Source organism: Aquirufa avitistagni (assembly GCF_042715545.1).
GTDB classification, from domain to species: Bacteria; Bacteroidota; Bacteroidia; order Cytophagales; family Spirosomataceae; genus Aquirufa; species Aquirufa avitistagni.
Genome location: NZ_JBBKXZ010000002.1, coordinates 57,672 through 173,014, shown reverse-complemented (window position 1 = coordinate 173,014; position 115,343 = coordinate 57,672). Strand labels below are relative to the sequence as shown.

Below are 115,343 nucleotides of genomic sequence, written 5' to 3'. Positions count from 1 at the left end.
CTTATGATGTCGGCGGTTCCGGATGGGGAAATAATGAGCTGCAGTTTTACACACAAGCAGATTTAGATAATGCGCACATTGAGAATGGCATTTTAACGATCGAAGCACGCAAGGAACCGATGGGAGCTCGGAGTTATTCTTCAGCTCGAATTGTCACCAAAGGAAAGCAAGATTTTTTATATGGTAAGGTTGAGGTTCGTGCCAAAATTCCAGCAGGCCGCGGTAATTGGCCAGCCATTTGGATGTTGGCTAGCCAGTCCGACTATGGCTCTGCTTATTGGCCAGATAACGGGGAAATTGATATTCTAGAGCATGTGGGTTACAATCCGGGCGTCATGCATTTTTCCATTCATACCAAAGCTTTTAACCACGTAATTAATACGCAAAAAACGGCAACGACTCGCTTGGATGATTTCGATACAGAGTTCCATGTCTATACGATGGAATGGACGCCTCAATATGTGAAGTCTTACATTGATGGAAAATTATACTTTACCTTTGAAAATTCGGGTCGTGGTTGGGAAGAATGGCCATTTGACAAGAAGCAACATATCTTGTTGAATTTGGCGATAGGTGGAAATTGGGGAGGTCAAAAAGGTGTGGACGATACAATTTTCCCCAATAAATTTTTGATTGACTACGTCCGTTTATACGCATTAAATCCTTAGATATGAGATACCCAGCTGCTGCAGAGGCCTTTGATCGCTTGTTATGTGTGATGGATGATTTGCGCGAGAAATGTCCTTGGGATAAAAAGCAGACCATGGATACCTTACGTCATTTGACCATCGAGGAGACGTATGAATTGTCCGATGCGATCTTATCCAAGGATATGGCTGAAATTCGGAAGGAGATTGGGGACGTCATGTTGCATTTGGTTTTTTACAGTAAAATTGGATCGGAGACAGGAGATTTTGATGTGACATCTGTGTTGCATGGGATTTGCGAGAAATTGATTTCGCGGCATCCGCATATTTATGGTGACGTGGTGGCGGAGACGGAGGAGCAGGTGAAGGCCAACTGGGAAGCATTGAAATTAAAAGAAGGCAATAAGTCTGTTTTGGGAGGCGTGCCAAATTCATTGCCGGCCTTAGTGAAAGCTATGCGCATTCAAGAAAAAGCACGTGGCGCTGGGTTTGATTGGGAAGAAAAGGAGCAAGTTTGGGAGAAGGTGGAAGAGGAGCTTGGGGAGTTTAAAGAGACTTTTGTGGGCAAAGAATTAACGGTAGCTCAAAAGGAGGAGGCAGAAGGGGAATTGGGCGATTTGATTTTCAGCTTGGTAAACTTTGCGCGCTTTATTGATATCAATCCTGAGACAGCTGTAGAGCGAACAAATCGAAAATTCATGTATCGTTTTCAGCACCTCGAAAAGCGGGCGGCCGAAATGGGTAAAAACCTATCGGAGATGACCTTATCGGAAATGGATATATACTGGAATGAGGCTAAAAAAATGCCGCCAGGTGTTTAATCCCGGCGGCGTTCATGTTTATTTTGTTGAAAACTGATAGACGGTTTTCGACGTGTAAGTTTCTCCCGGTCGCAGTACAGTCGATGGGAAGTTGGGTTTGTTCGGAGAGTCCGGATAATGCTGTGTTTCTAAACAAAAACCCGTTCTTTTCGTGTATTTGGCACCATATTTACCCGTGAGGTGCCCATCCAAATTATTTCCTGTGTAGAATTGAACCCCTGGTTCGGTGGTGAAAACTTCCATCACCCGACCTGAAGTTGGATCTTCCACGCGTGCGATTTTGCCATAAGCTCCCGGCGCTTTATCAAATGCATAGCAGTGATCATATCCTCCGCCGAAGGCAATTTGCGTATCCTCCGCATTGATATCTAACCCGATTTTTTTAGGAGTCGTAAAATCAAATGGACCACCTTTTACGGATTTGATCTCGCCCGTTGGAATAAGCACCTTGTCAATTGGAATAAAGAATGGTGCGTTTAATTGGATGTTGTGATCCAGCACATCGCGTTTTACATTTCCTGAAAGATTAAAATACGAGTGGTTGCAAATATTCAACACCGTTGCCTGATCTGTTTTTGCCACATAATCCATCGAAATGGCGTTTTCTTCACTGAGTGAATACGTGACTTGAATTTCTAAATTGCCCGGAAATCCTTCTTCTCCATCTGCGGATAAATAGCTTAGGGTGACGCTACCGTCTTTTTTGGCAACTGTTTTCCATACTTTTTTATCGAAGCCTTTTAATCCGCCATGTAGGTGTTGGCCATTATTTTGTGCGGCCAGTGTATAGCTTTTTCCATCTAGGTTGAATTTTCCTGCGGCGATGCGGTTTCCGTACCGACCTACTACGGCTCCGAAATAGGGCGAATCTTTGATGTAATCCGCTACGCTATCGAATCCTAGTACCACATCTTCCATGACTTCGTTTTTATCGGGCACGATGATTTTGGTGATGATGGCTCCGTAATTCATGATATGCACTTCCATACCTTGGGTATTTTTCAGTGTATAGAGTGTAACGGGTTCGTTGGCAGCAGTTTTGCCAAATGGCTTTTCGGAAATAAACATGTTGGTTTTGAGTGAGTTAGATTGCGCATTACCCATAAAAAAGGTACAAGCAAAAATGGCTGCAGCGAGCCAAGAAACTGATTTTTTCATGGTAAATAGGTTATTGAACTTCCAATTTAAAGAATTTGCTTGAAAATAAAATTATTCTACCTATCTTTGCACCCCAATTTAAAAATTGTTTTCCACTTAATTTCAGCACGTTAGCCCAGCGTGTTGATGTATCTAGGGCAAGTATATATGACAAAAGTAAAAAAGGATTTCGACTGGGATTTAGTTGAAGGAAAAGGATTCGGTGGTAATTATACTTCGGATCAAAAAGCACAAATGGAGGCAGCTATTGAGGCTACTCTAAACTCGGTAACTGAGAAGGAAGTTGTGAAGGGGGTTGTTGTGAGCAAGACAGACCGTGAAGTAATTGTAAACATTGGATTTAAGTCTGATGGTTTAGTATCTGCATCTGAATTCCGCGATATGCCGGATTTGAAAGCTGGAGATGAAGTAGAAGTTTACATTGAGAATCAAGAAGATTCAAATGGCCAATTGATCTTATCTCGCAAATTAGCGAAGGTAATGGGCGCTTGGACGAACATTGAGAAAGCTTTGGAAGAAGATACAATCATCAATGGTTTCGTAAAACGTCGTACAAAAGGTGGTTTGATCGTAGATATTTTTGGAATCGAGGCATTCTTGCCAGGATCTCAAATTGATGTGAAGCCAATCCGTGATTTCGATATTTTTGTTGGCAAGAATATGGAAGTTAAGGTGGTTAAAATCAACCATACAAATGACAACGTAGTTGTATCTCACAAAGTATTGATTGAGAAGGATCTTGAGGCGCAACGTCAATTGATCTTGAACAACTTAGATAAGGGTCAAGTATTAGAAGGTGTGATCAAAAACATGACTAATTTCGGTGTGTTCATCGACTTAGGTGGTGTGGATGGTTTATTGCACATTACAGATATCTCGTGGGGACGTATCAACCACCCACAAGAGGTGTTGAAATTAGATCAAAAAATCCAAGTAGTTGTATTAGACTTTGATGAGAACAAGAAGCGTATCTCATTAGGTATGAAGCAATTACAAGCACACCCATGGGAAGCTTTAGCAGCTGACGTGGAAGTTGGATCAAAAGTAAAAGGTAAAATCGTTAACGTTGCGGATTACGGTGCTTTCTTAGAAGTATTGCCAGGCGTTGAAGGTTTGATCCACGTTTCTGAGATGTCATGGTCTCAGCACTTGCGTAACCCACAAGATTTCTTGAAGGTAGGCGATGAAATGGAAGCAGTTGTGTTGACATTAGATCGTTCTGAGCGCAAGATGTCTTTAGGTATCAAGCAATTGACTGAAGATCCTTGGAACAAAACAGATTTGTTGTCTAAATATGCGGTAGGTACAAAGCACAAAGGTACGGTTCGTAACTTGACTAACTTTGGTTTATTCCTTGAGTTAGAAGAGGGGATCGATGGCTTGGTTCACGTATCTGATTTGTCTTGGACAAAGAAAATTAAGCACCCATCTGAGTTTGTTAAGGTTGGAGATGCATTAGACGTAATCGTGATTGAGTTAGACGCGGATAACCGTCGTTTGGCATTAGGTCACAAGCAATTGGAAGAGAATCCATGGGATACATTTGAAAGTGTATTTACAGTAGGTTCTGTTCACAAGGCAACTGTTATTTCGAAGAGCGATAAAATGGCAACACTTGAATTACCTTACGGTATTGAAGGTTTGTCTCCATTGAAGCAATTGACGAAAGCAGATGAGTCGGCTGCTGAAGTAGGTGAGGCGTTGGATTTTGTTGTTACTGAATTCCACAAGGAAGAACGTAAGATTATCCTTTCGCATACACGTACATTCTCAGGTGCGCCAGTTGAAGAAGTAAAAGTAGAGAAGAAGAAAGCAACAAAAACTACAGAGAAGACAGCTACAGTAACTGCTGAGAAGTCGACGATGGGAGATATCGGTGCTTTATCTGCTTTGAAAGAGCAAATGGAAGGCGTTGAGCGTGAGCAAGCGATCAAAAAATTAGAGAAGAAATCTAAGAAAGCAGAGTAATATTTGTTTTAAGTTTTGATCAAAAGGGGATTCGGAAACGAATCCCCTTTTTTTGTGCTATCCTGCCATAGGCCTATAGATTTGGAAAATATCAAGAAAATGATTGCTTATTTCGAGGTATTTTGGCAACTTAGCACCCGGACAATTTTTGAGTCTTTGGCTTAGAAAAAGTCATACAATTTAAATTATTCAACTATGGGAAACAATTCACGAAGAAGCTTTCTTAAGAAAGCAGGATTAGCTGCAGGAAGTTTTTATATCGTACCGCGTCACGTACTCGGAAAAGGATATAAGGCTCCTTCTGACAAATTAAACATTATGGGTATCGGTGCCGGCGGAAAAGGCCAAAGCGATATCATGAGTTCATTCAATAAAGGGGCTGAAAATATTGTTGCCCTAGTCGATGTAGATGATCGCCGCGCAGCACAATCGCGGAAAGACTTCCCTAAAGCAAATTATTATAAAGATTTTCGCAAGGCATTAGAGGCCGAGGGAGATCATGTAGATGCAGTTATTGTGTCTACTCCCGATCATACACACACAACCATTGCGATGGAAGCGATGCGTCGTAAAAAGCACGTGTATGTTCAGAAGCCATTAACGCATGATATATATGAAGCGCGTATGATGACAGAAAAAGCGCGTGAGATGAAAGTAGTTACTCAAATGGGTAACCAAGGTTCATCAGGTGATGGTGTTCGTCAAATGATAGAGTGGTTTGATGGTGGTGTGATTGGCAAGGTTTCAGAAGTATTAGTTTGGACAAATCGTCCCGTATGGCCACAAGGAATTTCATACCCAGCATCGGGACATCCTGTACCAGCTGAATTGGATTGGGATCTTTGGTTAGGACCTGCTAAATACCGTGAGTTTAATCCTGCCTTTATTCCATTTAAGTGGAGAGGCTGGTGGGATTATGGTACAGGTGCGTTAGGTGATATGGGTTGCCACTTATTAGATCCTCCATTCAAAGTATTAGGAATTCGTGATGCATTGAACGTTGAGTGTTCCGTAGGCTCTGTATTTTTAAATGACTGGGTTCCTGAGTGGATTCCAGAAGGATGTCCTCCATCTTCGATGGTTACATTAAACTATGGCCCATCTGCAAAGAACAAGTCTAACGTTAAATTAACTTGGTTTGATGGTGGTCTTCGGGCACCACATCCAGCAGGTATTCCGGCAACTGAAATCATCGGCGATCCAGATGGAACGAATGGTGTTATCTTAATCGGAACCAAAGGAATTATGACATGTGGTACGTATGGTATGTATCCAAAAGTGTTCAAAAATGGTAAGCGTGTGGATGAAGCAGATCTTCCAAAAGCAAGCTTGCCACGCGTAATCGGTGGTGCAGGCGGTCACAATACCCAGTGGGTAGAGGCTTGTAAGGCTGGATTCGGAAACATGGAAGTTAGTTCTCCATTTGATTATGCTGGTCCGTTTACGGAGTCTGTCTTGATGGGTAACTTAGCGATTCGTTCCTATATGTTGCGTGAAGGCGAAGGCCGGAATGCGAAGTATATTGGGCGCCAACAGCTCGAGTGGGATGCGGCCAATATGCGTATCACTAACTTCGAGGCAGCGAACCAATTCGTGAAGCGTGAATACCGCGCTGGCTGGACCATGTAATAAGTTTTCACAGGTTAAATCGAAAAGACGGGGGCCCTCTCCCGTCTTTTTTTTATTTTTGCCAAAATATTAAAACATGCAATTGACCGGAAATACCCCCACTGAAATTTTTAACCAAGTTGAATCGTTTATCTTAGCACAAGGGTATACCATTGTAGCCCAAGATCACGATCGCCCATGGGGAGGCTTTTTCGTCCTCCAAGAAGATCAAGCTCCAAAATTTGCCGCTCAATTTTTTCCGCATCTTTCCTTAGATGCGATTCAAATCACCCAAAAGTTAAGTCCTAAGTTTTTAGTCGTTGGGCCTCAAAAACGACTTTCTTGGCAATACCATTTTCGTCGCGCTGAATTGTGGACTGTCATTCATGGCCCCGTAGGTGTGGCTATTTCAGAAACGGACGAGCAGCAAGAGCCTGGCACCTATCAAGAAGGTGAATGCATTACGTTGCCGATCGGTCAGCGTCATCGCTTGATTGGATTAGGGCAATGGGGTGTGGTTGCAGAGATATGGCAACATACCGATGCGCAGCATCCTTCGGACGAATCAGATATCGTCCGCTTACAAGATGACTACGGCCGTTAAAACTTATTTGTCGCCACCCATCTAAAAATAATACAAGAAAACTTTGTAATCTATTAAAGTTTCCATAGTTTTGCTACCCGATAAATCAACGGGATTAGCAAATGAAATCACGTATTCTAGAAAAAGGAACACAATTATTCTTTCGTTACGGCGTCAAGTCGGTGACGATGGATGCTATTGCGGCCGAATTAGGGATTTCTAAAAAAACGATTTATCAACATTTTCCTGATAAAGACACCATGGTGTTGGAGGTAGTCGAAAGCTTCGTACAGCAGGATGAAGTCAAATGGACTGCACTCGACAAACAATATCCCAATGTCGTAGAAAAGATGTTTAAGTCTTTTGAAATGGTCAAGGAGATGCTCGTCCAGATGAATCCAAGGCTACTATTCGAGATTGAGAAATACTTCCCCAAAGCATTTAACGTATTTCGCGATTATAATGAAAAGGGAATACATGCCCATTTAATTACAGACTTTAAAAAAGGGATTCAGTTTGGCTACTTCAGGAAGGATATCGATGTGGAACTATTAGCTCGATTAAGAATGGCTGAAGTGGGCCTCGCCTTTAACCCGGATTTTTATCCCAATAATAAATTAACACTTTTTGAAACGCAGATTGTGTTCATGGATATTTTCATGCGCGGTATTCTGACAGAGAAAGGTCTAACGCTTTATAATTCATACCAAAACAATTTACAATCATGATCCGCCTAAGAAAAATTTGTGCTGGTCTATTTTTACTTGGTTCGCTCAGTGCCCATGCGCAATCGTTTACGCTCAAAGAAGCAGTAGACTACGCCATTGTACACCATGTGCAAGTAAAGAATAGCCAAATTGACTTGCAGAATGCAAGTGCGAAAATTAATGAAATTCGGGCCATTGGATTGCCGCAAGTGAATGCTGGCCTTTCGTATGGAAACAGCTTAATTCTACAGCGTGTGTTTATTCCCGCCAACCTTTTCAATCCAGCGGCTAAACCTGATGAGTTGATTGCTGCCAAATTTGGTGTGACTAATTCCGGCCAATCTAGTGTCAGCTTAAGCCAATTGGTTTTTGATGGTACCTACCTGTTGGGCCTGAAAGCATCGGAAGTTTACAAAGATTTGTCGGTGAAATCATTAACCCAATCGAAGCAACAAGTAGCAGAGAATGTCACGAAGGCCTATTATGGGATTTTGGTGAATGAAAAAAGGCTATCAATTCTACAATTGAACGTAGGCCGCTTGGACACCTTATTAAAGGAAACGAAAGCGCTTAATGCACAAGGGTTTGTTGAAAAAATTGACGTGCAGCGTCTAGAAGTTCAAGCAAATAACTTGCGGACGGAATTGGAAAATATATACCGCCTGCAAGAATTGAGTTATTCGTTGTTAAAATTTCAGATGGCCTATCCGATTCAGGAGCCATTGCGACTTAGCGAGACTTTAGAGAAAATTGAGTTAAGCCAAAGTTTATTAATCGATCAAGATATTCCGTTCAATTATGGAAATCGTATCGAATATTCCATTCTTAAGACGCAAGAGAATTTAGCGGAGTTGGATTTGAAGAGCATCAAAGCAGGCTATATGCCGCGTTTAGTAGCCGGAGCTAATTATGGCTACAATGCTGGAGCAAATAGTTTTGGTGATTTAGTATCTAGAACTTGGTTTGATAATGCAACGATTAGTTTTTCATTGCAAATCCCAATTTTTGATGGTTTCTCTAAGAAATACAAGGCTATCCAGTCGGCAAACAACTTGCAAAAGGTGCGTCAGAGCTACGACTTGTTGAAGTCTTCCATCGATTTACAACGCTCACAGTCGGCGATATCGCTAAAAAATGCATTGGAATCGTTGAAAGAGCAGAAGGCCAATTTGGATTTGGCGAATGAGATTTCTCGCGTATCGCGTGTGAAGTATACGCAGGGCGTGGGATCTAATCTAGAAGTCCTAAACGCGGAGACATCCATTAAAGAGTCGCAAGCAAATTATTTTACAGCACTTTACAATGCTTTAATCGCCAAAGTAGAGTTAGCTAAATCAAACGGAACCTTATATTCAGAACAATAATCATGAAAAAAATAACTATACTCCTAAGCGCGATTATCTTATTTGCGGCATGCAATAAGTCGGTCGATAAGAAAACAGAATTGGCAAACTTGAAAGCAGAAGCCAAAGAAATCACCGCCAAAATTGCTTCTCTTGAGAAGGAATTAGGTGCTGCAGGTTCAGAGTCAACGAATAGCAAAGTTATTGCGGTAGCGGTTACCCCGATGGCAACGACTACGTTCAAGCACTTTGTAGAAGCACAAGGTAATGTGGTAGCAGAAAACACGGTATTAGTTAGTCCACAAACAGGTGGAGCGATTGTTTCTTTGCCGGTGGTGGCGGGCCAACAAGTCTCTAAGGGACAGTTGATTGCGACATTGGATAACAGCATTTTGACGGAATCGATGGAAGAGGTGAAACACCAATTGGATTTGGCTAAGACCTTGTTTGCCAAGCAAAAGACGCTTTGGGACCAACAAATTGGTACTGAAGTTCAATACTTGAGCGCGAAGTCAAATAAGGAATCATTGGAAAAACGTTTGGTTACTTTGCGTGCTCAGTTAGGAATGTCGCGCGTGGTGGCTCCGATCTCCGGAACGGTTGAGATGGTTCGCCAAAAAGCAGGAGAAATGGCAGCACCAGGTATGCCGATTGTACAAATCGTAAACTTAGGCAACTTAAAGATTGCTGCGAAAATTGCTGACTCGTATGTTGGTTCCGTTAAAGTAGGTGACCCAATCGTGATCAAGTTTCCAGACATCAACAAAGAAATTACAGCACGTATTTCCTTAGTATCTAAAATGGTCAATCCATTAACACGTACGTTTGACATTGAAGCACGTATTCCAAATGCGGGTGGAGATTTGAAGCCAAATCAATTGGCTGTAATCAATATCAATGACACGTCGAAGCCTAACGCCCTAGTAATTGACGAAAACATCATCCAAAAGACTGAAAAAGGCAATTTGGTTTATGTCGCAGTGGAAGAAAATGGAAAGAAAGTTGCTAAAGCTCGTATCGTAACGATGGGTCTTTCGTATAATGGTCAAGCAGAAATTGCCACAGGCTTACAAGCTGGAGATTTAGTTATTACATCAGGCTACCAAGATTTAGTAGACGGACAAGCAATTTCATTCTAAGCCAACCATGGAAAAAAATAAAAAGAACGAGCAACTGCCCGAGGGGAAAGGCTTGATTTATAATATGGTCGGCTGGTTAGGCCAAAACCGCACCACTGTTTACATATTTACATTTATCATTTTTGTGGCCGGATTAGGTATTTATTCAAGCCTACCGAAAGAGCAATTCCCGGATATCGTTGTTCCACAAATGGTGGTTCAAACGGTCTATGCAGGTACAACTCCTGCCGATATTGAAAATACGATCAATAAGCCAATTGAAAAACAGTTAAAATCGATTACCGGGATCAAGAGTGTGAAGTCTAATGCATTGCAGGATATTTCTGTGATTATCGTTGAATTTAATACAGATGTATCTGTTCCTGTGGCGAAGCAACGTGTTCAAGATGCTGTGGACAAAGCCAGCAATGACTTACCTAAAGATTTAACGCGTGATCCAGCAGTAGCTGAGGTGAACTTTTCGGAGTTCCCCATCATGAACATCAACATTGCGGGGGATTATCCATTGGATAAGTTGAAGAAATATGCGGAAGATTTGCAAGATGAAATCGAGGGAATGCCGGAGATTACGCGTGTAGATATCGTAGGAGCATTGAAGCGTGAGATTCAAGTAAACTTGGATTTGTATAAAATGCAGAGTTATGGCTTGACATTTTATGATATTCAATCTGCTGTTCAAGGGGAGAATGTGAATATTTCTGGCGGAGATTTAGATGTGAATGGCGTGCGTCGTTCGCTGCGTGTGGTGGGAGAGTTTAAGTCGGTAGATCAATTGGCCAACCTGATGGTGGGTTCATCTACGGGTGCGCGTGTTCGTTTGAAAGATGTAGCTGATGTGCGCGATGGTTTTGAAGAGAAACAAGATTTCGCCCGCTTGGATAATAAGTCCGTGATTACATTAAACGTAATTAAGCGTAGTGGAGCTAATTTAATTAATGCAGCTGATCGGATTGAAAAGACTATTGAAGAGTATCGTGAGAGTCGTTTTCCTGCAGGTTTAGTTGTTTCTGTGACAGCTGATCAGTCGGAGCGTACACGTGGTGATTTGGCAGATTTGATTAATACTGTGGTCCTTGGATTTATCTTTGTGGTTATCGTGTTAATGTTTTTCATGGGTGTGCGCGATGCGGCATTTGTTGGCCTTTCAGTGCCATTATCAGCCTTATTGACGTTCTTATTCATGCCAGGTTTAGACTTTACGTTGAATACCATCGTATTGTTTGCCTTCCTATTAGGCTTGGGAATTGTGGTGGATGACGCCATTGTGGTCATTGAAAATGCACACCGTTTGTTCAATAACTTTAAGAAATTGACGATCACAGAGGCTGTTAAGTTGGCCGCATCTGAGGTGTTCATTCCGGTGTTGACGGGTACATTGACAACGATATCTCCATTTTTACCATTGTTATTTTGGCCGGGAATCGTAGGGGAATTCATGAAATTCTTGCCTATTACCTTGATCATTACGCTGTTTGCGTCATTGTTTGTGGCCTATGTAATGAACCCTGTGTTTGCGGTTTCATTTATGAAGCGTCATGATGAAGAAGCGAATGATGTAAAGGATCCTAAGTTTGCGGATATCCGTCGGACAGTGGTGATCTTATTAAGTTTAACTGTTTTTGGATATGTATTAGGCTTTGGCTTGGGTCATTTTGGATTTGGCAATTTCGGTTTATTGGCCTTAGTTCTTTATGTGTTTAACCACTTTATCATTACACCAAAATGGGTTGTTCCATTCCAAGAAACGACTTTGCCGGCATTTAAAAATGGGTATCGTCGGGCTATTTCATGGGTATTGGAAGGTCGCCGACCAATCTATGCCACATTGAGTGCATTTGGATTGTTAGTCTTGACAATTGTATTGATGGGCATTGTTAAGCCGTTGGTTATTTTCTTCCCTGCTTCAGATCCAGATTATATTTATATCTATTCGAAAATGCCGATTGGCACAGATTCGAAAGTGACGGATTCGGTGACGAAAATTGTTGAGCAACGTGTTTTTGCCTTTATCAAAAAGGAGAATGCAGGCAAGGCGGTTAATTCGGTGATATCGAATGTGGGTAAGAATGCTGGGGATCCAATGCAGCCAGATCGTGGTGCGACTCCACATAAAAGTAAAGTAACCATTGCTTTTTCACCTAAACAGGAGCGAGGCGAAATTTCTTCTGGTGTATTGTTGGAGAAACTTCAGAAAGAGTTTTTCGAGAAGCCGATTCCAAGTGTGGAAATGGCGATTGAGCGTGAGGCGAAGGGGCCGCCAACAGGTAAGCCTATTTCGATTGAAATTGCCGGAGATGACTTTGCTGTTCTTCAGGATTTGGAGCAAAAAGTTCGGAAGATCATTCAGAAGTCGGGGATTGAAGGAATTCAGGAATTGAAGTCTGATTTGGTGACGAATAAACCTGAAATCATTATTGACGTGAATCGCGAAAAGGCGAGTCGCGAAGGAATTTCTTCGGCGCAAGTTGCCATGGCGGTACGTACCGGATTGTTTGGTGCAGAGATTTCGAAATTCCGGGATGTCAAGGATGAATACCCTATCCAATTGCGTTTAAATGGCGATTCTCGTAATCAAATAGAGAAATTATTATCGATGAATATCACGTATCGAGATATGAATATGGGTGGGGCATTGCGCCAGGTACCACTGAATTCAATCGCTGATATACGCTACGCAACTTCATTTAGCCAGATTAATCGGAAGAATCAGGAACGTGTGGTGACCTTAGGATCTGATGTGGTTCAAGGGTATAATGCCAATGAGATTGTGGGTGAGTTGGAGCAATTGTTTGAAACGATTGACATGCCACAAGGATATAAAATCCGGATGGGTGGCGAGCAGGAGCAGCAAAAAGAATCAGGGGAATTCTTGGGTATCGCATTTTTGGCGGCCTTGGTATTAATCTATTTGATTTTGGCTACTCAGTTCAATTCAGCGGTGAAACCTTTTATTATTTTTGCGACTATTTTACTTTCGTTGATCGGGGTGTTATTAGGCTTTATGGCATTTGGAATGACCTTCTCCGTGATTATGTCGGGTGTGGGTATTATTGCACTAGCTGGTATCGTGGTGAAGAACGGAATCTTATTGATTGAATTCATTGAGGAGTTGCGTTTCAAACGTGGTTATGATTTGAAGGAAGCGATCATTGAAGGAGGAGGAATTCGTTTGACGCCGGTATTATTGACAGCATCTGCTGCGGTATTGGGCTTGATTCCATTGGCGGTAGGATTGAGCATTGATTTTGTGGCCATGTTTACGGAGTTAAATCCACATATATTCTTTGGTTCTGAGTCGGCCGACTTCTGGGGGATTTTGGCGTGGACAATCATCTTTGGATTGACGTTCTCGACTGTGTTAACCTTGTTGATTGTGCCGTGTATGTATTATATCTCGGAGCGAATTAAGCAAAAATTCTTTCCAAAAAGAGCGTAATTTTTGGTGGTTCAAGTAGATTGCGAAAGCCCTCGAACAATGTTCGGGGGTTTTTTGTTAAAAGTATTGGCAATTTTTATTTACGATTGTTTTGAAATAAATAATAAAGAATAAGTCCTAAAACTGGAAAGAGAATGATGAAAATAATACTAATCAATTTTTCTAAGTGGGACTTCTGGCCATCTCTGATTATTTGTAAGATGGTGCGAATGATGAGAAGTACGTAGATTATTGAAATGAACCAAGAGATTCCTTGAAATAGGTCGGCAGATTTGGGAGTAAGAAATCTCATATCAGATTGGGTTGTTAGTTTGTAAGGTATTTATTCATGTTCATACTTGTTATTCCATTTTCGACTATTGTAAAAAAGATTGTATTTAAACGAATGAAACCTTAATTTAACTTTTCAAAATCAACACGATGAAAAAACTATTACTATTATTCTTATTGCCCTATTTGGCTCAAGCACAAGATCGAACTTATGGAAAGTTATGGGCTACTCGCTCGCAAGTAATGGCTCAAAATGGCATGGTTGCCACGTCACACCCCTTGTCGACGCAAGCGGCATTGGATGTCTTAAAGGCAGGAGGAAATGCAATTGATGCGGCAATTGCAGCGAATGCAATGGAGGGTGTGGTTGAACCCCATGTAAATGGAATTGGCGGCGATTTATTTGCGATTGTTTGGGATGCTAAAACAAAAAAATTATACGGGCTTAATGGCTCAGGTCGTTCGCCCAAATCACTGACTTTGGCAGAATTTAAAAAGCGCGGGTTGACGCACATCCCTTCGCTGGGTCCTCTTCCCGTTTCTGTACCTGGTGCGGTGGATGCTTGGTTCGAGTTGCATAAAAAATTCGGCTCGATGCCTATGCCAAAAGTATTGAATTCCGCCGTTTCGTATGCGCGCAATGGTTTCCCAGTACATGGTGAGTTTGCATCCGCATTAACGCGTGTGGAGGCCAATTATGGGAAATTCCCGAATGTGGCTCAGCATTATTATCCAACAGGGAAAGCGCCTGTGGAAGGTGATATTTTCAAAAATCCGAACTTGGCGAATACCCTAGAAAAAATAGGTCGTGATGGTCGGGATGCATTTTACAAAGGCGATATGGCTCGGACGATGGATGCCTTCATGAAGAAGAATGGAGGTTTCTTGAGTTACGATGATTTGGCGTCGCATACGTCGACATGGGTAGAGCCGGTCTCTGTCAACTACCGTGGATATGATGTGTGGGAGTTACCACCGAATAGCCAGGGGATAGCTGCCTTGCAGATGTTGACAATTTTAGAAGGCTATGATTTTTCCAAAATTAAGTTGGGTTCCGCAGAACATGTGCACTTGTTTACCGAGGCCAAAAAGCTTGCTTTTGAGGATCGGGCGAAATATTATGCAGATCCAGAGTTTGCAAAAATTCCAGTTGCGGAACTCATTTCGGAATCTTATGGCGCGAAACGACGGGCGCTCATTAACCCAAACCGTGCTGGTCGGCATTATGAAGCAGGAAATCCTGCGCTAAAGGAGGGTGACACTATTTATTTAACTGTTGCGGATAAAGATGGGAATATGGTTTCATTGATTCAGAGCAATTACCGTGGTTTTGGTTCGGGCATGATGCCAGATGGCTTGGGTTTTATGTTCCAGGATCGTGGCGAATTATACAATTTGAAGGAGGGTGAGAATAATACCTATGCACCAGGGAAAAGACCGTTTCAAACAATCATTCCAGCATTTATGACGAAAGATGGCCAACCGGTTATGAGTTTCGGCGTGATGGGTGGAGCCTTTCAGCCGATGGGTCATGTGCAGATCGTGATGAATGTGGTTGATTTTGGTATGAATGTGCAGGAGGCAGGGGACTTTCCTCGGATGAATCATGAAGGGTCATCGGAGCCAACTGGCGAGAAAATGGAAACTACAGGCGGTATGATTACCTTGGAACACGGCTATCCTTATGAGGTGATTCGGGAATTATTGCAAAAAGGACATCAAGTTGGGTATATGAGTGGAATTTATGGCGGATATCAGTGTATTCGCTGGGACCCTGTCCGGAAGGTGTATTTCGGAGCGACGGAGTCGCGGAAAGATGGGCAGGCTGCCGGGTACTAACCTCCCCCTTACCTTTGGCAATCCTCCAAGGTTTGCCAAAGGTAGGTGAAAAAAAGGAATTTGAAGATGCAAAAACTGATATTCGAACGCGTGTTTACAGGCCATGAATGGCTCTCAAATCAAGCGATATCTATTGAGGATGGTTACATTAATTCCCTGCATCATGAAGTAGGAGGAATCTCCGACGGCTTTCTAGTTCCAGGGTTTATCGACTTGCAAGTATACGGCGGCGGAGGCCTACTTTTTTCAAATCATCAAACCGTAGCGGCCATTCAAGCTACTTTTGACGAACATGTAAAAACAGGAACGGTTGCTTTTCAAATCACTTTAAATTGTTCACCCAAGCAATCGATATGGTCTGCCATAGAGGCATGTAAATCGTATATAGGTAAGGGTTTGGTGGGATTGCACTTGGAAGGCCCATTTTTTAATCCCGTAAAACGGGGGGCTCACAACGAAAAATTTGTCCAAGAACCCACTAAGGAATTTGTGCAAGAAATTATTGATCGTACGCAAGGACTGTCCACGTACATGACCATTGCACCTGAAATGTTTGAGCCGGATGTTTTACGTCTATTGAAAAATAGCCATATCATGTGTTCGATGGGTCATTCAGATGCGACCTATGAACAAGCCCAGCAGGCAGGTATATCTCGGATTACCCATTTGTTTAATGCGATGTCCCAATGGCAAAGCAGATCTTTGGGATTAGTTGGCGCCAGCTTTCGCTCAGATGCCTGGACGAGCATCATAGCAGATGGACTACATTGTGAATTTGAATCGTTGCGTTTGGCGAAACAAATAAAAGGAGAAAAGCTCTTTTTGATTACTGACGCTGTGACGCATGATGAATCTGGTCCTTATATTTTCACGAAAACTGGTATCCGATTTACCAATGAGGCTGGGGTTTTGTCTGGCTCAGCCTTGACGATGGATGAAGCGATTCGGAATTGTGTCCAAAAAGCAGGAATATCGCTGGAAGAGGCTATTCGTATGTCAACAGTTTACCCAGCTGAAGTAGCGAATTTGGCACATTTAGGCTCAATTGGAGTCGGAAAAAGAGCTTGTTTTGTTCATTTGTCGGATGATTTGCACGTGAAGCAAGTTTGGTATGATGGGGAAGCTTTAATAAATTAGAAATGATTCATTTTCCATCGAAACAGCCGCAGGTTCAAACGACCATATTTACAAAAATGTCCCAACTCGCTACCGAGGAGGGGGCTTTAAATTTATCACAAGGTTTTCCTGGTTTTGATTGTTCGGAGGAACTTCAAGAACTCGTTAGGTTTTACGCGAAAGGTCATAATCAATACGCACCTATGACGGGAGTTCCGGTATTCCGACAAAGCATTGCGAACAAAACTAACTCATTTTACGGAGTCTCACTTAATGCTGATACCGAAGTTACTGTTGTTTCTGGGGCTACTGAGGCCCTTTTTGCAGCTATTCACTGCTGTGTTTCTCCTGGAGATGAAGTTATCATGTTTGATCCATCATACGACGCATACGACCCTATCGTGCGCTTGGCAGGTGGTATTCCCGTGCATATTCCGCTAAATTCTTCCAATGGATTTTGCATAGATTGGGAAGAGTTAGGCCGTAAAATCACTCCCCAAACTAGAGCGATTATGGTCAATTCTCCCCATAATCCAACGGGCGCAATTTGGTCTATGGAAGACCTAGATGCTTTTGCTTCTTTGGTGAAGGGGACAAATATTCTGATCGTTTCAGATGAGGTGTATGAGCATATTGTCTTTGATGGTGCGCAGCACGCATCGGTACTTTTACATCCTGAATTACGCCAAAGAAGCTTTGTTTGTGGCTCTTTTGGCAAGACATATCACATTACTGGCTGGAAAATGGGTTATTGCTTAGCACCTCCATATCTCACCCAAGAATTTAGAAAATTGCACCAATGGGTCACATTTTCGAGTGCGACCCCCTTACAATATGCGCTCGCCGAATATTTAAAAACACCGGCTCATTACTTGGGGCTATCCTCATTTTACCAACAGAAACGTGATTTGTTTGCGTCTTATTTCGAGGGTTCTCGGTGGAAGATTTTGCCTTCACACGGAAGCTTTTTTCAGTGTTTGGATTATGCTGAAATTAGTAATGAATCTGATGTAGATTTATCAGTACGTCTGACTAAGGAGTTAAAAGTTGCCTCAATCCCTGTTTCTGTATTTTATGAAACACCTCCCGAAGACCGGATTTTACGTTTTTGCTTCGCCAAAAATGATGATGTCATAATGGAAGCCGCTCAAAAACTTGCGCAGTTATAGATACTTAAGCGCTATTTTTTCGCCAATCACTTCTAAGTAGGAAGCCGCATTAGTCATCGCGTCTGCTGTACTTTTAGATTCGCTCAGAACGCTATAAATATCATTCGCATCCATAAATAAAGGTATTTTTTCTTCATCCTCAAAGGTCCCACATACCAAAATAGTCTGCTTTAATTGCTTGTCGGCTCGCCCCACGACATTAGCTACTAACTTGCCCGACCATGTTTGTTGGTCTATTTTCCCTTCTCCCGTAATAATGTAGTCCGCTTTGCGTATGGCGCGATCTAGATGTACTTTGTTCAGAAGCCATTCCGCTCCAGAGACTATTTTTGCCCCTAAAAAGTAAACAGCACCTGCTCCCAAACCGCCCGCAGCGCCAGCTCCTGGGATCTGAGCGGGAAGCCATTTGGCTATATTGATTAGACCTTTATCTAATTGTTTAATTAATGTCATGTTGGCACCTTTTTGTTTGGCAAAAATATGTGCAGCACCTTGTAGGCCATGCAGCGGATTGTCAACATCAGTTAAGACAACAAATTGCGTTTTCGGAGATGGAGTTTGCCCTTTAATTTGCGTGATATGGACTAAATTTTCGCCAATCGGCTCCAAAACATTCCCATTTTTATCAAGGAATTGATAGCCTAGCGCCGCTGCCATGCCTATTCCCGCATCATTTGTCGCCGAACCTCCTATGGTTAATACGATAGTTTCGGCACCTTGACTGATGGCATGATTGATTAATTGCCCAGTGCCAAACGTATTCGTTTTCAGTGGATTTTGTTCCTTTTTACTTAATAGTTGCAATCCAGAACAACGTGCCATTTCAATGTAAGCAGTTTTTTGGTCGGCTAGCCACAAAAAGGCCGCCTGTATAGGCCTGCCTAGGGGATCATTCACCGTATGCGTTTGCCACGTTCCCCCATGAATGGTATGAATCATTTCCAGTGTGCCTTCTCCACCATCAGCAAGAGGAACAATTTGAATGACAGACTTTTTGCGCTTAGCTAAAATTCCTTTTGCTAGTGCTTCTGCCGCCTCTTGAGCCGTTAAGGATGATTTGAATTTATCTGGACAAATTAAAATATTCACACGCTGAATTTAATGGTTCAATTTACGGACATTTCTTTACTTTTGTGCTCTAACTCATCTATATGAAGTATTTCATTTTATTCATCTTTGCCCTATTATTTAGCGCTTGTACACATCAGCCTGATCTGACCGGTTTTGATGCAGCCTCATTCAAGCAAGATCGTGGGGCATGCGGTGGTAAGCGTGGCCAACAAGTCGCCTGGTTAAAAGCACATAAAATGAATTTTCAGGGAGTAAGTTCAAATAACATGGATGAGATTTTGGGCAAACCAGACTTACAGCAACTAGCCGACCGAAATCAAGAGTATTATATCTACTTTTTGGAGCCGGGACCGCAGTGCCAACAAAAACCTTCACAAGCTAAATCGATTGCCTTTCGATTTAGTGCCATGGGTATCGCCACAGAGATTACTTTTCAAGAAGGAATCCCGCTTTGATTTATTTGCTGAACATTCCTAAGACGGAATTAGTAAAGCCAACAATAAAACTAAAAATCAATGGGGCGATGAATCCGCTTACCTTAAAGCCGGGTACATATACTTCGACCAAATACACCATTCCTACGGTAATTACCAGCGAAAATAGCCCTAGTGTCATAAAGGTTATCGGCAAACTGATAATTTTCAAAATAGGTTTAACGAAGGAATTCAAAAATCCCATCGCAAGCGCTACTAATAAGGCTGTTGTAAATCCATCTACTGTGATCCCCTTTAAATAACGGGGTATAATCATGACCACTCCGGCAATAATAATGTAACGAATAATAAATCCAATCATGTTATTTCTGATGTCTAGCTTGTAATGTCTTAACGATTTCTTCTAACCCAATTCCTCGGTCTTCCAGTAAAACCAATAAGTGGAAAATTAAATCAGCTGCTTCCCCTTTGAACATATCGTCATTTTTCATCAGGGCTTCTATGACTAATTCAACGGCTTCTTCGCCCACTTTTTGAGCAATTTTGTGCGTGCCTTTTTGGAATAAGGAAGCCGTATATGAAGAATCAGAGGAGGCATTTTTGCGTGATCGAATGATGTGTTTTAAGTGATCCAACCAGGCTGCATTATCTGTGTTTGATTCGTTAAAACAAGTTTCTGATCCCGTATGGCATGTTGGCCCAGCTGGATTCGCCTGGATTAAAATAGTGTCTTGGTCACAATCAACAGCAACATTGACAACATCTAAATAGTTTTCAGATGTCTCACCTTTGGTCCATAAGCGATTTTTTGAGCGTGAAAAAAAGGTTACCCGTTTTTCTGCGATGGTTTGGGTATAGGCCTCTTCGTTCATGTACCCGAGCATAAGCACTTTTAGCGTGCTTGCATCTTGAATGATGGCAGGGACTAAACCTTTTGAAAAATCTGGTTGTAAACTCATAAGGGTTAAATTAGTATATCCGCATGGGAATTCCTTTGTTCGCTAAGTATTTTTTCAATTCGATAATCTCAATTTCCTTGAAGTGAAATATACTTGCTGCCAACCCGGCATCAGCTTTTCCTTCCGTGAAAACCTCATAAAAATGCTCCATGGATCCTGCTCCGCCTGATGCAATGATTGGGATCGAAGACTGTGATGAAATACGACTTGTTAAGCCATTTGCAAAACCAGCTTTTGTGCCGTCGGCATCCATTGAAGTCAATAAAATCTCACCAGCACCTCGTGATTCGACTTCTTTGGCCCATGCCATGGTTTGAATTTCCGTAATATTCCGGCCTCCATGGGTATGAACCCAATCATTTCCTTCCACAAATCGAGTATCAATCGCGACGATTATACATTGTGATCCGAATTGTAAGGCCAATTCGTCAATTAATTCAGGCCGACGAACCGCCGATGAGTTAATAGAAACCTTGTCGGCACCAGCATTCAATAAGGCTGAAACATCTTCGATGCTACTAATTCCGCCACCTACTGTAAACGGAATATTCACGTGACGCGCAACTTCACGGACTAGATTGACTAAGGTCTTCCGGTTATCTACTGTGGCCGTGATATCCAAAAAGACTAATTCGTCTGCCCCTTGTTCCGCATACAAAGCTCCTAGTTCCACAGGATCTCCCGCATCCCGCAAATCCACAAAGTTGGTCCCCTTCACAGTCCGACCTTCTTTAATATCCAAACAAGGAATAATTCGTTTCGTTAGCATAGAGATTCTTTGGCAAAAGTGGCTAGATCTTTAAGTGTAATGCGGCCCTCGTAAAAGGCTTTGCCAACAATCACACCGAATAAATTCATTTCGCGTAATTGTACCAAATCTGGTAAGTTGGCAACTCCACCACTCGCAATTATATTTAATCCAGGGTTATTTGCCTGGATTTTTTCATACAAATCAAAGCTCGGGCCTTGCAATAAACCGTCCTTCGCTACGTCAGTTGAAATGACATATTGAGCTCCAGCCACTTGATAATCGGTGAGAAAATCATAAATGGAAATGTTAGAATTTTCTTGCCAACCGGACAAAGCGATTTGCTCGTTGTGTGCATCGGCACCTAATATGATTTTATCTGTTCCGTATTTTTTGAACCAACCATGAACTAATTCAGGATTCCGTACAGCTATACTCCCCGCCGTAATTTGTGCTGCACCGGCTGAAAAAGCTCGGTCAATCATTTCGTCTGATTGTACCCCGCCGCCAAAATCAATATGTAGGGAAGTGTTCGACGCAATACGCTCTAAAACGGCAGCATTAACAATTTCTTTTGCTTTCGCTCCGTCTAAGTCAACTAAATGTAGTCGTTGGATTCCGGCACCTTCGAATGCTTTGGCAATTTCTAAAGGATCAGAACTATAAACTTTTTTTTGTTGGTAATCCCCTTGCGTTAACCGAACGCATTGTCCTCCAATAATATCGATGGCTGGAATGAGTTGGAACATAGATTAAAGCGCTAAGAAGTTTTGAATGATCTTTTGACCGACTATTCCTGATATTTCTGCGTGGAATTGTGCGGCATAGAAGTTGTCTTTTTGCAACATGGCAGAAAATGGTTGCGCATAATCACAAGTTGCAGAAGTATACGGATTAACTGGTGCGTAAAAAGAGTGGACAAAATATACAAATTCCTCTTTTTTAAGCCCTTCCATGAGGATATTCTCACCAGAAGCTTGAATTGAATTCCAGCCTACATGTGGGATTTTCATGTCGGCACTTACGAATCGTTTAACCGGCACATCAAAAACGCCCATACAATTCGTATTATTTTCCTCGGAATCCCGACACAACAATTGCATACCGATACAGGTGGCTAAAACAGGCTGTTTTAATTTGGGGATCAATTGATCCAATCCCTTTTCTCGTAAATAGGCCATCGCCGTACTTGCTTCGCCCACTCCTGGAAAAATGACTTTGTCGGCAGATGCTATCACCTTTTCGTCATCTGTCCATTGGTATTTCATCCCAATTCGGTCCAATGCATACATGACCGACTGCACATTACCGGCATTGTATTTGATGATTGCGATTTCCATGGATGTGTTTTTGGTGGGCAAAATGCCATGCAAAGGTAGACAAAAGGGCTTGGATTATGAAAAGAAGCGTATATTTGTTGCCCTATGTCCCAAAACCGCCGAATCCTTCTGGAAACTCTATACCTCATTTGGATGGGTGCCTTACCCGTTCTTTCAAGTATGTTGTTGGGCTATTTTGCCTTAGCTAATCCGAGTTTTTTTACCAATTTTTCGCTGGGGGAATTTGTGTTTTTCTGGATTAGTGCGGTTTTCATCATGGGACTTGCGTTATGTCCTACGACCTTTTTCGCGATGTTCACGGGTTATGTCTGGGGTTGGTCGGGATTATTTCCTTTGATTATCGCTTATGCCATAGCCTCCTTACTTGGGTATGCTTTGGCTAGAAAAATGAAAGGAGATGCACTCATTGAACTGATTCGTGTCAAGTTTAAAGCGGGGGATTTTCTAGATAACGTTCAGGCGCAATCCTTTGCTTGGGTATTTTTGGCTCGACTATCTCCGGTTTTTCCTTTTGCTATTACAAATGCATTAATGGCATTTTTGGGAGTTCCCTTACGTCAATTTTTCGTAGGTGGCACGCTGGGCATGTTGCCTCGGACGCTGATTGCCTTATGGACTGGGATGCAGGCGGCTTCTTGGGCCAATTTGCTTAATCACCCCGAAATGGTCCGTTGGCAAGACCTAGCAAGTTTAGGCATGTTAGCCGTATCGGTAATAGGTATGCTTTTTCTTGCCAAACGAAAAGCTTAATGTTTTAGGAATAGATAGAGAAGGCCCCACATTGCGGCAAGTTGGCCTATCCAAAATGAAAACATCCACATAATAAGTGCTTTTTCAGATTTAACCATCTTGATTTCTAACTCCATCAACTTTATGTTCAAATATTCCTTGGTCACCAACTCATCCGTTCGCTCCTCAATAGTTCCCTGAACTAGGTCTCAAATTCCATGGCATCTTTTTCCACTAAGTGGAGGTTTTTATGCGCTAATTGATACAATTGAATTGATTTCGCTTCCATGTTTCAAACCTACAAAAACACATTAGATGAGTCAATTCGATACATGAATAGTCCGATATGTATCAGTTTTTTACCAGTAGAGATATCATCATAAAAGTAATAGCTACTTGCCCAATCCAAAGAATAAACATCCATCTGATCAACTCGCGCTCCATTTTCTCAAATGCCCGAATAACAAAGTCAACGCTTATGTGGCTCTCCTCCTCATAACTGCCATCTCGCTCGCCCAAATGTAATTTGGCTCGAACTAATTGATATAATTTTCTGGAGTGTGGTTTCATGTCCTAAAAGTAGGACAGACACGCAAACATGTCAATTCGATTTATGACTAATTTAGATCGCCTCAGAATCAATCACTTGAACTTTTCCCCACAAGTGTTTGTTGGCATCAATGAACTTCTTGTGCAACGGGTGGTACAAATATTCGGATTCTTTCGCTGCATTTTCGAATACTAAAACGACAGAAAAAGTATAACTTCCATCCGTGGCTCCTTTGTCGAATTCCGTTACAATTGGTTTACCTACATGCGCCATTTGTATCATAGGTAAAGTGCCTAATTGTTTTAAAGCGGCCAACAATTGCGTTTTTTCGGCTTCATTGGCTGGGTTTTTAGCCCAAAATAGGACGTGGTGAACAAAGGTCATAGAAGTTTTTGCATTAGGTAAAAGGCTGCTTGCAGCGGTTGCCATTCCGGCTTGTTGGAGGAAATTTCTTCTCGAAGTCATAAATAGGTTTTAAATATTATTCAAGTCTACAATGGAAAATTTACAAAAGCAATTAATCATTACAGGTGCTACCGGTATGGTGGGGGAAGGAGTGTTGCATGAAGCAATCCTTTCTCCCTATGTCAACCAAATCTTGGTCATCAACCGCAAACCTTGCGGAGTGGATCATCCAAAGGTCACAGAATATCTACTGACTGATTTTTTGAAACCAGAAGAAATGCGCGAAGCTATTAAAGGCTACGATGCCTGTTTATTTTGCCTTGGCGTTTCCTCTGTTGGGATGAATGCCGAGGAGTATAAGCAAAAAACATATGACTTGACACTAGGATTTGCGCACGTATTACAAGAAGAAAACCCGAATATGTCGTTTAGCTATATTTCTGGGGCAGGAACTGATTCGACAGAGCAAGGGCGATTAGCATGGGCACGTGTGAAAGGAAAAACTGAAAATGACCTATCGAAATTGGGTTTTGGAGACTATTATTCATTTAGACCTGCCATGATTAAGCCAACTCCCGGTTTGAAAAATGCCTTACCATTCTATAAATACATTAATTGGACCTTCCCGATTTTGAATGCATTGGTTCCACACATGGCTTGTACGCTAAAAGAGTTAGGCGAGGCGATGTTGGAAGTTTCCATATTTGGTTCGGCTAAAAAAACCATTGAAGGGAATGATATTTTGGCATTAGCTAAGCAAATGCGTATGCGTTTATAGCTTTTTGGCTATTTTTGTAGGATACACTAAATGATAACCTGTGAATAAGAAAGTTGTACTCATGATTTTAGATGGTTGGGGAATCGCTACCAACCCAAAAGTTTCAGCTATCGATGCGGCAAAGACACCGTTTATTGATTCATTATATTCGAAATATGCGCATTCAAAGTTGGAAGCATCCGGTGAGGCCGTAGGTTTGCCAGAAGGCCAAATGGGTAATTCCGAGGTAGGACACATGAACTTGGGTGCAGGGCGTGTGGTATATCAGAATTTGGTACGCATCAACAAAGCTGTTCGCGAAAATACATTAGGTCAAGAACCTGAGTTAGCGAAGGCTTTTGATTATGCGAAGAAAGAAAATAAATCAGTTCATTTCATGGGCTTGGTTTCAGATGGAGGCGTTCACGCACACATTGAACATATCAAATCTTTGATGACTTCTGCATCTGATGCGGGTTTGACAAATGTTTTTGTCCACGCATTTACGGATGGTCGTGATACAGATCCGAAGTCGGGAATGAAATTCATGACTGATCTAGTCAACCATACAAAGAAAACAGGAACTGCTGTTGCATCTGTAACGGGTCGTTATTTTGCTATGGACCGCGATAATCGTTGGGAACGTGTGGCCTTGGCTTATCATGCCATGGTGGATGCGGAAGGTACGCCCACGCAGGATGTCTTAGCGGCTATTCAATCAAGTTATGATGCTGGGGTGACAGATGAATTTATTAAGCCAATTATTGCTACAGATGCAGCAGGAAAACCGTTGGCAAAAATAGCTTCAGGTGATGTGGTTATTTGTTTCAATTTCCGCACGGATCGTGGTCGTGAAATTACGCAAGCGTTAACGCAGCGAGATTTCCATGAGGAAAATATGCACAAATTGGATTTGTATTACCTGACGATGACAGAATACGATAAAGAATTCCAAAATGTCAAAGTTATTTTCAATGACTCAAATTTACCTATGACGATGGGAGAGGTGTTAGAAGGTGCAGGTAAAAAGCAAATTCGTATCGCCGAAACGGAGAAATATCCTCACGTAACGTTCTTCTTTTCTGGTGGTCGTGAGCAATTGTTCAAGGGTCAAGAAAATATATTACGAAATTCACCAAAGGTCGCTACATACGATTTGCAACCGGAGATGTCGGCAGCTGATTTATGTGACGCCTTAATTCCCGAGTTGGAAAAAGAAGAGGTTGACTTTGTTTGCTTGAATTTTGCTAATCCAGATATGGTTGGCCATACCGGAGTTTTTGAGGCAGTTGTAAAGGCAGTAGAAACGGTAGATTCCTGTGCGGAGGCTGTTGTGAAAGCAGGTTTGGCACATGGGTATTCTTTCATCATCATTGCGGATCATGGAAATGCGGATGTTATGATGAATGAAGACGGCTCACCGAATACAGCTCATTCAACGAATTTGGTCCCATGTATTTTAGTGGACAATGATTTCCATCCAACACTTCAAAATGGTAAGTTGGGCGATGTTTCGCCCACTATCTTGAAGTTGATGGGCGTGGAACAACCAAAAGAAATGACGGGTGTTCCCTTGTTTTAAGTACAAATAGTCGACAACTGACCATTTGATAAATAACAAAGTTGGGAATTGCCAGTTTTACTATTTCTCTAATTACCTTTATTTGTTTTAAAATCATTTATGGCTAAAGTTGTTATTTTTGGAAATACCAAAACCGCCGAACTGGCTCTATATTACTTGCAGCATGATTCGGATCATGAGGTAGTTGCCTTTACAGTTGAGCAAGATTATATTAAGGAGCCTACATTTCATGGATTACCTCTGGTTCCATTTGAGACAGTAGAAGAAATTTATTCGCCAAAGGAGTTTAAATTTTTTGCGCCGTTGACGGAAAAAAATATGAATCGGGTTCGGGCTCGTGTTTATGAACAAGGTCTAGAAAAGGGCTATTCATACATTTCCTATATCAGTTCACATGCAACAGTTTTAACGGATCAAATAGGGGAGAATTGTTTTATTTTAGAGGACAATACCATACAGCCTTATGTAAAGATTGGCAATAATGTAGTGTTGTGGTCTGGTAATCACATTGGGCATCACGGTACGATTGGAGATCATGTATTCTTTACGTCACATGTTGTCTTATCGGGTGGATGTAACGTTGGCGATTATAGTTTTATCGGGGTAAACGCGACAATCCGAGATCAAACTGTCATAGGAGAGGGGACATTGATTGCAATGGGAGCCAATCTTACACGTCAAAAAACAGATCCTTGGAGTATTTGGAAAGGAAATCCTGCAGAGAAAGCTGCGATATCAAGTAAGGATATTAAGATTTAAAAAAAAAGCCCTTCGTTTAGAAGGGCTTTTTTTATTCAATGGGTTGGTTTGCTTCGTCTACAATCACAAAGATATCTTGTTTAGGTTTCTTCATGAGGTATTTTTCACGAGCGTATTTTTCTAATAAGGCAGGATTGCCGATAACCATTCGTTTCTCCTTTTCTAATTCTTTGATTTTTTGTTGGTAAAAGGCTTTTTCGGCTTTCATTTCGCTTAGCTCACTCCACAAACGATATTGCACAGTTAGATCATTCGAATCCAAGATAAACATCCAAACAAAAAGGATACTTGTTGAAATCGAATAGAAGCGATATTGTCCCCAAAAAAGCCTTTTGACAAAATTCATGATTCCTTAGAAATTCAATCCTGGGAAATATGCATTTGCTCCCAATTCTTCTTCAATACGAAGTAATTGGTTGTATTTAGCCATACGGTCAGAACGAGATGCAGAACCAGTTTTGATTTGACCTGTGTTCAACGCAACAGCTAAGTCGGCAATTGTTGCATCTTCCGTCTCTCCTGAACGGTGCGACATAATGTTTTTGTATGAATTACGTTTCGCTAAGTTGACCGTATCAATTGTTTCAGTTAATGAACCAATTTGGTTTACTTTAACTAATACAGCATTTGCTACTCCTTTTTCGATACCCTCTTGTAAACGTTTTACGTTTGTAACGAATAAATCGTCACCAACTAATTGGCATTTAGAACCAATCAATTTCGTTTGCTCTGCCCAGCCAGCCCAATCGTCTTCAGCCATACCGTCTTCGATTGAAATAATTGGATATTTATCTGCCCAAGTTTTCCAATAAGCAGCCATTTCCATGTTGTTCAATTGCTTACCATCTGATTTTTTGAAGGTATAAAGACCTGTTTTCTCATCATAGAATTCTGAAGCTGCAGCATCCATCGCGATGAAAATTTCTTCGCCTGGCTTGTAACCTGCTTTCTCGATGGATTGCAATACGATTTCGATTGCCTCTTCGTTCGACTTAATGTTTGGTGCAAAACCACCTTCATCACCTACGTTAGTCGAATATCCTTTGGACTTCAACACACCTTTCAATGCATGGAAAACTTCTGTACCCATACGTAATGCATGTGAGAAAGATTCTGCTTTCGCTGGCATAACCATGAATTCCTGGAAGTCGATGGAGTTGTCCGCATGTGAACCACCATTTAAGATGTTCATCATGGGTACTGGCAATGTATTTGCATTTACACCACCGATGTAACGATATAATGGAAGACCTGCTTCTTGAGCTGCTGCTTTCGCAACCGCCATAGAAACACCTAAAATAGCATTTGCTCCTAATTTACCCTTATTTGAAGTGCCATCTAATTCAATCATTAAACGGTCGATCATGTTTTGCTCAGAAACTTCTAAGCCCCATAATTCTTCAGCAATAGCTCTGTTAACATTCTCAACAGCTTTTAAAACCCCTTTACCTACGTAAACTGATTTGTCTTCATCACGAAGTTCAACAGCCTCGTGGATACCTGTAGAAGCTCCTGAAGGAACTGCTGCTCGGCCGAAAGCGCCATCTTCCGTTTTGATATCTACTTCGATTGTTGGATTTCCACGTGAATCTAAAATTTGTCTTGCGTGTACGTACTGTATTGCACTCATCTTTTTATTGTTAGTGTGAATAAATGATTACGTTGTAATTGCTTAAATTGCCTTGCAAAATAACGTAAAATTTGGATAATTTCCGTCGGTTTTGTGTTTAATCATGATTTATATAACCTTGTATCTCATCAAAATGAAAAATTATACTTGTCTAATCCTGTTTTCATTATGCGCTTGGTTTTCAGTTAGCGCACAAGTCGTTGATGTTGAATCCTTTTCAGCTAAAATCACTGAATTACCCAAGGCCACCCTATTGGATGTACGTACCTCTGGTGAGTTTGGTGGAGGTCATTTACCCAAGGCACAAAACATCGATTTTAGGTCTGCTACTTTTGCTCAGGAAATTGATAAACTAGATAAGAGTCAGCCCGTACTTATTTATTGTCTTTCGGGTGGGCGTTCGGCACAAGCGGCTGAAGTGATGCGTGCCAAAGGTTTTCAAGTAACGGAGTTAAAGGGCGGATATTTAAAATGGACCACTAAAATGAAGCCCTTAGAAGGGGTTCCAGCCGTCAAGCATGATGCAGCTTGGAGTTTGGCGGATTTCGAGAAATTAACCAAAGAAAATGGAGCCATTGTTGTTGATTTCTATGCGAAGTGGTGCGCTCCATGTTTAAAAATGATGCCTATGGTGGATAAATTGGCGGGAGAGTTTGCTGGTAAAGTAACGGTGTTAAAGGTAGAGGCTGATGGGAATCAATCGATATTACAAGCCTATGGTATAGATGAAATCCCGAGTTTTATCGTGTTTCACCAAGGTAAAGTGATCGAAAAAACATCGGGATTCCGTGAAGAGCCGAAACTCAAAGAGTTATTTGTTCAGGCTATTGGGACCATTCAGTAGGTTGGCGATCCCATCTGTGAAGTTTTAATTTATCTAAGAGATCTTTTGATAAACCTTTCCCATCAGAACAAGCAATGTTATTGGCTGCGTGATTAATTTTGCGCATGCCTGGAATGATGGTTCCAATGTCTGGGTTTGATAAGATAAATCGGAGTGCCATTTCGGGCATGTCCATACCCTCAGGAATAAGCGGCTTCAGTGCATTCGCGTGATCAACACTGGAGATAAGATTTTCAGGAACAAAATAGGTCGACCTCCAATCGTCTGCCGGGAATGTGGTGTCATAGCTCATGGTTCCCGTTAACGTGCCTTCATCGAAGGGAACGCGAGCAATGATGGCCACATCCAATTCCTTACATAAAGGGAAAAGTAAATCTTCGGGGTTTTGATCGAAAATATTATAGATCACTTGCACGGATGATATTTGACCTGTCTTTAATGTTTGTAGGCAGTTATTGGGTTCCCAGCGATTAACTGAGATACCCCAGTGTGCCACTTTTCCTTCTTGTGTGAGTTTTTCAACAGCTCTTTGCCACTCATCTTGGTTAGCCCACGCATCTTCCCATACGTGAAATTGTTGCAGGTCAATTTGCTCTACTCCTAAGTTTTTTAAGCTTTTTTCTGTGTATTCAATAATATGATCCGCGGGGAAACAATCATTTAACAAGAAATGAGATTTAGATGGCCATGTAAAATTCTTAGGGGGAATTTTGGTAGCAGCATATATTTTAGTGTCATTGTGACGCTTGATTAGTCCACCCAATATTTGTTCACTTTTCCCCTCTGCATATCCCCATGCAGTATCGAAAAAATTGCAGCCCATTGAAACGGCATGGTCTAATGATTTATTTACTTCTTGTATATCTGAACCTGTCCAGCCCGCAAGTCCCCACATTCCGTACCCCATCTCACTTACTTTCCAATTCGTTCTTCCAAATCTTCTTGTTTTCATCTTTTTGAATTAATCTTTATTTGTCGCCCAAGTTAGCTTTTTTATCATTCAATTATAAATCCGCTTAATACGTTTTTGTCTAGATTTTATGAAATTTGAACCTCCTCTTATTCTAAATAAAGTCTTAAAAATATGTTTATACATTTTTTAAACACATTCAATAAAACCTTTTAATAAATGTTTTTTCTATATTAAAACAGCAATAACGCAAATAACGTAAATCTTCTAATTTAAACTGATTGATTAGTCGAAATTTGACTTAACAAATGTCAATCAAGGTATGCAGTTTAATGCCACTTCAGATCCAAGTTCAATCTCTTTAGGAGCCATCAATGTACTTTCGTCTGAAATACTTTTTATACGTGGTGAAGGAAATTATTCAAACTTTTTCTTAAAAGATGGACGTAAAATACTTTCCTGCCGTACATTAAAGTATTTTGCAACCCTGTTAAGTGAAGATGGGTTTATACGTCCATCTAAATCTGCTTTGATTAACCCCTCTGCCATCGTACACATCGATTTTAAGTCACAGAAAACGATACGTTTGGTTAATGATGAGGTAATTTCAATTTCACGTAGACAAGTCCGACCGTTAAAAGAGTATTTTCAAACGCTCGCTTAATTAATAAACTTGTTCCAATATTTTGGGCTGTATTTTTCCCATGCATGACACCCAAATGGCAATTTCCCTCCCAATAGTTCAATTCCAATTTCTGGATTTTTTTCAACTGAGAATGCAAGTGCCTCCCGCCAATTTGGCAATTTCAATAGCCATCGGAATGGATAGGAACGTTTTTGTGCAAAGGAAAACATGGCATCTTCATTGGCTTTCCACTCTTTAAAAAAGTATCCGTAGAATCGGATGTAACGAAGTATCGATTTTACATTACGTAATGAAAGGCCACCATTCATAAGTATTGGCACACTTAATAATGAATCTTTACCTGCTAAATGCTCCTTTTTTAACTTGGGGGCTCCTATATAATCATATCCCTTATTACACCAGTCTACTAATTGATCATCAAATACGTAAGCATCGAGTTGGTAAATTAGTATGTATTCAAACCCGATGAATGCATGGTAAAATGCCTCACTAACAAGTAAATGATTATATGTTTTAGGACTAATGAAATATTTGGCAGGGAATCTTACAACTTTATATGTCTGTATATATGCATCAAGGAATTCTGTATTCAACTCATCCGGTGCTACAATTATAATGGGGTGCTTCCCTAAAACTTTTTGGCACTGACGCAACGACATCTGCTCATTTGTAGAAAGCTTTGCCTGATAAACTGGAATAACAACTGCTACTTGCTGCATATCATTCGAATAAGTCTCCTAGTATGGGTCTCCACCACTTTCCCCCTTCAAGATTTTTATACGCACCTACGAGAGCAAATTTATAAATTGGCACAATTCTTAATAAGCGATTACTAGGTAATTGAGCGCGCATGGCATAAAATTCGAACCGATGTTGAAGTTTATGGATAACGTCAATCGGCACATTAGGCAACGCATTAATGTATTGATACAGTGCTTTAGCATCCGCATGTTTTTTTTGAATACGCAATAACTTATCGTTTCTAGATCTTGTGAAACGATCCATTAAGGAAACGGGTTGATTTTTTGCTTTTAGGCCCACTTGTTGGCTTTCGTGCTCTCGGTATTGGATTAGGGGTTCTGCAATAAAACCAATTTGATTGTTTATCGCTAGCATGAGTGCCATCCAACCGTCATGAATTAATTCAGGAATAATCTCAGGTACCGGCAATAAGTTAGGTAAACAATGCTTACGGATGGCCATAGTAGCACCTGTAACCACGTAGCCTTTTAAAAGTATTTCAAATGAGCCACCCGCTATCCATTTGGCTTGTGCTAGCTGGTTAAATTCTATTTGATTAAATGAGGTATTCCCCGTCTTTAAGCCTCGCTGGTCAATAATTTGCGCATTTGAAAATACGGCATCTTGATTGCTATGTGCTTGGAAATAGGCAGTCATTATTTCCACTTTGTTTGGCATCCAGACATCATCTTGATCACATAAAAAGATAATCTCGCCCGAGCATTTTTGAAGACATTGTTCAAAATTTTTGCTGCTTCCAAGGTTATTCGAATTCCGGTGAATAATAACGGGGAAATTAACTGACTGTCTAAATTTTTCTAGAATTTCGATTGTTGCATCGCGTGATCCATCATCACATACAACCAATTCATGTATAGGTTTTGTTTGTTGCTTGATAGAATCAAGTTGTTTGGGTAAAAATTCCTCCCCGTTATACGTACATAATGCGACTGAAATTGACTCCATATCAATAATTTACATGGGAACGTAAACGAGTTTTTTGGTTTCAAAAAATGGTTCTTCAAAGTAAGAAGGCAAGTCAATTACTTTTGTTTTCCGCTCTAATTCTTCAATTTCTTCTTTTAAATCGCCTCCTTTTAACAAGATTAAACCATTTCTATGTGTATGAAAATGATTTGGGCTAATTTTTTTGCGGACCCAATAATAGAATGGGCTTAAGCGTGTGACGGCCCTACTGATGATGAATTCAAAATCTTGATCTACATCTTCTGCTCGGATGTGTTCGGCACGAACATTCTTTAAACCAAGTCCTTCTGCCACGCCTTCGACTACTTTTATTTTTTTCCCAATACTATCCACCAATAAAAATGAACATTCCGGAAATAGAATGGCTAAGGGGATTCCAGGAAATCCACCACCGGTGCCAACATCTAAAATTTCAGTTCCGGGTCTAAATTGGATGAATTTGGCGATTGCCATAGAATGAAGGACATGGTGCAACATTAAGTTGTCGATATCCTTACGCGATATAACATTGATCTTTTCATTCCACTCGACATATAAAGGGAACAATTGTTCAAATTGCTGTAGCTGAGTGTCCGAGATCTCAGGAAAATACTTTTTAATTAACTCCGCTTTCATAATCGAATTTCAGCTTTAAAGATACATAAATATCATCCCTATTTTTGCCTTCTTCTGGCCTTTTTTGATTCTGATAAGAGCTTTTTTGCCTCGGTATGTTGGGCCGATTTTTTGTCGGCTTTATCTAATACCTCTTTGCAATAGCTTACGGCTAAATCAAAATTTGATTCCTGAAAAGCAATGCGTGCTAGGCCAAGTACAGAAGCCCAATAGTAGCCGGATTCCATTCCATCCGTTTGCTTGCTGAATTCCAGGCATTGTAAAAAGCGTTTTTTTGCTTCGGTAGAATTTTTGAAAACATATAGATTATAGTATCCTAAAATATAGCTTGCGTAACGACCTGATACACCTTCATAGCCTACTTGATGTTTTTCAATGCGATCTAGAATGGATTTGGCTTGCTCCTCAGCTTCGTCCATTCTCCCAACCATGAATGCTGCACGTGCATGATAGCGGTGAAAAAATGGATTTTCAGGAAAATTTTCATGGGTATATTTGGCCATATCGTATGACTTATCGGTCATATTTTCCATAGCATAAATTTGTAACAAGAAGTAGCGCGCCTCTGTTCGCGTGTAAAATGCTTGGTAGCTAACTTGCTCTAATTGCTTTATACCTTGTAATTTATTGGCCTTTGGGAACAACCAAAGTACGGGCCTCAATAGTGGAAAATTTTGCTTAATGAAATGGTAATAATAATTATACAATCCATCACCAAACATAAGCTCTGGACTGAAGTCGGCAAAATTACGTGAATACTCTAAGTACTTAAGTGCATTTTTGGCGGCTAAAGTTGCTCGAGTCCAATTCTTCCTTTCTGCATGTAATCGGCCTTTGAATCCATAAGCCGCCGCCATAAAGAAAGCTGCTTCTGGATTTTCGGTTTCATCCCAAATTACTTCTGCTTTTTCAATACTTCTATCCATATACTCAATCAATCGATCATCGTATACTTCACTTTTAGTGTTGGGAACAATTTTCCACCACTGCATTAGGCCGAGAAGGAAATCGGGCAGGGGATGTTTGGGGTATTTAACTTTAAGGTAATTGAATTCACGTTCCGCCTCCGGGAAGTGAAAGTTGTACATTTGATTGATGGCCGTGGTAGCTTCAATTTGTACTTCGGCTGTGAGTAGGAGCATTCCTTTGGAACGTTCTTTTTCAGCCTCTTCAGTTAATTTCCACCATTGGCCTTGCGTATTGAAGGCCAATGGTAGAAAAAAAGTTAGCAGGGAAAAATGCCTAAGATGATATTTCAATTTCATCTCCATTTTGGTTTAAGAACTTAAATTCTGTAATGCCAAATGAGGAGTCTTCCATGATGGAAATCCATGTTTTGTATTTCACAAACCAATTCATGCGAATCGATGGGAATCCTTTGGTAAAGTAAGCTGATAAGAATGGGTGAACTAACAAGGTTAATTTCTTCTCATTTTGCTTCGTCACAAGATGCTCGACATGTTGGGCAATAATCTCAGAAACAGCAATACTTGCTGTGATACTCCCTGTACCTGCACAACTAGGACAAGTCTCGTGCGTGGACACATTCATTTCAGGCCGCACGCGCTGACGCGTAATTTGCATTAACCCAAATTTAGTCAATGGCAAAATCGTGTATTTTGATCGGTCGCCACGCATTTCATCGCGCATGATATCTTGGATCATCTTGCGATTATCCGCCTTTTTCATGTCGATGAAGTCGATGACAATGATACCGCCCATATCACGTAAACGTAATTGTCGGGCAATTTCTTTGGCCGCTTCTCTATTTACACTTAATGCGGTAGCTTCTTGGTCCTCTTCCGAATTGGATTTGTTTCCCGAGTTTACATCAATAACGTGTAAGGCTTCTGTATGTTCTACGATCAAATAGCCACCACCTGGTAAAGATACCGAGCGGCCGAAGAGCATTTTTAATTGCTTTTCGATGCCTACTTGTTCAAACAATTTCGTTTTCCCCGTATGAAGTTTGACGATTTTCTCTTTTTCTGGAGCAACATTGTGTACGTATTCTTTGGCCTCATTATATAAATCAGGGCTGTCAACGATGACATTGTCGAAATCATTATTTAGTAGATCACGTAGCATGGAGGTTGCCCGACTCATTTCACCGATAATCCTATCAGCTGGTTTTGCATCGACCAATTTTTTAATTCCGTCTTCCCATTTCGCGATAGACTCTTTCAAGTCGCGCTCCATTTCATCTACGGCTTTACCTTCTGCTACGGTGCGCACAATTACGCCATAGTTTTTAGGCTTAATTGAGCTCATGAGCTTTTGCAAGCGATTGCGTTCCGCTTTTGACGTGATTTTTTTCGAAATGTTTACTCCATTTGAGAAGGGAACAAGCACGAGAAATCTTCCTGCGATAGAAATATCACAAGATAACCGAGGGCCTTTGGTGGAGATCGGTTCTTTAACCACTTGAACAAGGGCTAACTGGCCACGAGTTAATACTTTATCTACTTTGCCTAATTTGTCAATTTCCTCTTCTAACTTATAATTCTCTATACGAACGTTTTTACCTTTTTTGGTTAAAACATCACGGGTGAATTTTTGAAGGGTAGCTAAATTTGGCCCAAGGTCATGATAGTGCAAGAATGCATCTTTTTCATAACCAATATCAATAAATGCGGCATTTAATCCCGAAACCAATTTCTTAATCGTACCTAAATAAATGTCTCCAACGGAGAATTGAGGTTCCGACTGTTCAATGTGGTATTCAACAATCCTTTTGTCATGCAAAAGGGCAATTCTATCACCCTTGGGTGTAGAATTAATGATTAGTTCATTACTCACAATGTTTGACGAGAAGAATGTTCATTCAGGTGTAAAACCCAAATATATAATAAGGTAAGTAAACGCCAAAAACAGGCTATTTATTGCTAAATAAAATGCCTGTTTCTGCGTATGTATGACAATCTCACTAAATGAAATTGCTAACTGTTACTATTTCTTCTTGTGACGATTCTTACGAAGACGTTTTTTACGCTTGTGTGTTGAAATCTTATGACGTTTTCTTTTCTTTCCGCAAGGCATAGCTTTTAGCGTTTAAGTTTTTAATAATTTACCAAGCTGACTTTCAGCTTTTCTATTTTTTTGAGAAGTCCACAGTTCGTGAACTCAACAATGTTTAATGCTGCATTTCTGCGAGCAATTCTTTCGCGGCTTTGACCTCTTCCGCATCTTTACTTTCCGTAAGTACACGTTTTAAGACTTTTTTTGCCTCGACTTCTTTATCTAACTGGGCCAAACAAAAACCGAGATTTAAAGCGGCTTTGAAGTTATTAGGTTCCAGCTTCAATATTTGTGTGAATCGTTCTTGGCCTTTGCCAAACTGATTCGATTTAATGGCTAATATCCCCAAATTGAAAATTGCCGGTACAAAAGTCGGCTCTTGTTCAATTACTTCCCTCAGAAGCGTAATGCCCTTCATCGGTGTAGGTGTATCTACATAAGTCATCGCCATGTTCGTCTTAACCAATAGGTTATTCGGATCTAACGCTAACGCTTTTTCAAAATAAGTACGGGCATTTGCCCCCATCAACTTCCCTTTGGAAGCATTGATGGCAAAAGTTTGTGCTTCAAAATACAATTGTCCAGCACGTAATACGTGCGACAATCCCGGATGCTGATCCGCAAATTGTGCTGCAAAATAGGCAGCACTGTCATATTTGTCCACTTGAATAAAAGCTGTTGCCAACTTCTCTAAAGCACCTACTTGAAGGGCTTCTGTTTTCGCTGCATTTAAATTAGCTTTTAACTGAGCTATTTGTTTTTGCTGGCTTGGGGTCAAAGGAGTCGCGTGTGCTTCTTCCTCGACTTTAGCTTCTGGAGCATTTCCAGCATCGCGATTTGCTTCGCCGGATGCAATTTGCCCCGTTTTATTACTCACATTTCCTTTAGGTAATTGAAATATGAGGGCACTTATCCCCAGGCCTAAACATAAAATGAGCGCAAGCGTTCTATTCATTTTATTGACCTAACTTAATAAATTAAGCTTTTGCAGGGTCAGTGCTTGATTTAACTTGTTCAATGAACACCTTGGCCGGCTTAAAGCTGGGCACATAATGTTCGTCAATAGTAATCGACGTGTTTTTAGAAATATTTCGAGCAATTTTTTTAGCCCTCTTCTTATTTATAAAACTTCCAAATCCACGAACATAAATATTTTCCTGATTTGCTAAATTGTCTTTTACGACTTGAAAGAAGTTCTCTAACGTTTCAGATACATCTTTTTTATCAATCCCTGTTTTGCTGGAAATCTCAGCAATTACATCTGCCTTAGTCACGGTAATGAATTCGTTAAGTTATTCGTTGATTCTATTTTGCTTTCCCTCTTGTTCCAAAAGGGACACAAAAGTAAGATTTTTCTTTAATAGAGGCAAATGAAAAGCTGGAATAAAAATTAAAATTTTGATACTTGCCCGTATATTTGAGTTAGAAGATGACTAAAGACAATTTACACCCCTTTTCTGAAGCAATTTTATCGTGGTATTCATCAAATGCCAGAGATTTGCCTTGGCGCCAAACGCAGGACCCCTATGTGATTTGGTTATCCGAGATCATACTCCAGCAGACGCGCGTGGCACAAGGGTTGCCATATTTCCATAAATTATTAAATACCTTTCCTACCATTAACCACCTTGCTGAAGCTGACGAGGCACTTCTTTTTCGAAATTGGCAAGGTCTCGGATATTACAGTCGGGCTAGAAACCTGCATAAGACGGCTAAATTAATAGCTCAAAAATACCATGGGTTATTTCCCCAAACATATCACGAATTAGTAAAGCTACCTGGCATTGGTCCGTATACGGCTGCTGCGATAGCCTCCTTTTCTTTTGGAGAGGCTGTTCCTGTCGTAGATGGGAATGTTTTTCGTATTCTTGCACGGTATTTTGGAATTGAAATAGATATCATGCAATCCTCCGCTCGAAAGGAGTTTACGGAGATAGCTCAGCAGTTAATCCCGACAGATTATGCCGCTACATTTAATCAGGCGATTATGGAGTTTGGCTCGTTACAGTGCAGTCCGGTACCTAATTGCGGAACTTGTCCACTTCGATTGTCTTGTGTTGCTTTTGAGACCCAAAGGACACAATTATTGCCAAATAAATCAAAGAGTAAAGCACCGCGAAATCGCTATTTCAACTATTTTATTGTTGTTCAGCGAAACAAGTTTCTTGTCCGGATGCGTGCAGATAAAGATATTTGGCAAGGGTTATGGGAGTTTGTTCAACATGAAACACTTCAAGTGGCTGAGCTTCCAGATGCAATCGGCCCATTCGAAAATTTACTTACATTCCCAACGACGGAGCTACAAGCTCCCGCCAAGCATTTGCTGAGCCATCAACGGATTTTTACGCGTGCTTGGCTTATCCAAGTACCTGATAATGTCAACATCCCAGTTCCTGAAAATTTTCAATGGATGGACGCACAAGACTTCGAAAATTGCGGGAAACCCGTTTTAATTTTAAATCTGATTACTGATAATTTGGTTTTACATGAATGGCTTCATGAATAGATATACTACATTTGAGCCATCAGTGTCACATAAACCTAACCTTTAAATAGTATAACCATGGCAGGAGTAAACAAAGTGATTATTTTGGGCAATTTAGGTGCGGATCCGGAAGTCCGCGCACTACCCAGCGGAATGAAAGTTGCGAATATCAACATTGCAACATCTGAATCTTATACAGGGAAAGATGGTCAGCGTGTCGAACAAACAGAATGGCATCGGGTTGAATTGTGGGACAATTTAGCCAATATCGCTGAGCAGTATTTGAAAAAGGGGAATCAAGTCTACATTGAAGGTAAAATTCGCTCGGAAGAATGGCAAGACAAATCCGGTGCTACCGTACGAGGGTATCGTATTCGTGCCACTTCGTTGAATTTAATTGGAAGTAGGAACGACCGCCCGGCTGGAGAAACACCTGAATCTCGACCACGGCCAGAACCTGTTACTATTGGAAATCCAGCGCCAGGTAACGTAGCTGCCTTTCCGCCCATGATGGAAGAAGGAGACGATTTGCCCTTTTAATTTTTATGTAAGAAAAAGGGAATAATAGGCCACTCTATTCCCTTTTTCTTAAATTTGCATCAAATGTGCATTATATAACATGGACGCCGACCCCTATACGATTCAATTAGTAACCATTCTTGAGCCTCAGCTCAACTACACTTCAGTATTCGTTATTGGCCTTATCTTACTTGCCTTACTCGGCCTATCTGCTTTATTGGCTGGCTCTGAGGTAGCCTTTTTTTCCTTAAATGCGGACCAACGCATCGCGTTGCGCGAAAGTGATAAATCTGCTGAGAAGGCTGTCAGCATCCTACTTGATAAACCTCAACAATTGCTCGCTACGCTGTTGATTGCCATCAATTTTGTGAATATTATTTTCATTACGCTAGCTAATTACCTGACAGAATTGATTTTAGGGCCACAATCTGTGGGAACTTTAGTCGTAACATTGTTTTTATTAGTTGGCGTCACATTCATTATAACCTTCTTTGGGGAATTAATTCCCAAAGTGTGGGCCCAACAAAACAATCTTAAGTTTGCCCTATTTACTTCACCATTCATTGAGTTTTTTACGCTGATCTTTTTGCCATTGGCCAAGTCATTATTGGCGATTTCTAATTTGATTGAAAAACGAATTGAAAAAAAGTCATATACGCTAACTGCGCATGAATTAAATCATGCTTTAGAGATAACCACGGACGAAAATACAACCGAACAAGAAAAGGACATTTTACGTGGTATTTTGAATTTCGGAAATACATCGGTTAAATCTGTGATGCAAGCGCGTCGTGATATTGTTGCCTTTGATACTGAAATGGATTTTCATGAGTTGATGGATAAAATCAATAAAAATGGGTATTCCCGTGTGCCTGTATTTAAAGATACCATTGATAAAATTGAAGGGATTTTATATATCAAAGATCTATTAAAGCATGTCGACAAAGACGAATCCTTTGATTGGATATCACTACTACACCAACCGTTTTTTGTGCCAGAGAATAAAAAAATCGATGATTTGTTGTACGATTTTCAAGAAAAGCGCGTTCATATGGCTGTTGTGGTTAATGAATATGGTGAAACTGAGGGGCTTGTTACCATGGAGGATATCATCGAGGAGATTGTAGGAGAGATTAACGATGAGTTTGATGATGAGACGAAAGATTACAAGCGTATCGATGATTCTACCTATGTTTTTGAAGCTAAAACCTCTTTGAATGATTTTGGTAAGGTGTTTGATTTAGATAGTACATATTTTGAAAAAGTTCGAGGTGAGAGTGAAACGTTAGGCGGGATGATGATTGAATTATTTGCTCGAATTCCCAACGCGGGCGAGGAAATTTCGTTTGACAAATTTGTATTCAAGGTGCAATCCGTTGACTTGCGCCGAGTTAAAAAAGTTCATGTTAAAGTAGCAATGCAAGAAAAACAGGATGAAGAAGCGACTAATTAAAATCAGCATATTATGTTTTAGCTCTTTATGGCTAAATGCGTGTGACATTAGTCTAGTTCCTGTTGCACCAGACACAGCAAGTTCAACATTTCTCGCGTCGATTGATCTAGGCGATGTAGAGAATCCAGGGCTTTCAGAGGCATCTGGATTAGCCGCAAGTCGTGTGAACCCAGGATATTTTTGGTCCCATAACGATTCTGGCAATCCCAATGTCCTATTTTATTTTGATGATAAAGGAAAAGGGCTTCGCACTTTTGAATTAGTGGGGACCCAAAATCGCGATTGGGAAGATATGGCCATTGTGGGAGAATCTGACGGTTCGGCAACCGTTTATGTGGCTGATTTTGGCGACAATAATGCTGCGTACGCGGATTACACAATTTACTGGTTCAAAGAACCCGTTGTAAATTCGGGGACTTCGTCAAAAATTAGTACAGTTAATTTTTTAAAATTTAAATTACCTGATGGCGCACGCGATATGGAATGTCTTTTGATGGATCAAAAAACCAAAGACATTTTTATCGTATCCAAAAGAGAAAACAATAAGCGCCTATATAAAATTCCAGCTTCCAGTGTTATTCCTTCGGCCAATGTACAAGCAGAATTTGTCCAAGAACTAACTTTTTCTACTCCAATCATTTCAGATCCGCGTGTTATTGCGGTTAATTACATTTCTGGGGGCGCAGTATCCGCTGATAATTCGGAGATATTAATCAAGAACTATTATGAAATGAATTATTGGAAGCGGAGTTCCGGAGAATCAATTCCTTCAGCATTAAAAAGACCACCTGTAAAGGTTACTTACGCTGGGATCAATTCAGATGGAACGGGCCAAGAAATTCAAGGAGAGGCTGTTAGTTTTGCAGCTGATGGATCTGGTTACTATACCCTTGGAGAGGGAAGCGCAGCTCGCTTATATTTTTACAAGAAAAAGTGAGGTTACATAGTCAATTGAGGCTGGTCTTGGTAGGTGTATTGATTTGGGCTAGTCAATCATTTTATGTCAACAATCCTAAGTTGTCGGGTACCAGTTTTGGAGTTACTCAAGATTTAGGTGTGATTTCGAACTTAGAGTTGGATGAGGCGTCAGGGATGGTTGCTTCGTGGCGAAATCCCAATTCATATTGGGTAATTAATGACTCGGAAGATCTCAATCGTATTTTTTTAGTGGATCAAGCCGGACAAGGGAAAGTTGAGTTTTTAATTAATGGATTACGAAATCGTGATTGGGAAGCCTTAGGACGTTGGCAAAATTCAACAGGTCAAACCTATATTTACATTGCGGATATTGGGGATAATGCCGGTAATCAATCAGTGTATTCCATTCATCGATTTTTAGAGCCTTCCCTTACACTATCTAATCCATTGACTCGCGTAATTAATGGAACTCAAACGATACATTTTCAGTTGCCAGATGGTTCTCGTGATTTGGAATGCCTTTTAGTTGATCAAGTTTCCGGCGATATGTTTTTGATTTCAAAGCGCGAAGACAGTAAGCATTTATATCGAATACCAGCAGAAGCTTTTGTCTACGAAAAAAAGTTACATGAAGCTGAGTTTATTCGGGAATTGAATTTTTCTGTGCCAACATCTAACCTAGCAATTTTAAAGCAGTTGTATTTTATCACGGGTGGAGATGTGGCTGTAACTAATGAAGAGATTTTGATTCGGAATTATTTAGAAATTTATTATTGGAAAAAATCAAAGAACGAATCCATAGCGGACGCATTACGCCGCAAACCACAGGTTGTGCCGAGTGCACTTGAGCCTCAAGGTGAGGCGGTTGCCTTTGATCGCAACGGGAATGGATATAGTACAATTTCCGAATTGGCTAGTCAGACGAGTCCAGTACACATTTTTTATACACCTAAGAAATAATCATCAATTTGGCGAAGCTTAATAAGAGCGTCTTCTCGCCCACTCCTTGTTCAAATGTGATATGGGCCTTCCGCTCAGCACCATTGATTTCAAGTTTAGCAATCGTTCCAAACCCAAATTTTTGATGCTCGACCCGTTGGCCTTCCTGTAAACTCATTGGATCCGATTGCTTGAAATCAGCTGAGGGGACGTGTTGGTAATTTGTATTTTGCTTGGGTTTCTGTATCAATTGCGCTGCTGAGACATTTGTAGATTTCTCGACAAATCCTGTTTTTTGCACTGGGCGATAATTAGACACATCCTTTTTGCCTGGCGTTTTAGCCATTTTCAAATAGGTGCTATCTAATTCATCTATAAACCTACTAGGTTCGCATGATTTTAATCGTCCAAACTGATACCTCGATTCCGCATACGAAATCATTAGTTTTTTCTCTGCCCGAGTAATTGCCACATAGAATAATCTACGCTCTTCCTCTAAGTCGGCCTGACTTTGAAGCATCATTTGACTTGGGAATAAGTCTTCTTCGAGGCCAACTAAAAATACATGTTTGAATTCGAGTCCTTTAGCTGAGTGGACAGTCATCAAGGTAACTTTATCGGTATCATTTGGATCCTCCGTGGTATCTGCATTTGTCAGTAAGGAAACGGATTGCAAAAAGGTAGCCAGTGATTTATCTTCGTTTTCCTCCGAATCTACAAATTGCTTGACAGCATTTAATAATTCTTGGACGTTTTGGTAACGCGCAAGTCCTTCTACCGTTTTATCCTCATAAAGCTCACGCACTAAGCCTGAGGTTTTAGCTACATGGCTGGCAACTTCATAGGCATCTTTTCCTTCGACTTCGACCATTAATTTGTAGGACTTAATTAAGTCGGCAAATTGTTCGATTGGTGCAGTGCCACGTACTCCTTGAAATTGCTGAATATTAGCCACAACATCCCAAACAGACGTATTTTGCTCGGCTGCAGTAATGGCTATTTTTGCAATAGTTGTATCGCCAATACCTCGTTTGGGTAAATTGATAATACGTTTAAACGCTTCTTCATCTTGTTGATTGACAACAAATCGCAGGTAGCCTAAAACATCTTTAATTTCTTTCCGTTGGTAAAAAGATAATCCGCCTACGATCTTATACTTGATATTTAGTCGCCTAAGTGACTCTTCGAAAGAACGTGATTGCGCATTTGTTCGATAAAGAATGGCAAAGTCCGACCAGATCAACCCATCACGCTGACGCGTTTCTAAAATAGTCGATGCAATAATTCGCCCTTCCTCATTATCGCTACCCGCCCGAATAATTTCAATTTGGTCCCCGTCCTCGTTCGAGGTAAATACATCTTTTTTCAACTGCGTTTTGTTGCGTGCAATAATTGAGTTTGCAACAGCAACAATAGCTTTCGTTGAACGGTAATTTTCCTCTAATTTGATTGTTGTCAAATCAGGATAATCACGCTCGAAATTCAGAATATTTTGGATGTCGGCACCACGAAAGGCATAAATACTTTGGGCATCATCACCTACCACACAGATGTTTTGATTAACTGCCGATAGTTTTTTCGTAATCAGATATTGAGACACGTTAGTATCCTGAAACTCATCCACCATCACATGTTTAAACTTGTGCTGGTATTTATTTAAAACATCTAAATGATCCCTAAAAAGTATGTTGGTTTGAAAAAGGAGGTCATCGAAATCCATCGCATTCGCTTGAAAACAGCGCTGGCCATACAATTTGTAAAGCTGACCCATCATCGGGATTTTTGCATAGCGATCTTCCTGTTCTAATACGGAGCTGGCCATGTATTGATCCGGTCCAATCAGCCTATTTTTTGCATTAGAAATCCGATTTAGCACAAGGTTAACTTTGTATATTTTATCATCCAAGTTCTGCTCTTTGATGAGTGCTCGAATCAACGATTTCGAATCATCTGTATCATAAATTGAGAAGTTGGACGTGTAGCCTAAACGCGTACCCTCAAAACGTAAGATTTTAGCAAAAACGGAGTGGAATGTGCCCATCCAAATATTTTTAGCCTGGGTTCCGATTACATTTTCAATCCGATGGCGCATTTCGCCAGCAGCTTTATTCGTAAATGTTAGTAACAGGATGCTAAATGGATCTACACCTTTCTCAATTAAATAGGCAGTTCGGTAGGTCAAAACGCGGGTTTTCCCCGAGCCTGCACCAGCGATAATCATTAAAGGGCCGTCGATATGTTCAACTGCTTGACGCTGGGGCACATTAAGGCCTGCCAAATAATCCATAGGGTGATTTTTATTGTTCAATCGGGCAACAAAAATAGGGAAATTTTGATCTTTTTCGGGCCGCTAAACTGATAATTTGTTACTGAGGAAAACCAAACAATGCATGTTCCTTAATCAGTTTGCCAACGGATTCTGGGACTAACTTTTCCCAGTCTCCAGCGCCTTGTTGGATCATTGCTAAAACTTTATCGGTGCGGATATTCATCAATTTTTCGTCTGACTTTTTAATATCCTCTAACTTCTTATTATCGATTAAATATTGCAATAAACCGCGTAAATGGGGCGCCGCTTTGAATGTCTTTAAATTAAGTACCGCACCTCCATCATCAATCGTTGGGTACAAATACAATTTTATATTCGGGCCAAATAAATATGCAAATGCCGATAAAATCCCACCGTCGTTTTGATTGTAGTGTTTTTCTTCAAATATGTACTCCAAGTTTGGCATACCCATAATCAAGGCCATTTTTAGGCGAGAAAATTTGGTTAAGAAAGCTACTAGTTTGAAGTATTCGTGGAAATTCGAAATAAGTACAGTCTGTCCGAGTGAACATAAAATATCTACGCGGTCAAGGAAATCCTTTTCATTAATGTGATGTGATCCATCTTCTAAGCTGCGTAAGGTTAATTCCGAAAGCACACATATTTTATCATCATCCACATCAGATTCTTGCTCGAATTGTGCCTGACCTTTTTTCAACATATCTAAAAAGATGTTTGTAACAGGTCTGAAGCGACCGCGAATTGCTACAATATGCTTTTTCGCTAAGGCATCATAAGGTTGCATGACGGTGCCATCTGGTCCAAAAACGGCTGCCTGAGTATATCCGTGTTTAACTAAATACAACGACATTAACCGATTATCCACGTCCGCAAAATCATCCCCTTCGAAACGAATCATATCTATTTCAATGCGATCTGTGGAGAGGTCGTCCAATAATGACAGCAATAATTTTTCTGGATCTGCGTGTAAGAAATAGCAACCATACAATAAATTAACTCCAATAACTCCTAAGGCTTGTTGCTGTAAAATATTGTCATTATCCAACATGTTTACGTGGATGACTACATTGTTTACTGGGCCATTAGGTTTTAATTGGAAGCGTAATCCTATCCAACCATGCGCATCGTTTGTTTTTTGATAATTTAATGCGGAAACGGTATTAGCGAAAGCGAAAAAACGTTTCTCGTTGGCCGTTTCCGTTAATCGAACCCTCAACAATTTAAACTCACGCGTTAACATTTTCATTAAACGCGGTTCGCAAACATATTTACCAGATTCTTCCTCTCCGTATATGGCATCAGAAAATGCCATGTCATAGGCAGAAATCGTTTTTGCTATAGTTCCTGAAGCTCCTCCTGCCTTGAAGAAATTGGCAGCTACATCTTGACCAGCCCCAATTTCGGCGAATGACCCGTAGATACTTCGATCTAAGTTGATATTTAATGCTTTTTGTTTCGTCCCAATGGACTTCATAGAAGCTGTCATGCGTGATTTGTTGATGATGTTTAGGCAAGCCGCAATTTAAAAAATATTCCCCAAGCTTGGCTCATTTTCTTGAAAAAATCCTAAATCATTTTTTTGTGAAAAAGTGTCAGCCCTGCCATTGGCGCCTCACTAATTACTCCGACGCGCAGGCCAAAGCTCGAGACAACACGTTTGAGTATATCTGAATAATAGAATGCGACCGACCCCGTAAAATGTATGGGCACATCTTTCGAAGCTTCATACTTAATTAGATACAACTGGCAAAAATCTTGAAATGCTTTTTCTATCATTGCATAGCAAAATGGATGTTTCCGATGATCAAATAGAAACTTTGAAAAGGTGGCGAACCATCGATTGGGGAATTCTTTTTGGTACGCATGTTCGAATATATCAAGTCGGGTTAAGGTACCAAATCGTTTGATAAACATATCCCGTAAATCACTAGGTAATTCATGATGTAAATAGGCGAGAATTAGCCGCTTGCCTAGATTGGCTCCGCTTCCCTCGTCGCCTAGCCAAAATCCAAGTGGGGGAATTTGCTCTGTCAATTTTCCTCCTTCAAAATATCCGGAGTTCGCTCCTGTCCCTAAAATGCATGCGATTCCTGGTTCATCACCACATAATGAAATTCCTGCAGCGACTAAATCATTCGCCACTTGGATGGTCGCCTTGCCCATAAACGGTTGAAGGGCCTGCTGGACAACTTCTCGTTTGGAGTCATCAGTGACCCCTGTTCCATAATAAAAAACGTGTTGGATATTCTTTTGAGCTAATTTGTCCAATGTGGGCTTTTGGTCAGAGGTAATTTCATCTGCCGACTGATAATAGGGGTTGATTCCTGCTGAAAAGAAACTTTCGTACGCTTGATTAGGACCAGCAATAAACCGCCATTCTGTTTTTGTTGAACCGCTTTCTACAATTAAAATCATATTAGTTTCCCGATTGGCGTGAATTTTTCAAAAACATTTTCGGCGTGTGGAGCATCAGCTAACTCAGATGTTAAATCCTGGCCTGCCCAATGTTCATAATGCTTTCCATTTTTCCACAATTTCGAGGTAGTCATATCGTAAATGAGTCCTTGAAACGCGATCCAAATTTCAGGCTTATCTTGCCCATTTCGAAGGGATAATTGGGATTTAGTAAATTGAGGAAGCTCGTTTAACACGGGTTTTTAATTTGTACGAAACTAAATAAAAAGAGCCAAACCCCGTTTTATTCCTAAAGATTTTTAATTTTACAACGTAAAAAAATGTACGATGAAAAATTTTATTTGGATTGCAATTGCAGCTTTCATGTTATTCGGATGTAGCAAAGATGAGCCAACACCTGTTTCGGAATTAATTAAGAAATCTTGGTCAGTTAGCTCGGCGCAATGGGATGGAACCACACAGTACACGAAAGGAGGAAGCTCTAACCTTGTTAATGGATATGCACAATTCAAATTAGATCTTAGTGTAGCGGGATCTGTAACACTTACGGAGTTTGATGGAAAGCAGTTTACAGGGACTTATGTGTTAGCAACCGATAATTCTAAAATTACTTTGAGTAATCTGAAAGGTTCAGAAGGAGCTCCCACGGGAACAAGCGGTACGCTTGAATTTCGGATTGTTGGCACGCCTACCGCCACCACATTAGGTTTAGAGACATTAACGACCTACATCAAGGCAAGTAATAAACGCGTTAATTTAGCATTGGTTAACCCGTAATTGGTTATTTTGAATTTATAGCCGTCTTTTGGGGCGGCTTTTTTTATATATGGAAAACAGAACAGAAATAGGAAGTATAGGTGAGTTTGGATTAATCGATCGACTGGCTGAACCATTTAAATCGCATCAAGGATGGACTTCTGTAGGTATCGGAGATGACGCTGCGGTATTGAATTCGGGTGGTAAATTAACAGTTACCACGACGGAATTACTAATTGAAGGGGTACATTTTGATCTTTCCTATACACCACTCTTGCATTTAGGATATAAAATTGTGAGTGTAGCATTGTCTGATTTGGCGGCTATGAACGCGATTCCTGCCCAATTGGTTTTAGGTATTGGTTTGAGTAATCGATTTTCAGTGGAGGCAGTAGAAGAATTGTATCGCGGTGTTAAAAATGCCTGCGAAGAGTATAAAATAGATCTTGTAGGTGGTGACACCACGGCGTCCCCCCAAGGATTAATCATCTCTGTCTCTGCGATTGGCGTAGTGGATGCACCCCAATTAGTGAAACGCAGTGGAGCGAAGCCCAATGACGTCATTTGTGTGACAGGAGATTTTGGAGGGGCTTTACTTGGTTTGCAATCGTTGGAGCGTGAAAAGCAAGTATTTTTAGCAAATCCGGAAATGCAGCCGGAATTAGACAATAAAAGTTATGTGGTCTTACGTCAGCTAAAACCTGTTGCGCGTTTTGACATCATTCACGAGATGCGTGATTTGGGCGTAACTCCCACGTCGATGATCGATAGTTCAGATGGCTTAGCTGCGGAAATTATTCATTTATGTAACGCTTCAGGCACAGGGGCGCGTATTTTCGAAAAAAACATTCCAATAGACGATGAGACATATTTGTCGGCAACGGAATTTAACCTAAGCCCTTTGACAGCTGCATTGAATGGAGGCGAAGATTATGAGTTGGTGTTTACGGTTTCGCAGGCCGACTATGAGAAAGTAGAAAAAATATCGGATGTTACGGCGATTGGATACATGACTGATAAGCAAGATGAGCGTGTCATTGTCATGAAATCAGATCAGTTGGTTAACCTAACGGCTCCCGGATTCGGCGCTTAAAGCTATGGCAGTAGCGATCATGCAACCTTATTTTTTTCCTTACTTGGGCTATTTTCAATTAGTTCAGGCAGCAGATCATTTTGTTTTGTATGATGACGTCATGTTCATTAAAAAGGGATGGATTAATCGTAATCGTATTTGGATGCAAGGGCAGGACTTTATGTTTACAATCCCGCTTGAAAAGCAAAGTCAGAATAAAACAATTCGGGAATCAAACGTCGCGTGGAATACTGAATTCCCGTCAAAATTTTTAGTACAACTGCGTTCAGCTTATAAAAAAGCTCCGCATGTGGATGCCATTATGACGCTGATTGAGGGGGTATTGGTTGAAAAACCTATCAGTTTGGCTGATTTGGCAGGTAATAGTATTCAGGCTACCTGGGATTATTTGGGCTTAACTAAGAAGTTTTATTTTAGCTCAGAGCTTACAGTTTCCACAGAAATTGGGCGGGCAGAGCGATTGATTGAAATAACTAAATCTTTTGGGGAGTCGGTTTACATTAATGCTGCGAACGGAAAAGAATTATACACTAAGCCTAGTTTCGCACAGAAGGGTATTGATTTAAAATTTATTCAATGTGAGCTGCCTGCATATGCTCAAGGAAATGGGGGTGCTTATTTAGCAGGGCTTTCGATGATCGATGTATTAATGTGGAATGATATTCCTCGAATTCGCGAAATGTTAACATGCTACACATTAGACTAAGCTCACATTTCTCCGTATAATAAATTTCATATCGATTTTATCAAGTTATTGGTAACTTTGTTCTTATGACTCAGTCCATCTTCATACGTAAATACTCAAACCGCTTCCTATCTAGGTGGCTGGTATTAGTTATTGACTTGGGGATTGTCATGTTCTCTTTTACGTTGGCAACCTTATTGCGGACGAACTTTAGGTACCATGAAATTGATTTGTACAATTTTCAGTTTCACTTTTTATTTCTTTTCCTCATTCGAATCGGTGCATTTCTTTATTTTCAATCCTTTACAGGGATTATTCGGCACACCAGTATTGAGGATGCTGTATTGATTCTAAAAGCGGTTTTTACGGGTACTTTTATTGCCGCATTATTTTCGATTGCCCTGCGCTATTACAGTGGATTGGATATGTTATTATACGTTCCTTTATCCATTCTAGTCATTGATTTTTTCATCTGTTTGTTTTTGATGGTGACACTTCGATTTCTCGTTAAATCGTTCTATGAGTCCTTCATTAATGAATTTAAGCCTGCTGTTGGAGTGCTAATCTATGGTGCGGGTTATTCAGGCCTATTAACCAAAAATGTTATTCAAAATGATCGTGGGATCAATTACCAAGTGCTTGGTTTTATAGATGATAATGAATCAAAAATAAATAAGACAATTGAAGGTATTCGTGTGTATAGTCTGGTGGAGGCGCTTGACAAATTTGTAGATAATTACGAAGGACTTCAGGTCATCATGGCCATAAATAACATTGGGCTACAAGCAAAACGTAAGATTTCGGATGTCTTTCTTGATCGGGGAGTTGTCGTAAAAACATTACCACCAGTAGATAAATGGGTCGGTGGCGAATTTGCCATTAATCAAATTCACAACGTTAAAATTGAAGATTTACTTGGCCGCGAGGAGATCCAAATGAACAATAAACGGATTAGTGAAGAAATGAATTCACAGGCTATCTTGGTAACTGGAGCGGCCGGTTCAATTGGTAGTGAAATTGTACGCCAACTAATTGCCTATTTCCCCGCCAAAATTATCTTAGTGGACCAAGCAGAATCAGGGTTGTTCGATTTGGAATATGAACTATCCGGGTTGATACCATCTAATACAGAACTAGTTGTTAAGGTGGCTGACGTATCAGACTACCAGCGTATGGCCTATATTTTCAAAACCCATAAGCCAGGAATCGTATTTCACGCTGCAGCATATAAGCACGTGCCATTGATGGAGAAAAACCCGTATGAGGCGGTAAAAATTAATATCATAGGAACACAGGTATTAGCTGAATTAGCGGCTGAAAATGGGGTAGATAAATTTGTGATGGTGTCTACGGATAAGGCGGTAAATCCAACCAACGTGATGGGAGCTACCAAGCGTTTTGCCGAAATGTATACTCAGTCTATGAATCAACTGGAAGGCATGCGCACGAAGTTTATTGCGACACGTTTTGGTAACGTTTTGGGATCTAACGGATCCGTTATTCCATTGTTTAAGAAACAGATTGAACGCGGAGGCCCTGTAACGGTCACTCACCCTGAAATTACACGTTATTTCATGACCATTCCAGAAGCATGTGAGCTAGTGCTTGAAGCAGCTACCATGGGAGAAGGTGGCGAGGTTTTTGTCTTTGATATGGGAGAATCTGTGAAGATTGTTAACCTAGCAAAGAAGATGATTACCCTGAGTGGCTTGCGCGTGGATCGTGACATCGAAATTAAGTATACTGGCCTGCGTCCAGGTGAAAAATTATATGAGGAGTTGTTGAATAATGATGAGAATTCTTTGCCAACACACCACCCCAAAATTTTGATTGCCAAAGTAAATACGCCTACCTATGCATTTATGGAAATTCAAGTAGCCGAAATGCTTCAATTGCTAGCTGATGGGGGAAATAATGAATTAGTGGCTAAAATAAAGCAGGTTATTCCCGAGTATAAATCAAACAATTCAGTCTTCGAAAAACTAGACCGCAAGTCGGTGAGTATCAAACGCTAATCAGTCGTTTCGCAATCCAGATAGAAGCAAGTGTGGCTACAGGTGCAGCCAATATATCCCAAGTGTAGTGCACATGCTGAATTAATAATAGGGCGACTAAAACCCCAGTTAGCATCAAACTTATTTTCCGCTCATTTCCCGTTAAAAAATAGCAGACAAATACCATCGTTGCGGTATGCCCTGAGAAGAAAAGATCCTTGGTTATCGGAAGGCTATCTCGGTATATAAATAGTTCGGCGATTGGGTCATGTAGGTCAACTAACCCTTTTGGAGGGTTTAATGCGACAAAATAGATGCTGGCAAATCGCAGGAGTGTTTCAATATTAAATGCCCAAGCAAATAATAAAAAGCGTTTGGGGTCTTCTAATAAACGTATTAATAAGTAAATAACACTGCTGTAAATGATTCCGAAGATAAGGTAGGAAACATTAGCTGATGGGATTTGCGCTAAAATCCAATCTGGCCAAACTTTACCATCGCGGCTCTGAATCCACTGAAAATAATCAGCTGCTTTCCATGGAAAAATAGCGAATACCCCTAATGCTAAAATCAAACGCCACTGAAATTGTTTATCTTGCCAGGCAGTAGCCCAAGTAGCAGGAATTGATTTTTTAAAACTATTCATCCACTTTATTCGTTATGCTTCTTAGGTTTTCAGTTCTCAAAACTACGTTAAAATTAAAAAGGATATGAGCTTCTATTTGAAAAAAGTCGGATTAATACTGGGCATTGCTGGGGCATTTCTTCATTTTTCTTGTGGAGGAACGTCTATAAAAAAGCCAACCATGCAAGATAATTCAGTCGCAAAATTAGATACAATTACATTCGGAGCCGGATGTTTTTGGTGTGTAGAAGCCGTATACCAGCGGGTCAAAGGAGTTCAATCTGTGACTTCTGGATATATGGGGGGTAAAATTAAGGACCCAACTTATCGTGAAGTGTGTTCTGGCCTTACAGGCCATGCCGAGGTATGCCAAATCACCTACGATCCGAATGTTGTAACGTTTGAGACTTTATTGGAAGTTTTTTGGCAAACACATGACCCAACTACCTTGAATCGACAAGGTGCTGACGTAGGTACGCAATATCGGTCTGCCATATTTTTTAGTAGCGAGGCACAAAAACAAGCAGCTGAAAATTGGAAACGGAATTTGAATGAAAAACACGTATTCCCAAATCCAATTGTTACAGAAATCTCAGCAGCATCTGTTTTCTATCCGGCGGAAGATTACCACCAAGATTACTTCAATCAAAATGGTACGGAACCTTATTGCCAAATTGTGATTAAGCCAAAAATGGACAAATTTCTGAAGGCGTTTAAAGATAAGCTGAATTAGAATCCACCCTTATCGTAGAAGCTTCTCCTTCTCGATAATTTTAGGTCTTGGAGCAATGTGGACTTAACGCGTAAGTCAAACGAGTAATTACTCGCACGTCCATAAAAGGGGCTCGCAATAGGAGTCCAGTTGAAATTCATTTCCCAGCAATGTAAGTCGCGATGTACGGACATGTTTGTGTATGTCAAGCCATTAAATTTGAAATCATAGCCTGAAGACACTGAGAATTTCCATTTTTCTGAAAGGCTAACATCTCCCTGAAATGTTAGACCTGCAATTTTTTGGGCAGCAGCTAGACCCATGCGGCTATAGCTGAATTGATAACTAAATGAAAATGTCCATGGTAAATTCCAATCGACATAATCATCCAAATTTCGGTTAATTTGACGCAATTGCGATTCACTTCCTTCCTTACTCGTTTTATCCTTTGTTTTTGATGGGGCAAACCTACGTCCTATCGATAAATTAAGTCCTTGTAATCGGCCCAATCCCTCGCCCTTACTAAACATTAGGTCGTTGGTTCGTCGGCCCATGTCAAAAAATGCCTTGTCTTGAACATATAGATAGGGGTCAATACTCCCACCGATGTTGATATCAAACTCCCTAACACGCGAATTAGCCGTGAAGCTCAGGTTGGACAATGGAAATTCTTTTGCTAGAAAATTATAACTTCCATTAATCCCAAAGTTGTCGATTAGGTTAATTTTTTCACTTTGTTTGGTCGCGGTATCTGATTTGGTTTTCAGCTTTGCTTCCAATGTATTTTGAATACCGAAACTAACTGCGCCCGTAGCACCTCCATAACTTAATGTTCGTGGATCAAAGCTTGAAATGCGTCGAATATCTCCTATTTGTTCTACTCCTTCAGCATTAATAAACTTACGGTTATTGATGCGGACGTCTTGAAAATAACCTAACGATGGATCCGAAACATCTGGCGCATAACTCAAACTAATACTGGGAACAGCCGTATGGCGTATCGCTTCTAGGCGACCTTTATTGAAACGCGCTGTTCCATATACACGCGTATTCATGCTGGCTGAAAACGAAAGTTGCGAATTGAATTTTGGTAATCCACCCACCGTATCGATGCGCACGGTCGAGTCAACAGGCATGTAGGTGTATTTGTAAGATCGCGTAAACATATTCCCTGATAAAGAAACGCCAGGGGTCAAGTTGATGTAGGGGGTCAGTTTAATATTCGGCAAGGAAAGCGGAACGCTATATTGAAATTTTGTTTGCGCTTTGTCTAACAACATGGGAATTGTACTCGCATTCACAGGAACAACCCCCGGAGGTAAATCATTCAGGGTTGTGGGCACAAATGGCCTTTGAATGACTCCTCGTTGGCTATTTGACTCGCGCGGGAACACATCAAACTCATACCGTGTAAACGGATCCGAAACTTGGTTAGTCACGGATACGCTCCCAGAAAAATCTAGACCAAGTCGGAACTGATCCATAAATTTATCTCCAATCGCATTTTTACGTTTAAATGGCTGGAATTGATTCAAGCCAAAATTGAATTCAGTTCCTGCATCAAATACACGTGTAGTTGTATTTTGGTTGATCCTTAAACTGATACCACTACGAAATATTTGCCCCACGTTTTTGGTGTATTGTACCGAAGAGCCAATGGTATTCGTTAGGTACTGCTGCGTGGAAAATGTGTTGAATTGATTGAAGGAATTAGAGGCAATATTAACAGATGCGGAGAAACTTGAGTTGCCAAGACTTCGCGGGCTATGGGACCATTGTAAAGAGAAGTCCGTTCGCTTGGTTGGGTTGAATTCTGCACCATTACTATTGCGATTAAACGCTAAATTAAAACTACCATTATAGCGATAGCGCTTGTTGTATTGGGAATTTGCGCCTAATCCCCATCCCCCTTTCGAGTATATTTGACCGGTAAATCGAATGCCAATGTTTTCGCTTGCGGCCCAATAGTAACCGCCTTCACGTAAATAAAATCCACGACCTGTAGGTTCCTCCCCATAGGTAGGGAATAGGATACCAGATTTACCCGCTTCCTTTGGTTGCGAGTATGGGAAAAAGCCAAACGGTAATCCGATTGGTAAAGGGATGTCATTTAATTCAAAATGAAAGGGGCCGGAAATAATTTCCTTTTTACCGACGACCTTGATTTTACTCGCATTAATATGGAAGTGTGGATGGCTTAAATTGCATGTCGTGTAGATTGCATTTCGGATGTACAGATTCTCTTCTTCATCTTTTTTAACCGTTTTCCCCTGTACATATCCTTCGCCTTGTTGGGTTACTATCCCCTTAATTGCCGCACGTTTACTTTTGAAATTATAGCGTATCTCATCTGAATCGTATTTGTCGCCCCCTTGCGTAAAGACAGGTAAGCCTTCCATTTTTTGGGCTGTTGAATCATACGTGCCTTTGGCAAATACTTCATTTGATTCCCAATCTAAACGAATGTAATTAGCCTCTAGGCCAATTTCCCCATACTTTACCTTGGCCTTTCCATATAGATGGACCACCTGATTCGCCGCATCCAAGATGGTGGAATCAGCTGCAGAATAATATACGGTCGTTTGCAGGTCTTGGTTTTTATTCAGAGAATCTGACGGAATAACACGTGATTGAGCAGAATCTTTCACGATGACCCGCTGCCCAAAGGAATCCGATATGCCACCAAGGAATAGTCCTATGAACAGAAAAAGGTAATATGTGGATTGCTTTACCAAATGGAATTTAAAAATTATCTTTGTGTGTGGCAATGGGAATTGTAAAATTACATCATTGCTACTTACCATACGTCTAATAATTGAAAAAATAATGTTTTTAGCGATTCGAGTTATTTTTATTGCGGCTTTATTTTTGGTCTTCGGAGTGGTACAAGCAGAACCTCAGCCCACGAATAACCCACCTAAAAAGAATTTAATTCGGACGGTGTGTTTGGATGCAGGCCATGGAGGAAAAGATCCAGGATGTTTAGGTCCCAAAGGTGCCCGCGAAGGAAAAGTAACGTTGAAAATTATATTAGAATTAGGTCGCAAACTGAAAGCTGAATTCCCAGATTTAAAGGTGATTTATACGCGGGAAACAGATGAATTTATTGAGTTATTCGAGCGAGCTGATATTGCCAACAGGAACAAAGCAGATTTATTTATTTCGGTCCACTGCAATGCAGCTGCCAATAAATCAGCTTATGGAACAGAAACCTATACGATGGGTTTGCATAAAACGGACGGAAATTTAAACGTAGCGAAGCGAGAGAACTCGGTAATCTTGCAAGAAAAAGATTATCAAACGGCCTATAATGGGTTTGATCCAAGTTCTCCATTAGCGCACATTATGATGGCAAATTACCAAAGTGCCTTTATGGCTAGCTCGGTTAAATTTGCTTCATTAGTAGAAGACCAATTTGCAAAAACGTACAAACGAAAAAGTTTTGGGGTAAAGCAAGCTGGATTTTTGGTGATTTGGCGTACAGCCATGCCTAGTGTACTCGTGGAGACGGGTTTTTTGACAAATGCCGAGGAAGAGGAATACTTAAACTCAGAGCATGGACAATCCCAAGTGGCAGACGCCATTGCAACAGCATTTAAGAAGTACAAAGAAGACATAGAAAAATAGCCCAAATGTTCAAAAGCAACGAATTAAAGGTAGGTTTTTTGGCCCTAATGGCCTTTTTAATCCTCTATTTTGGGTTCAATTTCTTGAAAGGGAATGACCTGTTTTCGAAGTCGAATACCTACTACATTCAATACGATAATGTGGACGGCCTCACTGCATCCAACATCGTTTTGGTCAATGGTGTCGAGGTAGGCAAAGTGAAAAAGGTATTTTTAGATCCAGCAGACGGAAATAAAATCAAGGTTGAAATTTGGGTCAATAAAGGATTGGTTTTACCAGATAAAACAGTAGCCATTTTGTCAGACGGAGCCTTGCTTGGAGGAAAAGTTATTCGTTTAGAGCTGTTGGGTAAAGGGGCAATTGCCGACGAATCAACGATACTTGGCATAAATGAAAAAGGGCTTTCTTCGTTATTAAAAGAGCGCGCGTTGCCCGTCTTGTCCAATGCCGATTCACTACTCGTTACGTTCAGGAGCGTTAGTTCTAAATTTGAGAAAACAGGCTTGCATCTAAATCGCTTAATTGAAAATTCAAATGTAGCCGTGTCGAATATTAATGGTTCAGTTTCTACCCTAGTAGCTGAGAATAGCGTAAATATTAAGCAGATTACGGCCAATATGCGCAATCTGTCGCAGAGTTTAATTGAGACAGAGAAAGAATTAAAACCGTTACTGACTAAGTTTAATTCGGTAGCCGATTCCATTCAGGCGGCACGGATTGGGCAAACGATTCAAGAGGCGAGTCGCGCAATCACGTCACTTCAGCGTATTGTAACAAAACTAGAGCAAGGTCAAGGAAGCGCGGGTAAGTTTTTAACAAACGATTCCCTTTATACAGGCCTCAATAAGTCAATTGTTGATTTGGATCGCCTATTAATTGATTTTAGAACGCAACCAAAGCGTTATATACATTTCTCTGTTTTTGGGAAAAAAGATCCCAATCCGACCATTGATAAATAGACCCTTACATGGCTACGAAGCAATTGCTTATTTCAGCATCGCCTGAGATAACAGATATTTTAATGGCCGAATTGGGCGAAATTGGATTTGATATTTTTGAGGATCTTGACTCAGGGATTGCTGCTTATTGCCCGGCAGCTTTGTATGTTGCTGGTCAGGCGCAAGAAATTGTAGATCGCTATCGCTTTTTAGGTCCAATCGATGTAGTTTACAATGATATAGAAAAGGAAAATTGGAATGCAGTTTGGGAGACTAATTACGATCCGATTCGCATTTTAGATCAAGTGTACATACGCGCTAGCTTTCATGAGCCCGATCATTCATTTCCAATGGAAATCGTCATTAATCCCAAAATGTCTTTCGGCACGGGGCATCATGAAACAACAGCCTTATTAGTAGCGGCTTTATTAGAATTAGATGTAGCGAATAAATCAGTACTGGATGCCGGGACAGGTACCGGGATTTTGGCCTTTGTCGCTTGGAAGCGTGGCGCTACGCGCGTTCATGGTTTTGATATTGATTCCTGGGCTGTTGAAAATTCCATCGAGAATGCTGGCCTGAACGAATGTGCAGATGTTACTTTTGCACAAGGGACGATACGCGATGAGGATGAAACAAGCTATGATGTTCTTATAGCTAATATCAACCGAAATATTCTGTTGGACGAGATGGAAGAATATAGTAAGCGGATTGTTTCCGGAGGCTATTTATTTTTAAGTGGGTTTTATGCAGCCGATGTGCCATTGCTTCAAAAAGCGGCGGCCTCGTTAGGCTTAACCCTACAAGCGCAAACGGAGAAAGGTCCGTGGACCTGCTTGCGGCTTCAAAAGGCTTAGATTAATTTATTGCCCAAAAAGTCATTAATTCATGAAAAACCCTTATTTTTGAAGGTTTTACGCTTATAACTCGGTTGTTCGAGTTTTTTACAGCACATGAAGATCTCCCCGAACAAACCTTTCCAGGTTGTTTATTCCATATTGTCACATGAATGCCTCGGCTATTTGTTCGAGGTGTTTGTCGTGCAGTTAAACGAGAAGGGGCAGCTGACTTGGGAATATCAAACCCTTACGTCGCGTAATTATCATGAATTTGCCGCCGGATTAGATGAGCGCGATGAAGCGTGTGTGAAGTTGATTGAGGGGATGAAGCCGGCAGCTATTTTTGAAAAGTACAACACGTCGAAGCGTAAAACAATTGAAGAGTTTTATTTAAAGACATTTGATCCAGAGAAAGGGGATAAGGACATCGCAGATACCGTTCACGCAAGTATTGAACGTCGGCGTGGTCAAATATTCGAACTTATTTGTCCTGATAAAACGCTTTTCATCATGGGAAATGATGGAAATCCCATGCGGCAATCTGTGCAAATCCAAGCAGAACCAGTAGAAGTGTTGTTTCACTTCATGCGCAATGAAGAGAATACGCATTATTTTCCGACACTCAAATACCAAGGCAGCAAGCTAGAATTTCAATATAAGGACGCTTTAATTTTGTGTGATGAGCCAGCCTGGATGCTGTTAAATCAAAAACTATACCATTTTAAACCGCAGTTAGAAGGCAAGAAATTACGTGCTTTTCTGAATAAGAAATTTGTAGTTATCCCCAAAAACATGGAGGAAGACTATTTTCGCAAATTTGTTAAGGCCATGGTCGCGCGTTATCCGGTCCATGCCAAAGGTTTTGAAATCACCAATACAGAAAAGAATTGCCAATACTTGTTAGCCTATGGTCCCATCGTACCCAAGGTGGATGGAGATGAAAAGCCAAGTTCGAAAAAGGCATTAGAAGCGGCTGATCGCTGGCAATTTGTCTTGTCTTTTCAATATGGTAATAACCGCTTTCCTTGGGATGGCTTAGCTGCGGAGGCGAATGTGCTCTTCGAAAAGAAAGGTGATAGCTATGCATTTCAAAAGATTATGCGCTCGCTCGTTAAGGAGAAGCGCAGTTTTCAAAGTTTAAAAACCATGGGGCTTCCGATGGAAGCAGATGGAAGAGCAACGATTTCACGCTCAGATGCCGTCCAGTGGCTGACCGCTCATAAACAAGATTTAGACCAAGCAGGATTTACCGTTCAATTTAAAGGGGATGGATCTGCGCCGCGTTACTTCTTAGGTAAACCAGAGATCAGCATTCGAATTGGTGAAAAATTTGATTGGTTTGATATTCAAGCGATTATTTCGTTTGGGCAATTTCAAATTCCATTTTTGAAGATTCGCCAATTGATTCTTCAGAAGAAAAAGGAATTCCACTTGCCTGATGGGTCGATCGCTATTATTCCAGATAATTGGTTTCATGATTATCAAGACTTGTTTTATTTCTCAGAAACGCGTCCAGGTGATGATGGCGTCTATCTACGAAGACAACATTTTCAGTTGATTCAAGAATGGGAAAACCAAGATTTGGTTAAAACTTCGTTGAAGGCAAAAACCCTTAACGACCTTAAATTAGAAACCAAAGATTTCCCTATTCCAAAGAATTTCAAAGGCACACTGCGTCCGTATCAATTAGAAGGATACCGCTGGATGCGTACGCGTCAGGTTGCCGGATTAGGAGCTTGTTTGGCGGATGATATGGGTCTTGGAAAGACTGTACAAACACTCTGTTTGTTGCAAAGTTTGAAGGAGCAAGGGGAGACTCTCCCTTCCTTACTTGTTATGCCCACTTCGTTGTTATACAACTGGGAAATGGAGGCAAAGAAATTTACGCCTCAGCTTCGCGTGTTAGTATATAGTGGGCCCCAACGGGAAAAATTGCAAGCTCAAATTGGCAAGGTTGATTTAATCCTCTGTTCTTTTGGCATGGTTCGATCAGATATTGATTGGTTTGAAAAACAATCCTTCAGTTATGTCATCTTGGATGAATCGCAAGCGATTAAAAACCCATTAGCAAATATTACCAAAGCCGTTCAAAAGTTAAACGCCAAATATCGTTTAGTGATGACGGGGACACCGTTGGAAAATTCCACGATGGACCTGTGGTCGCAGATGAATTTTGTGAATACAGGCTTACTTGGAACACAACGATATTTCAAAGATTCCTTCCAAATTCCTATTGAGAAAAAGGCAGATGGTGATCAGAAAAAGCGTCTTTATTTCTTAATTAAACCTTATTTACTAAGGAGAGAGAAACGTCAGGTGGCGGCCGACTTGCCTGAAAAGATGGAGTCGATCACCTACTGCGCGATGTCTGAGGAGCAAGAGCGTTTATATGACAAGACAAAGTCATTCTACCGGGATGTCTTGTTAAAGCAAATTAAGGATGAAGGTTTGCAGAAATCACGTTTTTCTGTGTTGCAAGGTCTGACGAAGTTGCGCCAACTGGCCAATCACCCAGCATTGTGCGAAGAAGGCTTTACAGGGGAATCTGGTAAAATGGAAGCGGTTTTGGAGAAGCTAGAAACGGTCTTAGAGCAGCATCATAAAGTGTTGATTTTCAGTCAGTTTGTGCAACATTTAGGGCTGATTCGCAAGGCTTTGGACGAACGAGGAATTGCATATGCTTATTTGGATGGAAGCACATCAGATCGGATGGGTCAAGTGGAAAGTTTCCAAAAAGATGATGGACAGTCGGTGTTTTTAATTTCCTTAAAAGCCGGTGGAGTTGGTTTAAATTTAACTGCAGCGGACTACGTATTTTTATTAGACCCGTGGTGGAATCCAGCTGCAGAAGCACAGGCGATTGACCGCGCCCACCGGATTGGTCAAAAGAAAACGGTATTTACGTACAAGTTTATCAGTAAGGAAACGGTGGAGGAGAAAATCTTGTCGCTCCAGCAGCGTAAATTGGATTTGGCAAATGACTTAGTAACTTCGGATGAAAGCATCCTACGGGCTTTGAGCGAGGATGAAGTATTAGATTTATTGAGCTAGCGTTTAATCAATACGTTTTTAGCTACTTCATGACTGATTAATACGGGAGGGTTTCCGTCGATGCGTAAAGACACTGATAAGTCAAAAGCATTAATTTCTGTTATTTCTAAGTTTGCCCCTAATTTCAAATTTAGTTTGGTCAGTAACTGTAGAAATACAGCTGAATCTTGAGCTACACCCACGAGTTTTCCGGCTTTACCAATTGGCATGTTAGCCAATGGGATATATCCTAATTGCGGTAATTCGCCTTTTTTGTTAGGTATGGGATCGCCATGCGGATCGGTACGCGGATAATCTAAAAAGGCATCCAATTTGTCGACGAGTACCTCGGACTCAATATGTTCCAGCTGCTCGGCAATTTCGTGTACTTCATCCCAGTTGAAGCCCATTTTATTAACCAAGAATACCTCCCATAATCGATGTTTACGAACGATATCTAAGGCTATTTTTTCTCCCGTTTCACTCAAACGAACCCCTTGGTATTTTTGGTAGTTAACCCATCCTTTGTCAGACATTTTACGTAACATGTCAGTGACTGAAGCGGCTTTATTTTGGGTTAATTCGGCGATGGCATTGGTTGAAATATCATCACTAGTCGACTCGGAGAGCCTGTAAATGATTTTCAAATAGTTTTCTTCAGCGAATGATATAGCCATAGCGAGATTTAGAAATTCAAAAGTACAAAATATTTAGTAATAAAATTTTTAGGCTAGACTAAAAATTAATTTAGAATATTAGCTATATTTGATTTTTATTTTTGTCTATGTCGCAGCCTTGGCGTTCTGAAGTTAAATCCCATTCACTCAGTGAAGTGTATGCGAGTATCCCAATACCGCAGGGGGGAGGCTTTTGGAAGAATCTTCGCGCATTCATGGGCCCTGGATTTATGGTAGCTGTAGGCTATATGGATCCTGGCAATTGGGCAACAGATTTAGCAGGTGGTGCACAATTTGGCTACACGCTCTTATCCGTTATTTTAATTTCCAGTTTGTTTGCGATTCTGTTGCAGCATTTGGCGCTCAAGTTAGGCGTGGCTACTGGACGTGATTTAGCCCAAGCATGTGGCGATGCCTTTTCAAAACCCGTAGCTATTTTCTTATGGTTAATTTGTGAGGCAGCCATCGCTGCCTGTGATTTGGCCGAAGTGATTGGGTCGGCATTAGCCTTACATTTACTGTTCGGAATCCCTATCTTAAGTGGTATTGTGATTACGATTTTGGATGTATTCCTGATTTTATATTTTCAGAACCGAGGGTTTCGTGTTTTGGAGTCAATTGTTTTGGCACTACTAGCTGTGATTAGTATTTGCTTTGTGTACGAGATTTTTTTAGCTCAACCAGCCATTGGTCCTGTATTAAAGGGACTTATTCCTACTCCTGGAATCTTTCAAGATTCGAATCAATTGTATGTGGCGATTGGTATTTTAGGTGCGACCGTCATGCCGCATAATTTATATTTACACTCGAGCATTGTGCAGACTCGGGCCTTTGCGCACACAGATGAGCAACGAGCTAAAGCGATTAAATTCGCAACGTGGGACTCCACCATTTCGTTGTCCTTAGCCTTTTTTATCAATGCAGCGATTCTTATTCTAGCTGCTGCAGCATTTCATTGGAGCGGTCAGCAGCATGTTGCAGATATTCGGGATGCGTTTGAATTATTAAATCCCGCTTTGGGGAGTCGCTGGGCTGCAATACTTTTTGCTGTAGCCTTATTAGCCTCCGGTCAAAACGCAACATTAACGGGTACGCTTGCCGGCCAGATCGTAATGGAAGGTTTTCTCGACCTCAGGTTGAAACCTTGGATTCGCCGACTGATTACTCGAATGCTCGCCATTTTACCTGCCTTTTTTATCACATGGGTGTGGGGAGAAAGTAAGATTGGCGATTTACTGATTTTCAGTCAAGTCGTTCTTTCGATGCAACTAAGCTTTGCAGTGATACCATTAGTGTGGTTTACGAGTGATGCTAAAAAGATGGGAAAATTTGTCAATGCTCCTTGGTTGACCGTTAGCGCTTGGATTATCAGCGCGATCATTCTTAGCCTAAATCTGTATTTGTTAGCTCAAATTTTATTTGACATGTAGCCACTGGTTATCAGTGCCAACTTGTTCCATTAATTCCCAGTAAAGTGCTTTAAATGGGCTTTTGATGCCTTTTTCAAGACAGACATCCGATTTGATCTTGAGTATTTCATCTGCAAGACCTGCTGTGTAGAACGAGTCCAATGTATGTGTTCCCCCTTCTACGAGGATGGATTGAATTCCTTCAGCGTGGCAGTACTGCATAAGTCCTTTCAGCATATTATCCCCTAATGCAATCCAATGCTTGTTGCCTTTGACAATGGCATATTCACGTGTAAATATGTAAAGCGGTGAATTGTCTGTAACTAATGTCAATGCACGTTGCATGCGATTGTGGGGATCAATGACCATGCGAATAGGTGAATTTCCCGGCCAAAAACGCGCATCTAATTTTGGATTATCTGCATTGGCCGTATTAACCCCAATCAAAATGGCCTGATGCTGAGTGCGCATTTTATGAACGAGCTGTTGGCTCACCTGATTCGAAAACGTAACGGGTTCCCCATTTTCACGCGCTATGAATCCATCAGCTGACTCTGCAAATTTGAGTGTGATCCAAGGCCTCCCTTTTTCATGGAAGTGAAAAAAATGGCGATTAATTTGAGCTCCTTTTGAGGCTAAAATGCCGGTTTCAACTTCAATTTCAGCCTGCAATAAGCGTTCAATTCCCTTTCCGGCAACTAAGGGGTTGGGATCCAAATTGCAAATAACGACGCGGGCTACCTGTTCCCGAATCAATAAATTAGCACAGGGGGGTGTTTTGCCAAAATGACTACATGGCTCCAAACTCACGTACACGGTAGCACCTTGAGCGGACTGTTGAAGATTTTGAAATGCATTTACTTCCGCATGTGCTCCGCCATATTGGGCATGATGTCCCTCGCCTATGACTTGATTGTCGCGAACGATGACGCAGCCAACTAATGGATTGGGTGCTACGTGCCCTTCACCTAACAAGGCTAGGTCTAAGGCACGTTGCATCCAAATCTCATCTTTAGTCATTGACAACTTTTTTCCGGCTCGATGACATGTAACTGTAAATAGCAGGAATGATATAAAGTGTTAAAGTGGTCGAGAATAACATACCACCTACGACCGCAATACCCATGGAAACGCGGCTTTGTGAGCCCGAACCCAAGGCTAGTGCAATAGGCAAAATACCTAAAATCGTACATAGGGATGTCATAATGATGGGACGGAAACGAGCAGATGCTGCATTTTTTACCGCCTCCATTTTTAATAAACCCGTTTCTTTTTGTTGGTTCGCAAATTCAACAATCAAAATACCATTTTTAGTTACGAGTCCGATCAATACAATGATTCCGATTTGTGAGAAAATGTTTAGTGTTTGGCCGAAATCCCAAAGCGACAATAGCGCTCCCGCCACAGCTAATGGTACGGTAAACAAGATGATGAATGGATCGACAAAACTTTCAAACTGGGCAGAAAGAATCAGGTAGATCAATAAGATGGCTAGTGCAAACGCAAATAATAAAGAAGAACTCGATTCTTTGAATTGCTTACTTTGTCCATCGTAAGCCGTTGAGAATGATTCATCAAAAGTTTCTTTCGCTAGTTTATCCATTTCGTCAAGGGCCTCACCTAAGGTCACCCCTTTCGCCATTTGAGCCGTAACTGTAGCTGCAGAGTAGCGGTTAAAGCGGAATAATTGAGGCGGAGTACTTTGCTCTGTGATTTTCACCATGTTGTCTAATTGAATTAGATCACCTCGGTTGTTTTTCACATATAGGGATTTTAGGTCATTGACATCATTTCGAGAGGTACGGTTAATTTGTCCAATCACCTGATATTGTTTTCCGTCCATGATAAAATACCCGAATCGACGTCCAGAAAGGCCTAATTGGAGCGTTTGGGCTACATCTTGAATCGATACCCCCAAATTTTGCGCTTTGGAACGGTCAATCTCCAAGCGTAGTTCTGGTTTAGTGAACTTTAAATTGATATCAGAAATTTCAAATTTTGGAGACTCGCGCACCTTAGCCATAAATTGTGGCATCATCTTTTTTAACCTCTCAAAGTTAGGCGCTTGCACCACGAACGCTACAGGTAATCCACCACCTCCGCGCTGACCTGTCTGTAACGTAGGCTCTTGAATCACAATCGATTTCGCGCCTGTAAATTTCTTTATCTTAGGCTGAAGCGCATCTACAATTTCTTGTTGGCTTCTACGCTTCGTTGTATCGCTCAACAATATCCGAATCATTCCCGAATTCGAACCGGCATTTCCAAAGCCAGGAGAAGTGATTGTATAAATCGCATTTCTTTCTGATTCCGGAATTTCTTTCATGATGAAATTGGTGATTTCATCCGTAAAATTCAGCATGTATTCAAATGTAGATCCTTCAGGTGCAGTAGCACTCACGCGCATTTGCGCGCGATCTTCTAATGGAGCTAATTCTGACGGGATGGCACCTGTTTTGAATAGGGTATAAATTATGCCGATTAGGCCAACCATCACTACCCACGCAATCCAACGAGCTTTTAAAAATGAATTTAGGGAGCTTTCGTATGCCTGTGTTAACCACACAAAAAATGGCTCGGTTACGTTGTAAAACCAAGGCTTGGAATGCCCACCTTTGAGTAATTTAGAGCTTAACATAGGTGTTAAGGTCAATGATACAAAAGCTGAAATGATTACGGATCCTGCTACCACGATTCCAAACTCGCGGAATAATTGGCCCGTGATTCCTTCCAAGAAAATAACAGGTAAGAATACTGCAGCAAGTGTTACCGTGGTGGAAATTACGGCGAAGTAAATTTCATTCGAACCAGCTAAGGCTGCCTGCCATGGCGTTAGCCCCTCCTCAATTTTTGAGTAGATATTTTCAAGTACTACAATCGCGTCATCTACAACAAGTCCGATGGACAAGACGATTCCAAGTAAGGTTAATACGTTGATGGAGAATCCCGCCAAATACATGAAAAAGAACACTCCGATCAGAGAGACAGGAATCGCAGTCAATGGAATGATTGTTGACCGCCAGTCACGCAAGAATAGGAAGATCACGATTGTTACCAACAAAATGGCAATCATGATCGTTTCTTCTACTTCTTCAATGGATTTCCGTACATATTTTGTGTTGTCAAATCCCTCCTTCAAAATCACATCACCCGGGATGGTCGTTTGAATTTGCTTCATTTTTTTATGGATCTGATCGACAATATCGATTTGATTAGAACCTGGTTGTGGAATAACAGCGATCGAAATCATCGGCATCATGTCACGCTTAAAGAATGTTTTCTCATTTTCTGGAGCTAATTCAGCATTTCCTACATCCGAAAATTTAACCGAACGGTCGCCTTCTTCCCGAATAATCAAGTTATTAAAATCATCTACCGTGGTTAAGCGGCCCTGTGTCCGTACTGTAAGCTCCGTGTTATTTCCTTCGATGCTACCTGATGGGAGTTCGATATTTTGTTTGGTTAATGCACTAACGATGTCAGGGGCTGTTAAACGGAATGAAGCTAAACGCTCAGGATCGATATGCAAACGCATGGCATATTTCTTTTCACCCCACATTTGGACGGAAGAAACGCCTGGAATCGTTTGAAGTTTTTCCTTCACATTCCGAGTTGCAATTTCATTTAGACTTAAAAGATCACGTGTGTTCGAATAGATATTTAAGTTATAGATAGGATTGGAATCCGCATCAGCTTTGGATACAACCGGTGGATCCACATCTTTAGGAAGCAAAGCTAGGGAACGCGAAACGCGGTCTCTAACATCATTTGCCGCATCTTCAATATTAACCGCCAAATCAAACTCGACCGTAATGCTCGATCGGCCATCCCGGCTAGAACTCGATAGCGTCTTAATTCCAGCAATACCATTAATGGATTCCTCGAGTGGTTCGGTAATTTGTGACTCAATAATATCCGCATTCGCACCCGTATAACTCGTCTGGACGGTAACTACCGGTGGGTCTACGGAAGGATATTCACGAATACCCAAATAAGAATATCCAATCAAACCAAATACGATGATCGATACCGACATCACTATGGATAGGACAGGTCGTTTAATGCTAGTTTCTGATAATGAGGCCATATGTTAAGCTAGGTTTTTTTGAGGTAGTTGGGCATACACGTCCTCGAATGTTAATTCAGACGCTGTACCAGTAGAATTAAAAACGATCCGAGCAATGCCATCATGTTGATAAGCACCCGAATACACATTATAACGGTCGAAATTTACAAATCGGCCGCAAAGAATCAGCGCAGGAATACGAAACGCATTCGCAATATGTGCGGGACCTGATTCCACGCCAATGAAATATTCCGCATCGCGCACAATCTCTAACGTTTCACGAAGCGATGTTTTTCCCACAAGTGAACGAAATTTAGGCGACTGATAGGCAAGCGGTTCAATAACGCCTATTTCTACGATGTCAACGTCATTTTCTTCAATGATTTGATCAAGCAGCTGACACCATAAATGATCTTGCCAATCGCGCATTTGGGCATTCGATTTACGATGAATAACCCAGTAAGGTTTCGTCAAAAAGTTGTTTTTTGTGCCTTTTTCAAGGTAGACATGGGGATAGCCACCTATTTTTCCAAGATCGGCCAATTGCGATACAACTTCTAACAGGTTAAACTGGTGCAAGTAATTTGCTTTCGTTAACTCAAGTGCAGTAGCTTTTGGATTTTCTAAAAACCGACCCGGGAAGAATGTGTCACTCCGTAGGTCATTCATATGTAAATTGTAAAAGACATCAAAGGGATGCTTTTTCGTTAGATACATGCTAAACAATACACTTGGTTCGTCGATAAGCCATTCGATTTTCGGGTGATTTTCAAGTAAAGCCCGAAAAGCCGGTTTAATAATCCATGCGATTTTTGCATGAGGAAATTTCTTCGTTAATGCATCAATAATTGGTTCAGCTGCAACAATATCACCAAGATGTTCGGCAAGTAAAATACCTATAAATGTATCGTTTGGCTGTTGGCTTTTTTGTATTCGAATCTGCACATACATACGGACATAGGCAATTTGAGCCGCTAGCACATGTGCTAGCTTCTTCCATTTATATTGCCAAACTGACCATTTCCAAGGCATGATTCCTTATTGAAGAACTTCTTTGATTTCAACTTCGCCGTCTGGTTTCACTTGAATGATGCCATTGGTGATTAACGTATCTCCGATACTCAAGCCAGAAAGAATCTCAACATTTTTCTCGCCACGGTTCCCCAATTCCACTTTGACAGGAATTGATTTTCCGTTCTTGACAACGAATACACGGTTGCCTTTTGCCTCTGGCACGACAGCCTCCGTAGGCACTAAAATGGCACTACCCTTCGTTTTTAAAATTAAGTTTACTTTCGCGAAAGCTCCTGGAACCAAACTACCTGATGGGTTCGGCGCTAGGGCACGAATTTGAAGCGTACGTGTTAATGGATCAATTTTAGGATCGATGGCATACACATTTCCGCGGTACATTTTTTCTTCGCTTTCCGTCACAAATTCAATTGTGCTTCCTTTGCGAATCGCTGTGGCGTATTTCGCTGGAATAGAGAATTCGATTTTTGCTGGATTGGTGTTTGTTAAGGTGGCAATTCGTGTGGCCGGGGAGATATAACTTCCTAATGAAACATAACGAAAGCCAACTGTCCCAGAGAAAGGCGCCAATACCGTAGTTTTTAAGATTTGTGCTTTCAAGTCTTCGATATCAGCTGATATCGTATTAACAGAGTTGACCGCAATATCATATTCGCGTTGAGAAATAGCCTCTTTTTGTAAAAGGACTTTTTGGCGAGCCTCATTATCCTCCGCTAATTTCTTGTTGAAACCTAATTTGCGTAATCGAGCTTGTAAATCGTCATCATTGATGCGGAATAAAACGGTTCCTTTTTTGACAACATCGCCTTCTTTAATGTTTAATAAGATAATTCTACCCGCGATTTCGGAGCGCACCTCAACTTCTTCATTAGCCAAAATTGACCCTGTCGAACTTATCAAATCATCCAAACGCGTGGATTTAACCACAGTAACGACCACGGCAGTCTTTCCTCCTTTGCCATTCTTGTCTTTTTTGGAATCTTCCGTTTTTTCTTTGCTGAAAGATTTTTTGATTTTGGGATAAAAGGCTAGTCCTAAAACAAGGCCTACGATCAAAACTCCAAGGATCGATTTCGTTACTTTATTCATGTGTTTATAGTCAAACGGTTTAAATCAAAATTTAAATTACTGAGTTTTGCTTAGCTGGCTATCCTCAATTATAGGTTTATTCTTTTTTTCCTTGATTTAGCCAAGGTAAAATTTGCTCATTTTGTATTTGATTCATCACAAAATGGCTCTGCGCATTACCAATATTTTTGATGCTGGCCAATTTATGTAAAATAAAATTCCGGTATTCATCCATGTCGGAAACCACGATTTTCAACAAAAAATCACTGTGTCCGGAAACGCAATAACACTCTTGAACTTCAAGCAACGACATGACATCGGTCTCAAATTGTTTCAAATAGTCCGCGGCATGCTCTTTCAACGAAATATCGCAAAACACAGTTAGCGATTTGCCTAGTTTATTGGGATTAATCATGGCACGGTAACCCGTAATCACTCCCTCTTTTTCCATGCGTTTAATGCGCTCATGCACGGGTGTCGCACTCATACCCAGTCGCGCAGCCATTTCCTTATTCGACAAGAAGGCATCTTCATGAAGAAATGCCAAAATTTGCTTATCAATATCGTCGATCTTTGCCATGGTTAATTCGCGCTAGGGATTAATGAGGCACCAACTGAAACTACGCCAACGAGCGTATCGGTTCGCATGTATTGTTCCAATTCCACCTGGTATTTTCCGCGACGAGGGAATTTCAATCCCTTTAAAATCGTATAGGAATGGCTATACATATCACCTACACCACCGCCTTTTGGCTTACCTGTTTTGGGGTCGTATAAAATGGCTTCTGCGAAAGCTTTTTTCCACACGCCTTTATTCTCCTGAATGAGCCTACAATTAAAGTATAAATTGTAAAATGGATAATCGTTAGATTGGCGCATGGCCACCTGTAAATCATAGGTCTTAGTCGTATCCTGAATTTCGAAAGGGAATACAATTTGTTTTTTTTGTACCCATCCATGTTCAGCCAATGATTCAGATTGGTCAAAAACGGCGTCCGATTGACAAGAGCTACTCAGGACGCTTATCAATCCCATAACCCATAAAATGTTAAAGGTTATTTTCATTTTAATTTAGGCTGATGGGGCTTCAGAAGATCCACCTTCACGCGGCGGTCTTGGTTTGAATTTCTTCTTGAATTTCTTTTTGAAGGGTTTCGGTTGGCCCGTTCCATCCGCTGCTCCACCTTCAGCTGAAGGATTTACATCTGCGTTCGGTTGGGGTGCGCGCTCTGGCCGTGGTCCCCGATTGTCAGGTCTCGGCCCTCTTTCAGGTCTCGGACCGCGATTTTCAGGAGTAGCACCATCAATGCTTGTATTTTCACCTGCTGGTTTTGGTCCGCGGTTATCTGGTCTCGGCCCACGATCTGGGCGAGGACCTCTATTCTCAAAGCGATCACGTCCGCCACGATTTCCACCTTTTCCGTTTCCGGCTCCCGGTTTTTTACCACCGTATTTTTTGTCCATCCGCTCCAAATCAGAATTTAATTCAGATAAGCTTGGCTTTTCAGGAACAGGGGCGTCTGGATTTAAGTCACTGAATGACTCAGGTATGATGCCTTTTTTATTTAAGTCGATGATTTCTTTAACACGATCGCAGCTCACAGGAATCCATATCGCTTCTTCTCCCACAATCCCAAACCACATCATACGTTTGAAGATATCTGTCTTCTGTAGGATGGCTTCTCCTTTTTTCGTTTTTAATCGTCCTTCAATCGTTGGGATGCTTTTAAGCGCATCCATATACGTTTCTAACTCGTAGTTTAAACAACACTTTAATCGACCACATTGGCCACTTAACTTCACCGGATTTAAGGATAAATTTTGATATCTAGCCGCCGAGGTAGTTACATTCTTAAAGTCGGTGAGCCACGTAGAACAGCACAATTCACGTCCACAAACGCCAATACCGCCTAATCTTCCTGCCTCTTGACGCGAAGAAATCTGTTTCATTTCCACACGAACTTTAAACTCGGTGGCTAATAACTTGATCAACTCACGAAAATCGACACGGTCTTCAGAAGAATAATAAAAGATAGCTTTCGTCCCATCAGATTGAAATTCGACATCCGAAAGCTTCATATTTAATTTAAGATCACCGATGATTTGTCGGCCCCGATACATCGTAGGCAAATCACGCGCAATCATTTGAGTATGTTTTTCAAGATCTTTTTCGCTCGCAATTCGAATGATATTTTTCAAATTATCATCGTCTTTGATCGATTTTTTCATCAATTGCAAACGAACTAATTCGCCTTGCAATGAAACAACTCCGAGATGAATTCCCGACGTCGATTCCACCATGATGGCATCTCCTGTATGCAACATCAGGCCATTTGAATTTCGGAAATATTCTTTCCGGCCTCCCTTGAATTTAACCTCTACTACATGAAAACGCTGAAATTGAGGGACATCCAAGTCGGAAAGCCAATCAAAAACATTCATTTTATTGCAGCCACCTGTTCCACAACCGCCATTACTTTGGCAGCCCGAAACAACTTCTCCTTCTACACCTTTGGATCCACAAGATCCTGTTGAACACGATTTACATGCCATAATTTATTGATTCCATCGATCGCTTATCCTTTGTAACGCAGGATGTCGAGACCAATATCTCTTCTAAAGTTTTTACCTTCAAATTGGACCGATTGGGCCGCCTTTTGAGACTTTTGTATCGCCTTCTCCAGGGTATTTGAAGTTGCTGTGAGTGCAATAACCCGCCCCCCACTAGTCAAAATTTGTCCATTTTCTTCCCGCGTTCCCGCTTGGAAGATTAACGCGTCTGCTACTTGATCCAATCCAGAAATCACATCACCCTTTCGGTATTCTTCCGGGTATCCGCCAGCAACCACCATGGTCGTTACCGCAAATTGCTCTGAGATTTGAATTTGTTCCTCGTTTAAGGTCCCACGCGCAGCCGCAAGCAGTAAAGATAGGAAATCCGATTCGATTCTAGGTAAGACTACCTCGGTTTCAGGATCACCCATCCGTGCATTATACTCAATCACATAAGGTTCCCCTTCATGATTCATTAAGCCAATAAAAATAAATCCTTGATACGATATGCCTTCTTTCTTCAGTCCAGCAAGCGTAGGCTTGATTACTTTTTGGTCTACCACCTCCATGAATTTAGACGTAGCGAACGGTACCGGCGAAACCGCACCCATGCCTCCCGTATTCAATCCCTCATCATTCTCTCCAATCCGTTTGTAATCTTTTGCCTCAGGTAAAACCACGTAATTTTCGCCATCTGTTAAAACAAAAACAGATAATTCAATGCCGCGTAAAAATTGCTCAATGACCACCTTATCTGACGCCGCACCAAACTTCGAATCCAACAACATTTCTGACAATGCTGTCTGAGCCTCCGCTAACGTTTGAGCAATGATTACTCCTTTTCCCGCTGCAAGGCCATCCGCTTTTAATACGATAGGTAATGATTGTTTTTCCAAATACGCTAATCCAGCCTCAATCGTATCTTTCGTAAATGTTTCCGAAGCAGCAGTAGGTACACCATGCGTGTGCATGAATTTTTTTGAAAAGTCTTTACTCCCTTCTAATTGTGCTCCGGCAGCTCCAGGCCCCACGATTCCCACATGTTTTAAGTCGTCCTGCGACTCGATAAAATCACGCACTCCTTTGACAAGCGGCTCCTCAGGGCCAACCACAACTAATTCAATTTGGTTTTCTCTGATTACGCGAACAATTCCTTCCAAATCCGCCACGCCAATCGGTAAATTTGTGCCTAAACTGGCAGTCCCCGGATTCCCTGGGGCAATAAATAAACTACTTAGTAATGGGCTTTGGGAAACCTTCCACGCAAATGCATGTTCACGACCACCTGACCCGATAATTAAAACATTCATAAATTTAATTGGCTAATTCACTCAAAAACTTAATGCGCATTAAACGCAACTCTTCTTCATTAACATCCTCAATGTTGCACTCATCTAACGCCTGGGCGATGTTGTCCGTGTCGGCCGACATGAAATACTCGAAAATTTCATCTTGCTTATCTGGCTCAATGACCTGATTGATAAAATAATCTAAGTTTAATTTAGTGCCTGAATAACAAATGGTCTCGATCTCTTCAATCAATTCCGCCATGCTTAATTCTTTCTGCTCAGCAATCAAGTCCAAATCAATCTTGCGATCGACCTGCTGAATGATATAAATCTTAATTTTAGATTTGTTGACAGTCGACTTAACAACGACTTCCTTCGCAGTCTCAATCTCGTTCTCCTCCACATACCGAATGATTGCATCCAGGAATTGCTTCCCAAACTTCACCACTTTTCCCATCCCTACGCCGTTAATCTGCGCCATTTCTTCCTGGGTAGTTGGATATGTCGTAGCCATTTCCTCTAACGATGGGTCTTGGAAGATGACATAAGGAGGTAAGTTTTTCTCCTTCGCTACTTTTTTACGAAGGGTCTTTAATATCTCAAATAAGGCATCATCATATGCTTTCGCCCCTAATGCCGCATTTTCTTCCTCATTTTCAGCGGTTATCGCTTCTTGCTCATAATCATGATCACGTGAGAATGTCAACGGATATGAGTCTTTTAAATAAGCCTCTGATTTATCATTTAGTTTGAGGACACCATAATTTTCGATGTCTTTGGCCAATAAATCATAAATCACTAATTGCTTAATAAATGAAATCCAGGGTGATTTTTGGCTCTCCGGATTTGGTTCTTTTTTAGATTTCTTAAGCAGTTTTGGTTTCTTCGGTGCGTCATCATCGCCCTCCTCATCATCGTCATCATCCTCTTCTTCCGGTTCAATGACATTCCATGGGGCAATCGCTCCCATGCCAAAACAACTTAACTTTTCATGCTCATAGCTCTGGGTGTATTGATTGCTTTTGCCTTCTAATACATCTGCCAAATGCTCTGCGTCAAATTTTTCTCCCGTTTGTTTTACCGCATCTAGGACCCAAGTAACCTCTTTCTCTGCCTTGAATGTGGCCGTTGGGTGCATGCAATTGTCACAAAACCCGCAATTTTCAGCCATGTGCTCGCCAAAATAGCTGAGTAGTTGCTTGCGCCGACAAACCCCTAAATTGGCATAATAGACCATTTCGCTTAAGAGCAATTTGGCATTTTCCTTTTCTGAAACGGCTTTGTCTTTATTGAATTTATCTAGCTTGAGAATATCGTCGTACGTGTAAAATAAGATACAGGTACCGTCTAATCCATCGCGTCCTGCACGACCAGTTTCCTGATAATAACCTTCCAGTGATTTGGGTGCATCGTAGTGAATAACAAAACGTACATCGGGCTTGTCGATACCCATACCAAAAGCAATCGTCGCAACCATCACATCCACTTCCTCATTCAAGAAAGCTTCTTGATTGCTCATGCGAACTTGAGGATCTAAGCCAGCGTGATAGGGTAGGGCATTGATCCCATTGACCAATAAAAGGTCTGAAATTTCCTCAACACGTTTCCGGCTTAAGCAGTAAATAATCCCTGCTTTACCTGAATGACCCTTGATATAGCGAATCAATTGCTTATCAATGTCTTTCTTAGAGCGAATTTCGTAGTATAGATTTTTCCGATTAAACGAGGTCTTAAACACCGTCGCGTCTTCTAAATTTAAGGTCTTTTGAATGTCCTGCTGGACTTTAGGTGTCGCAGTTGCGGTCAATGCGATGATAGGCAATTTCGCATTGATATTTTCTATGATCGTGCGAATTTTGCGATACTCAGGACGGAAATCATGTCCCCATTCTGAAATACAATGCGCCTCATCAATGGCCACAAAGGATATATTTGCTTGCTGGAGAAAGTTCAAATTCTCCTGCTTATTCAACGATTCAGGCGCGATATATAATAATTTCACCACACCGCTAATTACCTCAGCTTTGACGCGGTTGATTTCGGCCCTACTTAATGAAGAATTTAAAAACTGCGCATTGATGCCAAATGCGACCATTTGGTCTACCTGGTTTTTCATCAACGCAATTAATGGAGAAATGACAATGGCCGTACCCGGCATCACAATGGCAGGTAATTGGTAGCACAAGGATTTGCCTGCACCCGTAGGCATCAGGACAAAACTATGGTTTCCGGCTATGGTATTTTGGATGATGGCCTCTTGTTCACCTCGAAACTGGCTAAAGCCAAATGTCTTTTTGAGTTGCTCTTTTAAAACATCAGGTGAAATGGAATTGGTCATACGATTGATCGTGGCGTTTGTGTTTCTTTCTTAGCGGAATTCTTTTGATTGTCTTATCTTTGAACCCTGAAATCCTTACTAACATTGAAATTAAGCAAAAATATTCAATCCACAGCAAAAAAAGTTTTAATGCAAGAAGCGGAGGCCATTTTGCTTGTTGGCCAAGCAATTGATTCCGAATTTGAAGCTTGCGTCGAACATTTACTTGCCCAGTCAGGAAGGATTGTCTTTACAGGCATCGGGAAATCAGCGATCATCGCCCAAAAAATTGTGGCAACCATGAATTCCACAGGTACGCCTGCATTATTCATGCATGCGGCGGATGCGATTCACGGCGATTTGGGTATGATTCAGGCCGGCGATTCCGTGATTTGCATTTCCAAATCAGGAGATACCCCCGAAATTAAGGTACTTGTGCCATTGATCAAGCGTTTAGGCGTCTCGTTGATCGCCATGGTGTCAAATAAACAGTCATATTTGGGCCAGCAGGCCGATTTTGTTTTACATGCCCTAGCAGAAAAGGAAGCAGATTTGATGAATTTGGCGCCTACGACTTCAACTACCGTTGCACTCGCTTTAGGTGATGCATTAGCTGTTTGCTTATTAGAATGCAAAGGATTTACGGCTCAGGATTTTGCCAAATATCATCCTGGTGGAGCCTTAGGGAAGCGGATGTATTTGAAGGTATCAGATATTTATCCGCAACACGATTTCCCTTCTATAAAACCTACAGCCACGATTAAAGAGGCAATTCACGAAATTAGTTCGAAGCGTTTAGGTGCCACCGCTGTGGTAGATGGGGATCAATTATTAGGAATCGTTACGGATGGGGATGTGCGGCGGATGCTAGAGAAGCAGGCCGACTGGTCTACCATTCAGGTCATCGATATGATGAATCCAAACCCTAAAACCATAGATTCGGAAGCGTATGCCACGGAGGCGTTGGCGATTATGCAGTCCTTAAACATTACCCAGTTGGTCGTTATGTCAACAAAAAAGGCCGTGGGATTTGTACATCTCCACGACCTATTAAAAGAGGGAATCGTCTAATTTTAGCGCATGCGGTTTGACGACTGCACAAGCATCTCATCTTTTCGAATCAAGCGGTTAGCAATCATATTCGCTAGTAATGCAACGACCATAGCGTAAAATCCATAGCCATATTTTCCTTGAACTTCTGGATCAAATGTAGGCATCGCCTCCTTGAATATTACCCAAAATGAATAGGCCATCGCACCTGCAAGCAATAGGGAGTTAACCAAACCTAACATCATTTGACGCATGCGATTCTTAAATGAAAAGATGGTAATCAACGTAATGATAGTCGATAACGTAATTAAGATGGTTATGGCAATGGCATGATGCGTTGCAGTAATTTGCTCACCTTGCGATACGGTCCATTCGTTGAAGAAAAGGGTCGCTTTCTGACCTGATGCACCTATTTTACTCCAAATAGGCCAGCCAGTTGATGTTACCAGGCTATTGGCGATAATGACTAAAGCTAATAAAAGCGTTTGAGGTCTCTGAATCATACGTATTATTGTTTGATGCGAAATTAAGCATTTTCTTGAAAAAGCTTAGCAGCGATTTTAGCTGAGCTGAGACATAAAGGAATTCCGCCTCCTGGATGTACACTTCCTCCAATCCAAAATAAATTTTTAATAGCTGGTCGGTAGTTTGGGTGCCGCAAGAAAGCCGCAAATTTATTATTGGACGCGTTGCCATACAATGCACCACCGGATGAAGAGGTACGTGTTTCTATCCGGCGCGGATCGAGGTAGTCCTCGGAAACGATGTGTTTTTCAAGGTCTACCCCTAGGATACGACTTATTTTAGCTATGACATTTTTGCGGGTCGCGTTAACTAAATGGTCCCAGTCCTGCCCACTATTTGCGGGGGCGTTCATGAGTACAAACCAATTTTCACAACCTACGGGCGCGTCATCAGGAGCCACTTTACTCGAAATATGTACATAGTCCGTGGGGTCCTCATCCATGGTCTGGCCGTTGAAAATAGCTTCAAATTCCCGTTTATAATGATCCGAAAAAAAGATGTTGTGAACACCTAATTCGTCAAAAGTTCGGTTAACGCCCCAATAAAAAATAATTCCAGAGCTTGATTTAGGCTGATTGAGCAGTTTTTTAGGCTTGGGTAGGGTTGTTAATAAGCGTTCATAGGTTGGCCGAATATCCGCATTACTAGCGACGAAGTCGAAATCATACGTTCCCTTGCTTGTTTTAATTCCTGTTACTTGGCTAGCGGTACAACGTATTTCGGTTACCGGTTCTTCCAAGTGGAATGTAACGCCCAATTCTTGTGCTAATCGGGTTAAAGATCTAGGTATTTCAATCATGCCCCCTGCCGGGAAATAGGCACCTAAATTATATTCGAGGTGAGGAATGATGCTCAGGGTTGCTGGTGTTTGATACGGATCGGAACCGTTGTATGTGGCGTATCGGTCAAATAATTGAACCGTTTTTGGGTTTTTAAATCGCTTGCGGTGGCTGTTGTGCATCGTGTCGAATAGACCGAGGCGGTGCAAATTAGCATATCCAGTCAGGGCTTTTTTGCCTGTCCAGGTGGATAATTTGTGTAATGAATTGTCTAAAAAAAGATCGCTAACGATATTGTATTTCGTGCCCGCATGCGCAATATATGTGCGGACATTTTGGGCAGATTCGCCCAATACCTCCGCAATTTCAGTAGCTGTTTTGTCGGGATCCTGATGCGTGTGGAGTCGGGTGCCGTCTTCCCAGAAGTACCGACAAATCTCCGGTAATCGTTCATATTGGAAGTAGTCGCGTGGATTTTTTCCGGCGAGCGCAAATAACTCGTCTACTAATTGCGGTAAGGTAAATAGGGAAGGGCCTGCATCGAATCGGTAACCATCCAGCGTGATTTCAGCTAATTTTCCACCCGGATACGCATTGGCCTCAAACACGTGAACTTGTTGGCCCAAGCATGCCATGCGAATCGCAAAAGCGATGCCCCCAATTCCTGATCCTACGATTCCTATTTGCGCCACTGGTTTATAATTAATGCCCTAAATTAACTAAATAAGAATAAACGGGTAAATGTTTTACACTCCATTTCATTTTCTGTAATTTTGCACGAATTTTTAAATTAAAATATGCTACGCACACACACAAACGGCGAATTGCGCATGGGTCATGTAGGCCAAACGGTCACTCTATGTGGTTGGATTCAAAAGACGCGCGATAAAGGAGGGATGATTTGGGTTGACTTACGTGACCGGTATGGGATCACGCAGCTGATGCTTGAGGAGGGTAAATCTACACCAGAGGCATTGCAAATTGCGCGTGGTTTAGGTCGGGAGTTTGTGGTAGAGGCGAAAGGTGTGGTGGTAGAGCGTTTGGCGAAGAATGATAAGCTAGGTACTGGTGATATTGAAATTAAGGTGACGGAAATTCGTGTGTTAAATCCTGCGAAATTACCTCCGTTTTTAATTGAGGATGAGACGGATGGTGGGGATGATATTCGAATGAAATATCGGTATTTGGATTTGCGTCGCACGCCGATTCGTGAAAGTTTGCGTTTGCGTCATCAAGTAGGTCGCGAGGTGCGCAACTATTTAGATAAGCAAGATTTTATTGAGGTTGAGACACCTGTTTTGATTAAATCGACACCAGAAGGAGCACGTGATTTTGTGGTACCTTCTCGAATGAACCCAGGTGAATTTTATGCTTTGCCGCAATCTCCACAAACATTTAAGCAGTTATTGATGGTATCTGGTTTCGATCGATACTATCAAATTGTGAAGTGTTTCCGTGATGAAGATTTGCGTGCGGATCGTCAGCCTGAGTTCACGCAGATTGACTGTGAGATGTCATTCGTGGAGCAGGAGGATATATTGAATATGTTTGAAGGCTTGATTCGCCATTTATTTTCAGCGGTAAAAGGATTGGATATCGGCGAGGTTCCACGCATGACCTATGCGGATGCGATGAAATATTATGGTTCAGATAAGCCAGATATTCGTTTTGACATGAAGTTTGTGGAGTTGAAAGGTGAGGGGGTAGATTTGACTTCTGGAAAGGATTTTCAGGTATTTGATGCGGCAAATACCGTGGTAGGTATTTGTGTCAAAGGTGCTGCGGAGTACACGCGTAAGCAATTAGATGAATTAACTGATTTTGTTCGTCGGCCACAGATCGGCGCGAAAGGCTTAATTTATGCGCGAGTTCAGCCGGATGGTATCGTAAAATCTTCGGTGGATAAGTTTTATTCAGAGGCCGACTTGGCGACTTGGGCTTCGGCCTTTGATGCAGCACCGGGCGACTTAATTTTAGTGCTATCGGGTGACGGAGATAAGGTGCGTAAGCAGTTGAATGAATTGCGTTTAGAGATGGGTAATCGCATGGGATTACGTGATCCAAATAATTATAAAGTACACTGGGTGGTTGATTTTCCTTTGTTGGAATATGGCGAAGAAGAGGACCGTTGGTTCGCGATGCACCATCCATTCACAAGTCCAAAGCCAGAAGATGTCGCCTTGATGGAAGCTGGGGAATTGGGCAAAGTTCGTGCCAATGCCTACGATTTAGTCGTGAATGGCGTGGAAGTAGGTGGAGGTTCGATCCGGATCTTCCAAAAAGATTTGCAATCAAAAATGTTTAAGGTATTAGGTTTCACGGAAGAAGAGGCGCAGGCGCAATTCGGATTCTTGTTGGACGCTTTTGAATATGGTGCACCTCCACATGGTGGATTGGCGTTTGGGTTTGATCGTTTATGCTCGTTATTCGGAGGTACAGAATCGATTCGTGATTACATCGCCTTCCCTAAGAATAATGCGGGTCGCGATGTGATGATTGACTCGCCTTCGCCATTAGCGCAAGCGCAATTAGATGAGTTGAAGATTAAGACGACCGTTTAGAACGTCTAGGATATATGTAAAAAGGGGGCTGCTACGCGGCCCCCTTTTTTTATTAAAAATCGTAATGGAAAACGGGGCTCGTCCACTCGCCCGCATTGATATTGATGACTTCTTTAATTTCACCGTGGTGAATGTCGAATACCCAGCCGTGAAGATGTGGTAACTTGCGCGTTGCCCAAGCTTTCTGCACAATCGTCGTTTTTGCTAAATTTTGAATTTGCTCGGCCACATTCATTTCGACTAGTTTATTGAAACGTAGCTGCTCATCTTCAATATTTTGCAATGCTTCAAAGTTCTTCTCATAAACTTCTTTAATGTTGCGAAGCCACTTATTGATAAGTCCAAAATCCTGATTGGTCATGGCTGCTTTGACCCCGCCGCAATTGTAATGCCCACAAACAATAATGTGTTTTACCTCAAGTACTTCCACAGCATATTGTAGGACGGAGAGTAAATTAATGTCCGTATGCACAACCATATTCGCCACATTGCGGTGGACGAAAATATCGCCTGGGTCAGCATGTGTAATTTCCTCAGCAGGTACCCGGCTATCCGCACAACCAATCCAAAGGAATAATGGATTTTGGTCTTTGGATAGATTATCAAAGTAGCTTTTATCGAGCTCCAAGCGTTCGCTGGCCCAAGCTTTATTGCTTAGCAATAGTTTTTTATATTCGTTCATAGTTATTTCTTTTTTAAATCTGCTTCGATACCTCTTTCGTGGGCGCTAGCGATAAATTCTTCAATTAGTTGCTTAATGTCATGATCCATAAAATGGACCTTGGATACATCGATGAATACTTCTGAGCCTGACGGGATGATTCGAAGTGCTTCCTTTAGTGCCATTTTATGCAAGAAGGTGACATCTTTTTGAAATTTGATTAACACCTCATTATCTTTTTTATAGACGGAGAAAACAGACGAGTAATTGGTTGCTACGACAAAAATTAGGCCAACGAGCGTACCGATGAAAATTCCCCAGAGTAGATCCACCCCAACGACAATCAAAATGGTGACTAGAAATGGGGTCCACTGTTTCCATCCTTCTGCAAAAACCTTTTTGAACTCTTTTGGGTGGGCTAATTTATATCCGGTAAAGAGTAAAATACTGGCGAGACATGCTAATGGAATTTTATTCAAATAGAGCGGCAGTGCAAGTACGGCTATGAGCAATAACACGCCATGGGTAAAGCTCGAAATTCGTGTTTTCCCACCCGAGTAAATATTGGTAGAAGAACGAACGATGACTGAGGTAATAGGTAAACCACCCAATAGACCACTTGAAATATTACCAACTCCCTGGGCAATTAGTTCGCGATCTGCCGATGCAATTCGTTTTTGTGGATCCAGTGCTTCGGTGGCTTCTAACGAAAGTAAACTTTCCAGTGAGGCAACAATAGCGAGCGTAATCGCTACCGTGTAAACCTTCGGTTGCGAAAGAAAGCTCCAGTCTGGACTACTAATTCCAGAGGCAATCGCCCCCACTGATTCGAATATAGGCAGATTAACCATGTGATCTGCAGAATCACCTAAATACCACGCAGGCATTTGGTATAGAAAAAATGCATTAAGTCCGACGCCCGCAAGAACGACAAAAAGAGATGCAGGCAATGCATTAAGTACCTTGATTTTTTCACCCAATGCTGTCCAGGAAAACAAAAGGATTAAGCCTGTTGCAGAAATGATGAGCGCACCCATTTTTATCTCTAAGATAGATTTCGCGAGTTCCGTAAATGTATTTTGACCGTCTGAAATCTGTGAAAATTCAAAATCACCAATAAAATCTAAGTCGTCACCAAAGGCATGTGGTATTTGTTTTAAAATGATCACAATTCCAATGGCAACGAGCATGCCACGAATTACGGATGATGGGAAAAACCCACCAATTTTACCCATTTTGACAACGCCTAAAAGTATTTGAATGATTCCGGCAAGAATGACAGCCACCAGAAAACCAGAGAAACTCTGCAAGTCTGCAATGGCATTTGCCACGATGATTGTTAGCCCGGCAGCAGGGCCACTAACGGATAATTCGGAGCCAGATATTAGGGAAACGACAATGCCGCCCACGATTCCAGCGACTAATCCAGCCATCATCGGAGCGCCCGATGCTAGGGCTATTCCTAAGCAAAGGGGAAGTGCGACCAGAAATACGGATATACCGGCTTTCCAATCCCCCTTTAGAAAGGACTGTAAGTATTGATTCATATAGATATATTTAATTAATGAAAAATTAGTTGGAGTCAATTCCGCCAGTCGGGAGGGGGAACGATCGGATTGACGTGGCCAACTGATTCGCCTACAATATAAAATTTATCTGAAAGTCTTTCATCTAGCCAAATTGGAATAAGGGTGTATGCCCAAGATATCAAGGTCTCATTAGGGAAATCCTCATCTTCATCGGCCAACTCATCCCCTTCGTCACGATTTTCTTGTTTTGGATTCTCTGGTTTAGAATGATGTTCCGTCTGTGTACTGAAATGCACTGTTGACATGATAGCGGGAATCGCATAAGCATTTGATTGCCAAGTGCATAGGAGACAAACCCAGAAAATGAGCAGCGTCCGCATTAGTCGAATTTAGTTTTCGTTTGACTGGTTATTTTTCCTTTTTCATCACGCTCTTGCACGATGATAGGTTCTATTTCTTCAAATTTATCTTTGCCGTATCGCAGTTCTTTTTTGAGGCGTCCGCCACTGCCAAATTCGTAAAATTCGCGCCATCTTCCGATGCGTACGCCCTCATCTAATTTTCCCTCCAAAGCCAAATTTCCCGACGGATAAAACAACAAATACTGTCCTGTTGACTTTCCATAAACGAACGGAATAACTTCTTTGATTTTGAGTTTAGCCGCATCAAAATAACTTATGTTAGACCCTGCAGGAAACCCGCGATCAAAATAAATTTTCGTTAGTAGTATTCCTTCAGAATCATACGTTTCCCAGCGGCCATCCTTAGCTCCCATATAAAAATTGCCCTCTTCTACGACCATTTCGTTAACAATTTTCCGATAAGGACCGTGACAAATTTGAGCGCGTTGGTTCTCTTTCAGCGGTGTATTGACGATACGAGATTGCCCGGGATCATACCACCAAATTTCTTGTACATATGGACTTACAGCTTCATCTTCCACATATTTGACGACATTAAATTCCTCCAGTGTAGCTCTTCCGCCATTGCCATAATTGCCCACACGGCGCTCCGTTTTTGTCCCTTCATATTCATCTTTGGGCAGAACTTTCTTTTTTAGACGCCGGGCAGTCATACTTGCTTTTAAGCTCACATCTTCCCAAATCGCCTGACTTTCATTTTTGATATTTTTGGCTGATTCTAGGCCTTGCTCTAGTCCTGTGCTGAGCCGACCGCCAAACAAGCCTCCTGCTTTTTTTGTCGTATCTGTAACAGGTTTGGTAGTTGAAAAAATGGATTTGTCTTGTGCCTCACTGCGGAAGCAAATGAATACAAACAGAGCGAAAATTAATCCATTAAATTTCATAGGTATGGAACGATGAACGTCCAAAAAAATTTCTCAAAAATAGGAATTTAAATGTATCCCTCGGGTAGTTTGTGTATTTTTGTAACGTTTTTTATTACGAGAAGCTAAATAATCAAATTACACATTGGAAAAGCACGCAAAAATATATGTCGCTGGACACCGAGGGATGGTCGGTTCTGCCATCGTTCGTTCCCTTCAAAAAAATGGATATACGAATCTGGTTGTAAGAACTTCTCAGGAGCTTGATTTGCGAAGCCAACAAGCCGTTGCGGACTTTTTTGCCAGCGAAAAACCAGCGTATGTTTTTTTAGCGGCTGCCAAAGTGGGAGGGATTGTTGCGAATAATACGTATCGCGCCGACTTCCTTTATGAAAATCTTGCGATTCAAAACAATGTAATTCACGCCGCTTATGTAAATCAGGTGACTAAATTGATGTTTCTTGGGTCGTCGTGCATTTATCCTAAATTAGCCCCGCAACCACTTAAGGAATCTTATTTATTGACGGGACTTTTGGAGTCTACAAATGAACCTTATGCGATCGCAAAAATCGCAGGAATTAAGATGTGCGAAGCCTATCGGGCCCAATATGGGTGTAATTATATCTCGGTCATGCCTACGAATTTATATGGCCCCAATGACAATTACGATCTACAAAACTCACATGTTTTACCTGCCATGATTCGCAAGTTTCATGAAGCAAAAGCACGAGGAGACCAATCGATGGAATTGTGGGGGACAGGTTCTCCCATGCGCGAATTCTTGTATGCAGATGATTTAGCGGAGGCGTGCTTGTTTCTGATGGAAACCTATAATGAAGCGGAATTGGTGAATATTGGCACGGGAGTAGATGTGACAATTAAAGAATTGGCTGAAACCGTACAAAAGATCGTTGGCTTTACAGGCGAGATCAAATGGGATACCAATCGCCCAGATGGCACTCCACGTAAACTAATGGATGTCAGCAAGTTACATGGACTCGGATGGAAACATCGTATTGAATTATCTGATGGAATTCAGTTAGCCTATCAAGACTTCTTGGCCAATGTCTCTATTCGTAAATAATGGAAAAAGAGCAGGATTGGTTTAGTACCTGGTTTGATTCTCCATATTACCATTTGCTCTATGCGGAGCGCGATGAAGCAGAAGCCGCATCATTTATTCAAGCGCTTCAACAGCGTTTGCAAATCCCCCAAAATGCCCTTGTACTCGATGCTGCCTGTGGAAAAGGTCGGCATGCTAAAACACTCCAGCTATTAGGTCTTAACGTCGACGCTTTTGATTTGTCACCCCAAAATATTCAGGCTGCGAATACATTAGCCTCCGAAGATTTAAGCTTTTTTGTGCACGATATTCGCGTCCGAGTACCCAAGCATGGTGCGTATGATGTTGTATTTAACTTCTTTACCAGCTTCGGTTACTTTGATCAAGCAGCTGATAATTTATTAGCCTTTCAAACCTTCGCTGATGCATTAAAGCCAGGTGGAATTTTAGTCATGGATTTTTTTAATCCTACCTATGTTCTAGCCAATTTGGTGCGAGAGGAAGTTGTTGCGCGTGGGGGGATTTCGTTTGCAATTAAGCGTTGGGAGGCCAACGGGTTTTTGCATAAGTCCATTGTTTTTTCGGATCAAGGCAAAGATTTTCAGTTTATGGAAAAAGTGGAATTGATTGGTAAACAGGACTTTATCGCGTATGCGGCACAGTCTGGATTAAGTTTAGTAGATTTATTGGGCGATTATTCGCTGGCGCAATTCGACGAAAAAACCTCACCGCGAATGGTTTTTATTTGGGTGAAAAAATAAAAATTATGGATACTTTTCAAGCCCTTTGGACAGCAGAATCCAGCGAGGGGGGATTTACTACCTCAATCCAATCTTTGCCTATTGAGATTTTGGGCAATCAGGAAGTGCTTATTCGAGTTAGTTATTCTTCACTCAATTTTAAGGATGCACTTTCTGCATCAGGCCACCGCGGAATAACGCGAGATTTTCCACATATTCCTGGAATTGATGCAGCAGGAGTCGTAGTGTCAGATCAGCGTGGGATTTTTCATCCGGGAGATGAGGTCATTGTCACCGGTTTCGATCAAGGAATGAATAGTCATGGCGGGCTATCTGAGTACATTTCAGTTCCTGGTGACTGGGTGATTGCGGTGCCTAGTGGCCTTACGGTACGATCTGCCATGCAATTAGGTACGGCAGGATTGACGGCCGGGTTAGCCATTCAAGCATTATTAGCCAATGGCCTCAGTCCAAATTCTGGTGAAATTCTTGTCACAGGAGCAACTGGTGGAGTTGGCATGATTGCCGTAGCATTGTTGGCAAAGCTGCAATTTAATGTGGTTGCCATGTGCGGAAAACCAGAATTGGATCAGAAATTAATGGAGCTGGGGGCAAAACGAATTGTGCGCCGACAAGAATTTTTGGCGGAGAAACCGCGTGCGTTGTATCCCATGCAATTTGCTGGGGCAATTGATGTGCTTGGGGGAGATGTACTCGTAAAATTGTTGAAAAGTTTGCATTATGATGGCGTAGTGGCAGCATGTGGTATGGCATCAGGTGTCGATTTACCACTGCAAGTGTATCCATTTATCCTGCGCGGTGCGCGGTTGATTGGGATTTATTCCGCGGATGCCCCGTTAACGCGTAAGCAAGAAATTTGGCAATTATTAGCGTCTGAGTGGGCAATACCTTTGGAGAGTTTATCTAATGAAATTTCATTGGAGGAAGCCCCCAAAATCTTAGATGATTTCTTGGCTAATCGTTCTTTCGGACGCTACGTCGTTAAAATTTAATGAATTTGATTGGTTTTTGACCGACTATTCCTTCGAACTGAATAAAATAAATACCACTAGGGACACTCCGTAAATCTATGATCTCGGTGTTTAATGGCTTTTCTACCCAGCGTTTTCCCGTTAGGTCTACGATGGCGATACGCGCCGGAATTGTTTTCCATTTATCAGGAATCCCGAGTTGAATTCCGCCTTGGGTGGGATTCGGATATGCCGTGATTTGAGAAAACGGATTCTCTAATTCTTGTCCAAGAATACTAATAAATAATTTATCGGAAGTGGCTAGACATCCATTTATGTCAACTAATTGGATTTTGTAGGCACCTGATTGCGTAGGGAGGTATTTGAGTTCTGTGGCTCCAGGAATTTTTGTTTCCTCTAAAAACCACTGCATATTAGTTCCTTCTGTCGAGTTCAAATATCCATCTCTGTAGGAAATCAGGGGCGATGCTGGGGTTGTTACATTCAATGTGAAGGCATTGGAAAGTGTTGGGCAAACACCACCAAAACTAGCGGAAACTTGATAAGATCCACTTTTTGTCGCTACGATGCTTTTGCCACTTTGTCCCGTAGGCGAACCATTAATTTGCCAAGATAAATCTGCTGGGTCATTAGTAATCGCTGTGATCGTTTCACTGGTGCCATTGCAAATCGTTTTGCTTCCTGATTTATCCATGCTGATTGTCGGTGCTTTCAGTTGGCTCACTGGCACTTTAACCCGCGGACTTGGGCATCCCAACGAATTAAATTTCATGTCATATAGGTAATAATAACCTGACGCAATCGGAGATCCATTAAATAAGGCGCCCGTCATGGATAAAATATGCGGAATCGCGTACGGATACCCTAGGTTAGTGGGGGCAGTTACGGTATCTGCGAGTGATCGATTGCTACGGAAGATTGTTGCGCCATTGCTGCAATTCTGCGAAATTAGGTAATTACCAGGTTTAGGGAAGGGTAAATTAAGTTCAACAATTTGGCCAGGATCATTTTTGTCATCCGTAAGTTGGCTATTGATTTTATTAAAATTACGCTGTGTTCGGGTGGCAATGAGGTCTTTGGCGATTGAGTATACCAATTCCCCTGTGTCTTGATTTAACACGGAAAAGGTAATGGTTCCGGATGTACCCACATATACGCGAGCAGTCGTTAAGATCACAGGTGATTTGATTTCTATAATGGGTGCTGGTCCGAAGTTTTCAAAGTAGGTCCCTGATCCAAATGCAGCCTTAGTTGCTGGACCTAACGTGCCTGAAAAATCTGCTGTGGAAACAAAATAATCACGTCCTGGTGTCGCAGCCACTTTTAGGCCTGAGCCAATTAATGTATTGTTGCTGTACCAAAGCGGATAACCGTTTGTTGAATTTAAGGTCAAGGCATTCGAGCCGAGGCAGCTAGTTCCCGTTGCGATTGGAGCTGGCGGTATTTCTGTTTGGTATGGAATAGATACCTCATTATTTGCGGCAAATTGGTCGCCAACAAGTCTAGATTGTAATTTAAATTGATAGTTTTTACCTGCTTCTAATGTGACTGGACCACTCACTGAAATGGTTGTTTCTTTCCCGGATGCAAGGGTGGGCACCGTGCCTGTCAACTGGCCTATTTCATTTTGATTTAATAAAACACTAACTCGGATGGGAATTTGTGTTTGGGCTTTGCTACCTAAATTTTTGATTCTCGCTTGTACTGTTGTTGACCCGGAAGTAGCGCAATTGAACCCACTGGTACTGCTAAGTGAAAGCGCGGCGATGTCATTTGAAGCTTGGGTGATTTCTAAAAGGAATTCGTTTGTTTCACCGCTTGCGTAGTTTCCGCAGGTACTCGGACGTCCATTTGTGCTCGAAATGAGTCGCATGCGGTAATAATTTCCAGCTGTAGCGAGTGGGGATATTTGAATGCTTTCACGAAAATTGGAGTTGGCTTGAAATGACTTCACCGTTTCTTCTGCATCCTCGAAATCTCCATCTTGATTCCAGTCGACAAGTAGCAAAGCATCTTTTAGCTGTGCATTTGAAAAATCAATTTGGTAATCCAACTGGGATCCTTGTTCGGTTTGAATTCTTTTTTGCGTAAAATCTGTTGCAGTTGCATCTGCAAATTCCGTCGTGCCAAATTTTGATTTTGTGATGCTATTGACATTTGTCGTTGGTGCAGCAGCACAATATGCCGTCCCGCCAATACCCGAGATGATTAAGCTGAAGTCTTGTTTTTCTGATCTTAAGGAGCCTTTATGGGTAAGAATTAAGGTATAGATTTGTCCGGGGATGGCTCCGATGACCCGAATTTTCTCTACGTTATCGCGGAAGTTATTCCCTGTGGTTGCTGGATTTCCTGGATTGTCTGGATCTAAAATGAAGGGGAGGGAAATTCCTTGTGGACCTTGAATTTGGATGTCCAAGTCATTGACAAGGCGCGGACTCCGATTATTTAGATTTTCGGGAGATAATGAAAGGACGGAACTTTCGGGGTCAGTCCACGATATGGTCACTTCTAAATCGCCTTTTCCGGACGCAATCAATGGAATGGTTTGTCTGGTGCCCGTTGTTAACGTTCCTTCTGTAATTCGATGCGATCCGTTTTTATTTTGCACAACCGATGCCGCCTGCTCTGCATTAATGAGTCCCCACCCACTTTGGTAGTCGGGCCCTGCATTACCCATGTCTAAAGCGGTGTGTATCGCTAAACCTTTCAGTGTTGCCGCACGCATGAATACACCTTTATTTAGACGATTGTATAATTGTTGTAATAAAAACAAAGATCCGGCGACTTGTGGAGAAGCCATCGAGGTTCCGCTGAGAGTCGCATAGGAAGAATTTCCTGTATTTGATGTTGACAATACATCAGTTCCGATACCTACCACATCAGGTTTAATACGTCCGTCGTCTGTGGGGCCCCAACAAGAAAAATCGCTTATGAGCACATCTTTCCCATACATCGGTACTTGCGTACTTAGCTCAGCTGCACCTACTGTTAATATATTTTTTGCATTTCCTGTTGTCGAGATGATGTCATATCCATCATTTTTTGCGCGTGAAACAGACGATGAATCCCGGGTATTTCGGAGTAAATAAAAGGTGCCAGGGGCAGGACCTGTTTGGCTCCGGCTGTTCCCCGCTGATTTGGTCATCAGATACATGGGGGCATTGTAAGCGATGCGATCGAGGGCTTGTGCATTGCTATCATAAAAGCCAAACTTATAGTCCTCAGATGAGCTAACCGCATCATTTCCCCACCATTGCCACTTTAATTTAGTCGCATCATAAACCCAGCCCGCTTGATAACCATAGGAATGATTACTTATTAATAATTTGAGCGATGCAGCGCTAATTTCTGTATTGTCATTACTATAATCCCAAGCCTTCAAATCTGCCCCAAAGGCCATCCCGCGAGCAGCGCTATTTACGCCTGCTGCGATCAAGGTTCCAGCCACGTGTGTGCTGTGTTGATCTGATGTAATGGAAGATTCTTGTGAGCTAATGCGACCTGTAAATTCTTGATGGGTTGTCAAAGGCACTCCTCCATCCCATATTCCCAGCCAGCCAGAAAGTGTATCTGAGCCTCCACTTAAGTTAAGCCCGAGACTACCTCCGCGATAAAGCTGGTCGGTACGCGTCATTTGGCCTGCAAAACGATTCGAGTGATTTGTTAAGTACAATGCTTCGCCAATTTCGTTGAATTGCTCGAAGACTAACTTTCTGCCTTCTCCTAGATCATCTTTAAGGTGAATGCCTCGAATTTTAGCCTGTGATTGACTTTTTTGATATAGACTGTCGCGGAGTTTACTGAAAGCAGTTGCGTTTGCTTGGCGTTTGGTTAATTCGTCATCTCGTCTGTAAAGTGATTTTACTTGACCCGTCAGTGAAATACTTTCTGCCAAAAGTAAGGTCAAAAGTAACCAGGAAAGACAATGACGCGAAGCCTTCGAAAGCATGTAGCAAATAAATTTATGCTCAATTTAGGCTTTTTCTTTTATTTCTACACGAAAGGTTTTTCGGTGAATAGGAGTAGGGCCATGTTGTATGACTGCTTTTCGATGTTCGATCGTCGGATACCCTGCATTTCGTTCCCAGCCATATCCAGGAAATTGCTTCGCTGCGTCTTTCATCCACTGATCTCGGTAGGTTTTGGCTAAAATCGATGCAGCTGCGATGGAAAAAAATTTCGAGTCGCCTTTTACGATGCAGGTATGCGCGATAAACGGATATTCAATGAACCGGTTACCGTCTACCAATAAATGGTCTGGCCGTATGGGAAGTTGGTCCACGGCGCGGTGCATAGCTAGAACACTCGCTTTATAAATATTGATTTCGTCAATTTTTGCGTGGTCTACTTCTGCGATGGCATAGGCAATCGACTGATTTTTGATGATGTCAATCAGCGTGTCGCGCTGTTTGGAAGATAATTTCTTCGAGTCAGTCAATAAAGGGTAGTAAAAGTCTTTGGGTAAAATTACGGCAGCCGCAACTACGGGCCCTGCTAAGCATCCGCGACCTGCCTCATCAAGTCCGGCCTCAACCCCATCGGCTGAATAAAACGCCAAAAGTTCACTCACTTTATTTTGCATATAATGTACCCATTAATCAAAATTAGTTGGTGATTACATAAATATGGGTTAAAATTGAAGATTATTTCCAAAGGTATCCTTATGTTACGTCAAATTACGCTGCTCACTATTGCCATTTTTGCATTTGTAGGCCAAGTTGCTGCCCAAAAATACAAGCCCAAAAAGATCTTTCATTTAGAGGCAAAATCCGCTCGATTTGTTGGCAGTGGCGTTTCAAACGAATCGTATTACTTTAAGCCTTCCTTAGAATTAGGATTAGGAATTCAGTTTCCCATTACATCGCGGGTCAATTTCAGCCCTCAATTATCTTTATCTCAACGGGGCTTCAGTGGCAAAACAATATTTTCTGATTCCGCATACACGAAACGCAACATTACCACACAATACCTTGATGTTAGTCCAAACTTTGAAATCAAGTTGGGTAGCCTTTCTGAATTTGGAAGCGGTTATTCTATTTGGGGAGGACCTTATTTAGGCGTTGGTCTTTGGGACAATTCAACCTATGAGAGACGTGCGCAGACACCTTCGGGGAGTTTTGCTACAACGACTACGACAGGAGAAAGTTTTTCTCGAGATATCCGTCGCTTAGATATGGGATTGAAAGTAGGTATTGGTGTTGTCACCCAAAATTTTGTTTCTTTTGGTCTTACGTACCAAACAGGCTTAATGAATATTTCAACTGAGCCTGGCGAACTACGAAATCAATCACTAGGTTTCTATATGCGCGTCTTTTTTGACGAGATTCTATAAGGCTAGCGCGTAAATAAAAGGCGTTCCCCTTTTTTCGAAAGATCAAATTTCCCTGCTTGATAGGCTAGATGTCCTGACACAAATGTGTGGCTTATGCTATGGGCAAATGTATGGCCCTCGAGTGGAGACCAACCGCATTGATATTCAAGATTTGATTTAGTAACCGTATACGGCGTTTGCATATCTACAATCGCCAAATCAGCCCAATATCCCTCCCGAATATATCCTCGCTCCGAGATTTGGAAACACTCGGCGACATGATGTGCTGTTTTTTCTGCGATTTGTTCTAGGGTGAGGACACCTTCTGCCGACAGCTCTAATAACATCAATAAAGGATGTTGCACCAAAGGCAAGCCGGATGGGGACTTCCAATATCCTTGTTGTTTTTCTTCCCAGGTATGTGGTGCGTGGTCTGTTGCAATGACATCAATGGCACCAGATTGCAATGCCGCCCGAATGGCTTGTCGGTGTCTGGCTTCTTTTATAGCCGGATTACATTTGATTAGGTCGCCTAGCGTTTCATAATCCGATGCATCAAACCACAGATGATGTACGCAAGCTTCCGAGGTGATGCGTTTATCTTTGACAGGTTTGCCTGTCTCAAATAAAGCAAGTTCTTCCGCTGTTGTAATGTGAAGAATATGTAAACGAGTATTTGATTTTTTGGCTAAATCCACCGCCATCGATGAAGATAAATAACAAGCCTCTTCATTTCGAATTAATGGATGAATAAATGAAGGAGCATCCTCTGGATATTTCGCGCGGAATAATTCCAATCGTGCACGCACAGTCGCCTCATCTTCGCAATGTGTAGCGATCAGCATGTCACTGCTGGCAAATAGCGTTTCCAGCGTTTTCATGTTATCGACTAACATGTTTCCGGTACTAGAACCCATAAACACCTTTATTCCACATACATTTTGCTTATTGGTTTTCAGCACTTCTTCCAAATTGTCATTAGCCGCTCCCATGAAAAAAGAGTAGTTGGCCAACGAACTCTCGTGTGCAATGTGGTATTTATCTGCTAATAATTCTTGAGTCAATGCATTGGGAACGGTATTCGGCATTTCCATAAACGAAGTCACTCCGCCAGCAACTGCAGCGCGCGCTTCACTGGCGATGGTCGCTTTATGGGTTAAACCAGGTTCTCTGAAATGGACCTGATCATCAATCATGCCTGGGAAGATATATTTCCCTGTCAAATCGATTACTGTATCCGCTGGAGTAGCACTGATTTGCGATGCAATTTGGTCAATTCGGCCATGTTTAATTCGTATGTCTCCCGCATTTATTTTTCCTTCATTGACAATACGTGCATGCTGCAAAAGATACTGGGCCATGTTAATCGATTTTGATTTGGGTAATTCTGAATTCCGTCCGTCGGTTTTGTTGGTGCATCTCCTCAGGGCAATCAACGCCATCTACACAGCCATTTAATAACTGACTTTCGCCATAGCCTTTCGGTTTGATTCGTTGTGGGTTAATGCCTTTGGCAATAATATAATTAACCGCAGACTCGGCTCTTTCTTGCGATAATTTTTGATTATATGCTTTGGTAGACCGAGCATCCGTATGTGCGCCTAATTCTAAATTGATTTGTGGGTTGTCATTCAAGAAGTAAACGACCTTATCTAATTCTTCTGCTGCATCTGGCCGGATGTCTGATTTATTTACATTGTAGTAAATGGAGTGAATGCCGTATAACTGCGATATTTCTTGGCCTACTTCCGGTTGATCCATCGCCAATTCGAAGGTGTACGTTGTATCGGTTTGTTCCTTAACCAATTTGTTCAAAGGAATAATTCGTCCTTGCATGGAGAATGAATTGCGAACAGTTAGGTAAGAATCTTTGGAACCCTTAAAGTTTAGGTCATCTGTTTCCTGTAAGTCAAAAATGGGCAAATACCCCTGTTTATCAGAGCTGAATACCTGCGCGTCTTCATTATCTCGCTTGATGCTGACACTAGCACCAGGGATGGCTTTCCCCTCCAGATTTACAACGCGCGATTTCAAATGATACGCGATAGTTTTGTGGCCTGGACTTTCCTTTGGTTTTTGCGGATTTTCGATCCCCCACCATGTATTTTCAGCTTGAGGAGATTTGAAATAATAAATGTCATCATCTCCTTTGCCACCGGGTCTATTAGAACTAAAATACCCAGAGGTAGAATCAGCAAAGCAAATGGCAAAATCATCTCCAATCGAGTTAATAGGTGCACCTAAATGTTCCACAACGATTTCATTCTCGTTACGACTTGCTACAAATAAATCTAAACCACCGATGGAAGGGTGCCCATCGGAAGCAAAATACAATTTACCCGCATCACTCACCTGTGGAAATGCTTCATCTCCCGGAGTATTTATGGTAGATCCCATGTTGATCGGTCGGCCGAACCTCCCTGAATTATCAATGTTCACGCGATACAAATCTAATCCACCTTTACCACCTCTGCGGTTAGAGCTGAAATAGAGTGTTCGGTCATCGGTTGAAAAGCATGGGCTTCCATCCCAGGCGATTGAATCTGAGATAGCAAGTCGCTCTGGGGCCGACCACGAATCTCCTATCTTGGTAGAAATGAATAAATCCACATCGGGTGATGCATCTTTTTTCCCTGTATTACCTCTGGCAAAAACCATTTTTTTGCCATCGTGTGTGAAGGCCGGAGTACCATCGTTGGCGTTTTCTAAATAGATTTTTTGGCTAAATAAAGTAGGTGTACCAATCTCCAAATCAGATTTCAGCGGTGCGGAAACCAAACCCAAGAACGGCAGGCCATTATTTTTGTAAATCAACGGTTTACTTGAGCTTGTAAAAAGCAGGTTGGTGCCTTGCAAAACAGGCGCAAACTCTGTTTGAGCGGTATTTCCAACGATGGGATACACTTGTACTAGGCTTTTTTGGTTGAGCAATTCGGGTATTTTACTCAAGTTTTCCAATTCCATTTCGGCTTTTATTTGATTAGGCCGACTAGGTTTTGAGAGTAAGAATTTTTCGAGGTAAGATTTTGCTTTGGTGTAGTCGCCTGTTGATTTGGCCGCCATAGCGATGTGGTAGGCGAGTAAGTCGTCCGGAATGCCGGCTTGTAATGCTTTTTCTAAGAAGGGTAGCGCTAGACTGATTCGATTTGAAAGTCGGTAAGATTCCCCAATTATATAGGCAGATTGATTATCTAGTGCCTTTTTAGCGGCAAGAGGTTTTAATGTTTGGATTGCCCATTCATACTCTCCTCGTTCAAAATAGTTTTGTCCTTTCTGCGAGACAGATTGCAATAAACTGCACCCGGATCCGATTGAAATAATCAGGATAATGATGAAAGGCCAAGCTAATTTTGAATTCAATCGCGACATAGTGGATGTAAGAACTTTCAAATGTAATAAGCTATGCTCATTATTTTCATGTACATTTGTAGAAATTATCAATTAGTAGGGGAAATATATCCCCATGTAATCCAGCAGTGATGTTGCATATTTTATGAGAAAAAGAATTCAAAAGGACGACAACCGTCGTTCAGATGCTCCGCGTAACGCTTCCGCATCTCGATCTGATAGCAGATCATCATCAAGAAATTTTGGAGATAGTTCGACAGGCCCGCGCAGCGAGTCAAGAGGAGAACGTAAACCATTCAACCGCGAAGGATCGAGCGATCGTCCATACACGCCTCGCGCACCACGTGCAGAAGGTGGCGAACGTCGTCCATATAACCGCGAAGGATCTAGCGATCGTCCGTACACACCTCGCGCACCACGTGCAGAAGGTGGCGAACGTCGTCCATATAACCGCGAAGGATCGAGTGATCGTCCGTACACACCTCGCGCACCACGTGCAGAAGGTGGTGAGCGTCGTCCATACAACCGGGAAGGATCTGGCGATCGTCCGTATACACCTCGTGCGCCACGTGCAGAAGGTGGTGAACGTCGTCCATATAACCGCGAAGGATCTAGCGATCGTCCGTATACACCTCGTGCACCACGCGAAGAAGGTGACGAACGTCGTCCGTATACGCCTCGTGCACCGCGCGAAGAAGGCGAACGTCGTGCCTATAATGGGAAACCATTTACGCCGCGCGCACCACGTCAAGAATTTGATGGGGGCGAAAATTCGCCAAAGCCTTACCGTCGCGATGGTGGTGATTTCGAGCCTCGTCCAGAGCTTGAAGAACGCCCAAGCTTTGAGCCTAGAGAGGAGCGTCGTTCGTTTACACCACGCGAAGAGGGCGGCCGCAAAGCGAAATTTTCACAACGTGAGACGTTTAAGAGTAGAAATCGCCATGATGAGGCGCCTGCCTTTACCCCACAATATAAATTAGATCGTTACAAAGAACGTGCTCCTGCCAAAATTCAAAAGAAAATTGCCCAAACAGAAAGAAGAGGGGATGAAGTTCGTTTGAATCGTTTCATTGCCAACGCAGGAATTTGCTCACGCCGTGATGCAGATAAGTTGATCGAAGCGGGAGAAATTAAAGTGAATAACAAGGTAGTTACTGAAATGGGTTACCAAGTGATGCCTACGGATGTAGTCAAATATGGTAATCGCCGATTAAACCGCGAGAAGCCAGCCTATGTCTTATTAAATAAGCCAAAAGATTTCTTAACGACAACAGAAGATCCTCAAGATCGTAAGACTGTTATGGAATTAGTGAAAAATGCGGGCGAATCACGAATTTATCCTGTGGGTCGTTTGGACCGAAATACAACAGGCTTAATTTTATTGACTAACGATGGCGAATTAGCAGATAAATTGACACACCCATCGAATGAAATTGAAAAAATCTATCAAGCTGAATTAGATAAACCACTTACCGATGAGGACTTTGAGAAAATCAAGGCAGGTTTAAATTTAGAAGATGGTGAAATTAAAGTAGATGATTTGGCGAAAGTAACTCCCGATGGCTATGTTATCGGTGTAAAAATTCACTCAGGTAAAAACCGGATTGTCCGTCGTATTTTTGAACACTTAGGTTATGAAGTGACAAAACTAGATCGTACCACGTTTGCAGGCCTAACTAAGAAGGATCTGCCTCGCGGAAGCTGGCGCTACTTAACTGAGCGTGAGTTAGTGAAGTTGAAATACTTATTGTAGCATAAAAAAAGGCCCGACGAACATCGGGCCTTTTTTGTGTATAAAGCAGAACGCTTAGATATTCATTAACGATTCGCGGCGTCTCATTTTTCCTGCTGGAATACCAAACATCATTTTGAAACGACGGCAGAAATAGGCGGTGTCTTTGTAGCCAACCTCTGAACCAATTGCGCGAATTGATTTTTTGGTGGTACGAAGAAGGCCTACAGCTGCTTCCATACGCTGGTATTCGATGTAATCTTGTGGATTGATACCTGTCAACATTTTGAAATATTGACCTACGTAGTCCTCTGATACATTCGCGACATTAGCCAAAACTTTGTTTGACAAATCACCACCGATATGGTCTTTGATGTACGCAAATATGTCTATTAAACGTGGATCTTTGAAGTAAGTACTGTTTGTTGCTAGTTGCTCAACGAATAAACGGTTTTGGATAATGTATCGAATAACTTCAATAACAATTTCCTCCGTTTTGATTTTAATGATTCGGCCTTTCCCTATTTCGTCCGACATATCCTCGAGCAAGATCTCTTTGATCGTTTGCGCAAGTTTTTCGTCTTTCTTAATTAAGAATGGAGGAATATCTAGCGATGTAAAGAAATTAACGGAATCAAATACTTTAGCTTCGAAAGCGACCATGCCAAATGAATTGTTGTGCGAGCCGACAAGAGATGAATCCATGTTCAGGTCGAAATACAATTCACGATGCGTCATGAATTCTTCGTTGTTAACAGCCTTTGGTTTTTCTGCATTTCCGTAGGTTACGCTAATCATTTTACCTCCGGGAATAAATAGCATATCGCCTTCCTCAACTGGGGTCTCTTCCTCTCCAAATGAAACCTCTCCTTTGTACAAAATCAAGAGGGAGTTTTCTACATCATAGTAATTTTTGATGCGAATAGGTTGTAATATTCTAATGTTGCGGGCCTTGATAAATTTCACCCCAAGGGACTCTATGATTTTATTATAATCTTCCATATAATTTGCAATTATTGGCTTTAAACACTAGTTTGATTTACAAAACTTGGACAAAACTAATAAATCAGATAATAATTCCAAATTATTTTAGGTAATTTTTTGGCTAAATTGGCAAATCATTTTTAGTGTATTTTATTGTAATATACCCATAAGCTATATTTGAAGGATTTTGGTTGTTTATCAAGCTATACTAGGCTATTTTTTATAATTATTTTTAGAGTTGGCAGAAAATTGAAATAAAATAAATTATTAGGTCATTTTTTATCTGTAAATTTGTTTTTTATGAAATTAGGAGGCGCACAGACGCCCTTTTTTTGAAACACCATGGGACTATTTAATTTCCTCACAAAGGACATTGCAATCGATTTAGGAACTGCAAATACCTTGATTATTCACAAAGACCAAGTGGTTGTCGATGAGCCATCGATCATTGCCCTCGATCGTAACACCAATAAGGTATTGGCTGTTGGTCGACAAGCGATGATGATGCATGAGAAAACCAACGATAACATTAAGACGATTCGTCCGCTGAAGGATGGAGTAATTGCGGACTTTACCGCGGCGGAATTAATGATGCGTGGTTTAATCAAAATGATGGATAAGGGAAATTCCTTTTTCACACCTGCTTTACGTATGGTTATTTGTATTCCATCAGGCATCACAGAGGTTGAGAAACGTGCGGTAAAAGATTCAGCAGAACATGCTGGAGCACGTGAGGTTTACATGGTACATGAGCCAATTGCTGCTGCGATTGGTATTGGTATTGATATTGAACAGCCGAATGGCTCACTAGTTGTTGATATTGGCGGAGGAACAACCGAGGTTGCGATTATCTCATTAAGCGGTATCGTTGTTGAAAATTCGATTCGTGTCGCAGGAGATGAATTCACGCGGGACATTAAAGATTATTTATTGCGCGAACACAAGTTGGTGATCGGTGAGCGTTCTGCAGAACAAATTAAAATTCAAGTAGGCGCTGCCTTACCTGAATTAGATAACCCACCAGCTGATTTTGAAATTCGTGGGCGTGATCAAATGACTGGTATTCCTAAAGAAATTTTGATCAACTATTCTGAGATTGCCTATGCATTAGATAGTTCTATTACGAAGATTGAGGTTGCCATCATGGAAACCTTACAACGTGCTCCAGCGGAACTTTCTGGTGATATCTTCCACAACGGTATTCACTTAGCCGGTGGAGGTGCCATGTTGCACGGTTTGGACAAACGTATCGAGAAGAAGACTCAATTGAAAGTACACGTGGCCGACGATCCATTGAAAGCGGTTGTTCGTGGTACGGGTGAGATCTTGAAGAACTTGGAAAAATATAAGCCTGTTTTAATTACCTAGTTTTTCTTCCCCATTTAAATCGCGTTTGGCATGAACCAATTGTTCCAATTCCTACTGAGACAGCGGACATTCCTCCTGTTTTTGGTGCTGGAAATTGTGAATCTTTGGGCTATATTTAGTTACAATACATACCAACATACCTGGTATTTTAATACCACGAATCAGTGGGCGGCCTCCATTTTATCTACTACACAAGAGGTTAAAAAGTATCATCAGTTACGTATTGTGAATGGCCAATTAGCTGCTGAAAATGCGCGTTTACACACGCAGATTTTACAATTACGAAGTCAGCAACAGCCTGCGGGGAAAATTCCTTACTTTGCGAGTGCCGCGCTAATGAATCGCTACCAGGCGATTGCTTGTAAGGTGATTGATCAAACGACCCAACTTTCCCAAAATTATTTGACAATTGATAAAGGATTATCCGATGGCATTAAGCCGGGGATGGCAGTTATTTCATCCACGGGAATCGTGGGGAAAGTCATGTCAAGTACCGAGAATTTATCGCTAATTGTTTCGGTTTTACATACGAGTAATACGGTTTCTGCTAAACTGAAATCATCTGGCGAGTTGGGATACATGAAGTGGTCTGGCTACCAAGCTGAGGTTGGGGAGCTTATGGATGTGTCGAAATATAAAAAGGTTACGAAAGGGGACACCGTGGTGACGTCTGACTATAATGCTGTTTTCCCTCCTAATGTACCTATTGGAATTGTAGCCAAAGTGGGAAAGGAGAAGGATGATACATTTCACGATATTAAAGTCATGTTGCTGACACAGTTTTCTACGTTGCAATATGTATATGTAATCAAGAATCGATTGGCTTACCAACAAGCCAAATTGGAACAAAATAAACCTAAAACGGAATAGCATGAATGCGAGTTTGTCGGTGAAATGGTTTCTTGGAGCCATGGCAGCAATGGCCATGCAAGTGTTGTTTTTGCGGGATATTGCTTTAGCCAATGTGGCCTTTTGTTTTATTTATCTATGGGTAATTATTAAAGCGCCCATGCGCACTTCGACTCCATTACTGCTTATGGTGGCTTTTTTTTCAGGCTGGCTTATTGATGTTTTTTACAATACCCATGGACTTCATGCATTTGGTACCGTCTTAGTTGCTTTGTTGCGTCCTACTTTCTTTCGGATTTTAACACCTGCCAATGGATACGATGAGCGGTCAGAGATCTCATTAGCTGAAATGAAGTGGTTATGGTTTTTTTCTTATGTAGGATTGATGCTTGTTACCCACCATTTGGTCTTATTTCTTTTTGAGGCGAGTGACTTTGCTTTGTTTGGGCTAAGTCTTTTACGGGCAATTAGTTCAGCGATACTGGGGATACTCGTTTTCGGGTTTTTGGAATTTTTTAATCGCGGCCAATAAGTCTTTTTGGCAGATAATGAACGGTTTATTTTTTGGATTCGAATTTGTAGGTAATAGTCTGTGCAACATTTTGCCTAAATGCCTAACCGATGGACACTCCAGTACTAGATTCGAAAATTTCACCTGCCAAGGCCCATGCCATTTTTCAGCAGGAGTTTTTCCCCCATATGGATGCGATGTATAATTTCGCATTAAAATTAACAAATGATGAAGATGAGGCACAGGACTTAGTTCAAGATACCTGTATAAAAGCCTATCGATTCATTCATTCGTTTGAGCCGGGGACGTACGCCAAAGCTTGGTTATTCCGAATTCTCAAGAATAATTTCATTAATGATTACCGTAAAAAATCACGTGGACCATCCAAAGTCGAGTTTGAATGGGTAGAACAATCCATTACTGGTGATGAGGATTCAGAGCCAGCTTACCAGGCCGACTTGCAAGCAGAGACCGTGAATGAGATGCTTGGAGATGAGATAACAGCAGCTATCCAAGCCCTTCCTGTAGATTTTCGCATGATCATTATTCTTTGTGACCTAGAAGAATTCAGTTACGAAGAAATGGCTCGGATATTAAATATTCCCATTGGGACCGTTCGTTCACGGTTACATCGTGCGCGCGCACTTTTGAAAGAGTCGTTGGCCAATTATGCCAAAACAAAAGGATATGCCTGACACTTTGTCATTGATCATTTGAACTAATTTGGCCCGAGTCATTGTTACGTAAGGGTCGTCCAAAGTAAGCTATTAGGAATGAAAACGAATTGTGCCCAACATCAAGATTGCCTTCAGGTAATTCAGCGGATATTAGATAAAGAAGCAACTGCTGAAGAAGTAGCGCGCTTTATGGCAAATAAGGATCAATGCTTGCCTTGCCAAGAGGGATATGATTTAGAGTTGTCCTTGAAAAAAGCAATTAAAAACAATTGTTCGGCCTCGTGTCCTTCGGACTTATTTGCACGGATAAAGACAAAACTTTTTTTGGTTTTAATCCTTATTTCCATCTTAATTCCCTTATTTTGTTAGCTTAAATCAAAGCCAAACACCTTGGAAGGTAAATTAATTATATTCTCTGCGCCATCCGGTTCAGGAAAAACAACAATCGTCAAACAATTACTTGCGAATAATCCCAATCTTGGATTTTCTATTTCTGCATGCACACGGGATAAGCGTGGTCGGTCGGAGCAAGATGGGCAAGATTATTACTTTTTAACGCCCGATGAATTTCGTACAAAAATTGATGAAGATGCTTTTGTGGAATGGGAGGAAGTATATCCGGGGGCCTATTATGGTACTTTAAAATCTGAAATCGAACGCATTTGGGCATCTGGGAAACATGTGATTTTTGATGTAGATGTTAAAGGAGGGCTTGCCTTGAAGAACTATTATAAAGAACGTGCCTTAGCTGTTTTTGTCAAAGTTCCTTCGCTTGAGATTTTAGAGGATCGTTTGCGTTCGCGAGGTACGGAAACGGAGGAGTCGCTTTCTAAACGTATTTTTAAAATGAAGTTTGAATGGGCTTTTCAAGATAAATTCGATGTTATTTTAGTGAACGATCAGCTAGCGGATGCGGTAAAAGAAGCCCAACGACTATTCGACGAACTTACGCACTAATATGAAAGTTGGCCTATTTTTCGGTTCATTTAACCCCATACATCATGGCCACCTAATGGTTGCCCAAGCGGTGTTAAATCAGACGGATCTAGACCAAATTTGGTTTGTGGTATCACCTCAAAATCCTCATAAAAAAAGCAAATCCTTGTTGCATGAGTTTGACCGGCTCGATATGGTGGAGCGTGCGATTGAGGATAATTTCAAATTTAAGAGTTGTGATATTGAGTTCCACCTAAGCAAACCTTCCTATACGATTGATACGCTAACGCATTTGTCGGCACGGCATCCCACACACACATTCTCTTTAATTATTGGCGGAGATAACTTGGAACAGTTTACGAGTTGGAAAAACTACCACCAAATACTTGATTATTATGGGCTTTTCGTATACCCTAGAGGGGAGGAGCCAAAGAGTGATTTATGGCAGCATAAACAGGTAACGCGGATCGAAGCGCCGGTTTTACAGATTTCAGCGACGTACATTCGTGCGTGCATTCAACAAGGGCAATCCATAAAATATCTAGTTCCTGAACAAGTCGAGGAACATATCGCTATCAAAAAATTCTACCTTTAGGGCTTTTCGCCTAAGGTCTTGCATTCATTTTTCAGCCCGTTTCCCTACGTTCGTTTACTCATTTATTGGATTGCGGGGACGTTGATGGCTTGCTATTGTCCCTTATGGGCTTGGGCTCCTTTGGCTACATGTGGTCTTTGCATTTGTCTAATCCAATCGGAGTTTTTACTTGCGCTTGCATTCATTACGCTCAGTGTTTTTCGTTATGGGCAGCTAAAGATTCCATGTGCTTTAGCTTATGACTTATCAACTCGTGCGTGTGTAATACAAGTTGACGGACAGCCAGTAGAGAAGGCAAATACCTGGTCTGTCATGGGCAAGGCAATTGCCTTGCGCGATCAGGGTGCTTGGATTGCCGGCTCAGGATTTTGGAAGGTTTATGTTGATAAGACGGCGCCTGTGCCTAAGGCAGGAGCACGGTATTTAATTTCAGGATATTTGAATCCTATTGCTGCGCCACTTTTCCCAGGCGGAATGGACTGGCCAGTATATTATGCTCAAAGGGGGGTAGGCGGTCAAATATATGCCAAAAAGGACTATTGGCTGCCATTAGGAGGTTCTGCATCAACTTGGGATTGGCTGAATCAAGGCCGGAAGTATTTCCAGTTGGCCCTGCGGAGGGCCCTGCCTGTGGGTGTCAATCGAGATGTGGCGGAGGCTATGTTTTTAGGGGTTTCGTCTTCGATAGATTTCGAAACGATGCAGCGCTATGCTTCGTTAGGTGCGATTCATATCTTATCTGTTTCGGGCTTGCACGTGGGGTTTTTATATGTGGGCTTAGCCTTTATTTTCGGGTTTTTACGTCGGTGGCCTTGGATGCATTTCTTTATGATTATGCTTTTTTTATGGGCGTATGCGGGTATGACTGGTTTTTCTGGCCCCGTATTACGTTCGGCTTGGATGTTTTCGATTGTTTTGGGGGCTAGGTCATTTCGCTTAAATCATCATCCGGTGAATACGCTCGCTTTTTCTTGTTTGGTTCTTCTGGTTTGGGATCCACATTATTTATTTCAGGCGGGATTTCAGTTGTCCTACATGGCTGTTCTAGGTCTGATTTTATTTCAAGGATGGCTAACAAATATGGTCACCAGTAGATTTTGGATTTGCAATCAGCTTTGGGAGGTCACGTGTGTGGCCATTGCAGCTCAGGCACTTACGTGGCCTTTAGTCATTTTTTATTTCCATCAATATCCGAATCCAGTTCATTTCTTTCTGTTAAACCCGCTCTTGATTCTGATCTCAAGTATTACACTTGGGGTAGGATTTGTTTTTTTGGCGTTAAGCCCACTGGCAATTTCTTGGTTAGGGGACTTATTGGAACTTTGCTTTACCTGTTTTCATGGCCTCCTGTTTTTTGTTGCGGATTATTTTCACCCGGTGATTCCGTTACTTCAACTTGATTTTACCATGCTTGGGGCGTATTATTTATCGATTATTTTGGTTGGGTTATGGTGGAGATTTCGAAAGGTTAGTTTATTAATCAGTTTGTCCATTTTGTGGATAGCCATCAGTGTGCCCAGATGGTTTTGGGCACCTGCGGACGGAATGTTTGTCACGGTTCATCAGGCTCAGGTTGTTAGCATTCAAGTAGCAGGAACTCATGCCGCTCTTTATGGAGCCATGTCACCAGCTTGGGTACAATCGAATGTTATTCCCATGCTCGCACAAAGACGTGTGCAAGATACAATTTCACGTAAGCTCCCACAGGCTTGGAGTTTTGGCGAGCATACATTTTATGTAGCCCATGAACCATGCAAGCCCAGGATGGCGGGAATCACCGACTTGATTATTGAACCCTCTAAATCATCTCGCGATTTGCGGTGGCTTCAATTTTGGCCACACGCACATTGGTATTTTGTGCGCCGGCCTAGCGCTTATCGGCTAGGTCAGTTACGTGGTTTCCGTTCTAAAGGGATAACGTTTTTAGGAGAGGTTCCTGCCGTTTATATCAAAAAAAAGGCTGCCCGAAGGCAGCCTGAAATGTATTAGCTAGGTTTCTTCTCGTTACGCTTACGCTCGTTTGGATCTAGCCAAATTTTACGCATACGTAAAGATTTTGGTGTAATTTCTAAGTATTCATCTTTCTGAATAAATTCCATACACTCTTCTAATGAGAAGTTTAATTTCGGTGCAATTTTGGTATTTGAATCCGTACCTGAAGCGCGCATGTTAGTTAACTGCTTCGATGCTTGTAAGTTGACCTCAATATCATTTTGACGGTTGTGCTCGCCTACAACCATTCCTGTGTAAACCTCTTCACCTGGATCGATGAAAAACACCCCTCTATCTTGTAATTTATCAATTGCATAAGGAATCGCAGGACCTGTGTTCATCGAAATCAATGAACCGTTAATACGGCCTGGAATCGCTCCTTTGAATTCTTCATAGGCAATGAAACGGTGCGCCATGATCGCCTCTCCAAAAGTCGCCGTTAACACTTTAGAACGTAAACCAATCAAACCACGAGATGGAATGTTGAATTCTAAGTGTTGTAAGTCACCTTTAGGTTCCATGATCAACAATTCACCTTTTCCTTGCGTAGCTAATTCGATTACCTTACCAGCAACTTCTGCAGGCACATCTACAACCAATGATTCAATTGGCTCTAAACGCTCGCCGTTTGGACCTTCTTTGAAGATAACTTGAGGCTGACCTACTTGTAATTCATATCCCTCGCGACGCATAGTCTCGATTAACACCGACAAGTGAAGAATACCACGTCCAAATACCAAGAACTTATCTTCGCTTTCTGTTGTAACAACTTTCAAGGCTAAGTTTTTCTCTGTCTCTTTGAACAGACGATCACGGATGTGTCGAGATGTTACTAATTTTCCTTCTTTACCAAAGAATGGAGAGTTATTAATCGTGAACAACATGTTCATCGTAGGCTCGTCGATCGCGATACGTGCTAAAGCCTCTGGATTCTCTGCATCAGCAACTGTGTCACCAATTTCGAAATCTTCGATACCTGTAACTGCGCAAATCTCTCCACACTCTACTTTCTCTACTTTGACTTTTCCAAGACCTTCAAATACTTGAAGTTCTTTGATACGCATTTTCTTAGTCGACCCATCTGATTTGCAAAGTGAAATTTGCATACCTTCTGTCAAAGTTCCACGCTCTAAACGACCGATCGCGATACGACCGACGAAAGATGAGTAGTCTAATGACGTAATCTGCATTTGAGGTGTACCTTCTTGAACTTTAGAAGCTGGTATGTGCTCGATAATTGCATCCAATAATGGAATAATATTATCTGTTGGCTTTTTCCAATCTGTACTCATCCATCCTTGCTTCGATGAACCGTAGATACATGGGAAATCTAACTGATCTTCCGTTGCGTCTAAGTTAAACATCAAATCGAATACACTTTCGTGTACTTCGTCTGGGCGGCAATTTTCTTTATCTACTTTATTGACAATCACGATTGGTTTTAAACCTAATGCGATTGCTTTTGACAATACAAAACGTGTTTGAGGCATTGGGCCTTCGAAAGCATCCACCAATAAGATAACACCATCTGCCATACGTAGCACACGCTCTACCTCACCACCAAAGTCGGCGTGACCAGGTGTGTCAATGATGTTAATTTTTACCCCATTGTAACGAACGGATACGTTTTTTGACGTAATCGTAATACCGCGTTCACGCTCTAAGTCGTTATTATCTAGGATCAAATCTCCAAATTCTTGGTTTTCACGGAAGATTTTAGAGGCATGAATAATTTTGTCCACAAGAGTCGTTTTACCGTGGTCAACGTGGGCAATAATGGCAATGTTACGAATGCTTTGCATAAAAATGTAGGCGTTGAATGAATTAAAATTCTCCTTAGTCGGGGAATTTAAGGTGCAAAGGTAGGTATAATTTCTTTGAAAAGTGCTAATTGATTAAAAATCAGCGAGCGCGAATTTAGTGGGCCACAGTGTGAACGGCCTTTTGCGCAGGTTTAGCTTGATATAGTTCAGCTATTTTTTGTGCAATTCCAACAGAATCTATCCCACATAGGTGATATAATTCAGCTTGTTCTCCGTGTTCGATTAGTGAATCTGGAATTCCCAATCGGATGAGCTGGTTGGTGTATCTATTATCTACCATGAATTCCGCAATAGCAGAGCCGAAGCCTCCTACAATGGATGCGTCTTCTACGGTGATTACCGAGGGGTATGTCTTGAAAACATCATGTAATAGAGCTTCATCGAGTGGTTTTACGAAACGCATATCGAATAAAGCTGGTTCTAAACCTTGTTCGCGCAATAAATGACATGCTTTTTCTGCCTCATTACCAATATGGCCAATAGACAATACAGCAACCTGTTTTCCCGCTAAGACTTGTTGGCCTTTGCCAATTTCCAATTGCTCAAAATCAGTCCGCCAAACGGGCATAACACCCTCGCCACGTGGGTAGCGAATCGACATGGCCATCCCTAAATCCTTGAATGAATCTAGCTGGGCCGTAAACATCATGTTGCGTAATTCTTGTTCATTGCGCGGAGCAGCAACAATCATATTTGGAATGCAGCGCATGTAGGCTAAGTCCAAATTGCCATGGTGCGTTGCCCCATCTGCCCCAGCGAGGCCTGCCCGATCTAGACAAAAGATAACGGGTAGTTTTTGGATACATACATCATGAATGACTTGGTCGTATCCACGTTGCATAAAGGAACTATAAATATTACAAAATACGGTTAAGCCTTGTGTGGCTAAGCCGGCTGAAAATGTAACGGCGTGTTGTTCTGCGATGCCTACATCAAATGCACGTTCGGGCATGGCACGCATCATAATATTCATGGAAGATCCGGAAGGCATCGCTGGCGTGACCCCCATGATTTTTTCATTTTTTTCGGCGAGCTCGAGTAAGGTATTTCCGAAAACCTCCTGGTATTTAGGGGGCTGTGGATTATCAAATGTCTTTTTATGAATTTCGCCAGTTATCTTATCAAACTTGCCCGGCGCATGCCAAAGTGTTTGATCTTTTTCGGCCAATGAATACCCTTTGCCTTTTGTCGTGATGCAATGCAAAATTTTGGGTCCGGGAATATCCTTTAAATCGCGAAGAATTGTCGCTAGGTTATCCACATCGTGGCCATCAATGGGTCCGAAATAACGCAAGTTAAGGGACTCGAATAAGTTACTTTGCTTCAACAAAGTAGCTTTTAATCCATTTTCTATTTTGGAAACAATTTCCTGGGCAGACTTCCCAAAAGTGGACATTTTACCTAATAAATTCCACACATCATCCTTCACCTTATTGTAGGTATGGGAGGTGGTAATATCTGTTAAGTATTCCTTTAACGCACCTACATTGGGATCAATGGCCATGCAGTTGTCATTTAAAATGATCAACATGTTGTTAGGAATATCACCTGCATGGTTCATGGCTTCGAACGCCATACCGGCTGTCATGGAACCATCGCCAATAACGGCGATGTGCTGGCGATTGAATTCTTTCTTATATCGAGATGCAACTGCCATACCTAAAGCAGCAGAAATGGACGTACTTGAGTGTCCTACTCCGAATGCATCATATTTGCTTTCTGAACGTTTCGGGAATCCACTAATTCCTCCGAAAAGTCGGTTCGTATGAAATACAGGCTGTCGGCCCGTTAAAATCTTATGTCCATACGCTTGATGACCTACGTCCCACACCAACTGGTCGTCGGGGGTATTGAAAACATAGTGCAGCGCTACGGTTAATTCTGTGACACCTAAAGATGCGCCAAAGTGGCCTCCATTGACGGAAACATGATCGATGATATATTGTCTCAATTCCTGGCATACAGCGGGAAGCTGATCCGCGGGAAGCTTGCGCAAATCCGCTGGGGATTGAATCTTGCTCAGTAAAGGCCCGGCTGGGAATTGGGTAGACACGATATAAATTTATTCAAGTGAAAGATTAACCACACAAAGGTAAAAATGTTTTTCTGGCTTATTCATTTTTTTGACTCGCCTGGAACAATCTCTTTTTCTCTAATTTACTTAAACTATCAAATCCCGATTTAGAAATTTTATCTAAAATCTGGTTAAGTTCCTCTTCGTCAACTACTTCTGAGGATGTGGTCGATACAGTTTTTTGTGCAGCGACCGTTACATAAGTAAGTACTTTTTCTATTTGCTGGGTGGCAGTCTGTGTGCGCTTACTATATAAGGCAAAAAGTACCCCTACGAGGGCTCCTCCTAAATGAGCGATATTCCCACCGCCATTGGACCCAACGCTTTCTAGCACGGACCAGATTACATAGAATCCTGAAATATATTTGATTGCAATGGGCCCAATTAGAAACAAATGGACTGTGTAGTTTGGCCGTAAAGTGGCTGCCGCAGTAACGATCGCATACACACCTGCCGATGCCCCCATTAAAAACATGGGACCTTGATTCACGTAATAGGGGATGGTGTTCAAGGCACCAATGTAAGTGACTGCACCCGCTAGGCCCCCTATGAAGTACAATTGAATCGTCTTGTTTTGACCTAAAAAATCCTGTAAAATTTGTCCAAACCAGTATAAAAATAGCATGTTGAAAACCACATGCATGAGGTCAACATGGATAAAAAAATAGGTTAGGAAAGTCCATGGTTTCCGACTGAAATCAGCGAATGAGGATGATAAGGTTAGTTGCTCTAAAAAAGATTCAAAAAACTCAGATTTCCCTGCTAGAATGAGGGTAACTTTTGTAAGCATTAAGGCAATAAAAATTCCTACATTGATCACGATCAATTGCATCAGACCACGATTGGGCTGCTGGAATACTAACTTCATATCTTGCCAAATGCTGCGCATATCAATAGAAATTATTTCGTTTCGTTCCCCAAACTTTTAATAAAATCACGGCAAAAATCATCCCACCAATATGTGCAAAGTGAGCAACATTATCTCCTTCATATTGTTGGATGCCTTGATAAAGCTCATACAATCCATAAAAACTCACAAAGTATTTGGCTTTGATGGGGATAGGAAGTGGGAATAAAAACATCTCTGAATTCGGAAATAGGTACCCGAACGCCATTAATATGCCAAATATTGATCCTGAGGCGCCCCCTAAAATACTGCGATTGATATATTCGTCATAATTGGCATGTACCCATTCGATATTGAGCGCGACACCTTGCGGAGATCCAATCACAGCATAATGCTGCGCGTAGTCCATTAAATTAAATGAACTTGGATTACTTAATACGAGTTCAGTTGCACGTCGAATATCTGCAAAATCTACAAAATGTTGGATCCCCACATAGAGCAAACCTGCACCAATCCCGCAGAAAAAATAGAAGAAAAGAAATCGCTGAGCCCCCCATATACGCTCGAGTAAGGAGCCGAACATATAAAGTCCGAACATGTTGCCTAGCAGGTGAAAAAAGCTGCCATGCACAAACATATAGGTAACGAGCTGAAAGGGATAAAAATCCTTCGCACCAAAATAATGTAAACTTAAGTATTCATCTGGCAAAAACGATTTGGCCAGAAACATACCTACGTTAATGAGAATCAATAAACGAACGTTGGGTGTTAAATCTCTAAACATATTTATTCTTCGTAGCCCCAGTCGATGCGGGTTTTCATGTCTTTAATTAAAAGGCCCATGGATTTGAAACTGGCTCGTATCTCATCCACTTTGTCATATTGACGATTGGCCTTAAAGTCTTGGTACAATTGCAACATGCCTTTGATTAGTTGGTCCTGATTTTCAGGGAACTCCTCAAGTAAACCTAATACATCCTCCATAAAGCTGATGTAATTAGTTTTTAAAGCATCAAATCCGGCTTGGCCTATTTGTTCAAAACTTAGTTGGCCTGTATACAATTGATTAATCTTCTTTAATAACGAAAATAGGCTAGCAATTGTTACGGCCGTATTTAAGTCATCATTCATCCCGTCATAGCATCCTTGGATATCGGCATGCATTTCAGCTAATACCGTTTCGTCCGTAGCCTCAATGGTTTCGGATGGGAACGTCATTGATTTGATGATGCGTAACCCATTAGCCATACGCTTATAGCCTTTTTGGGCGGCTTTTAAGGCATCGTTTGAAAAGTCTAAGGTGCTTCTATATTGTGATTGCAACATAAAGAAACGTACCGTCATGGGGCTGTAAGGTTGTTCCAAAAGCGGATGATTTCCTGTGATTAATTCATTAGGTAAAAATGAATTCCCAAGAGATTTGCTCATTTTTTGGCCATTGACCGTAAGCATATTTGTGTGCATCCAATAACGTACAGGTGCACGACCATGTGCGGCTTTCGCTTGCGCGATTTCGCATTCGTGGTGTGGGAATTTCAAGTCCATGCCACCTCCGTGAATATCAAAGGTGTCACCTAGATATTTGTGGCTCATACACGTACATTCGAGGTGCCAACCCGGAAATCCGTCTCCCCAAGGAGATGGCCAGCGCATGATATGTTCAGGAGATGCTTTTTTCCAAAGCGCGAAATCGAGTGGGCTACGCTTTTCGCCTACGCCGTCTAAATCCCGTGTTTCGGTCAATAAATCATCTAAAATACGTCCAGATAATTTACCGTAATCGCCTCCTTGTTTGTTGTAGGCCTCTATGTCAAAATAAATAGAGCCATTCGATTCATACGCCATGCCTTTATCAAGCAAGGTTTTAGTCGTTTCAATTTGTTCCACGATGTGTCCTGTAGCCGTCGGTTCAATGCTAGGAGGCAATAAATTGAATTTTTGCAGTACTTCGTGAAAATCATTGGTATACCGCTGCACAATTTCCATGGGCTCCAGTTTCTCCAATTTGGCCATTTTGCCAATTTTGTCTTCGCCTTCATCACCGTCACCTACTAAGTGGCCGACATCCGTGATATTGCGTACATAGCGTACTTTATAGCCAATTTTCTTTAAATAGCGATGCAGGATATCAAAGGAGGTAAACGTTCGAATATTTCCTAAATGAGCATAATTATAGACTGTTGGCCCACAAACATACAATCCCACATGTGGCGCATTGATCGCTTCGAAGATTTCTTTTTCTCGACTTAGGGTGTTGTATATTTTGAGTGGCTGCATGAATACCGGATCTGGGTTCTGTATAAGGAATTAAAATTAATCGTATTCTTTTAATTCACCAAACAAATGAGGGGCTTGCGAATTGTATTATCTTTGTATGTTTTTGGTCAAAAAATGCTTTCGCCAATATGGTTTTAAAGGAAATAGGGGACGATAGAGCTCTTAAACGAGAATTTTTAAGAATAGCAGTTGAACTATATGCGACAGATCCGAATTGGATTCGTCCGTTAGATAACGATATTGAGTCAATATTTGATCCGAAAAAAAACACACAGTTTAAAAACGGCGAAGCTATCCGCTGGATATTGCTTGACGACGCGGGCAAAACCATTGGTCGTGTCGCGGCCTTTTATTCGAAATCTTCCGATGAAGTACCTGTGGGTGGCATGGGATTTTTTGAATGTATTGAAAATCAAGTTGCGGCATTTACTTTATTTGATGCTTGCAAGCAATGGCTGATCTCCAAAGGGATAGAAGGAATGGATGGCCCCATTAATTTTGGGGAGCGGGATAGTTTTTGGGGTTTGATGGTTCAGGGTTGGGAGTATGAGCCAACGTATAAAATGCCTTGGACGAAGCCTTATTACATCGATTACTTTGAAGCTTACGGATTTCAAGATTATTTTAAGCAGCATGTTTTTGTGTCTTCGATTACGGGAGCCAACGTGACTGCGGGAATCGAAGAAAAAGCTGAGCGGATTTATCAGAATCCGGATTATACGTTTAAACATATTGAAAAGTCGAACCTGCCTAAGTACGCTGAAGATTTTCGAATCATCTTCAATGCGGCATGGTCTAAGTTCCCTGGTGTTTCTGCCATGTCCTCCGAACAAGCGCAAAAGTTGGTGCAGAAAATGAAGCCCATCATCGATGAACAATTACTCTGGTTCGCTTATGGCCCCGATGGAGAGCCTGTTGCCTTTTTTATTGTGATTCCTGATTTGAATCAAATCGTTAAACATTTAAATGGAAAGTTGAATGTTTGGGGGATGATCAAGTTCGTTCTGTTAAAGCTTCGCGGTACGCTGACGCGTACGTGTGGATTGATTTTCGGTGTGGTTCCTGAGCATCAGGGCAAAGGTGTCGAATCTGCCATTGCATTGCGTTTCCGAACGGCTGCGCGTGAAAATCCTTTTTATCCTTATACGACCATGGACATGAACTGGGTAGGGGATTTTAATCCAAAAATGCTTCGGTTTGTCTCTCAGCTAGGTGCGACAAACGACAAAACATATATTACTTATCGTTTATTTTTTAACCCCAATCAGCCGTTTAGTCGGTGTGCTAAAGTAGGCTAAAATCACCTTATATGAGTTTATTAACAATTGGAACAGTTGCGTTCGACGCGCTAGAAACGCCCTATGGCAAAACAGATAAAATTATCGGTGGATCTTGTACTTACATTGCTTTGTCTGCTGCATTTTTCCAACCCAAAGTAAATGTGGTGGCTGTTGTCGGTGATGACTTTCCGCAAGCTTACATGGATACATTGGAATCCAAAGGAATTAACCTGGACGGTCTTCAAATAAAGGCAGGCGAGAAATCTTTTTTCTGGGCAGGAAAATATCACAACAACATGAATTCTCGGGATACGTTGGTGACCGACTTAAATGTATTGGCTGATTTCAAACCTGTGATTCCTACTAGCTATCAAGATTGCGAATACTTAATGTTGGGTAACTTAACGCCTCAAGTTCAAATCGAAGCGATCGAAGGTCTTACCAAACGCCCTAAGTTAGTGGTGATGGATACCATGAACTTTTGGATGGATGTAGCGATGGATGATTTGAAACGGGTGTTGAAGATGGTTGATGTACTTTGTATTAATGATGAGGAGGCACGCCAATTATCTGAGCAATATTCGTTGCGCACTGCGGCTAAATTAATCATGGAGATGGGGCCTAAAACGCTTATTATCAAAAAAGGAGAGCATGGTGCACTTTTGTTCCAAGGTTCGAATATGTTTTATTGCCCTGCATTGCCGCTTGAGGAAGTATTTGATCCAACAGGTGCTGGCGATACATTTGTGGGTGGTTTTATTGGCTACTTGGCAAAAACGGATGACATCTCTTTTGAGAATATGCGTAAGGCGATCGTTTATGGATCAGCTATGGCATCTTTCTGTGTAGAGAAATTTCGGTACGGAACGTTTGTTGGAAATCACTGACCATGATTTAGAGGGTCGTGTGAATGAATTCCGTGAATTGGCGCGATTCTAAATTGCGCCTACAATCACCTCGTGAAGATTTGAGGGATCTAGATATTGATTTGCTAGTTCTCTCAAATCTTTTGGGGTACATGCCGTGATTTGATGTTGGAAATGATCGTAAAAATCAAGTGGCAATCCCTCCAAATAGATTACTTTAAGTTTGTCGGCAATATCAAACGCTTGTGTCAGTTCCCCTGTAAAGCTGCCCATCAAATAGTTTTTGACAATCTCAAGTTCATCAGTAGAGACTAAATGTTGCTGGAGTTCGTGAATTTCTCTACGGATTTCACTACACGTTTCAGCGGCATTTTCTTTATTTACGTCTGTTCCTACAGCCCAGTAGCCCGCACGCTTTAACGGGACAATG

At 41.5% G+C, this 115,343-nt stretch carries 103 protein-coding genes and 1 pseudogene (2 of these 104 cut by a window edge); 51 read left to right on the top strand and 53 right to left on the bottom strand.

Going from position 1 to position 115,343, the window contains the following annotated elements; translation table 11 throughout:
• Positions 1 to 668, top strand: partial view of a glycoside hydrolase family 16 protein gene (locus U0R10_RS06575; protein ID WP_377983163.1) — the 3' portion only. It extends 196 nt beyond the left edge of the window; only the last 668 of its 864 coding nucleotides appear in the window; its start codon lies beyond the left edge, outside the window; the stop codon is at positions 666 to 668.
• A 2-nt stretch (positions 669 to 670) separates the two neighbouring features.
• Positions 671 to 1,468: a nucleoside triphosphate pyrophosphohydrolase gene (mazG, locus tag U0R10_RS06570; protein ID WP_377983162.1), complete on the top strand. Its 798-nt coding sequence runs from the start codon at positions 671 to 673 to the stop codon at positions 1,466 to 1,468.
• Between the two features lie 18 nt (positions 1,469 to 1,486).
• Here mazG and U0R10_RS06565 read toward each other — a convergent pair whose 3' ends face one another.
• Positions 1,487 to 2,626, bottom strand: coding sequence for an aldose epimerase family protein (locus U0R10_RS06565; protein ID WP_377983161.1), 1,140 nt, complete (start codon positions 2,624 to 2,626; stop codon positions 1,487 to 1,489).
• Positions 2,627 to 2,773: 147 nt separating this feature from the next.
• Between U0R10_RS06565 and rpsA the strand changes: the two genes are divergently transcribed.
• The 7 genes from rpsA (at position 2,774) to U0R10_RS06530 (ending at position 13,410) form a co-directional block, all read left to right on the top strand.
• A complete protein-coding gene (gene rpsA, locus U0R10_RS06560) occupies positions 2,774 to 4,594 on the top strand; it encodes a 30S ribosomal protein S1 (protein WP_377983160.1) in 1,821 nt (606 codons plus the stop codon).
• Between the two features lie 195 nt (positions 4,595 to 4,789).
• A complete protein-coding gene (locus tag U0R10_RS06555; RefSeq protein WP_377983159.1) occupies positions 4,790 to 6,223 on the top strand; it encodes a Gfo/Idh/MocA family protein in 1,434 nt (477 codons plus the stop codon).
• 76 nt (positions 6,224 to 6,299) lie between these two features.
• Entirely contained in the window at positions 6,300 to 6,806 is a 507-nt protein-coding gene (locus U0R10_RS06550) for a cupin domain-containing protein (protein WP_377983158.1), read from the top strand.
• 101 nt (positions 6,807 to 6,907) lie between these two features.
• Complete coding sequence (locus U0R10_RS06545) at positions 6,908 to 7,513, top strand: TetR/AcrR family transcriptional regulator (RefSeq protein WP_377983157.1); 606 nt, start codon at positions 6,908 to 6,910, stop codon at positions 7,511 to 7,513.
• A complete protein-coding gene (locus tag U0R10_RS06540) occupies positions 7,510 to 8,856 on the top strand; it encodes a TolC family protein (protein WP_377983156.1) in 1,347 nt (448 codons plus the stop codon). The genes U0R10_RS06545 and U0R10_RS06540 overlap by 4 nt, the downstream gene beginning before the upstream one ends.
• A 2-nt stretch (positions 8,857 to 8,858) precedes the next feature.
• Positions 8,859 to 9,974 (top strand): efflux RND transporter periplasmic adaptor subunit, encoded by a 1,116-nt coding sequence (locus tag U0R10_RS06535; protein WP_377983155.1) that lies wholly within the window; start codon positions 8,859 to 8,861, stop codon positions 9,972 to 9,974.
• 64 nt (positions 9,975 to 10,038) lie between these two features.
• Positions 10,039 to 13,410: an efflux RND transporter permease subunit gene (locus tag U0R10_RS06530; protein ID WP_377983524.1), complete on the top strand. Its 3,372-nt coding sequence runs from the start codon at positions 10,039 to 10,041 to the stop codon at positions 13,408 to 13,410.
• Positions 13,411 to 13,486: 76 nt separating this feature from the next.
• On the opposite strand, the gene U0R10_RS06525 is transcribed toward U0R10_RS06530, so the two are convergent.
• Positions 13,487 to 13,702, bottom strand: coding sequence for a PLDc N-terminal domain-containing protein (locus U0R10_RS06525; RefSeq protein ID WP_377983154.1), 216 nt, complete (start codon positions 13,700 to 13,702; stop codon positions 13,487 to 13,489).
• A gap of 128 nt (positions 13,703 to 13,830) precedes the next feature.
• Between U0R10_RS06525 and ggt the strand changes: the two genes are divergently transcribed.
• From ggt to U0R10_RS06510, 3 genes are all read left to right on the top strand, one after another.
• Positions 13,831 to 15,519, top strand: coding sequence for a gamma-glutamyltransferase (ggt, locus tag U0R10_RS06520; protein WP_377983153.1), 1,689 nt, complete (start codon positions 13,831 to 13,833; stop codon positions 15,517 to 15,519).
• A gap of 66 nt (positions 15,520 to 15,585) precedes the next feature.
• Complete coding sequence (gene nagA, locus U0R10_RS06515) at positions 15,586 to 16,656, top strand: N-acetylglucosamine-6-phosphate deacetylase (RefSeq protein WP_377983152.1); 1,071 nt, start codon at positions 15,586 to 15,588, stop codon at positions 16,654 to 16,656.
• Positions 16,657 to 16,658: 2 nt separating this feature from the next.
• Positions 16,659 to 17,804 (top strand): methionine aminotransferase, encoded by a 1,146-nt coding sequence (locus U0R10_RS06510; protein ID WP_377983151.1) that lies wholly within the window; start codon positions 16,659 to 16,661, stop codon positions 17,802 to 17,804.
• Here U0R10_RS06510 and U0R10_RS06505 read toward each other — a convergent pair.
• Positions 17,799 to 18,893: a glycerate kinase gene (locus U0R10_RS06505; protein ID WP_377983150.1), complete on the bottom strand. Its 1,095-nt coding sequence runs from the start codon at positions 18,891 to 18,893 to the stop codon at positions 17,799 to 17,801. The genes U0R10_RS06510 and U0R10_RS06505 overlap by 6 nt on opposite strands.
• A 62-nt stretch (positions 18,894 to 18,955) precedes the next feature.
• On the opposite strand from U0R10_RS06505, the gene U0R10_RS06500 reads away from it, so the two are divergent.
• A complete protein-coding gene (locus U0R10_RS06500; RefSeq protein ID WP_377983149.1) occupies positions 18,956 to 19,330 on the top strand; it encodes a hypothetical protein in 375 nt (124 codons plus the stop codon).
• Between the two features lies 1 nt (position 19,331).
• On the opposite strand, the gene U0R10_RS06495 is transcribed toward U0R10_RS06500, so the two are convergent.
• Genes U0R10_RS06495 through hisH form a run of 5 tightly spaced genes read right to left on the bottom strand, consistent with a single transcriptional unit; the run spans position 19,332 to position 22,356 of the window.
• Positions 19,332 to 19,670 (bottom strand): phage holin family protein, encoded by a 339-nt coding sequence (locus U0R10_RS06495; RefSeq protein ID WP_377983148.1) that lies wholly within the window; start codon positions 19,668 to 19,670, stop codon positions 19,332 to 19,334.
• Between the two features lies 1 nt (position 19,671).
• A complete protein-coding gene (hisIE, locus tag U0R10_RS06490) occupies positions 19,672 to 20,268 on the bottom strand; it encodes a bifunctional phosphoribosyl-AMP cyclohydrolase/phosphoribosyl-ATP diphosphatase HisIE (protein ID WP_377983147.1) in 597 nt (198 codons plus the stop codon).
• A gap of 10 nt (positions 20,269 to 20,278) precedes the next feature.
• Entirely contained in the window at positions 20,279 to 21,037 is a 759-nt protein-coding gene (gene hisF, locus U0R10_RS06485) for an imidazole glycerol phosphate synthase subunit HisF (RefSeq protein WP_377983146.1), read from the bottom strand.
• Complete coding sequence (gene hisA, locus U0R10_RS06480; protein WP_377983145.1) at positions 21,031 to 21,765, bottom strand: 1-(5-phosphoribosyl)-5-[(5-phosphoribosylamino)methylideneamino]imidazole-4-carboxamide isomerase; 735 nt, start codon at positions 21,763 to 21,765, stop codon at positions 21,031 to 21,033. The genes hisF and hisA overlap by 7 nt, the downstream gene beginning before the upstream one ends.
• 3 nt (positions 21,766 to 21,768) lie before the next feature.
• Positions 21,769 to 22,356: an imidazole glycerol phosphate synthase subunit HisH gene (hisH, locus tag U0R10_RS06475; protein WP_377983144.1), complete on the bottom strand. Its 588-nt coding sequence runs from the start codon at positions 22,354 to 22,356 to the stop codon at positions 21,769 to 21,771.
• Positions 22,357 to 22,440: 84 nt separating this feature from the next.
• Here hisH and U0R10_RS06470 point away from each other — a divergent pair, with 84 nt between their 5' ends.
• Entirely contained in the window at positions 22,441 to 23,106 is a 666-nt protein-coding gene (locus U0R10_RS06470) for a TVP38/TMEM64 family protein (protein ID WP_377983143.1), read from the top strand.
• Between the two features lie 330 nt (positions 23,107 to 23,436).
• On the opposite strand, the gene U0R10_RS06465 is transcribed toward U0R10_RS06470, so the two are convergent.
• Positions 23,437 to 23,655 (bottom strand): hypothetical protein, encoded by a 219-nt coding sequence (locus tag U0R10_RS06465; protein WP_377983142.1) that lies wholly within the window; start codon positions 23,653 to 23,655, stop codon positions 23,437 to 23,439.
• A gap of 52 nt (positions 23,656 to 23,707) precedes the next feature.
• Positions 23,708 to 24,100, bottom strand: coding sequence for a Dabb family protein (locus U0R10_RS06460; protein WP_377983141.1), 393 nt, complete (start codon positions 24,098 to 24,100; stop codon positions 23,708 to 23,710).
• Positions 24,101 to 24,131: 31 nt separating this feature from the next.
• On the opposite strand from U0R10_RS06460, the gene U0R10_RS06455 reads away from it, so the two are divergent.
• The 3 genes from U0R10_RS06455 (at position 24,132) to U0R10_RS06445 (ending at position 27,138) form a co-directional block, all read left to right on the top strand.
• On the top strand, positions 24,132 to 24,818 hold the full coding sequence (locus tag U0R10_RS06455) for an NAD-dependent epimerase/dehydratase family protein (RefSeq protein WP_377983140.1): 687 nt from the start codon (positions 24,132 to 24,134) through the stop codon (positions 24,816 to 24,818).
• Positions 24,819 to 24,858: 40 nt separating this feature from the next.
• Positions 24,859 to 26,379, top strand: coding sequence for a 2,3-bisphosphoglycerate-independent phosphoglycerate mutase (gene gpmI, locus U0R10_RS06450; protein ID WP_377983139.1), 1,521 nt, complete (start codon positions 24,859 to 24,861; stop codon positions 26,377 to 26,379).
• Positions 26,380 to 26,478: 99 nt separating this feature from the next.
• A complete protein-coding gene (locus U0R10_RS06445) occupies positions 26,479 to 27,138 on the top strand; it encodes an acetyltransferase (RefSeq protein WP_377983138.1) in 660 nt (219 codons plus the stop codon).
• A gap of 31 nt (positions 27,139 to 27,169) precedes the next feature.
• Here U0R10_RS06445 and U0R10_RS06440 read toward each other — a convergent pair whose 3' ends face one another.
• A complete protein-coding gene (locus tag U0R10_RS06440) occupies positions 27,170 to 27,484 on the bottom strand; it encodes an FtsB family cell division protein (RefSeq protein ID WP_377983137.1) in 315 nt (104 codons plus the stop codon).
• A 6-nt stretch (positions 27,485 to 27,490) separates the two neighbouring features.
• Entirely contained in the window at positions 27,491 to 28,768 is a 1,278-nt protein-coding gene (eno, locus tag U0R10_RS06435; RefSeq protein ID WP_377977410.1) for a phosphopyruvate hydratase, read from the bottom strand.
• A 133-nt stretch (positions 28,769 to 28,901) separates the two neighbouring features.
• Between eno and U0R10_RS06430 the strand changes: the two genes are divergently transcribed.
• Positions 28,902 to 29,612: a thioredoxin domain-containing protein gene (locus tag U0R10_RS06430; RefSeq protein WP_377983136.1), complete on the top strand. Its 711-nt coding sequence runs from the start codon at positions 28,902 to 28,904 to the stop codon at positions 29,610 to 29,612.
• Here U0R10_RS06430 and U0R10_RS06425 read toward each other — a convergent pair.
• A complete protein-coding gene (locus U0R10_RS06425) occupies positions 29,593 to 30,564 on the bottom strand; it encodes an aldo/keto reductase (RefSeq protein WP_377983135.1) in 972 nt (323 codons plus the stop codon). The genes U0R10_RS06430 and U0R10_RS06425 overlap by 20 nt on opposite strands.
• A 280-nt stretch (positions 30,565 to 30,844) precedes the next feature.
• Between U0R10_RS06425 and U0R10_RS06420 the strand changes: the two genes are divergently transcribed.
• A complete protein-coding gene (locus U0R10_RS06420) occupies positions 30,845 to 31,186 on the top strand; it encodes a LytR/AlgR family response regulator transcription factor (RefSeq protein WP_377983134.1) in 342 nt (113 codons plus the stop codon).
• On the opposite strand, the gene U0R10_RS06415 is transcribed toward U0R10_RS06420, so the two are convergent.
• From U0R10_RS06415 to U0R10_RS06385, 7 genes are all read right to left on the bottom strand, one after another.
• The gene (locus tag U0R10_RS06415; RefSeq protein WP_377983133.1) at positions 31,183 to 31,887 is read right to left on the bottom strand and encodes a DUF5672 family protein; all 705 of its coding nucleotides are present in this window, start codon (positions 31,885 to 31,887) and stop codon (positions 31,183 to 31,185) included. The two genes, U0R10_RS06420 and U0R10_RS06415, sit on opposite strands and share 4 nt — an antisense overlap.
• A 1-nt stretch (position 31,888) precedes the next feature.
• A complete protein-coding gene (locus tag U0R10_RS06410) occupies positions 31,889 to 32,875 on the bottom strand; it encodes a glycosyltransferase family 2 protein (RefSeq protein ID WP_377983132.1) in 987 nt (328 codons plus the stop codon).
• Positions 32,876 to 32,884: 9 nt separating this feature from the next.
• Positions 32,885 to 33,511 carry a 16S rRNA (guanine(527)-N(7))-methyltransferase RsmG gene (gene rsmG, locus U0R10_RS06405; RefSeq protein WP_377983131.1) on the bottom strand — a complete coding sequence of 209 codons (627 nt, stop codon included), beginning with the start codon at positions 33,509 to 33,511 and terminating at the stop codon, positions 32,885 to 32,887.
• 38 nt (positions 33,512 to 33,549) lie between these two features.
• On the bottom strand, positions 33,550 to 34,776 hold the full coding sequence (locus tag U0R10_RS06400) for a tetratricopeptide repeat protein (protein ID WP_377983130.1): 1,227 nt from the start codon (positions 34,774 to 34,776) through the stop codon (positions 33,550 to 33,552).
• A complete protein-coding gene (locus U0R10_RS06395; protein WP_377983129.1) occupies positions 34,754 to 36,310 on the bottom strand; it encodes an Rne/Rng family ribonuclease in 1,557 nt (518 codons plus the stop codon). Before U0R10_RS06395 ends, U0R10_RS06400 begins: the two co-directional genes overlap by 23 nt.
• 334 nt (positions 36,311 to 36,644) lie before the next feature.
• Positions 36,645 to 37,484, bottom strand: coding sequence for a tetratricopeptide repeat protein (locus U0R10_RS06390; RefSeq protein WP_377983128.1), 840 nt, complete (start codon positions 37,482 to 37,484; stop codon positions 36,645 to 36,647).
• A gap of 22 nt (positions 37,485 to 37,506) precedes the next feature.
• Positions 37,507 to 37,803 (bottom strand): HU family DNA-binding protein, encoded by a 297-nt coding sequence (locus tag U0R10_RS06385; RefSeq protein WP_377983127.1) that lies wholly within the window; start codon positions 37,801 to 37,803, stop codon positions 37,507 to 37,509.
• Between the two features lie 155 nt (positions 37,804 to 37,958).
• Between U0R10_RS06385 and mutY the strand changes: the two genes are divergently transcribed.
• From mutY to U0R10_RS06360, 5 genes are all read left to right on the top strand, one after another.
• The gene (mutY, locus tag U0R10_RS06380) at positions 37,959 to 39,035 is read left to right on the top strand and encodes an A/G-specific adenine glycosylase (RefSeq protein ID WP_377983126.1); all 1,077 of its coding nucleotides are present in this window, start codon (positions 37,959 to 37,961) and stop codon (positions 39,033 to 39,035) included.
• Between the two features lie 57 nt (positions 39,036 to 39,092).
• Positions 39,093 to 39,554 (top strand): single-stranded DNA-binding protein, encoded by a 462-nt coding sequence (locus tag U0R10_RS06375; RefSeq protein WP_377983125.1) that lies wholly within the window; start codon positions 39,093 to 39,095, stop codon positions 39,552 to 39,554.
• 79 nt (positions 39,555 to 39,633) lie between these two features.
• Complete coding sequence (gene gldE, locus U0R10_RS06370) at positions 39,634 to 40,986, top strand: gliding motility-associated protein GldE (protein WP_377983124.1); 1,353 nt, start codon at positions 39,634 to 39,636, stop codon at positions 40,984 to 40,986.
• A complete protein-coding gene (locus U0R10_RS06365) occupies positions 40,967 to 41,923 on the top strand; it encodes a hypothetical protein (protein WP_377983123.1) in 957 nt (318 codons plus the stop codon). Before gldE ends, U0R10_RS06365 begins: the two co-directional genes overlap by 20 nt.
• On the top strand, positions 41,920 to 42,864 hold the full coding sequence (locus U0R10_RS06360; protein ID WP_377983122.1) for a hypothetical protein: 945 nt from the start codon (positions 41,920 to 41,922) through the stop codon (positions 42,862 to 42,864). Before U0R10_RS06365 ends, U0R10_RS06360 begins: the two co-directional genes overlap by 4 nt.
• Here U0R10_RS06360 and U0R10_RS06355 read toward each other — a convergent pair.
• From U0R10_RS06355 to U0R10_RS06340, 4 genes are all read right to left on the bottom strand, one after another.
• Positions 42,854 to 45,130 (bottom strand): ATP-dependent helicase, encoded by a 2,277-nt coding sequence (locus U0R10_RS06355; RefSeq protein ID WP_377983121.1) that lies wholly within the window; start codon positions 45,128 to 45,130, stop codon positions 42,854 to 42,856. The genes U0R10_RS06360 and U0R10_RS06355 overlap by 11 nt on opposite strands.
• A gap of 79 nt (positions 45,131 to 45,209) precedes the next feature.
• Entirely contained in the window at positions 45,210 to 46,619 is a 1,410-nt protein-coding gene (locus U0R10_RS06350) for a TonB-dependent receptor (protein WP_377983120.1), read from the bottom strand.
• Positions 46,620 to 46,699: 80 nt separating this feature from the next.
• Entirely contained in the window at positions 46,700 to 47,548 is an 849-nt protein-coding gene (locus U0R10_RS06345) for an N-acetylglucosamine kinase (protein WP_377983119.1), read from the bottom strand.
• Positions 47,545 to 47,784 (bottom strand): cytochrome b5 domain-containing protein, encoded by a 240-nt coding sequence (locus U0R10_RS06340; protein ID WP_377983118.1) that lies wholly within the window; start codon positions 47,782 to 47,784, stop codon positions 47,545 to 47,547. The genes U0R10_RS06345 and U0R10_RS06340 overlap by 4 nt, the downstream gene beginning before the upstream one ends.
• 91 nt (positions 47,785 to 47,875) lie before the next feature.
• On the opposite strand from U0R10_RS06340, the gene U0R10_RS06335 reads away from it, so the two are divergent.
• The 4 genes from U0R10_RS06335 to U0R10_RS06320 all read left to right on the top strand — a co-directional run bounded on the left by U0R10_RS06335 (position 47,876) and on the right by U0R10_RS06320 (position 52,097).
• Complete coding sequence (locus tag U0R10_RS06335) at positions 47,876 to 48,325, top strand: hypothetical protein (protein WP_377983117.1); 450 nt, start codon at positions 47,876 to 47,878, stop codon at positions 48,323 to 48,325.
• A 49-nt stretch (positions 48,326 to 48,374) separates the two neighbouring features.
• Positions 48,375 to 49,397, top strand: coding sequence for a thiamine-phosphate kinase (gene thiL / locus U0R10_RS06330; RefSeq protein WP_377983116.1), 1,023 nt, complete (start codon positions 48,375 to 48,377; stop codon positions 49,395 to 49,397).
• Positions 49,398 to 49,401: 4 nt separating this feature from the next.
• On the top strand, positions 49,402 to 50,103 hold the full coding sequence (locus tag U0R10_RS06325; RefSeq protein ID WP_377983115.1) for a WbqC family protein: 702 nt from the start codon (positions 49,402 to 49,404) through the stop codon (positions 50,101 to 50,103).
• Between the two features lie 65 nt (positions 50,104 to 50,168).
• Complete coding sequence (locus tag U0R10_RS06320) at positions 50,169 to 52,097, top strand: polysaccharide biosynthesis protein (RefSeq protein ID WP_377983114.1); 1,929 nt, start codon at positions 50,169 to 50,171, stop codon at positions 52,095 to 52,097.
• On the opposite strand, the gene U0R10_RS06315 is transcribed toward U0R10_RS06320, so the two are convergent.
• Positions 52,087 to 52,722, bottom strand: coding sequence for a phosphatase PAP2-related protein (locus U0R10_RS06315; RefSeq protein WP_377983113.1), 636 nt, complete (start codon positions 52,720 to 52,722; stop codon positions 52,087 to 52,089). The genes U0R10_RS06320 and U0R10_RS06315 overlap by 11 nt on opposite strands.
• A gap of 160 nt (positions 52,723 to 52,882) precedes the next feature.
• Here U0R10_RS06315 and msrA point away from each other — a divergent pair, with 160 nt between their 5' ends.
• Complete coding sequence (gene msrA / locus U0R10_RS06310) at positions 52,883 to 53,434, top strand: peptide-methionine (S)-S-oxide reductase MsrA (RefSeq protein ID WP_377983523.1); 552 nt, start codon at positions 52,883 to 52,885, stop codon at positions 53,432 to 53,434.
• On the opposite strand, the gene U0R10_RS06305 is transcribed toward msrA, so the two are convergent.
• Positions 53,431 to 56,148, bottom strand: coding sequence for a putative LPS assembly protein LptD (locus U0R10_RS06305; protein ID WP_377983112.1), 2,718 nt, complete (start codon positions 56,146 to 56,148; stop codon positions 53,431 to 53,433). The genes msrA and U0R10_RS06305 overlap by 4 nt on opposite strands.
• Positions 56,149 to 56,239: 91 nt before the next feature.
• Between U0R10_RS06305 and U0R10_RS06300 the strand changes: the two genes are divergently transcribed.
• The 4 genes from U0R10_RS06300 (at position 56,240) to U0R10_RS06285 (ending at position 61,868) form a co-directional block, all read left to right on the top strand.
• A complete protein-coding gene (locus tag U0R10_RS06300; RefSeq protein ID WP_377983111.1) occupies positions 56,240 to 57,040 on the top strand; it encodes an N-acetylmuramoyl-L-alanine amidase family protein in 801 nt (266 codons plus the stop codon).
• A 5-nt stretch (positions 57,041 to 57,045) separates the two neighbouring features.
• On the top strand, positions 57,046 to 57,999 hold the full coding sequence (locus tag U0R10_RS06295) for an MlaD family protein (RefSeq protein WP_377983110.1): 954 nt from the start codon (positions 57,046 to 57,048) through the stop codon (positions 57,997 to 57,999).
• Between the two features lie 8 nt (positions 58,000 to 58,007).
• Entirely contained in the window at positions 58,008 to 58,835 is an 828-nt protein-coding gene (gene prmA / locus U0R10_RS06290) for a 50S ribosomal protein L11 methyltransferase (protein ID WP_377983109.1), read from the top strand.
• A 96-nt stretch (positions 58,836 to 58,931) separates the two neighbouring features.
• Positions 58,932 to 61,868: a DEAD/DEAH box helicase gene (locus U0R10_RS06285; protein WP_377983108.1), complete on the top strand. Its 2,937-nt coding sequence runs from the start codon at positions 58,932 to 58,934 to the stop codon at positions 61,866 to 61,868.
• Here the strand turns inward: U0R10_RS06285 and U0R10_RS06280 are convergent.
• Positions 61,865 to 62,524, bottom strand: coding sequence for a metal-dependent transcriptional regulator (locus U0R10_RS06280; RefSeq protein WP_377983107.1), 660 nt, complete (start codon positions 62,522 to 62,524; stop codon positions 61,865 to 61,867). The two genes, U0R10_RS06285 and U0R10_RS06280, sit on opposite strands and share 4 nt — an antisense overlap.
• Before the next feature lie 107 nt (positions 62,525 to 62,631).
• Between U0R10_RS06280 and U0R10_RS06275 the strand changes: the two genes are divergently transcribed.
• Entirely contained in the window at positions 62,632 to 63,954 is a 1,323-nt protein-coding gene (locus tag U0R10_RS06275; RefSeq protein WP_377983106.1) for an Nramp family divalent metal transporter, read from the top strand.
• On the opposite strand, the gene ribD is transcribed toward U0R10_RS06275, so the two are convergent.
• The 9 genes from ribD to U0R10_RS06230 all read right to left on the bottom strand — a co-directional run bounded on the left by ribD (position 63,940) and on the right by U0R10_RS06230 (position 76,279).
• Entirely contained in the window at positions 63,940 to 64,953 is a 1,014-nt protein-coding gene (ribD, locus tag U0R10_RS06270) for a bifunctional diaminohydroxyphosphoribosylaminopyrimidine deaminase/5-amino-6-(5-phosphoribosylamino)uracil reductase RibD (RefSeq protein WP_377983105.1), read from the bottom strand. The genes U0R10_RS06275 and ribD overlap by 15 nt on opposite strands.
• Complete coding sequence (locus tag U0R10_RS06265) at positions 64,946 to 68,020, bottom strand: efflux RND transporter permease subunit (RefSeq protein WP_377983104.1); 3,075 nt, start codon at positions 68,018 to 68,020, stop codon at positions 64,946 to 64,948. The genes ribD and U0R10_RS06265 overlap by 8 nt, the downstream gene beginning before the upstream one ends.
• Before the next feature lie 3 nt (positions 68,021 to 68,023).
• The gene (locus U0R10_RS06260) at positions 68,024 to 69,031 is read right to left on the bottom strand and encodes a glycosyltransferase family 9 protein (RefSeq protein WP_377983103.1); all 1,008 of its coding nucleotides are present in this window, start codon (positions 69,029 to 69,031) and stop codon (positions 68,024 to 68,026) included.
• Positions 69,032 to 69,037: 6 nt separating this feature from the next.
• On the bottom strand, positions 69,038 to 70,120 hold the full coding sequence (locus tag U0R10_RS06255; RefSeq protein ID WP_377983102.1) for an efflux RND transporter periplasmic adaptor subunit: 1,083 nt from the start codon (positions 70,118 to 70,120) through the stop codon (positions 69,038 to 69,040).
• Positions 70,121 to 70,196: 76 nt separating this feature from the next.
• Complete coding sequence (locus U0R10_RS06250; RefSeq protein WP_377983101.1) at positions 70,197 to 70,679, bottom strand: Lrp/AsnC family transcriptional regulator; 483 nt, start codon at positions 70,677 to 70,679, stop codon at positions 70,197 to 70,199.
• A gap of 2 nt (positions 70,680 to 70,681) precedes the next feature.
• Positions 70,682 to 71,134, bottom strand: coding sequence for a gliding motility lipoprotein GldH (locus tag U0R10_RS06245; RefSeq protein WP_377983100.1), 453 nt, complete (start codon positions 71,132 to 71,134; stop codon positions 70,682 to 70,684).
• Between the two features lie 36 nt (positions 71,135 to 71,170).
• Entirely contained in the window at positions 71,171 to 72,652 is a 1,482-nt protein-coding gene (locus tag U0R10_RS06240) for a regulatory iron-sulfur-containing complex subunit RicT (protein WP_377983099.1), read from the bottom strand.
• Between the two features lie 23 nt (positions 72,653 to 72,675).
• Positions 72,676 to 73,962, bottom strand: a complete 1,287-nt coding sequence (purD, locus tag U0R10_RS06235) for a phosphoribosylamine--glycine ligase (protein WP_377983098.1) — start codon at positions 73,960 to 73,962, stop codon at positions 72,676 to 72,678.
• Between the two features lie 4 nt (positions 73,963 to 73,966).
• On the bottom strand, positions 73,967 to 76,279 hold the full coding sequence (locus tag U0R10_RS06230; RefSeq protein WP_377983097.1) for a RecQ family ATP-dependent DNA helicase: 2,313 nt from the start codon (positions 76,277 to 76,279) through the stop codon (positions 73,967 to 73,969).
• An 84-nt stretch (positions 76,280 to 76,363) separates the two neighbouring features.
• Here U0R10_RS06230 and U0R10_RS06225 point away from each other — a divergent pair, with 84 nt between their 5' ends.
• Positions 76,364 to 77,329 carry a KpsF/GutQ family sugar-phosphate isomerase gene (locus U0R10_RS06225; RefSeq protein WP_377983096.1) on the top strand — a complete coding sequence of 322 codons (966 nt, stop codon included), beginning with the start codon at positions 76,364 to 76,366 and terminating at the stop codon, positions 77,327 to 77,329.
• Between the two features lie 2 nt (positions 77,330 to 77,331).
• Here U0R10_RS06225 and U0R10_RS06220 read toward each other — a convergent pair whose 3' ends face one another.
• Together U0R10_RS06220 and crtD are read right to left on the bottom strand one after the other, a co-directional pair.
• Positions 77,332 to 77,811 (bottom strand): DUF4293 domain-containing protein, encoded by a 480-nt coding sequence (locus U0R10_RS06220; RefSeq protein ID WP_377983095.1) that lies wholly within the window; start codon positions 77,809 to 77,811, stop codon positions 77,332 to 77,334.
• 23 nt (positions 77,812 to 77,834) lie between these two features.
• Complete coding sequence (crtD, locus tag U0R10_RS06215) at positions 77,835 to 79,304, bottom strand: 1-hydroxycarotenoid 3,4-desaturase CrtD (protein WP_377983094.1); 1,470 nt, start codon at positions 79,302 to 79,304, stop codon at positions 77,835 to 77,837.
• 105 nt (positions 79,305 to 79,409) lie between these two features.
• Between crtD and aspS the strand changes: the two genes are divergently transcribed.
• Positions 79,410 to 81,173 (top strand): aspartate--tRNA ligase, encoded by a 1,764-nt coding sequence (aspS, locus tag U0R10_RS06210; protein WP_377983093.1) that lies wholly within the window; start codon positions 79,410 to 79,412, stop codon positions 81,171 to 81,173.
• 52 nt (positions 81,174 to 81,225) lie between these two features.
• Here aspS and U0R10_RS06205 read toward each other — a convergent pair whose 3' ends face one another.
• From U0R10_RS06205 to U0R10_RS06190, 4 genes are read right to left on the bottom strand one after another with little or no spacing between them, the layout of a single operon-like run.
• A complete protein-coding gene (locus tag U0R10_RS06205; protein ID WP_377983092.1) occupies positions 81,226 to 81,855 on the bottom strand; it encodes a carbonic anhydrase in 630 nt (209 codons plus the stop codon).
• Between the two features lie 2 nt (positions 81,856 to 81,857).
• Positions 81,858 to 83,381 (bottom strand): SulP family inorganic anion transporter, encoded by a 1,524-nt coding sequence (locus U0R10_RS06200; protein WP_377983091.1) that lies wholly within the window; start codon positions 83,379 to 83,381, stop codon positions 81,858 to 81,860.
• Between the two features lie 35 nt (positions 83,382 to 83,416).
• Entirely contained in the window at positions 83,417 to 83,743 is a 327-nt protein-coding gene (locus U0R10_RS06195; protein WP_377983090.1) for a hypothetical protein, read from the bottom strand.
• The gene (locus tag U0R10_RS06190) at positions 83,743 to 84,669 is read right to left on the bottom strand and encodes a toxin-antitoxin system YwqK family antitoxin (RefSeq protein WP_377983089.1); all 927 of its coding nucleotides are present in this window, start codon (positions 84,667 to 84,669) and stop codon (positions 83,743 to 83,745) included. Before U0R10_RS06190 ends, U0R10_RS06195 begins: the two co-directional genes overlap by 1 nt.
• A gap of 124 nt (positions 84,670 to 84,793) precedes the next feature.
• Between U0R10_RS06190 and fcl the strand changes: the two genes are divergently transcribed.
• Genes fcl through U0R10_RS06175 form a run of 3 tightly spaced genes read left to right on the top strand, consistent with a single transcriptional unit; the run spans position 84,794 to position 87,464 of the window.
• Positions 84,794 to 85,732, top strand: coding sequence for a GDP-L-fucose synthase (gene fcl / locus U0R10_RS06185; RefSeq protein ID WP_377983088.1), 939 nt, complete (start codon positions 84,794 to 84,796; stop codon positions 85,730 to 85,732).
• The gene (locus U0R10_RS06180) at positions 85,732 to 86,472 is read left to right on the top strand and encodes a class I SAM-dependent methyltransferase (RefSeq protein ID WP_377983087.1); all 741 of its coding nucleotides are present in this window, start codon (positions 85,732 to 85,734) and stop codon (positions 86,470 to 86,472) included. The genes fcl and U0R10_RS06180 overlap by 1 nt, the downstream gene beginning before the upstream one ends.
• Before the next feature lie 5 nt (positions 86,473 to 86,477).
• Positions 86,478 to 87,464 (top strand): YhdH/YhfP family quinone oxidoreductase, encoded by a 987-nt coding sequence (locus U0R10_RS06175; RefSeq protein WP_377983086.1) that lies wholly within the window; start codon positions 86,478 to 86,480, stop codon positions 87,462 to 87,464.
• On the opposite strand, the gene U0R10_RS06170 is transcribed toward U0R10_RS06175, so the two are convergent.
• Together U0R10_RS06170 and U0R10_RS06165 are read right to left on the bottom strand one after the other, a co-directional pair.
• Positions 87,454 to 91,392, bottom strand: a complete 3,939-nt coding sequence (locus U0R10_RS06170; protein WP_377983085.1) for a S8 family serine peptidase — start codon at positions 91,390 to 91,392, stop codon at positions 87,454 to 87,456. The genes U0R10_RS06175 and U0R10_RS06170 overlap by 11 nt on opposite strands.
• A gap of 24 nt (positions 91,393 to 91,416) precedes the next feature.
• Positions 91,417 to 92,025: a ribonuclease HII gene (locus U0R10_RS06165; RefSeq protein ID WP_377983084.1), complete on the bottom strand. Its 609-nt coding sequence runs from the start codon at positions 92,023 to 92,025 to the stop codon at positions 91,417 to 91,419.
• Between the two features lie 81 nt (positions 92,026 to 92,106).
• Here U0R10_RS06165 and U0R10_RS06160 point away from each other — a divergent pair, with 81 nt between their 5' ends.
• On the top strand, positions 92,107 to 92,775 hold the full coding sequence (locus U0R10_RS06160) for a porin family protein (RefSeq protein WP_377983083.1): 669 nt from the start codon (positions 92,107 to 92,109) through the stop codon (positions 92,773 to 92,775).
• Positions 92,776 to 92,777: 2 nt separating this feature from the next.
• Here U0R10_RS06160 and U0R10_RS06155 read toward each other — a convergent pair whose 3' ends face one another.
• Together U0R10_RS06155 and U0R10_RS06150 are read right to left on the bottom strand one after the other, a co-directional pair.
• Positions 92,778 to 94,115 carry a dihydroorotase gene (locus tag U0R10_RS06155; RefSeq protein ID WP_377983082.1) on the bottom strand — a complete coding sequence of 446 codons (1,338 nt, stop codon included), beginning with the start codon at positions 94,113 to 94,115 and terminating at the stop codon, positions 92,778 to 92,780.
• A 1-nt stretch (position 94,116) separates the two neighbouring features.
• Positions 94,117 to 96,123 carry a CHU_0125 family OmpA-like outer membrane integrity protein gene (locus U0R10_RS06150; protein WP_377983081.1) on the bottom strand — a complete coding sequence of 669 codons (2,007 nt, stop codon included), beginning with the start codon at positions 96,121 to 96,123 and terminating at the stop codon, positions 94,117 to 94,119.
• 124 nt (positions 96,124 to 96,247) lie between these two features.
• Between U0R10_RS06150 and U0R10_RS06145 the strand changes: the two genes are divergently transcribed.
• A complete protein-coding gene (locus U0R10_RS06145) occupies positions 96,248 to 97,855 on the top strand; it encodes a pseudouridine synthase (RefSeq protein WP_377983080.1) in 1,608 nt (535 codons plus the stop codon).
• Between the two features lie 54 nt (positions 97,856 to 97,909).
• Here the strand turns inward: U0R10_RS06145 and U0R10_RS06140 are convergent, their stop codons facing one another.
• On the bottom strand, positions 97,910 to 98,836 hold the full coding sequence (locus U0R10_RS06140; protein ID WP_377983079.1) for an AraC family transcriptional regulator: 927 nt from the start codon (positions 98,834 to 98,836) through the stop codon (positions 97,910 to 97,912).
• Positions 98,837 to 99,160: 324 nt separating this feature from the next.
• On the opposite strand from U0R10_RS06140, the gene U0R10_RS06135 reads away from it, so the two are divergent.
• The 8 genes from U0R10_RS06135 to U0R10_RS06100 all read left to right on the top strand — a co-directional run bounded on the left by U0R10_RS06135 (position 99,161) and on the right by U0R10_RS06100 (position 105,743).
• Entirely contained in the window at positions 99,161 to 100,186 is a 1,026-nt protein-coding gene (locus U0R10_RS06135; RefSeq protein WP_377983078.1) for a rod shape-determining protein, read from the top strand.
• Between the two features lie 30 nt (positions 100,187 to 100,216).
• Positions 100,217 to 101,056, top strand: coding sequence for a rod shape-determining protein MreC (gene mreC / locus U0R10_RS06130; protein ID WP_377983077.1), 840 nt, complete (start codon positions 100,217 to 100,219; stop codon positions 101,054 to 101,056).
• Between the two features lies 1 nt (position 101,057).
• A complete protein-coding gene (locus U0R10_RS06125) occupies positions 101,058 to 101,567 on the top strand; it encodes a rod shape-determining protein MreD (RefSeq protein WP_377983076.1) in 510 nt (169 codons plus the stop codon).
• 89 nt (positions 101,568 to 101,656) lie between these two features.
• The gene (locus U0R10_RS06120) at positions 101,657 to 102,241 is read left to right on the top strand and encodes a sigma-70 family RNA polymerase sigma factor (RefSeq protein WP_377983075.1); all 585 of its coding nucleotides are present in this window, start codon (positions 101,657 to 101,659) and stop codon (positions 102,239 to 102,241) included.
• Between the two features lie 78 nt (positions 102,242 to 102,319).
• Positions 102,320 to 102,592: a hypothetical protein gene (locus U0R10_RS06115; RefSeq protein ID WP_377983074.1), complete on the top strand. Its 273-nt coding sequence runs from the start codon at positions 102,320 to 102,322 to the stop codon at positions 102,590 to 102,592.
• A gap of 21 nt (positions 102,593 to 102,613) precedes the next feature.
• Complete coding sequence (gene gmk / locus U0R10_RS06110) at positions 102,614 to 103,180, top strand: guanylate kinase (RefSeq protein WP_377983073.1); 567 nt, start codon at positions 102,614 to 102,616, stop codon at positions 103,178 to 103,180.
• 1 nt (position 103,181) lies between these two features.
• Complete coding sequence (nadD, locus tag U0R10_RS06105) at positions 103,182 to 103,754, top strand: nicotinate (nicotinamide) nucleotide adenylyltransferase (protein WP_377983072.1); 573 nt, start codon at positions 103,182 to 103,184, stop codon at positions 103,752 to 103,754.
• 18 nt (positions 103,755 to 103,772) lie between these two features.
• Complete coding sequence (locus U0R10_RS06100; RefSeq protein WP_377983071.1) at positions 103,773 to 105,743, top strand: ComEC/Rec2 family competence protein; 1,971 nt, start codon at positions 103,773 to 103,775, stop codon at positions 105,741 to 105,743.
• Here the strand turns inward: U0R10_RS06100 and typA are convergent.
• The 5 genes from typA to cysS all read right to left on the bottom strand — a co-directional run bounded on the left by typA (position 105,740) and on the right by cysS (position 112,767).
• Positions 105,740 to 107,548, bottom strand: a complete 1,809-nt coding sequence (gene typA / locus U0R10_RS06095) for a translational GTPase TypA (protein WP_377983070.1) — start codon at positions 107,546 to 107,548, stop codon at positions 105,740 to 105,742. The genes U0R10_RS06100 and typA overlap by 4 nt on opposite strands.
• 115 nt (positions 107,549 to 107,663) lie before the next feature.
• A complete protein-coding gene (gene dxs / locus U0R10_RS06090) occupies positions 107,664 to 109,622 on the bottom strand; it encodes a 1-deoxy-D-xylulose-5-phosphate synthase (RefSeq protein WP_377983069.1) in 1,959 nt (652 codons plus the stop codon).
• A 58-nt stretch (positions 109,623 to 109,680) separates the two neighbouring features.
• Positions 109,681 to 110,532 carry a rhomboid family intramembrane serine protease gene (locus U0R10_RS06085; RefSeq protein ID WP_377983068.1) on the bottom strand — a complete coding sequence of 284 codons (852 nt, stop codon included), beginning with the start codon at positions 110,530 to 110,532 and terminating at the stop codon, positions 109,681 to 109,683.
• A 1-nt stretch (position 110,533) separates the two neighbouring features.
• The gene (locus tag U0R10_RS06080; RefSeq protein WP_377983067.1) at positions 110,534 to 111,274 is read right to left on the bottom strand and encodes a rhomboid family intramembrane serine protease; all 741 of its coding nucleotides are present in this window, start codon (positions 111,272 to 111,274) and stop codon (positions 110,534 to 110,536) included.
• Positions 111,275 to 111,276: 2 nt separating this feature from the next.
• Positions 111,277 to 112,767, bottom strand: coding sequence for a cysteine--tRNA ligase (cysS, locus tag U0R10_RS06075; RefSeq protein WP_377983066.1), 1,491 nt, complete (start codon positions 112,765 to 112,767; stop codon positions 111,277 to 111,279).
• 128 nt (positions 112,768 to 112,895) lie between these two features.
• Between cysS and U0R10_RS06070 the strand changes: the two genes are divergently transcribed.
• Both U0R10_RS06070 and U0R10_RS06065 read left to right on the top strand, forming a co-directional pair.
• Entirely contained in the window at positions 112,896 to 114,065 is a 1,170-nt protein-coding gene (locus U0R10_RS06070; RefSeq protein WP_377983065.1) for a hypothetical protein, read from the top strand.
• Between the two features lie 11 nt (positions 114,066 to 114,076).
• Positions 114,077 to 114,986, top strand: a pseudogene (locus U0R10_RS06065) (PfkB family carbohydrate kinase).
• Here the strand turns inward: U0R10_RS06065 and U0R10_RS06060 are convergent.
• A protein-coding gene (locus tag U0R10_RS06060) for a M16 family metallopeptidase (protein WP_377983064.1) crosses the window boundary here: on the bottom strand, positions 114,983 to 115,343 show its 3' end. 911 nt of this gene lie beyond the right edge of the window; only the last 361 of its 1,272 coding nucleotides appear in the window; its start codon lies beyond the right edge, outside the window; the stop codon is at positions 114,983 to 114,985. The pseudogene U0R10_RS06065 and the gene U0R10_RS06060 overlap by 4 nt on opposite strands.

Coding starts and splice junctions, on each gene's coding strand:
- U0R10_RS06250 (WP_377983101.1), bottom strand. CDS start 70,679: ATGGCAAAGATCGACGATATTGATAAGCAAATTTTGGCATTTCTTCAT.
- U0R10_RS06135 (WP_377983078.1), top strand. CDS start 99,161: ATGGGACTATTTAATTTCCTCACAAAGGACATTGCAATCGATTTAGGA.
- U0R10_RS06170 (WP_377983085.1), bottom strand. CDS start 91,392: ATGCTTTCGAAGGCTTCGCGTCATTGTCTTTCCTGGTTACTTTTGACC.
- U0R10_RS06440 (WP_377983137.1), bottom strand. CDS start 27,484: ATGAATTTTGTCAAAAGGCTTTTTTGGGGACAATATCGCTTCTATTCG.
- U0R10_RS06205 (WP_377983092.1), bottom strand. CDS start 81,855: ATGAACGAATATAAAAAACTATTGCTAAGCAATAAAGCTTGGGCCAGC.
- aspS (WP_377983093.1), top strand. CDS start 79,410: ATGCTACGCACACACACAAACGGCGAATTGCGCATGGGTCATGTAGGC.
- U0R10_RS06145 (WP_377983080.1), top strand. CDS start 96,248: ATGAGAAAAAGAATTCAAAAGGACGACAACCGTCGTTCAGATGCTCCG.
- U0R10_RS06160 (WP_377983083.1), top strand. CDS start 92,107: ATGTTACGTCAAATTACGCTGCTCACTATTGCCATTTTTGCATTTGTA.
- U0R10_RS06355 (WP_377983121.1), bottom strand. CDS start 45,130: ATGGATTATTTGGCAGGCCTTAATGTGCCCCAGCGTCAAGCAGTTGAA.
- U0R10_RS06260 (WP_377983103.1), bottom strand. CDS start 69,031: ATGCCTTGGAAATGGTCAGTTTGGCAATATAAATGGAAGAAGCTAGCA.
- mutY (WP_377983126.1), top strand. CDS start 37,959: ATGACTAAAGACAATTTACACCCCTTTTCTGAAGCAATTTTATCGTGG.
- U0R10_RS06390 (WP_377983128.1), bottom strand. CDS start 37,484: ATGAATAGAACGCTTGCGCTCATTTTATGTTTAGGCCTGGGGATAAGT.
- U0R10_RS06120 (WP_377983075.1), top strand. CDS start 101,657: ATGGACACTCCAGTACTAGATTCGAAAATTTCACCTGCCAAGGCCCAT.
- U0R10_RS06540 (WP_377983156.1), top strand. CDS start 7,510: ATGATCCGCCTAAGAAAAATTTGTGCTGGTCTATTTTTACTTGGTTCG.
- U0R10_RS06325 (WP_377983115.1), top strand. CDS start 49,402: ATGGCAGTAGCGATCATGCAACCTTATTTTTTTCCTTACTTGGGCTAT.
- mreC (WP_377983077.1), top strand. CDS start 100,217: ATGAACCAATTGTTCCAATTCCTACTGAGACAGCGGACATTCCTCCTG.
- U0R10_RS06500 (WP_377983149.1), top strand. CDS start 18,956: ATGAAGTATTTCATTTTATTCATCTTTGCCCTATTATTTAGCGCTTGT.
- U0R10_RS06550 (WP_377983158.1), top strand. CDS start 6,300: ATGCAATTGACCGGAAATACCCCCACTGAAATTTTTAACCAAGTTGAA.
- hisH (WP_377983144.1), bottom strand. CDS start 22,356: ATGGAAATCGCAATCATCAAATACAATGCCGGTAATGTGCAGTCGGTC.
- U0R10_RS06080 (WP_377983067.1), bottom strand. CDS start 111,274: ATGTTTAGAGATTTAACACCCAACGTTCGTTTATTGATTCTCATTAAC.
- ribD (WP_377983105.1), bottom strand. CDS start 64,953: ATGACTAAAGATGAGATTTGGATGCAACGTGCCTTAGACCTAGCCTTG.
- U0R10_RS06085 (WP_377983068.1), bottom strand. CDS start 110,532: ATGCGCAGCATTTGGCAAGATATGAAGTTAGTATTCCAGCAGCCCAAT.
- U0R10_RS06445 (WP_377983138.1), top strand. CDS start 26,479: ATGGCTAAAGTTGTTATTTTTGGAAATACCAAAACCGCCGAACTGGCT.
- nadD (WP_377983072.1), top strand. CDS start 103,182: ATGAAAGTTGGCCTATTTTTCGGTTCATTTAACCCCATACATCATGGC.
- hisIE (WP_377983147.1), bottom strand. CDS start 20,268: ATGAGTTTACAACCAGATTTTTCAAAAGGTTTAGTCCCTGCCATCATT.
- U0R10_RS06280 (WP_377983107.1), bottom strand. CDS start 62,524: ATGGCTATATCATTCGCTGAAGAAAACTATTTGAAAATCATTTACAGG.
- mazG (WP_377983162.1), top strand. CDS start 671: ATGAGATACCCAGCTGCTGCAGAGGCCTTTGATCGCTTGTTATGTGTG.
- U0R10_RS06070 (WP_377983065.1), top strand. CDS start 112,896: ATGGTTTTAAAGGAAATAGGGGACGATAGAGCTCTTAAACGAGAATTT.
- U0R10_RS06220 (WP_377983095.1), bottom strand. CDS start 77,811: ATGATTCAGAGACCTCAAACGCTTTTATTAGCTTTAGTCATTATCGCC.
- U0R10_RS06460 (WP_377983141.1), bottom strand. CDS start 24,100: ATGACTTCGAGAAGAAATTTCCTCCAACAAGCCGGAATGGCAACCGCT.
- typA (WP_377983070.1), bottom strand. CDS start 107,548: ATGCAAAGCATTCGTAACATTGCCATTATTGCCCACGTTGACCACGGT.
- U0R10_RS06465 (WP_377983142.1), bottom strand. CDS start 23,655: ATGAAACCACACTCCAGAAAATTATATCAATTAGTTCGAGCCAAATTA.
- U0R10_RS06525 (WP_377983154.1), bottom strand. CDS start 13,702: ATGAGATTTCTTACTCCCAAATCTGCCGACCTATTTCAAGGAATCTCT.
- U0R10_RS06415 (WP_377983133.1), bottom strand. CDS start 31,887: ATGCAGCAAGTAGCAGTTGTTATTCCAGTTTATCAGGCAAAGCTTTCT.
- U0R10_RS06345 (WP_377983119.1), bottom strand. CDS start 47,548: ATGATTTTAATTGTAGAAAGCGGTTCAACAAAAACAGAATGGCGGTTT.
- U0R10_RS06425 (WP_377983135.1), bottom strand. CDS start 30,564: ATGAAAACAAGAAGATTTGGAAGAACGAATTGGAAAGTAAGTGAGATG.
- U0R10_RS06190 (WP_377983089.1), bottom strand. CDS start 84,669: ATGAAATTTAATGGATTAATTTTCGCTCTGTTTGTATTCATTTGCTTC.
- purD (WP_377983098.1), bottom strand. CDS start 73,962: ATGAATGTTTTAATTATCGGGTCAGGTGGTCGTGAACATGCATTTGCG.
- U0R10_RS06165 (WP_377983084.1), bottom strand. CDS start 92,025: ATGCAAAATAAAGTGAGTGAACTTTTGGCGTTTTATTCAGCCGATGGG.
- U0R10_RS06200 (WP_377983091.1), bottom strand. CDS start 83,381: ATGAATCAATACTTACAGTCCTTTCTAAAGGGGGATTGGAAAGCCGGT.
- U0R10_RS06420 (WP_377983134.1), top strand. CDS start 30,845: ATGCAGTTTAATGCCACTTCAGATCCAAGTTCAATCTCTTTAGGAGCC.
- U0R10_RS06295 (WP_377983110.1), top strand. CDS start 57,046: ATGTTCAAAAGCAACGAATTAAAGGTAGGTTTTTTGGCCCTAATGGCC.
- U0R10_RS06430 (WP_377983136.1), top strand. CDS start 28,902: ATGAAAAATTATACTTGTCTAATCCTGTTTTCATTATGCGCTTGGTTT.
- U0R10_RS06255 (WP_377983102.1), bottom strand. CDS start 70,120: ATGAATAAAGTAACGAAATCGATCCTTGGAGTTTTGATCGTAGGCCTT.
- U0R10_RS06335 (WP_377983117.1), top strand. CDS start 47,876: ATGAAAAATTTTATTTGGATTGCAATTGCAGCTTTCATGTTATTCGGA.
- U0R10_RS06195 (WP_377983090.1), bottom strand. CDS start 83,743: ATGCGGACGCTGCTCATTTTCTGGGTTTGTCTCCTATGCACTTGGCAA.
- U0R10_RS06320 (WP_377983114.1), top strand. CDS start 50,169: ATGACTCAGTCCATCTTCATACGTAAATACTCAAACCGCTTCCTATCT.
- U0R10_RS06140 (WP_377983079.1), bottom strand. CDS start 98,836: ATGGAAGATTATAATAAAATCATAGAGTCCCTTGGGGTGAAATTTATC.
- U0R10_RS06565 (WP_377983161.1), bottom strand. CDS start 2,626: ATGAAAAAATCAGTTTCTTGGCTCGCTGCAGCCATTTTTGCTTGTACC.
- eno (WP_377977410.1), bottom strand. CDS start 28,768: ATGAGTGCAATACAGTACGTACACGCAAGACAAATTTTAGATTCACGT.
- U0R10_RS06265 (WP_377983104.1), bottom strand. CDS start 68,020: ATGGCCTCATTATCAGAAACTAGCATTAAACGACCTGTCCTATCCATA.
- U0R10_RS06315 (WP_377983113.1), bottom strand. CDS start 52,722: ATGAATAGTTTTAAAAAATCAATTCCTGCTACTTGGGCTACTGCCTGG.
- hisF (WP_377983146.1), bottom strand. CDS start 21,037: ATGCTAACGAAACGAATTATTCCTTGTTTGGATATTAAAGAAGGTCGG.
- gldE (WP_377983124.1), top strand. CDS start 39,634: ATGGACGCCGACCCCTATACGATTCAATTAGTAACCATTCTTGAGCCT.
- U0R10_RS06510 (WP_377983151.1), top strand. CDS start 16,659: ATGATTCATTTTCCATCGAAACAGCCGCAGGTTCAAACGACCATATTT.
- U0R10_RS06495 (WP_377983148.1), bottom strand. CDS start 19,670: ATGATTGGATTTATTATTCGTTACATTATTATTGCCGGAGTGGTCATG.
- U0R10_RS06410 (WP_377983132.1), bottom strand. CDS start 32,875: ATGGAGTCAATTTCAGTCGCATTATGTACGTATAACGGGGAGGAATTT.
- U0R10_RS06285 (WP_377983108.1), top strand. CDS start 58,932: ATGAAGATCTCCCCGAACAAACCTTTCCAGGTTGTTTATTCCATATTG.
- rsmG (WP_377983131.1), bottom strand. CDS start 33,511: ATGAAAGCGGAGTTAATTAAAAAGTATTTTCCTGAGATCTCGGACACT.
- U0R10_RS06180 (WP_377983087.1), top strand. CDS start 85,732: ATGGAAAAAGAGCAGGATTGGTTTAGTACCTGGTTTGATTCTCCATAT.
- U0R10_RS06555 (WP_377983159.1), top strand. CDS start 4,790: ATGGGAAACAATTCACGAAGAAGCTTTCTTAAGAAAGCAGGATTAGCT.
- U0R10_RS06300 (WP_377983111.1), top strand. CDS start 56,240: ATGTTTTTAGCGATTCGAGTTATTTTTATTGCGGCTTTATTTTTGGTC.
- ggt (WP_377983153.1), top strand. CDS start 13,831: ATGAAAAAACTATTACTATTATTCTTATTGCCCTATTTGGCTCAAGCA.
- U0R10_RS06365 (WP_377983123.1), top strand. CDS start 40,967: ATGAAGAAGCGACTAATTAAAATCAGCATATTATGTTTTAGCTCTTTA.
- U0R10_RS06240 (WP_377983099.1), bottom strand. CDS start 72,652: ATGGCATGTAAATCGTGTTCAACAGGATCTTGTGGATCCAAAGGTGTA.
- U0R10_RS06115 (WP_377983074.1), top strand. CDS start 102,320: ATGAAAACGAATTGTGCCCAACATCAAGATTGCCTTCAGGTAATTCAG.
- U0R10_RS06150 (WP_377983081.1), bottom strand. CDS start 96,123: ATGTCGCGATTGAATTCAAAATTAGCTTGGCCTTTCATCATTATCCTG.
- nagA (WP_377983152.1), top strand. CDS start 15,586: ATGCAAAAACTGATATTCGAACGCGTGTTTACAGGCCATGAATGGCTC.
- U0R10_RS06470 (WP_377983143.1), top strand. CDS start 22,441: ATGTCCCAAAACCGCCGAATCCTTCTGGAAACTCTATACCTCATTTGG.
- U0R10_RS06350 (WP_377983120.1), bottom strand. CDS start 46,619: ATGACAGCTTCTATGAAGTCCATTGGGACGAAACAAAAAGCATTAAAT.
- U0R10_RS06230 (WP_377983097.1), bottom strand. CDS start 76,279: ATGACCAATTCCATTTCACCTGATGTTTTAAAAGAGCAACTCAAAAAG.
- msrA (WP_377983523.1), top strand. CDS start 52,883: ATGCAAGATAATTCAGTCGCAAAATTAGATACAATTACATTCGGAGCC.
- U0R10_RS06125 (WP_377983076.1), top strand. CDS start 101,058: ATGAATGCGAGTTTGTCGGTGAAATGGTTTCTTGGAGCCATGGCAGCA.
- U0R10_RS06375 (WP_377983125.1), top strand. CDS start 39,093: ATGGCAGGAGTAAACAAAGTGATTATTTTGGGCAATTTAGGTGCGGAT.
- U0R10_RS06455 (WP_377983140.1), top strand. CDS start 24,132: ATGGAAAATTTACAAAAGCAATTAATCATTACAGGTGCTACCGGTATG.
- U0R10_RS06400 (WP_377983130.1), bottom strand. CDS start 34,776: ATGAAATTGAAATATCATCTTAGGCATTTTTCCCTGCTAACTTTTTTT.
- U0R10_RS06245 (WP_377983100.1), bottom strand. CDS start 71,134: ATGGGATTGATAAGCGTCCTGAGTAGCTCTTGTCAATCGGACGCCGTT.
- hisA (WP_377983145.1), bottom strand. CDS start 21,765: ATGTTCCAACTCATTCCAGCCATCGATATTATTGGAGGACAATGCGTT.
- prmA (WP_377983109.1), top strand. CDS start 58,008: ATGGCTACGAAGCAATTGCTTATTTCAGCATCGCCTGAGATAACAGAT.
- U0R10_RS06530 (WP_377983524.1), top strand. CDS start 10,039: ATGGTCGGCTGGTTAGGCCAAAACCGCACCACTGTTTACATATTTACA.
- cysS (WP_377983066.1), bottom strand. CDS start 112,767: ATGCAGCCACTCAAAATATACAACACCCTAAGTCGAGAAAAAGAAATC.
- thiL (WP_377983116.1), top strand. CDS start 48,375: ATGGAAAACAGAACAGAAATAGGAAGTATAGGTGAGTTTGGATTAATC.
- U0R10_RS06155 (WP_377983082.1), bottom strand. CDS start 94,115: ATGGCCCAGTATCTTTTGCAGCATGCACGTATTGTCAATGAAGGAAAA.
- U0R10_RS06275 (WP_377983106.1), top strand. CDS start 62,632: ATGTCGCAGCCTTGGCGTTCTGAAGTTAAATCCCATTCACTCAGTGAA.
- U0R10_RS06175 (WP_377983086.1), top strand. CDS start 86,478: ATGGATACTTTTCAAGCCCTTTGGACAGCAGAATCCAGCGAGGGGGGA.
- rpsA (WP_377983160.1), top strand. CDS start 2,774: ATGACAAAAGTAAAAAAGGATTTCGACTGGGATTTAGTTGAAGGAAAA.
- U0R10_RS06535 (WP_377983155.1), top strand. CDS start 8,859: ATGAAAAAAATAACTATACTCCTAAGCGCGATTATCTTATTTGCGGCA.
- U0R10_RS06545 (WP_377983157.1), top strand. CDS start 6,908: ATGAAATCACGTATTCTAGAAAAAGGAACACAATTATTCTTTCGTTAC.